The organism is Acidovorax sp. Leaf160 (assembly GCF_001424265.1).
Taxonomy (GTDB): domain Bacteria; phylum Pseudomonadota; class Gammaproteobacteria; order Burkholderiales; family Burkholderiaceae_C; genus Paracidovorax.
Genome location: NZ_LMOV01000025.1, coordinates 1 through 114,092 on the forward strand (window position 1 = coordinate 1; position 114,092 = coordinate 114,092).

General features: G+C 66.2%; 97 protein-coding genes, 2 tRNA genes and 3 rRNA genes (1 of these 102 running past the window's edge). 44 read left to right on the forward strand and 58 right to left on the reverse strand.

The window, feature by feature from the left end; translation table 11 throughout:
- Positions 1-57: 57 nt before the first annotated feature.
- The 27 genes from rrf to surE form a co-directional block, all read right to left on the reverse strand.
- Positions 58-170 (reverse strand): 5S ribosomal RNA (rrf, locus tag ASF94_RS15240).
- Between the two features lie 146 nt (positions 171-316).
- Positions 317-3,194, reverse strand: a 23S ribosomal RNA gene (locus ASF94_RS15245).
- A 353-nt stretch (positions 3,195-3,547) separates the two neighbouring features.
- A tRNA-Ala gene (locus tag ASF94_RS15250) sits at positions 3,548-3,623 on the reverse strand.
- 32 nt (positions 3,624-3,655) lie between these two features.
- Positions 3,656-3,732 (reverse strand) — tRNA-Ile (locus ASF94_RS15255).
- A 96-nt stretch (positions 3,733-3,828) separates the two neighbouring features.
- Positions 3,829-5,361 (reverse strand): 16S ribosomal RNA (locus ASF94_RS15260).
- Together the 16S, 23S and 5S rRNA genes with 2 tRNA genes alongside form the textbook arrangement of a ribosomal RNA operon.
- Positions 5,362-5,928: 567 nt before the next feature.
- On the reverse strand, positions 5,929-6,453 hold the full coding sequence (locus ASF94_RS15265) for a phosphoribosyltransferase (protein ID WP_056668212.1): 525 nt from the start codon (positions 6,451-6,453) through the stop codon (positions 5,929-5,931).
- Positions 6,454-6,505: 52 nt separating this feature from the next.
- Positions 6,506-7,882: an adenylosuccinate synthase gene (locus tag ASF94_RS15270; RefSeq protein ID WP_056668215.1), complete on the reverse strand. Its 1,377-nt coding sequence runs from the start codon at positions 7,880-7,882 to the stop codon at positions 6,506-6,508.
- Between the two features lie 12 nt (positions 7,883-7,894).
- Positions 7,895-9,058 carry an ATP phosphoribosyltransferase regulatory subunit gene (locus ASF94_RS15275; protein ID WP_056668218.1) on the reverse strand — a complete coding sequence of 388 codons (1,164 nt, stop codon included), beginning with the start codon at positions 9,056-9,058 and terminating at the stop codon, positions 7,895-7,897.
- Between the two features lie 245 nt (positions 9,059-9,303).
- Complete coding sequence (gene hflC, locus ASF94_RS15280) at positions 9,304-10,203, reverse strand: protease modulator HflC (protein WP_056668220.1); 900 nt, start codon at positions 10,201-10,203, stop codon at positions 9,304-9,306.
- Between the two features lie 9 nt (positions 10,204-10,212).
- A complete protein-coding gene (hflK, locus tag ASF94_RS15285) occupies positions 10,213-11,592 on the reverse strand; it encodes an FtsH protease activity modulator HflK (RefSeq protein WP_056668225.1) in 1,380 nt (459 codons plus the stop codon).
- Between the two features lie 55 nt (positions 11,593-11,647).
- Entirely contained in the window at positions 11,648-12,823 is a 1,176-nt protein-coding gene (gene hflX / locus ASF94_RS15290; protein ID WP_056668226.1) for a GTPase HflX, read from the reverse strand.
- A 54-nt stretch (positions 12,824-12,877) separates the two neighbouring features.
- Positions 12,878-13,156 carry an RNA chaperone Hfq gene (hfq, locus tag ASF94_RS15295; protein ID WP_082493356.1) on the reverse strand — a complete coding sequence of 93 codons (279 nt, stop codon included), beginning with the start codon at positions 13,154-13,156 and terminating at the stop codon, positions 12,878-12,880.
- Positions 13,157-13,215: 59 nt separating this feature from the next.
- A complete protein-coding gene (gene der, locus ASF94_RS15300; protein WP_056668228.1) occupies positions 13,216-14,571 on the reverse strand; it encodes a ribosome biogenesis GTPase Der in 1,356 nt (451 codons plus the stop codon).
- A gap of 14 nt (positions 14,572-14,585) precedes the next feature.
- Positions 14,586-15,737 (reverse strand): outer membrane protein assembly factor BamB, encoded by a 1,152-nt coding sequence (gene bamB / locus ASF94_RS15305; protein ID WP_056668796.1) that lies wholly within the window; start codon positions 15,735-15,737, stop codon positions 14,586-14,588.
- A complete protein-coding gene (locus ASF94_RS15310; protein ID WP_056668230.1) occupies positions 15,737-16,423 on the reverse strand; it encodes a tetratricopeptide repeat protein in 687 nt (228 codons plus the stop codon). The genes bamB and ASF94_RS15310 overlap by 1 nt, the downstream gene beginning before the upstream one ends.
- A gap of 15 nt (positions 16,424-16,438) precedes the next feature.
- On the reverse strand, positions 16,439-17,764 hold the full coding sequence (gene hisS, locus ASF94_RS15315) for a histidine--tRNA ligase (RefSeq protein ID WP_056668232.1): 1,326 nt from the start codon (positions 17,762-17,764) through the stop codon (positions 16,439-16,441).
- Positions 17,765-17,817: 53 nt separating this feature from the next.
- Positions 17,818-19,071, reverse strand: coding sequence for a flavodoxin-dependent (E)-4-hydroxy-3-methylbut-2-enyl-diphosphate synthase (gene ispG / locus ASF94_RS15320; protein WP_056668799.1), 1,254 nt, complete (start codon positions 19,069-19,071; stop codon positions 17,818-17,820).
- A gap of 33 nt (positions 19,072-19,104) precedes the next feature.
- Complete coding sequence (locus tag ASF94_RS15325; protein WP_235505389.1) at positions 19,105-20,034, reverse strand: helix-turn-helix domain-containing protein; 930 nt, start codon at positions 20,032-20,034, stop codon at positions 19,105-19,107.
- Entirely contained in the window at positions 20,009-20,872 is an 864-nt protein-coding gene (pilW, locus tag ASF94_RS15330; protein ID WP_235505390.1) for a type IV pilus biogenesis/stability protein PilW, read from the reverse strand. Before pilW ends, ASF94_RS15325 begins: the two co-directional genes overlap by 26 nt.
- A 9-nt stretch (positions 20,873-20,881) precedes the next feature.
- A complete protein-coding gene (gene rlmN, locus ASF94_RS15335; protein WP_056668241.1) occupies positions 20,882-22,003 on the reverse strand; it encodes a 23S rRNA (adenine(2503)-C(2))-methyltransferase RlmN in 1,122 nt (373 codons plus the stop codon).
- 99 nt (positions 22,004-22,102) lie between these two features.
- Positions 22,103-22,528: a nucleoside-diphosphate kinase gene (gene ndk / locus ASF94_RS15340; protein ID WP_056668244.1), complete on the reverse strand. Its 426-nt coding sequence runs from the start codon at positions 22,526-22,528 to the stop codon at positions 22,103-22,105.
- Positions 22,529-22,607: 79 nt separating this feature from the next.
- Positions 22,608-23,945 (reverse strand): pseudouridine synthase, encoded by a 1,338-nt coding sequence (locus ASF94_RS15345; protein ID WP_056668246.1) that lies wholly within the window; start codon positions 23,943-23,945, stop codon positions 22,608-22,610.
- Positions 23,938-24,669: an SMC-Scp complex subunit ScpB gene (gene scpB / locus ASF94_RS15350; protein WP_082493357.1), complete on the reverse strand. Its 732-nt coding sequence runs from the start codon at positions 24,667-24,669 to the stop codon at positions 23,938-23,940. Before scpB ends, ASF94_RS15345 begins: the two co-directional genes overlap by 8 nt.
- Before the next feature lie 159 nt (positions 24,670-24,828).
- A complete protein-coding gene (locus tag ASF94_RS15355; RefSeq protein ID WP_056668248.1) occupies positions 24,829-25,854 on the reverse strand; it encodes an RluA family pseudouridine synthase in 1,026 nt (341 codons plus the stop codon).
- Positions 25,851-26,738 (reverse strand): peptidoglycan DD-metalloendopeptidase family protein, encoded by an 888-nt coding sequence (locus ASF94_RS15360; protein ID WP_056668251.1) that lies wholly within the window; start codon positions 26,736-26,738, stop codon positions 25,851-25,853. Before ASF94_RS15360 ends, ASF94_RS15355 begins: the two co-directional genes overlap by 4 nt.
- 11 nt (positions 26,739-26,749) lie before the next feature.
- Positions 26,750-27,532 (reverse strand): protein-L-isoaspartate(D-aspartate) O-methyltransferase, encoded by a 783-nt coding sequence (locus tag ASF94_RS15365; RefSeq protein ID WP_056668254.1) that lies wholly within the window; start codon positions 27,530-27,532, stop codon positions 26,750-26,752.
- Positions 27,529-28,329, reverse strand: coding sequence for a 5'/3'-nucleotidase SurE (gene surE / locus ASF94_RS15370; protein WP_056668257.1), 801 nt, complete (start codon positions 28,327-28,329; stop codon positions 27,529-27,531). The genes ASF94_RS15365 and surE overlap by 4 nt, the downstream gene beginning before the upstream one ends.
- 151 nt (positions 28,330-28,480) lie before the next feature.
- Here surE and ASF94_RS15375 point away from each other — a divergent pair, with 151 nt between their 5' ends.
- The 3 genes from ASF94_RS15375 to ASF94_RS15385 all read left to right on the forward strand — a co-directional run bounded on the left by ASF94_RS15375 (position 28,481) and on the right by ASF94_RS15385 (position 31,754).
- Positions 28,481-29,455, forward strand: a complete 975-nt coding sequence (locus ASF94_RS15375) for an NADPH:quinone oxidoreductase family protein (RefSeq protein WP_056668260.1) — start codon at positions 28,481-28,483, stop codon at positions 29,453-29,455.
- 130 nt (positions 29,456-29,585) lie between these two features.
- Positions 29,586-31,130: a GGDEF domain-containing protein gene (locus ASF94_RS15380; protein ID WP_056668804.1), complete on the forward strand. Its 1,545-nt coding sequence runs from the start codon at positions 29,586-29,588 to the stop codon at positions 31,128-31,130.
- A gap of 138 nt (positions 31,131-31,268) precedes the next feature.
- Positions 31,269-31,754, forward strand: coding sequence for a GAF domain-containing protein (locus ASF94_RS15385; protein WP_056668263.1), 486 nt, complete (start codon positions 31,269-31,271; stop codon positions 31,752-31,754).
- A gap of 56 nt (positions 31,755-31,810) precedes the next feature.
- On the opposite strand, the gene ASF94_RS21605 is transcribed toward ASF94_RS15385, so the two are convergent.
- Complete coding sequence (locus ASF94_RS21605) at positions 31,811-32,707, reverse strand: hypothetical protein (RefSeq protein WP_056668266.1); 897 nt, start codon at positions 32,705-32,707, stop codon at positions 31,811-31,813.
- Between the two features lie 273 nt (positions 32,708-32,980).
- On the opposite strand from ASF94_RS21605, the gene mutS reads away from it, so the two are divergent.
- The 5 genes from mutS to ASF94_RS15415 all read left to right on the forward strand — a co-directional run bounded on the left by mutS (position 32,981) and on the right by ASF94_RS15415 (position 41,189).
- The gene (gene mutS, locus ASF94_RS15395; RefSeq protein ID WP_056668269.1) at positions 32,981-35,602 is read left to right on the forward strand and encodes a DNA mismatch repair protein MutS; all 2,622 of its coding nucleotides are present in this window, start codon (positions 32,981-32,983) and stop codon (positions 35,600-35,602) included.
- Between the two features lie 162 nt (positions 35,603-35,764).
- Complete coding sequence (locus tag ASF94_RS15400) at positions 35,765-36,595, forward strand: proteasome-type protease (protein ID WP_056668273.1); 831 nt, start codon at positions 35,765-35,767, stop codon at positions 36,593-36,595.
- Between the two features lie 105 nt (positions 36,596-36,700).
- Positions 36,701-37,525, forward strand: a complete 825-nt coding sequence (locus ASF94_RS15405; protein ID WP_056668276.1) for an alpha/beta fold hydrolase — start codon at positions 36,701-36,703, stop codon at positions 37,523-37,525.
- Between the two features lie 251 nt (positions 37,526-37,776).
- The gene (locus ASF94_RS15410) at positions 37,777-39,216 is read left to right on the forward strand and encodes an oxygenase MpaB family protein (protein WP_056668279.1); all 1,440 of its coding nucleotides are present in this window, start codon (positions 37,777-37,779) and stop codon (positions 39,214-39,216) included.
- A gap of 215 nt (positions 39,217-39,431) precedes the next feature.
- Positions 39,432-41,189, forward strand: a complete 1,758-nt coding sequence (locus tag ASF94_RS15415) for a diguanylate cyclase (RefSeq protein WP_056668282.1) — start codon at positions 39,432-39,434, stop codon at positions 41,187-41,189.
- 69 nt (positions 41,190-41,258) lie between these two features.
- Here the strand turns inward: ASF94_RS15415 and ASF94_RS15420 are convergent, their stop codons facing one another.
- Positions 41,259-42,083, reverse strand: a complete 825-nt coding sequence (locus ASF94_RS15420) for an undecaprenyl-diphosphate phosphatase (protein ID WP_056668284.1) — start codon at positions 42,081-42,083, stop codon at positions 41,259-41,261.
- Between the two features lie 278 nt (positions 42,084-42,361).
- On the opposite strand from ASF94_RS15420, the gene ASF94_RS15425 reads away from it, so the two are divergent.
- From ASF94_RS15425 to ASF94_RS15435, 3 genes are all read left to right on the forward strand, one after another.
- Positions 42,362-42,958, forward strand: coding sequence for a DUF6622 family protein (locus ASF94_RS15425; protein ID WP_056668287.1), 597 nt, complete (start codon positions 42,362-42,364; stop codon positions 42,956-42,958).
- A gap of 150 nt (positions 42,959-43,108) precedes the next feature.
- Positions 43,109-44,254, forward strand: a complete 1,146-nt coding sequence (locus tag ASF94_RS15430; protein WP_056668290.1) for a sensor histidine kinase — start codon at positions 43,109-43,111, stop codon at positions 44,252-44,254.
- On the forward strand, positions 44,227-45,207 hold the full coding sequence (locus ASF94_RS15435; protein ID WP_056668293.1) for a LytTR family DNA-binding domain-containing protein: 981 nt from the start codon (positions 44,227-44,229) through the stop codon (positions 45,205-45,207). The genes ASF94_RS15430 and ASF94_RS15435 overlap by 28 nt, the downstream gene beginning before the upstream one ends.
- A 46-nt stretch (positions 45,208-45,253) precedes the next feature.
- Here the strand turns inward: ASF94_RS15435 and ASF94_RS15440 are convergent, their stop codons facing one another.
- The 4 genes from ASF94_RS15440 to ASF94_RS15455 all read right to left on the reverse strand — a co-directional run bounded on the left by ASF94_RS15440 (position 45,254) and on the right by ASF94_RS15455 (position 53,731).
- Entirely contained in the window at positions 45,254-46,447 is a 1,194-nt protein-coding gene (locus ASF94_RS15440) for an FAD-dependent monooxygenase (RefSeq protein ID WP_056668807.1), read from the reverse strand.
- A gap of 82 nt (positions 46,448-46,529) precedes the next feature.
- Positions 46,530-49,835: an EAL domain-containing protein gene (locus ASF94_RS20920; protein ID WP_082493335.1), complete on the reverse strand. Its 3,306-nt coding sequence runs from the start codon at positions 49,833-49,835 to the stop codon at positions 46,530-46,532.
- A 220-nt stretch (positions 49,836-50,055) separates the two neighbouring features.
- Positions 50,056-52,971, reverse strand: a complete 2,916-nt coding sequence (locus ASF94_RS15450) for an aconitate hydratase (protein ID WP_056668296.1) — start codon at positions 52,969-52,971, stop codon at positions 50,056-50,058.
- Between the two features lie 463 nt (positions 52,972-53,434).
- On the reverse strand, positions 53,435-53,731 hold the full coding sequence (locus ASF94_RS15455) for an H-NS histone family protein (protein WP_056668298.1): 297 nt from the start codon (positions 53,729-53,731) through the stop codon (positions 53,435-53,437).
- 346 nt (positions 53,732-54,077) lie between these two features.
- Here ASF94_RS15455 and ASF94_RS15460 point away from each other — a divergent pair, with 346 nt between their 5' ends.
- Complete coding sequence (locus tag ASF94_RS15460; protein ID WP_056668301.1) at positions 54,078-54,920, forward strand: symmetrical bis(5'-nucleosyl)-tetraphosphatase; 843 nt, start codon at positions 54,078-54,080, stop codon at positions 54,918-54,920.
- An 88-nt stretch (positions 54,921-55,008) separates the two neighbouring features.
- On the opposite strand, the gene ASF94_RS15465 is transcribed toward ASF94_RS15460, so the two are convergent.
- The 6 genes from ASF94_RS15465 to guaD all read right to left on the reverse strand — a co-directional run bounded on the left by ASF94_RS15465 (position 55,009) and on the right by guaD (position 60,783).
- Complete coding sequence (locus ASF94_RS15465) at positions 55,009-56,493, reverse strand: DEAD/DEAH box helicase (RefSeq protein ID WP_056668304.1); 1,485 nt, start codon at positions 56,491-56,493, stop codon at positions 55,009-55,011.
- A 190-nt stretch (positions 56,494-56,683) separates the two neighbouring features.
- The gene (locus tag ASF94_RS15470) at positions 56,684-57,559 is read right to left on the reverse strand and encodes a neutral zinc metallopeptidase (protein ID WP_056668305.1); all 876 of its coding nucleotides are present in this window, start codon (positions 57,557-57,559) and stop codon (positions 56,684-56,686) included.
- Positions 57,560-57,754: 195 nt separating this feature from the next.
- Positions 57,755-57,976, reverse strand: a complete 222-nt coding sequence (locus ASF94_RS15475; protein ID WP_056668307.1) for a hypothetical protein — start codon at positions 57,974-57,976, stop codon at positions 57,755-57,757.
- A gap of 256 nt (positions 57,977-58,232) precedes the next feature.
- A complete protein-coding gene (locus tag ASF94_RS15480; RefSeq protein ID WP_235505391.1) occupies positions 58,233-58,562 on the reverse strand; it encodes a hypothetical protein in 330 nt (109 codons plus the stop codon).
- A gap of 159 nt (positions 58,563-58,721) precedes the next feature.
- Entirely contained in the window at positions 58,722-59,288 is a 567-nt protein-coding gene (gene dcd, locus ASF94_RS15485; RefSeq protein WP_056668308.1) for a dCTP deaminase, read from the reverse strand.
- 208 nt (positions 59,289-59,496) lie between these two features.
- A complete protein-coding gene (gene guaD / locus ASF94_RS15490) occupies positions 59,497-60,783 on the reverse strand; it encodes a guanine deaminase (RefSeq protein WP_056668310.1) in 1,287 nt (428 codons plus the stop codon).
- 187 nt (positions 60,784-60,970) lie between these two features.
- Between guaD and ASF94_RS20925 the strand changes: the two genes are divergently transcribed.
- From ASF94_RS20925 to ASF94_RS15520, 8 genes are all read left to right on the forward strand, one after another.
- Positions 60,971-61,537 carry a GspH/FimT family pseudopilin gene (locus tag ASF94_RS20925; RefSeq protein WP_162244646.1) on the forward strand — a complete coding sequence of 189 codons (567 nt, stop codon included), beginning with the start codon at positions 60,971-60,973 and terminating at the stop codon, positions 61,535-61,537.
- Between the two features lie 29 nt (positions 61,538-61,566).
- A complete protein-coding gene (pilV, locus tag ASF94_RS20930) occupies positions 61,567-62,163 on the forward strand; it encodes a type IV pilus modification protein PilV (protein WP_235505392.1) in 597 nt (198 codons plus the stop codon).
- Positions 62,160-62,984, forward strand: coding sequence for a prepilin-type N-terminal cleavage/methylation domain-containing protein (locus ASF94_RS20935; RefSeq protein ID WP_082493337.1), 825 nt, complete (start codon positions 62,160-62,162; stop codon positions 62,982-62,984). The genes pilV and ASF94_RS20935 overlap by 4 nt, the downstream gene beginning before the upstream one ends.
- A gap of 14 nt (positions 62,985-62,998) precedes the next feature.
- Positions 62,999-63,727: a PilX N-terminal domain-containing pilus assembly protein gene (locus ASF94_RS15495; RefSeq protein WP_235505393.1), complete on the forward strand. Its 729-nt coding sequence runs from the start codon at positions 62,999-63,001 to the stop codon at positions 63,725-63,727.
- A gap of 9 nt (positions 63,728-63,736) precedes the next feature.
- Entirely contained in the window at positions 63,737-67,030 is a 3,294-nt protein-coding gene (locus ASF94_RS15505) for a pilus assembly protein (protein WP_082493338.1), read from the forward strand.
- A 16-nt stretch (positions 67,031-67,046) separates the two neighbouring features.
- Positions 67,047-67,496: a type IV pilin protein gene (locus ASF94_RS15510; protein ID WP_056668322.1), complete on the forward strand. Its 450-nt coding sequence runs from the start codon at positions 67,047-67,049 to the stop codon at positions 67,494-67,496.
- The gene (ribD, locus tag ASF94_RS15515; protein ID WP_056668324.1) at positions 67,481-68,623 is read left to right on the forward strand and encodes a bifunctional diaminohydroxyphosphoribosylaminopyrimidine deaminase/5-amino-6-(5-phosphoribosylamino)uracil reductase RibD; all 1,143 of its coding nucleotides are present in this window, start codon (positions 67,481-67,483) and stop codon (positions 68,621-68,623) included. The genes ASF94_RS15510 and ribD overlap by 16 nt, the downstream gene beginning before the upstream one ends.
- Before the next feature lie 122 nt (positions 68,624-68,745).
- On the forward strand, positions 68,746-70,812 hold the full coding sequence (locus ASF94_RS15520) for a phospholipase D family protein (protein WP_056668327.1): 2,067 nt from the start codon (positions 68,746-68,748) through the stop codon (positions 70,810-70,812).
- Between the two features lie 40 nt (positions 70,813-70,852).
- Here the strand turns inward: ASF94_RS15520 and ASF94_RS15525 are convergent, their stop codons facing one another.
- Complete coding sequence (locus ASF94_RS15525) at positions 70,853-71,812, reverse strand: tRNA-dihydrouridine synthase (RefSeq protein ID WP_056668329.1); 960 nt, start codon at positions 71,810-71,812, stop codon at positions 70,853-70,855.
- A gap of 220 nt (positions 71,813-72,032) precedes the next feature.
- On the opposite strand from ASF94_RS15525, the gene ASF94_RS15530 reads away from it, so the two are divergent.
- The gene (locus ASF94_RS15530) at positions 72,033-72,527 is read left to right on the forward strand and encodes a hypothetical protein (protein WP_056668332.1); all 495 of its coding nucleotides are present in this window, start codon (positions 72,033-72,035) and stop codon (positions 72,525-72,527) included.
- Positions 72,528-72,582: 55 nt separating this feature from the next.
- Here ASF94_RS15530 and ASF94_RS15535 read toward each other — a convergent pair whose 3' ends face one another.
- The 5 genes from ASF94_RS15535 to clpB form a co-directional block, all read right to left on the reverse strand.
- Positions 72,583-73,779: a class I SAM-dependent methyltransferase gene (locus tag ASF94_RS15535; protein ID WP_056668334.1), complete on the reverse strand. Its 1,197-nt coding sequence runs from the start codon at positions 73,777-73,779 to the stop codon at positions 72,583-72,585.
- A 79-nt stretch (positions 73,780-73,858) separates the two neighbouring features.
- On the reverse strand, positions 73,859-74,380 hold the full coding sequence (locus ASF94_RS15540; RefSeq protein WP_056668812.1) for a GNAT family N-acetyltransferase: 522 nt from the start codon (positions 74,378-74,380) through the stop codon (positions 73,859-73,861).
- Positions 74,381-74,528: 148 nt separating this feature from the next.
- Positions 74,529-75,965: an aldehyde dehydrogenase family protein gene (locus ASF94_RS15545; protein WP_056668337.1), complete on the reverse strand. Its 1,437-nt coding sequence runs from the start codon at positions 75,963-75,965 to the stop codon at positions 74,529-74,531.
- Between the two features lie 93 nt (positions 75,966-76,058).
- On the reverse strand, positions 76,059-76,403 hold the full coding sequence (locus ASF94_RS15550) for a hypothetical protein (RefSeq protein WP_056668341.1): 345 nt from the start codon (positions 76,401-76,403) through the stop codon (positions 76,059-76,061).
- A gap of 64 nt (positions 76,404-76,467) precedes the next feature.
- A complete protein-coding gene (clpB, locus tag ASF94_RS15555) occupies positions 76,468-79,080 on the reverse strand; it encodes an ATP-dependent chaperone ClpB (RefSeq protein WP_056668344.1) in 2,613 nt (870 codons plus the stop codon).
- A gap of 152 nt (positions 79,081-79,232) precedes the next feature.
- Here clpB and ASF94_RS15560 point away from each other — a divergent pair, with 152 nt between their 5' ends.
- Positions 79,233-80,204 carry a Bug family tripartite tricarboxylate transporter substrate binding protein gene (locus ASF94_RS15560; RefSeq protein WP_056668815.1) on the forward strand — a complete coding sequence of 324 codons (972 nt, stop codon included), beginning with the start codon at positions 79,233-79,235 and terminating at the stop codon, positions 80,202-80,204.
- 100 nt (positions 80,205-80,304) lie between these two features.
- Here ASF94_RS15560 and ASF94_RS15565 read toward each other — a convergent pair whose 3' ends face one another.
- Both ASF94_RS15565 and ASF94_RS15570 read right to left on the reverse strand, forming a co-directional pair.
- Positions 80,305-80,796 carry a molybdenum cofactor biosynthesis protein MoaE gene (locus ASF94_RS15565; RefSeq protein ID WP_056668818.1) on the reverse strand — a complete coding sequence of 164 codons (492 nt, stop codon included), beginning with the start codon at positions 80,794-80,796 and terminating at the stop codon, positions 80,305-80,307.
- Between the two features lie 8 nt (positions 80,797-80,804).
- A complete protein-coding gene (locus tag ASF94_RS15570) occupies positions 80,805-81,044 on the reverse strand; it encodes a hypothetical protein (protein WP_056668347.1) in 240 nt (79 codons plus the stop codon).
- Between the two features lie 190 nt (positions 81,045-81,234).
- Between ASF94_RS15570 and ASF94_RS15575 the strand changes: the two genes are divergently transcribed.
- From ASF94_RS15575 to dapA, 3 genes are all read left to right on the forward strand, one after another.
- A complete protein-coding gene (locus ASF94_RS15575) occupies positions 81,235-81,489 on the forward strand; it encodes a hypothetical protein (protein ID WP_056668353.1) in 255 nt (84 codons plus the stop codon).
- Between the two features lie 24 nt (positions 81,490-81,513).
- On the forward strand, positions 81,514-81,831 hold the full coding sequence (locus tag ASF94_RS15580) for a hypothetical protein (protein WP_056668356.1): 318 nt from the start codon (positions 81,514-81,516) through the stop codon (positions 81,829-81,831).
- A gap of 309 nt (positions 81,832-82,140) precedes the next feature.
- A complete protein-coding gene (gene dapA / locus ASF94_RS15585) occupies positions 82,141-83,055 on the forward strand; it encodes a 4-hydroxy-tetrahydrodipicolinate synthase (protein ID WP_056668360.1) in 915 nt (304 codons plus the stop codon).
- Positions 83,056-83,083: 28 nt separating this feature from the next.
- On the opposite strand, the gene moaD is transcribed toward dapA, so the two are convergent.
- The 6 genes from moaD to ASF94_RS15615 form a co-directional block, all read right to left on the reverse strand.
- Entirely contained in the window at positions 83,084-83,335 is a 252-nt protein-coding gene (gene moaD, locus ASF94_RS15590; protein ID WP_056668821.1) for a molybdopterin converting factor subunit 1, read from the reverse strand.
- A 62-nt stretch (positions 83,336-83,397) separates the two neighbouring features.
- Positions 83,398-84,645: a gephyrin-like molybdotransferase Glp gene (glp, locus tag ASF94_RS15595; protein ID WP_056668364.1), complete on the reverse strand. Its 1,248-nt coding sequence runs from the start codon at positions 84,643-84,645 to the stop codon at positions 83,398-83,400.
- The gene (mobB, locus tag ASF94_RS15600; protein WP_082493339.1) at positions 84,645-85,256 is read right to left on the reverse strand and encodes a molybdopterin-guanine dinucleotide biosynthesis protein B; all 612 of its coding nucleotides are present in this window, start codon (positions 85,254-85,256) and stop codon (positions 84,645-84,647) included. Before mobB ends, glp begins: the two co-directional genes overlap by 1 nt.
- A gap of 62 nt (positions 85,257-85,318) precedes the next feature.
- Complete coding sequence (thrC, locus tag ASF94_RS15605; protein WP_056668366.1) at positions 85,319-86,770, reverse strand: threonine synthase; 1,452 nt, start codon at positions 86,768-86,770, stop codon at positions 85,319-85,321.
- Positions 86,770-88,116 carry a homoserine dehydrogenase gene (locus tag ASF94_RS15610; protein WP_056668370.1) on the reverse strand — a complete coding sequence of 449 codons (1,347 nt, stop codon included), beginning with the start codon at positions 88,114-88,116 and terminating at the stop codon, positions 86,770-86,772. The genes thrC and ASF94_RS15610 overlap by 1 nt, the downstream gene beginning before the upstream one ends.
- A 71-nt stretch (positions 88,117-88,187) precedes the next feature.
- Entirely contained in the window at positions 88,188-89,417 is a 1,230-nt protein-coding gene (locus ASF94_RS15615; protein ID WP_056668373.1) for a pyridoxal phosphate-dependent aminotransferase, read from the reverse strand.
- A 176-nt stretch (positions 89,418-89,593) separates the two neighbouring features.
- Between ASF94_RS15615 and ASF94_RS15620 the strand changes: the two genes are divergently transcribed.
- The 4 genes from ASF94_RS15620 to ASF94_RS15635 all read left to right on the forward strand — a co-directional run bounded on the left by ASF94_RS15620 (position 89,594) and on the right by ASF94_RS15635 (position 93,031).
- Complete coding sequence (locus ASF94_RS15620) at positions 89,594-89,992, forward strand: Mth938-like domain-containing protein (protein ID WP_056668376.1); 399 nt, start codon at positions 89,594-89,596, stop codon at positions 89,990-89,992.
- A 158-nt stretch (positions 89,993-90,150) separates the two neighbouring features.
- Positions 90,151-90,636, forward strand: a complete 486-nt coding sequence (locus ASF94_RS15625; RefSeq protein WP_056668379.1) for a peroxiredoxin — start codon at positions 90,151-90,153, stop codon at positions 90,634-90,636.
- Positions 90,637-90,803: 167 nt separating this feature from the next.
- The gene (locus ASF94_RS15630) at positions 90,804-92,648 is read left to right on the forward strand and encodes a PhoH family protein (protein ID WP_056668382.1); all 1,845 of its coding nucleotides are present in this window, start codon (positions 90,804-90,806) and stop codon (positions 92,646-92,648) included.
- A 2-nt stretch (positions 92,649-92,650) separates the two neighbouring features.
- Entirely contained in the window at positions 92,651-93,031 is a 381-nt protein-coding gene (locus ASF94_RS15635) for a hypothetical protein (RefSeq protein WP_056668385.1), read from the forward strand.
- Between the two features lie 121 nt (positions 93,032-93,152).
- On the opposite strand, the gene dnaB is transcribed toward ASF94_RS15635, so the two are convergent.
- From dnaB to rpsF, 5 genes are all read right to left on the reverse strand, one after another.
- Positions 93,153-94,586, reverse strand: coding sequence for a replicative DNA helicase (dnaB, locus tag ASF94_RS15640; RefSeq protein ID WP_056668388.1), 1,434 nt, complete (start codon positions 94,584-94,586; stop codon positions 93,153-93,155).
- Positions 94,587-94,773: 187 nt separating this feature from the next.
- A complete protein-coding gene (rplI, locus tag ASF94_RS15645; RefSeq protein WP_056668391.1) occupies positions 94,774-95,226 on the reverse strand; it encodes a 50S ribosomal protein L9 in 453 nt (150 codons plus the stop codon).
- Positions 95,227-95,237: 11 nt separating this feature from the next.
- Positions 95,238-95,519, reverse strand: coding sequence for a 30S ribosomal protein S18 (gene rpsR / locus ASF94_RS15650; protein WP_011794373.1), 282 nt, complete (start codon positions 95,517-95,519; stop codon positions 95,238-95,240).
- An 18-nt stretch (positions 95,520-95,537) separates the two neighbouring features.
- Positions 95,538-95,828, reverse strand: coding sequence for a primosomal replication protein N (gene priB, locus ASF94_RS15655; protein ID WP_056668394.1), 291 nt, complete (start codon positions 95,826-95,828; stop codon positions 95,538-95,540).
- Between the two features lie 24 nt (positions 95,829-95,852).
- Positions 95,853-96,236, reverse strand: coding sequence for a 30S ribosomal protein S6 (gene rpsF, locus ASF94_RS15660; RefSeq protein ID WP_056668397.1), 384 nt, complete (start codon positions 96,234-96,236; stop codon positions 95,853-95,855).
- Between the two features lie 242 nt (positions 96,237-96,478).
- Between rpsF and grpE the strand changes: the two genes are divergently transcribed.
- The 15 genes from grpE to accD all read left to right on the forward strand — a co-directional run.
- Positions 96,479-97,033: a nucleotide exchange factor GrpE gene (grpE, locus tag ASF94_RS15665; protein WP_056668400.1), complete on the forward strand. Its 555-nt coding sequence runs from the start codon at positions 96,479-96,481 to the stop codon at positions 97,031-97,033.
- A gap of 141 nt (positions 97,034-97,174) precedes the next feature.
- Positions 97,175-99,139 carry a molecular chaperone DnaK gene (gene dnaK / locus ASF94_RS15670; protein WP_056668403.1) on the forward strand — a complete coding sequence of 655 codons (1,965 nt, stop codon included), beginning with the start codon at positions 97,175-97,177 and terminating at the stop codon, positions 99,137-99,139.
- Between the two features lie 91 nt (positions 99,140-99,230).
- Positions 99,231-100,373 (forward strand): molecular chaperone DnaJ, encoded by a 1,143-nt coding sequence (gene dnaJ / locus ASF94_RS15675; RefSeq protein ID WP_056668406.1) that lies wholly within the window; start codon positions 99,231-99,233, stop codon positions 100,371-100,373.
- 417 nt (positions 100,374-100,790) lie between these two features.
- Complete coding sequence (locus ASF94_RS15680) at positions 100,791-101,768, forward strand: LysR family transcriptional regulator (protein WP_056668409.1); 978 nt, start codon at positions 100,791-100,793, stop codon at positions 101,766-101,768.
- Between the two features lie 75 nt (positions 101,769-101,843).
- The gene (leuC, locus tag ASF94_RS15685; RefSeq protein WP_056668411.1) at positions 101,844-103,265 is read left to right on the forward strand and encodes a 3-isopropylmalate dehydratase large subunit; all 1,422 of its coding nucleotides are present in this window, start codon (positions 101,844-101,846) and stop codon (positions 103,263-103,265) included.
- Between the two features lie 26 nt (positions 103,266-103,291).
- On the forward strand, positions 103,292-103,420 hold the full coding sequence (locus tag ASF94_RS15690; RefSeq protein ID WP_056668414.1) for an entericidin A/B family lipoprotein: 129 nt from the start codon (positions 103,292-103,294) through the stop codon (positions 103,418-103,420).
- A gap of 42 nt (positions 103,421-103,462) precedes the next feature.
- Positions 103,463-104,113 (forward strand): 3-isopropylmalate dehydratase small subunit, encoded by a 651-nt coding sequence (leuD, locus tag ASF94_RS15695; protein ID WP_056668416.1) that lies wholly within the window; start codon positions 103,463-103,465, stop codon positions 104,111-104,113.
- Positions 104,114-104,203: 90 nt separating this feature from the next.
- Positions 104,204-105,274 carry a 3-isopropylmalate dehydrogenase gene (leuB, locus tag ASF94_RS15700; RefSeq protein WP_056668419.1) on the forward strand — a complete coding sequence of 357 codons (1,071 nt, stop codon included), beginning with the start codon at positions 104,204-104,206 and terminating at the stop codon, positions 105,272-105,274.
- Between the two features lie 366 nt (positions 105,275-105,640).
- Positions 105,641-106,771: an aspartate-semialdehyde dehydrogenase gene (asd, locus tag ASF94_RS15705; RefSeq protein ID WP_056668421.1), complete on the forward strand. Its 1,131-nt coding sequence runs from the start codon at positions 105,641-105,643 to the stop codon at positions 106,769-106,771.
- A 309-nt stretch (positions 106,772-107,080) separates the two neighbouring features.
- Positions 107,081-109,840 (forward strand): FimV/HubP family polar landmark protein, encoded by a 2,760-nt coding sequence (locus ASF94_RS15710; protein WP_056668424.1) that lies wholly within the window; start codon positions 107,081-107,083, stop codon positions 109,838-109,840.
- A 46-nt stretch (positions 109,841-109,886) separates the two neighbouring features.
- Positions 109,887-110,717, forward strand: a complete 831-nt coding sequence (gene truA / locus ASF94_RS15715) for a tRNA pseudouridine(38-40) synthase TruA (RefSeq protein ID WP_056668427.1) — start codon at positions 109,887-109,889, stop codon at positions 110,715-110,717.
- Positions 110,714-111,478: a phosphoribosylanthranilate isomerase gene (locus tag ASF94_RS15720; protein WP_082493340.1), complete on the forward strand. Its 765-nt coding sequence runs from the start codon at positions 110,714-110,716 to the stop codon at positions 111,476-111,478. The genes truA and ASF94_RS15720 overlap by 4 nt, the downstream gene beginning before the upstream one ends.
- Positions 111,478-112,749 (forward strand): tryptophan synthase subunit beta, encoded by a 1,272-nt coding sequence (trpB, locus tag ASF94_RS15725; RefSeq protein WP_056668430.1) that lies wholly within the window; start codon positions 111,478-111,480, stop codon positions 112,747-112,749. The genes ASF94_RS15720 and trpB overlap by 1 nt, the downstream gene beginning before the upstream one ends.
- Positions 112,746-113,624 carry a tryptophan synthase subunit alpha gene (trpA, locus tag ASF94_RS15730; protein WP_082493341.1) on the forward strand — a complete coding sequence of 293 codons (879 nt, stop codon included), beginning with the start codon at positions 112,746-112,748 and terminating at the stop codon, positions 113,622-113,624. Before trpB ends, trpA begins: the two co-directional genes overlap by 4 nt.
- Positions 113,625-113,805: 181 nt before the next feature.
- Positions 113,806-114,092 carry the beginning of an acetyl-CoA carboxylase, carboxyltransferase subunit beta gene (gene accD, locus ASF94_RS15735; protein WP_056668431.1) on the forward strand. It continues 586 nt past the right edge of the window, so the window shows 287 of its 873 coding nt (coding positions 1-287); its start codon is at positions 113,806-113,808; its stop codon lies beyond the right edge, outside the window.

Below are 114,092 nucleotides of genomic sequence, written 5' to 3' on the forward strand. Positions count from 1 at the left end.
CCCCAAAGCAATACGCCCCGGGCACATGGAGTGCACGGGGCGGATTGGGCTGTAAGAGCCTGACGATGACCTACTTTCACACGGGAACCCGCACTATCATCGGCGCGAAGTCGTTTCACTGTCCTGTTCGGGATGGGAAGGAGTGGTGCCAACTTGCTATGGTCATCAGGCATAAAGGGTTGCTGCCGAGTCTCTTTGGGGGAGACAGGGCGGCGAATTCATAGAGTCAAATCAGCTTTACTTATTTGTGTATTTTTGACTGCGTCACTTGGCATAACACTTTCACAGCAACCTTATGCGGTTGTGTCAAAGTTATAGGGTCAAGCCGCACGAGCAATTAGTACTGGTTAGCTTAACGCATTACTGCGCTTCCACACCCAGCCTATCAACGTCCTGGTCTTGAACGACTCTTCAGGGGGCTCAAGGCCCCGGCAGATCTCATCTTGAAACGAGTTTCCCGCTTAGATGCTTTCAGCGGTTATCTCTTCCACACTTAGCTACTCGGCAATGCCACTGGCGTGACAACCGATACACCAGAGGTGTGTCCACTCCGGTCCTCTCGTACTAGGAGCAGGCTTCCTCAAATCTGCAGCGCCCACGGAAGATAGGGACCAAACTGTCTCACGACGTTTTAAACCCAGCTCACGTACCTCTTTAAATGGCGAACAGCCATACCCTTGGGACCGGCTACAGCCCCAGGATGAGATGAGCCGACATCGAGGTGCCAAACACCGCCGTCGATATGAACTCTTGGGCGGTATCAGCCTGTTATCCCCAGAGTACCTTTTATCCGTTGAGCGATGGCCCTTCCATACAGAACCACCGGATCACTATGTCCTGCTTTCGCATCTGCTCGACTTGTCAGTCTCGCAGTTAAGCACGCTTATGCCATTGCACTATCGTCACGATGTCCGACCGTAACTAGCGTACCTTCGAACTCCTCCGTTACGCTTTGGGAGGAGACCGCCCCAGTCAAACTGCCTACCATGCACTGTCCCCGATCCCGATAAGGGACCTAGGTTAGAACCTCAAACACACCAGGGTGGTATTTCAACGTTGGCTCCATGAGAACTAGCGTCCTCACTTCAAAGCCTCCCACCTATCCTACACAGATCTGTTCAAAGTCCAATACAAAGCTACAGTAAAGGTTCATGGGGTCTTTCCGTCTTTCCGCGGGGAGATTGCATCATCACAAACATTTCAACTTCGCTGAGTCTCAGGAGGAGACAGTGTGGCCATCGTTACGCCATTCGTGCAGGTCGGAACTTACCCGACAAGGAATTTCGCTACCTTAGGACCGTTATAGTTACGGCCGCCGTTTACTGGGACTTCAATCAAGAGCTTGCACCCCATCATTTAATCTTCCAGCACCGGGCAGGCGTCACACCCTATACGTCCACTTTCGTGTTTGCAGAGTGCTGTGTTTTTATTAAACAGTCGCAGCCACCGATTTTTTGCAACCCCGTTGAGCTCCGTTTGTACAACTTCACTTACTAGGGGCATACCTTCTCCCGAAGTTACGGTATCAATTTGCCGAGTTCCTTCTCCTGAGTTCTCTCAAGCGCCTTAGAATACTCATCTCGCGCACCAGTGTCGGTTTGCGGTACGGTCGTCAATAGCTGAAGCTTAGTGGCTTTTCCTGGAAGCAGGGTATCACTCACTTCGTCTGCAAGCAGACTCGTTATCACCCCTCATCTAAGCCTGGCGGATTTGCCTACCAGGCACGACTACAGGCTTGAACCAACATATCCAACAGTTGGCTGAGCTAACCTTCTCCGTCCCCACATCGCACTATTGATCGGTACAGGAATATTGACCTGTTTCCCATCAGCTACGCATCTCTGCCTCGCCTTAGGGGCCGACTCACTCTACGCCGATGAACGTTGCGTAGAAAACCTTGCGCTTACGGCGAGGGGGCTTTTCACCCCCTTTAACGCTACTCATGTCAGCATTCGCACTTCTGATACCTCCAGCATCCGTTACCAGACACCTTCACAGGCTTACAGAACGCTCTCCTACCACGTGCAATAAATTGCACATCCGCAGCTTCGGTAACTGGCTTAGCCCCGTTACATCTTCCGCGCAGGACGACTCGATCAGTGAGCTATTACGCTTTCTTTAAATGATGGCTGCTTCTAAGCCAACATCCTGACTGTTTTAGCCTTCCCACTTCGTTTCCCACTTAGCCAATTTTAGGGACCTTAGCTGGCGGTCTGGGTTGTTTCCCTCTTGAGTCCGGACGTTAGCACCCGGTGCTCTGTCTCCCAAGCTGTACTCGTCGGTATTCGGAGTTTGCCTTGGTTTGGTAAGTCGCCATGACCCCCTAGCCAAAACAGTGCTCTACCCCCGACGGTAATACTTGAGGCACTACCTAAATAGTTTTCGGAGAGAACCAGCTATTTCCAAGTTTGTTTAGCCTTTCACCCCTATCCACAGCTCATCCGCTAGTTTTGCAACACTAGTCGGTTCGGACCTCCAGTACCTGTTACGGCACCTTCATCCTGGCCATGGATAGATCACTTGGTTTCGGGTCTACACCCAGCGACTGGACGCCCTATTCGGACTCGATTTCTCTACGGCTTCCCTATTCGGTTAACCTTGCCACTGAATGTAAGTCGCTGACCCATTATACAAAAGGTACGCAGTCACCCTTGCGGGCTCCTACTTTTTGTAAGCATGCGGTTTCAGGATCTATTTCACTCCCCTCCCGGGGTTCTTTTCGCCTTTCCCTCACGGTACTGGTTCACTATCGGTCGATGATGAGTATTTAGCCTTGGAGGATGGTCCCCCCATATTCAGACAAGGTTTCTCGTGCCCCGCCCTACTTTTCTCTAACTTAGTACCACACGTCCGTTTTCGCATACAGGGCTATCACCTGCTGTGGCCGGGCTTTCCATCCCGTTTTGCTAACAGTCGTGCTATCACTAGAAGGCTCCTCCGATTTCGCTCGCCACTACTTTCGGAATCTCGGTTGATGTCTTTTCCTCGAGCTACTGAGATGTTTCAGTTCACCCGGTTCGCCTCGCATGACTATGTATTCATCATGCGATACCTCTTGCGAGGTGGGTTTCCCCATTCAGAAATCTCCGGATCAATGCTTATTTGCCAGCTCCCCGAAGCTTATCGCAGGCTTTCACGTCTTTCGTCGCCTATCATCGCCAAGGCATCCACCACATGCTCTTAGTCACTTGACCCTATAACTTTGACCTCTCTTGCGAGACGTCTCCGCTGTTGTCTGGACTTGCGAGGTCTTTCACCTCGCGCGTTATGCCGTAATGTGAATAATTCCTCGATATCACTATCAAGAAACATTCGTCATTACTGAATTTCAACTAGCTTTCGCTCATTGAACATTCGTTTTGACGCAATCAAAAAATTGTCATCAGAGGCACGGTCTGCACTAAACCTTTACGAATGTGCAGTTTCCTCTGACAACGCTGATTCGACTCTATGAATTTTTAAAGAACAGCCGATTGATCCGAGTAATCTCGGTCAACAACAAAGTGGCCTCTTGCGAAGCCGCTTTGGTGTTGATTTGATAAGTGGTTGGTGGAGGATGACGGGATCGAACCGACGACCCCCTGCTTGCAAAGCAGGTGCTCTCCCAGCTGAGCTAATCCCCCAGTGATCCTCGCGCATCTGTCGTCAGGAAGTATGGTGGGTCTAGTTGGGCTCGAACCAACGACCCCTGCGTTATCAACACAGTGCTCTAACCAGCTGAGCTACAGACCCATTCCACTCGCCAGCAAGATCTCTCTTGCCAGCTCGCAGCTTCTTCTTCCAACAACCGATAAGTGTGGGCGTTCAATATTGAATGCAGTTTTCCAGAAAGGAGGTGATCCAGCCGCACCTTCCGATACGGCTACCTTGTTACGACTTCACCCCAGTCACGAACCCTGCCGTGGTAAGCGCCCTCCTTACGGTTAGGCTACCTACTTCTGGCAGAACCCGCTCCCATGGTGTGACGGGCGGTGTGTACAAGACCCGGGAACGTATTCACCGTGACATTCTGATCCACGATTACTAGCGATTCCGACTTCACGCAGTCGAGTTGCAGACTGCGATCCGGACTACGAACGGCTTTATGGGATTGGCTCCCCCTCGCGGGTTGGCGACCCTTTGTACCGTCCATTGTATGACGTGTGTAGCCCCACCTATAAGGGCCATGAGGACTTGACGTCATCCCCACCTTCCTCCGGTTTGTCACCGGCAGTCCCATTAGAGTGCCCAACTGAATGTAGCAACTAATGGCAAGGGTTGCGCTCGTTGCGGGACTTAACCCAACATCTCACGACACGAGCTGACGACAGCCATGCAGCACCTGTGTTACGGCTCTCTTTCGAGCACTCCTCTATCTCTAAAGGATTCCGTACATGTCAAAGGTGGGTAAGGTTTTTCGCGTTGCATCGAATTAAACCACATCATCCACCGCTTGTGCGGGTCCCCGTCAATTCCTTTGAGTTTCAACCTTGCGGCCGTACTCCCCAGGCGGTCAACTTCACGCGTTAGCTTCGTTACTGAGTCAGTGAAGACCCAACAACCAGTTGACATCGTTTAGGGCGTGGACTACCAGGGTATCTAATCCTGTTTGCTCCCCACGCTTTCGTGCATGAGCGTCAGTACAGGCCCAGGGGATTGCCTTCGCCATCGGTGTTCCTCCGCATATCTACGCATTTCACTGCTACACGCGGAATTCCATCCCCCTCTGCCGTACTCCAGCAATGCAGTCACAAATGCAGTTCCCAGGTTGAGCCCGGGGATTTCACATCTGTCTTACATTACCGCCTGCGCACGCTTTACGCCCAGTAATTCCGATTAACGCTTGCACCCTACGTATTACCGCGGCTGCTGGCACGTAGTTAGCCGGTGCTTATTCTTACGGTACCGTCATGACCCCAGGGTATTATCCCGAGGCTTTTCGTTCCGTACAAAAGCAGTTTACAACCCGAAGGCCTTCATCCTGCACGCGGCATGGCTGGATCAGGCTTGCGCCCATTGTCCAAAATTCCCCACTGCTGCCTCCCGTAGGAGTCTGGGCCGTGTCTCAGTCCCAGTGTGGCTGGTCGTCCTCTCAGACCAGCTACAGATCGTCGGCTTGGTAAGCTTTTATCCCACCAACTACCTAATCTGCCATCGGCCGCTCCATGAGCGCAAGGCCTTGCGGTCCCCTGCTTTCATCCGTAGATCGTATGCGGTATTAGCAAAGCTTTCGCTCCGTTATCCCCCACTCTCGGGCACGTTCCGATGTATTACTCACCCGTTCGCCACTCGTCAGCATCCGAAGACCTGTTACCGTTCGACTTGCATGTGTAAGGCATGCCGCCAGCGTTCAATCTGAGCCAGGATCAAACTCTACAGTTCGATCTTGATTTTTTCGCTCTTTCGAGCAACTCATAAAAAAGAATTGAAGTGAACTTCACTTCTTATCTCATGAGCGTTTGTAGTGCTAAGCACTAGTTCCAAAGAACTTGGCACTCGCCATCAAACGCCCACGCTTATCGGCTGTATATTTTTAATGAACCGAAAGATCAGAAATCGCTTTCTTTTCTTTCTCACTCCGCTGCAATCAGCAGAGCCTTGAATTCTAGCACAGTTTTTGAAGAACCGTCAAACTTTTTTCTTTTCGCTTTCTGAGCATCTTGCCGTTTCCAGCAATCCGTCTCATCAGCGAAGCCTTGAATTCTACACCGGTTTTTCAACCTGCCGCAACTCAAAACCGAAATCTTTTTTCCCGACTCCCCAGGTTTCCAGCAATCCGTCTCATCAGCGAAGCCTTGAATTCTACACCGGTTTTTCAACCTGCCGCAACTCAAAACCGAAATCTTTTTTCCCGACTCCCCARAACTTCCGAAGAAGATCTGCAGCGCCAGGAGAGCAAGTGTACAACAGAATTCGGCCTTGAGAGCAACTGTCTGAACTTTGTGTAGGTCAGACTCGCCACTTTTCCAGCAGCTTGGCGGGGCTGAGGCTGTCGTACCCTTCGAACGGCTGATGGATCCAAGGGTTGCTTGGCAGGAACTCTACAGAATAGTCGGGCGTGAACGTCGACAGTCCCTTGGTCCAGATGACCGCACTGCGCAGTTCCGTGATGGGCGCATAGTTGGTCTTGAGCATGGAGATCACTGCGTTGAGCGTATGCCCCGAGTCGGCCAAATCGTCCACCAGCAACACCCGTCCCGCAATCTCACCCTTGGGCGTCGTGATGAACCGGGCCAGGTCGAGATGTCCTTGCACCGTGCCCGCCTCAGCCCTATAGGAGCTCGTAGACATGATGGCGAGCGGCTTGTCGAAGATACGGCTCAGGATGTCTCCCGGACGCAGCCCTCCCCTGGCGAGGCAGAGAATGGTGTCGAACTCCCAGCCCGACTGATGCACCTTGAGCGCCAGCTTCTCAATGAGACTGTGGTACTCGTCATAGCTCACATAGAGATGCTTGCCGTCTTCCGTCAACATAGTAGATCCCAATAAATTTTGACAATGCGGTTGGCAACCGGGTCGCGACAGCTCAGCGCGCCGCGTAGGGGTTGTCCAACAGGATGGTGTGGTCACGGTCCGGGCTGGTGGAGATCATGGCGATCGGTACGCCCGTCGTTTGCTGGATGCGCTCCAGGTACTTGCGTGCGGCTTCCGGCAGCTTTTCGTAATGGGTCACACCAACAGTGGATTCGGTCCATCCCTGCATCGTTTCATAGATGGGGGTGCAACGTGCAATGTCGTCGGCGCCCATCGGCAGCAGATCGATACGCTCACCATCGAGTTCGTATCCGACGCACAGCTGCAGCTCATCCAGTCCATCGAGCACGTCCAGCTTCGTGATACACAAACCGCTGAGACCGTTCACTTGGGCGCTTCGCTTCAGCAGCGCTGCGTCGAACCAACCACAGCGGCGGCTACGGCCGGTGGTGACGCCCTTTTCCGCACCCACGGTGCTCATGTGAAAACCCGGTGTGCCAGGCGTTTCCCAGTCGAGTTCGGTAGGAAATGGTCCACCGCCGACGCGGGTGCAATACGCCTTGGTGATGCCGAGCACGTAATGCAGCATGCCTGGACCCACCCCAGCGCCGGCCGCAGCATTGCCGGCCACGCAGTTGCTGGAAGTGACGTAGGGGTACGTGCCGTGATCCACGTCCAACAGCGTTCCTTGAGCGCCTTCAAACAACAGGTTGTCGCCTGCGGCGTGGGCTTCGTTCAGCTCGCGCGACACGTCCGCCATCATGGGCAAGAGCAGCTGCGCGTGGCGCATCGCTTCCTCAAAGACGACGTCGAACTCCACCTGCCCATCCTTGAGATAAGGTTGAAGGGCACTCGGAAAAACAAACTCGCCCGACCGGAGGAACGAGCGCAGGACATGGTTGTGCAGGTCGAGCAGCTCGCGCAGCTTGGAAGCAAATCGCTCGGGATACTTCAGATCCTGCACCCGCAGCGCACGGCGGGCGACCTTGTCCTCATACGCCGGTCCGATGCCACGTCCAGTCGTACCGATCTTCTCCGTGCCGCCATGTTCCCGTGCTGCTTCCCGCGCAACGTCCAGCGCCGCGTGGAACGGAAGGATGAGTGGGCAGGCTTCGCTGACGCGAAGACGCGACCGGACTTCCACGCCGGCCTTCTCAAGGCCCTCGATCTCTTCAAACAATTTCGCCGCAGACAACACGACGCCGTTGCCGATATAGCACTTCACGCCAGGCCGCATGATGCCGCTGGGAATCAAATGCAGTGCCGTCTTGACTCCATTGATCACAAGCGTGTGGCCCGCGTTGTGGCCGCCCTGGAACCTGACGACACCCTGTGCGCTCTCCGTGAGCCAATCGACCAGTTTGCCCTTGCCTTCATCGCCCCACTGGGTGCCCACCACGACGACGTTACGACCTTTGCTTGCTTTCATTTCTTACCCAATTCAGTTTTCAGACAACTGGACAGACCGGACGGTCCAAAGTCCATCCACTTGGAGGAGTTCCCGGTCACACTGGAACTCGTCGACTTCGCTCTCATGCCCCGGAAGTACGCACACCACCGTTTCGCCCTGCCGCCGCAATGCGGCGATGGCCTCATCCGTGCCCACTCCCTGCCCCCATGGAGCACGGATCGCAGCTTTCAGGGGGCGCGGTGAGATCACGCTCACCAGCTGCTTAATGTCCAGACTGAAGCCTGCGGCTGGCCGATTGCGACCAAACACGGCTCCCACCTCGTCATAGCGGCCGCCACGCACCAACGCATCGCTGGCGCCGGGGGCGTACATCGCGAATCGAACACCGCTGTAGTACGCATAACCGCGCAGGTCTGCGAGGTCGATGGTGATCCTGGAGTGCTGCAACCGCGAAGCCAACGCCCGCAGATCAGCCAGCACATCCGACACACCGGGCACCGAGCCCAGCGCCTTGTGCGCTTCGTCCAACACACCGATGTCTCCGTACAAGCGCAGCAGCGTTTGAAGGTGATCCGAGGTGTGTCGGGCCAGGTCCTGGGTCAACGAAGCCAGCGCACTCTCATCCTTGGCGGCCAGAGCGTCCTGGATGGAGTGCACCTCCTCCCGGCCGAGACCGGAGCCTGCCAGCAAACAACGAAGAATGCGGACATCGGCCAGATCGACGCTGACATCTTTCACCTCGGCCACCGAAAGGCATTCCAGCGCCAGCAAGGCACTTTCAACCTCGGCCTCAATGCCCGGGTGCCCATAGATCTCGGCCCCAAACTGCAGCGGTTCGCGGGTGGCATGCGGCTTGTCGGGCCGCGTATGGAGAACAGGGCCGCAGTAGCAAAGCCGGCTGACGCCACGGCGGTTCAGAAGGTGCGCATCGATGCGAGCTGCCTGTTGCGTGGTGTCGGCGCGCAAGCCCAACGACCGACCAGACAGCTGATCCACCAGCTTGAAGGTCTGGAGTTCCAGTGCCTCCCCTGCCCCGGTGAGCAGAGATTCAAGGTGTTCGAGCAAGGGCGGCATGACCAGCTCGTAGCCATAGCTGCGAGCCGTATCGAGCAACCCTCGGCGCAATTCTTCGATATGCCGCGCCTCGGAGGGCAGCACATCAGCAATGTGATCCGGGAGGACCCAAGCGGACATGAGAAAAGGGGAGGCTGTTAAAAACGTGATTCTACCGGGCTACGGTGGAAACCACCGCTCTCCATTGCCCGGATGAACCCGCGAGGCAGGTCCGGGCACCGGCGGTCGACCAACGAAGCCGAAGCGTATCCAACCCGCCGCCGCTGTGACACGGCAGAAGCCGTCGCGGGATGAAAGGGAGGATCGGAGCGCGGACGCCAGGCTGCAGTCAAGCCTGACGCCGCGGCGGCCGCACCAAAACACGTTCAGGGACGCGTTGCGTTCGCGGGGGCCGCTCCACGATACGCCTTGAAGAACTCCGACGAGGAAGGATCGACCACCATCACGTCGCTCTTCTTGTTGAAGCTGGACTTGTATGCTTCCAGGCTGCGGTAGAACTGGGCAAACTGGGGGTCGCGTCCAAATGCTTCCGCGTAGATGCGCGCGGCTTCGGCGTCGCCTTCACCCTTCAGCTTTTGTGCGTCACGGTAGGCGTTGGCGATGGTGATTTCCCGCTGCCGGTCGGCGTCCGCACGGATCTTTTCACCCTCGGCTGCCCCGGTGGAGCGCAGTTCATTGGCAACACGCTTGCGCTCCGCCTCCATGCGCCGATACACCGACTCGGTGATCGCTTCGACATAGTCCACCCGCGTGATGCGAACGTCGACCACATCCACACCCCAGGGCTTGGCGCCGCGCACGGCCTCCAGCACCTCGCGCTTGACCTCGGCCATCAACTCTTCACGTCGCGCGGAAAGCAGTTCCTTGACGGTACGGCGGTTCACTTCTTCCTGGAAAGCGTTGCGCACCACACGGTTGAGCTGAATGGCGCCGGCATTCTCATCCAGACCCACGTTGCGGATGTACTCCGACGGGTCGGAGATGCGCCAGCGCACATACCAGTCGATGACCACACGCTGCTTTTCTGCGGTCAGCATCGACTCCGTATCGGAACTGTCGAGCGTCAGCAACCGCTTGTCGATGTAGCGCACGTTTTGAAACGGGGGCGGCAACTTGAAGTTCAGGCCAGGCTCGGTGATCACTTCCTTGATTTGACCCAGCGCATAGACCACGCCGAACTGGCGCTGGTCGACCACGAAGAGCATCGAACTCAACAGGGCAAGCACCACCAGCAACGTGGAGGCGATAAATCCGACTCGGTTCACAACTCTCTCCTAGCGCGCATCGCGCTCACGCGTACGACTGGTGTCACGCGCACGAGCATCATTTTGAAAAGTGGACGGATTCGTCGGGGTCAGCCCGGACGTGGTCGCAGGTGGCGTTTCCAGCGAGGGGGCTGCAGCCGCAGAGCCTCCCTGTGCCACGCTCTGCATGATCCGGTCCAATGGCAGATACAGCAGATTGGAGCCCTTGCTCGAATCCACCAGAACCTTGGTGACGTTGGTGTAGATCTGCTGCATGGACTCGAGGTACATGCGGTCCCGCGTGACCTGCGGGGCCTTCTGGTATTCCGCCAGCACGGAGCTGAACCGCTGTGCATCACCCTGGGCCTGCGCCACGATCCGAGCCTTGTAAGCCCCGGCTTCCTCCGTCAGTCGCGAGGCGGAACCCACGGCGCGAGGAATCACGTCGTTGGCATAGGCCTGCGCTTCGTTCTTCGCACGCTCACGTTCCTGACCCGCCTTCAACACGTCGTCGAAAGCCGCCTGAACCTGCTCGGGCGGGCGCACGCCGCCCTGCTGCAGATTGATGCCGACGACTTCTACGCCGACCTTGTATCGATCGAGGATGACCTGCATCAGCGCCCGCACCCGCGGCGCGATCTGGTCGCGCTCTTCGGCCAGGGCGGTGTCCATACGCATCTTGCCCACCACTTCACGAACGGCGGTTTCCGCGGCCTGAACCACCGCATCCGCAGGATTGCGGCTTTCAAACAGCCAGGCCCTCGCGTCATTCAGGCGGTACTGCACGGCAAATTTGATTTCGACGATGTTCTCGTCTTCGGTCAGCATCGCGGACTCGCGCAAGCCGGTGCTCTTGATCACCGCGTCGCGTCCGACGTCGGCCGAACGGATCTGGGTCACGAACACCAACTCATGACGCTGGATCGGATAGGGCAGCCGCCAGTTGAAACCGGCATTGACGGTCGTCTTGTATTTGCCGAACTGCGTGATGACGGCCTGCTGGCCTTCCTGAACGATGAAGAAACCAGTCCCCAGCCAGATCAGCAGCGCGACGCCGGCAATCAGGCCAACGCCCAGTCCCGCGTTCTTCATGTCCGGCTGAAAGCCACCGCCACCGCCTCCGCCGCCGACGGGGCCGCGACCGCCGCCGTTCTTGCCTCCGAACAGCCCGCCCAGCTTCCGGTTCAGATCCCGCCAGAGTTCGTCGAGATCCGGCGGCTGCCCGGCATTGTTCTGCTCCCGTCCGCGCTGTCCCTGGGGACGCAGCGGCGCAGGCGGGTCGACATCGGGCCGATCCGCACCCTCCTGCTTGTCGTCACCTCGGCCCCACCGCGGGTCATTCAAATTCAACATTCCCCTAATTCGCTGGGGCAAGATGGCCCAGCGGAAGGCGCGGCTATGCAGGTTCATGCGGGAAATCTCTCGTTCTCTTAGGACATGGAGCAAACGGGCATTGTGCCTAATCTCAACCGTCGTCCCGCTTCAATTCAGCAGCAAGATCAGGGGTCATCTCGTCACGCTCCTTCAACAGTTCGGCGGCCAATTGCTGGCGAAGCAATGGCAGGCCCTCCCCTGACTGGGCGCTGAGGAAGATCCGTGGAACGAACACACCGTCCATTTCCAGCACATCTCGTGCAGCGGTGGGCCTCGCCTCGGGCGACATCGCGTCGAGTTTGTTGAAGACGAGCAGTTGAGGAATATCCTGGGCGCCGATTTCCGCCAGCACGCGCTGGACTTGAGCTATCTGCTCAGGAAAGGCAGGATTCGAAGCATCCACCACATGCAGCAGCAGATCGGCGTCGATGGCCTCTTGCAGCGTTGCCTGGAACGCATCCACCAGACCGTGGGGAAGGTCGCGGATGAAACCCACCGTATCGGAGATCGAAATCAACCGTCCGGCATCGGCTAGGTACAACTGCCTGGTGGTGGTGTCCAGCGTGGCAAAAAGCTGGTCCGCCGCATAGGCGCGGGCCTTGACGAGCGCGTTGAACAGCGTGGATTTGCCGGCGTTGGTGTAACCGACCAAGGAGACATTGAACGTATCGCGCCGGTCACGCTGCCGCCTTTGGGTGGATCGCTGGCGCTTCACCTTCACCAGACGCTCTTTGGTGCGCTTGATCGCATCGCCGATCATCCGGCGGTCCAGCTCGATCTGGGTTTCGCCAGGGCCGCCGCGAGTACCGATGCCGCCCCGCTGCCGCTCCAGGTGAGACCAGCGACGGACCAGACGTGTGCTCAGGTACTGCAGCTTGGCCAGTTCCACCTGCAGCTTGCCTTCATGGCTGCGCGCGCGCTGGGCAAAGATCTCGAGAATCAGGAAAGTGCGGTCGCTGACTGGCAGGTTCAGCACCCGTTCCAGGTTGCGCTGTTGCGCGGGGCTCAAAGCCTGATCGAAGAGCACCTCGACCGCGCCATGCATCTGCGCCAGGACCTGAATCTCTTCCGCCTTGCCAGATCCGACGAAAAGCGCCGCATCTGGCGCCTTGCGCTTGGCGACCAGCCGAGCCACCGGCGTGAGGCCTGCGGTTTCAGCCAGCAGCCCCAGCTCTTCCAACTCGCCGTCGAAATGGGGCAGGCCGAAGTCCACCCCGACCAGGACCACGGGCGTCGCTGGCGAAGCGGGTTTATCTGAGGAACTCAAGGCAGCAGGTAGTGGCTGGCCCACCAGAACGTGGACAGAGAGAAGACCGGACGATCAGGCCGACGGGCCGGCCTCGGCCGCATCGCTGGACTCGGCCGTCGTGAAATTGACGGCGCGCCCAGGAACGATCGTGGAAATGGCGTGCTTGTAGACCATCTGGGTCACGGTGTTGCGAAGCAGCACGACGTATTGGTCGAACGACTCGATCTGCCCCTGCAGCTTGATGCCATTCACCAGATAGATAGACACCGGAACATGCTCACGGCGGAGCGCGTTCAGAAACGGGTCTTGAAGAAGTTGGCCTTTGTTGCTCACGATATTCTCCGTGTTCAGGAATGTTGTTGTAAAAGCACACCTTACCACATGGCCGAGGCCGCACGGACCAAAAGGCTTTAGCGCCGATCCGACCCTGCGCCCTCTTCGGCAAAGGGGTTGTGGGACGTTTTCATTTCGATGCGCAACGGCGTGCCGACCAAATTGAATTCCTTGCGGAAACGGCCTTCCAAAAAGCGCTTGTACGCATCGGTCACGTGCTCCAGCGAGTTCCCGTGGATGACGATCACCGGCGGATTCATGCCCCCTTGGTGGGCATAGCGCAGTTTCGGCCGGAACATTCCGGATCGCTTCGGGCTCTGAAATTGCACAGCCTCCAGCAGCAGCCTTGTCAACACCGGAGTGGACATCTTGCAGGTGGCCGCTTTGTGTGCCTGCACGATCGACGTCCAGACCGGCCCCAGACCCTGCCGCTTCTTGGCCGAGATGAAATGCATGGCCGCAAACTTGAGAAACGACAGCCGGGTTTCGATCGAACGCTCCAGCATCTGGCGCTCGTACTCATCCACGGCGTCCCACTTGTTCACGGCCAGCACCACGGCGCGGCCGCTTTCCAGGATATAGCCGGCGATGTGGGCATCCTGGTCGGTCACGCCCTGCGTGGCATCCAGCAGCAACAGCACCACGTTTGCCGACTCGATCGCCTGCAGCGTCTTGACGACCGAGAACTTCTCGATGGCCTCGAACACCCGGCCCTTGCGGCGCAGTCCGGCGGTATCGATGAGCTCGAACTTCTGTCCCTGCCGCTCGAATGGCACCGAGATCGCATCGCGCGTGGTGCCGGGCATGTCGAAGGCGACGAGTCGCTCTTCTCCCAGCCAGGTATTGATCAGCGTCGACTTGCCCACGTTCGGACGGCCAGCCACCGCCAGGCGCACCGTGGCGATGTCCTCTTCTGCGGCATCGTCTTCGGCGTCCGGCCACTGCAGCGCGGCAAGCGCTGTGTCTACCAAGGTGCGAATGCCCTGGCCATGGGCTGCCGAAACGGGATGGACTTCGCCCAGCCCCAACTCGTAGAACTCAGCCAGCTGCACGCCCTCGAGCATGCCTTCGGCCTTATTCCCCACCAGCACACAAGGCTTGCCGAGGCGCCGAAGATATTGAGCGATGTCGTGGTCTTGCGCCGACACGCCAGCCCGCGCGTCCACCACGAAGACCACCACATCGGCTTCTGCCACGGCCTGCTGCGTTTGCTTGGCCATTTCCCGGTAGATGCCAGCCGAAGCGTCGGGCTCGAAGCCGCCGGTGTCGATCACGATGTATTCGTGCTTGCCCTGCTTGCCATTGCCATAGTGACGGTCGCGCGTCAGCCCCGCAAAGTCCGCCACGATGGCGTCGCGGGATTTGGTCAGCCGGTTGAACAGCGTCGATTTGCCCACGTTGGGCCGCCCGACGAGGGCGATTACTGGTTTCATGGGCTAGTGCCTTGTCATTCGGGACGGAAGCCGTAGATGCCACCGTTGCGAGTGACCACGATGAGGGTGTCTGCCGAGGCCACCGGGGCGACCGCGATGCCAGACGTGTCGGTGGAAAGCCGGTTCAGCGGGCTGCCATCGTCGCGCGACAGCAAGTGCACCAGACCGGATTCATCGCCCACGACGACCGAACGTCCGAGCGCCAGGGGCGCCGTCAGCTGGCGATACAGAAGACGGTCGGAGGACCAGGCCTTGGCGCCGTCCTGACGCTTCCAGGCCGTCACGGCGCCATTGCTTTCGGCGCCGAAGACGAAGGAGTCGTCACCCTGGACGCCCGTTGCGCCATTGGCCGGTTGCGTCCATTCGACGGTTCCACGGGCAGCGTCCACGCAGCCGACTGCCGCCTGGAACGCGCGCGCACAGACCTCAGAGCCCCTACGGCTCACCGGGCCCACGATTTCGACCAGACGCTCCACGTCATTGGTGCCGCGCGGGCTGGCCACCGGGGCTTCCCAGCGCACCACGCCAGAGTCGGGATTGAAGCCCACCAGCCGGCCGGAAAGACCGGCCACCAGCGTATCGCCCACCGCCATCAACACGCCGCGTTGACGCAGCGTAAGTGGCTCACCCGGGCGCTGCTGGTTCCACAGCCGTTGGCCCGTGGCCGCATCGAACGCGGACACCGAGCGGTCGGCGGCCAGGACGAAAACGCGGTTGCCCGCCACCAGCGGCGGCGTGTAGACCTGCGCCTGCAGCGGCTGACGCCACAGCTCACGCCCGCCTGCCAGCACGACGACGTCGTTCTTCTGGGTGACGACGGCAGTCCATTTGCCATCCCCGCCCACTCCGGCGGAAAGGGGTTGACCCAGTGAGGCCCGCCAGATGTCGCCGCCAGTGCGAGCATCGATCGCAACGATGGCGCCGTCGGCCGAGGCCAGCGTGACCGTGCTGCCTTGCACCAGCACCTCGAGCGGCAGACCCGCTGTACTGCCGATCTTGGCCGTCCAGGCCTGACGAACGGGCAACAGCGGAACGTTCGGACCGAGGTCGGCGGGCTTGGGCTTGGAAGGACCACCCCAGAGGGAGCACCCCGTCAGCAGCACGGCTGAACCGGCCAGTACCCACCCGCAGACCGCGGGCCGCGCGCAGCGCATCAGAGCGTGCATCATTGCGCACCCCCGGACTGTGCTGCGGAGGCCACCACCTGGGCAGGGACCTGGGCCCCGAGGGCATTCAGCTTCGCTTCCACCAGCCGGCGGTACTCCATGCGCTCCTCGAATGCCTTGTACGCAGTCAGGTACTCAGCCGCGGCTTCCTTCTTCTTGTCCTGCAGCACCAGCACATCGCCGCGGCGGTCTGCGAAAGCCGCCTCGAAGCCGACCGGCACCGCACCGGAAAGCTGGGACAGCGCCTTGTCGTACGCCTTTTGTTCGATGAACAGCGTTGCCAGACGCAGCCGGGCCAGGGCCTTGTACCCGTCGTCCACGGCGCCCTGTGGCATCCAGTTCAGCGCGGCGACCGCGGCTTCGTTCTTGCCGGCATCCGCCAGCGCCTTGGCTGCGAGCAAGCTGGCCTGACTCGCCTGCACGGTACCGGAGTAGCGCGATTTCACGTCGTTCAGCACTTGCTCGATGCGATCCGTGTCCGAAGCGCTCACAGCAGCTTCCATCGCGTCGGACAGTGCGGACGCCTGCGCAGCCTGGCGGTTCTGCCAGTACTGGTAGCCATTCCAGGCAGCGAGACCACCGAACACGACGATGATCACGCCGCTGATGAGCGTGCCCCAGGTGTTCCAGAAATGCTTCAGCTGATCAAGCTGCTCTTGTTCTTCGAGGTCGAAATGGTTTGCCATGATGGTTCGTATGTGTCAGCGGGAAGATTGTAGGGTGGCAGCCCAATCGGGCAGATCCGCCAGCGAGCGCTCCACCTGGTGACCGGTGCCGTCGCGCAGGGATTTCACCAGCACCGCGTCGCGGGCCATCTCGTCGGCGCCGAACACCAGCGCGTGGTGGGCGCCGCTTGCATCGGCCTTCTTGAACTGCGACTTCATGCTGCCCATCGAATCGCCTGCGGAGGCATGCATCTGCACGCTCACCCCGGCGGCCCGCAGCTTTTGCAGAGCTGCCATCACACGCGGCAGAAAAGCCGTGTCGGTGACGACGGCATAGGCGTCGGCTACCAGATCGTGCGTGGGCGTGCCCGCTTCCTTGACCAGCTCCAGGACGCGCTCGACACCCAGCGCCCAGCCCACCGCGGGCGCAGGCTTTCCGCCCACCTGCTCGATCAGGTAGTCGTAGCGCCCGCCGCCGCAGATCGTGCCCTGGGCGCCCAGCCGATCCGTCACGAACTCGAACACCGTCAGGTTGTAGTAGTCCATGCCGCGCACCAGGCGGGGATTGATGCGCCAGGCGACGCCGTTGGCATCGAGGATGGCCTTGACCATTTCAAAATGCCGCAGGGATTCCTCGCCGAGATAATCCAGCAACTTCGGCGCGCCCTCCACCAGCGCCTGCAGGGCGGGGTTCTTGGTGTCGAGGATTCGCAGCGGGTTGCTGTGCAGCCGCCTGCGCGCCTCCTCATCGAGCTGATCGATGTGCGCCTCCAGATAGCTGATCAGCGCAGCCCGATGGGCCTTGCGCTCTTCCGGCTGTCCGAGGCTGTTGAGTTCCAGCCGCACGTCCGTCAGCCCCAGTTCCTTCCAGAGCGCATCCGCCAGAAGGATGAGCTCGGCATCGGCCTCGGCGCCCGCGAATCCGAGCGCCTCGGCGCCGATCTGGTGGAACTGCCGATAGCGCCCACGCTGCGGACGCTCGTGGCGGAACATCGGGCCCATGTAGTAGAGACGCTTGCCGCCGTCATACAGCATGGCGTGCTCGACCACCGCGCGCACCACGCCCGCAGTCGACTCGGGACGCAGGGTCAGTTGCTCGCCGTTGAGGCGGTCCTCGAAGGAATACATTTCCTTCTCGACGATGTCGGTGACTTCTCCCAGCCCGCGCACGAACAGCGCGGTCGGCTCCACGATCGGCGTGCGCAGATTGCGGTAGGCATAGCGCTCCATGAGCGCGCGCACCTTGGCTTCCAGCCACTCCCAGCGTGCAGAGTCGGGCGGCAGGATGTCGTTCATGCCTTTGACGGCAGTCAACTTCTGCGCCCGCTGCGGTGTATTCGAGTTGTTATTCACTTGAGTCATCAGATGGTTGGAGGGCTTGCCTCCGGCATGGCGGATTCGCGTGAATCCGCAGGTCAGTCGGCAGCCGCGGCAGCCGCGCTCTGCCCAAAGCGCCGCGCAATGTACTGGTCGACGATTTCGTGGAACTCTGCAGCGATGTTGTCGCCACGCAGCGTGAGCACCTTTTCCCCGTCGATGAACACCGGAGCGGCCGGAGCTTCGCCCGTGCCGGGCAGGCTGATGCCGATGTCGGCATGCTTGCTTTCACCCGGGCCGTTCACGATGCAGCCCATGACGGCGACCTTGATCTTCTCCACCCCGGGGTACTGCACGCGCCAGACGGGCATTTGCGAGCGCAGGTGGTCGTCGATCTGCTTGGCGAGTTCCTGGAAGGTGGTGCTCGTCGTCCGGCCGCATCCGGGGCAGGCCGTGACGCTGGGCACGAAGGACCGCATGCCGAGCGCCTGCAGAATCTCTGCCGCGACCACCACCTCCTGCGTGCGCGCCTCGCCGGGCTGCGGCGTCAGCGACACGCGGATCGTGTCGCCAATGCCCTCCTGCAGCAGGACGGCCAGCGCCGCCGTGGAAGCGACCGTCCCCTTGGTGCCCATGCCCGCTTCGGTCAACCCCAGGTGCAACGCGTAATCGCTGCGTTTGGCCAGTTCACGGTAGACCGAGATCAGATCCTGCACGCCGCTCACCTTGCACGACAGGATGATCTGGTTGCCGTCCAGGCCCATGGCCTCGGCCCGACGGGCCGATTCGATGGCCGAGGTGATCAGCGCTTCGTACATGACCTGCCGGGGATCCCAGGGCTGCGCACGCTGGCTGTTGACGTCCATCAGCTGCGCCAGCAGTTCCTGGTCCAGGCTGCCCCAGTTCACGCCGATGCGGACGGCCTTGTTCCAGCGCATGGCGGCATCGATCATCTGGCCGAACTGCCGATCCCGCTTGTCTCCCTTGCCGACATTGCCTGGATTGATCCGGTACTTGGACAGTGCCTGGGCGCAATCGGGGTACTCGGTGAGGAGCCGGTGGCCGTTGTAGTGGAAGTCGCCCACCAGCGGGACCGTCTCGCCCATGCGATCGAGTTGCTCCCGGATGTAGGGCACCGCGGCGGCGGCCTCGGGAGTGTTCACCGTGATGCGGACGAACTCCGAGCCCGCCTGCGCAAGTTCCTTGACCTGGATGGCGGTGCCAATGGCGTCCACGGTGTCCGTGTTGGTCATGGACTGGATCCGCACCGGAGCGCCACCGCCCACGGTGACGACCCGCGAACCCCAGACCACGCGGGCCTGCCTGGAAGTGCGCATGAGGGGCGCGGCCATGGGCACGGCGCCGGTCGATGTTTCGTAGCTCACTTACTTCACCTCAAAACGGGCGACGTTCTCGCGCGTGGAACTGGCAATGTCCAGCGGCTGCCCGCGCACCAGCACGGTGGCGGCGTCCGCCTTGCCGATGACGACGGCCCAGGGAGGGCTGCCAGGTGCCACGAGACGGTCGCCGGCATTCAACATCTTCTGGGTCGTGCCGCCACCCGAAAGGTTGCGCACCTGCACCCAGGAAGTGGCTTTGGCCGCAATCACCAGCACGTCGGAGCTGGGAGGCGCTGCCGACGGTGCTGCCTGATTCGCTGCAGAGAGGGTCGCCGGCGCGGGTGACGCCACCGAGGCCGCTGCCGGGGTGGCCGCTGGCGTGGGCGTCACCACCGGCGGATTGGAATTCGCGGGCTGCGCCGAGAACAGCCCATTGGCCGGCGCGCTGGTTGAAGCGGGCTCGACCGCCGAAGCGGCGGGAGCCGCCGCACTGGCGACCTCTTCGGTTGCAGGGTTGTCGAGCGCCCGGGGCACGAACACCATCGCCACCGCGCCCAGCAGGAGCAGCAGCACCACGGCGACGATCGAGCGCGGAACCGCCGAGCCCGCGCCGCTGGATGCGCGCGCGTTGCTGTCCTTGTAGGAAGCGTTGATGCCGCGGTCCGCCGTCAGACGAGGAGCGGCACCTTGCGGCAGCAAGGCCAGAACGGGTGCCGGATCGATCTTCAAGGTGCGGCACACACTGGAAGCCAATGCACGCACGAAAACCGCGTCCGGGAAGACATCGTAACGATCGGCTTCCAACGCCTCCAGCTTGGGCGCCGAAACCTTCAGCGCCACCGCCAGTGCGTCGATATGGACGCCTGCCGCCTGCCTCGCGTCCCGCAGCAAGCTGCCCGCCGTGGCATGGCCTGCCGCTGCCGGATTCGTCGTTTCTGTCTCAAGCATCTCACTCATCGAACGCGCCTCGCTCATAAGCCAGCAGTTCCCGCGAATCGGGGAACCGCTTGCGCAGTTGCTCCCCCAGCTGCCGCATGGCAATGGTGTCCTTCAAGGCACGTTCAACCTTGATTCCCAGCCACAGCGACTCGGCGCTCGCGAACTCGCCGTTGTTCACCCTTCGCACATAGAACTGCGCCTGCTTGGCATCACCCCTGCGAAACTTCAGCGAAGCCAGGCCGTAACCGATGACCGGGCTTCCGGCATCGAGTTCATATGCACGCAACAACACCTGCTCTGCCGCAGTCAGATCGCCGGAGCGCTCCAGGCACACGCCTTGCGACATCAAGGTTTTGCTGCGCGAAGTGTAGGCGGGCACTGCCAGCGCGCGGTCGAACCACTGCATGCTTTCCGCATAGCGCTGGCGCTGGCACTGCAGCCAACCGAAGTTGTGCATGATGTCCGGGTCGCCCGGCCGCAATGCCTGAGCACGGCGAAGACCCTCTTCTGCCTGCACCAGGTTGCCCAGCCGCATGTAGATGAGCGCCATTAGGTGATGGGCATCGGCGAAGGTCGGGTCGTGCGCGATGGACTGCTTGACCTCGTCCAGCGCGACAGTCGTCTGGCCCATCTGGAAATAGTTGGCGGCCAGCTCCAGGCGGATGCGGGCTCGCCGGCGCACTTCCGACTCATCGGATGGCGTGACCACCGGCTCGGAAGCATACGAGGCACCGGTGGCAGAAGTGGTGGTGGTGGTAGTCGTGGTGCAACCGCCCACTACGAACCCGGAAGCGCCGGCCACAGCCGCGATGGCCACCCACCGTTGCCACCGCATTCCTGCATTTGCCATGTCTGCCCCCTTGATGTGATGCATGCCCGCCGTTCAGGTCACTGGCTTGAGCGCGATCACTCGCTGCTTGGCCATGCGCTCTGACGCGCGCGTGCGATCTTTTACATCTCCGGCCAGCTGGCCGCAGGCCGCATCGATGTCGTCGCCGCGCGTCTTGCGCACGGTCGTAACGATACCTGCCTCGCTCAGCAGCTTCGCAAAAACCGACACTTGCTGAGGGGAAGACCGGTGCAGGCCGGACGCAGGGAACGGGTTGAAGGGAATCAGGTTGAACTTGCACCACACGCCTCGGCTGGCGTGCGTGCGCACGAGATCGATCAACTGCTGGGCATGCTCCGGCTGGTCGTTCACGCCGTCCAGCATGCAGTATTCAAAGGTGATGAAGTCACGCGGTGCGTGCTCCAGGTACCGGTTGCAGGTTTCCAGCAACTCGGCGATGGGGTACTTGCGGTTCAACGGAACCAGGTTGTCGCGCAGCGCATCATTGGGCGCGTGCAGCGACACCGCCAGCGCGACCGGACAGTCCTGCGCGAGCCGGTCCATCATCGGCACGACGCCCGAGGTCGAAACGGTGACCCGGCGCCGCGACAGGCCATAGCCATGGTCGTCGAGCATCACCCGCAGCGCAGGCACCAGAGCTGCATAGTTCTGCAGGGGTTCACCCATCCCCATCATCACGACGTTGGAGATCACGCGATCTGACACGCCCAGGCGGCTGCGCAGCGCATGCTCGGCAAACCAGAGCTGGGCCACGATCTCACCCGTGGTGAGGTTGCGGCTGAAGCCCTGATGGCCCGTGGAGCAGAAGCGGCAACCCACGGCGCACCCGGCCTGGGAAGACACGCACAGCGTTCCCCGGTCATCCTCGGGAATGAACACGGTCTCCACCGCATTGCCGTCACCGACGTCGAACAGCCATTTGACCGTTCCGTCCGCCGAGACGTGTTCGCTGATGACGCGCAGGCCGGTCACCACCGCGACGCCCTTGAGCTTTTCACGGAGCGACTTGGCCAGATCACTCATGGCGTCGAATTCGCTCGCGCCACGCTGATGGATCCAGCGAAAGAGTTGGGTCGCCCGAAAGCGCTTCTCACCCAGCCGCTCGCAGAAAGCGGCCAGCCCGTCCAGCTCGAAATCAAGCAGGTTGGTGGTCATGGCGTCAGTCAGGCGTTGCGAGGCAGGCAGCGGTTACACGCAGCGAGGCGCCCCGGCAGGCATGCCGAGACTCAGGCGGGTGCGCGCAACCGGAACGCATCAACGCGAGTAGATGTTCAGGCCAGGGAAGAAGAACGCGATTTCGACCTGGGCCGTTTCAGGCGCGTCGGAACCGTGGACTGCATTGGCGTCGATGCTGTCGGCGAAATCGGCGCGGATCGTGCCGGCTTCTGCCTTCTTGGGGTCGGTGGCGCCCATCAGTTCGCGGTTCTTCAGGATGGCGTTCTCGCCTTCCAGCGCCTGGATCATCACGGGGCCGGAGATCATGAAATCGACCAGGTCCTTGAAGAAGGGACGTTCCTTGTGCACGGCGTAGAACTGCTCGGCTTCGCGGCGCGACAGGTGGGCCATGCGGGCGGCGACGACCTTCAGGCCGGCAGCTTCGAAGCGGGCGTAGATCTGGCCGATCACGTTCTTGGCAACTGCGTCGGGCTTGATGATGGAGAGAGTGCGTTCGATAGCCATTGTTTTATCCTGATGTGTGAGGTTGCGGTGACTTTTGCCCTATGGACAAAGCTTTCCATTCTATCGCGGAGGTGAAACCCTAGCGCCCTCTGCGGCGCGGGCCGGGGCCGCCGTTGCCGCGCTTCTGGTCCTGGCGCTGGCGCATCAGGCTGTCGCTGCCGATATAGCCCACCGAGGTCTTCATCGGATCAGGCTGCGCGGACGGGGATGCGGAGCGCCCCTTGGGCGCCGTGCCGTCTTCCCGGCGCGAACGCGGTGCGCGGCCCACCGGGGAGCCTGCCGCCTTGGCCCCCGTGCCGGCGCCTCGCGCCTGCGGGCCTCGGGCACCACGCGGCTTGGCCCGCTCCACTGGTGCCTCCGCCTCCGCAGCACCCTCGGCCGGTCGGCCCCGGGCCGGGCCAGCCGCGTTGGCCAGCGCCCGGATGTCGCGCTCGTCCAGCTCCAGCCAGGCCCCGCGCTTCAACCCGCGCGGCAGCATCATCGCGCCGTAGCGGATGCGGATCAGCCGGCTGACGGCGTGCCCCACGGCCTCCATCATGCGGCGAACCTCCCGGTTGCGCCCCTCGGAAATGGTCACGCGGTACCAGCAGTTGGAGCCTTCGCCGCCACCGTCCTCGATGGAGCCGAACGCGGCAAAGCCGTCTTCCAGCTGCACGCCATCCAGCAGCCGCTGTTTTTCTTCGTTGCTCAACGCGCCCAGCACCCGCACCGCGTATTCGCGCTCCAGCCCGAAACGGGGATGCATCAGCTGGTTGGCCAGCTCGCCAGAGCTGGTGAACAGCAGCAGCCCTTCCGTGTTCAGGTCCAGCCGGCCTACCGATTGCCACTTGCCCTGCATCAGTCGAGGCAGCTTGCGGAACACCGTCGGACGGTTTTGCGGATCGTCGTGGGTGACGACTTCGCCTGCAGGCTTGTGATAGGCGATCACCCGCGCTGGCGGCGGATCGATGCGATAGCGGATCGGCTTGCCATTGACGCGGATCTGATCGCCATGCTGGATGCGCTGCCCCACGTGGGCGGGCTCGTTGTTGACCGAGATGCGCCCTTCCAGAATGAGCTGCTCCATCTCCAGCCGCGAACCCAGCCCGGCCTGCGCCAGCACCTTGTGCAGCTTGGGGGTCTCCACCTGGGGCTGCAGCACCCGCTTCGTGGGTGCCAGCTCCTGCTGCGCCTCGTCTTCGTCGAGCTTGCCCGACACCACGTCGGCAAAGCCGTAGCCGTCGGCCTGTGGCGACACTGGCGCGCGGGCCGGCGACCTGGCCGTGCGCGGGGCGACGGCCTTGGTGCCTGCGACACGGCCACCCTGGCCGCTGCGAGCGCTTCGGGCGCCTTCGCCGCGCGGCTTGCGCTGGGCTCCGCCCTCGGCAGGGGCAGCGTCGGGGCCGGAAACCGGCTCATCCTGGTGGGATTCATTCATCTTGTGTTCCTGTAGCAGCCGTCGGCGACCCCTCGGCCCCATCCACCTGCAGTGTTGTTAATGCGCCCGCGTCGTCCGGCGCGGCGCCGTCTTGCGCCGCTGCACCGCTCCGCGCAGCGGGCTCGCCGGGCGCCGCAACTGCCGCAGCCTCGGCAGCCTCTGTACCTTCACCCTCCGCCAACCCCAGCGCATCGAACATGTTGGCTTGCACGACCGGGTCGTCCAGCACCGGCAGTTGATCGAGCGACTGCAGCCCCAGATCGTCCAGGAACTGCCGGGTGGTGGCGAAAAGCGCCGGCCGCCCTACCGTTTCCCGGTGTCCGATGACCTCCACCCAGCCCCGGTCTTCCAGCTGCTTGATGATCAGGCTGTTGACCGTGACGCCGCGCACGTCTTCGATGTCGCCACGGGTGACCGGCTGCCGGTAGGCAATGATGGCCAGCGTCTCCAGCGCCGCCCGCGTGTAGCGGGGCGGCTTCTCGGGGTGCAGGCGGTCGAGGTACTCGCGCATTTCCGGCCGACTCTGGAACCGCCAGCCCGAAGCGACCTGGACCAGCTCCACACCGCTTGGCGCCCAATCCTGCTGCAGCTCCAGCAGCAGCGTCTTGAGCGTATCGGCGCCGAGGGCATCGTCGAACAGCCCGCGCAGCTCACGCACCGTCACTGGCTGCGGTGCGCAGATCAGCGCGGTTTCCAGAACCCGTTTGGCTTCCACCGTATTCATGATGTTCAGCAATCCCGAGGAAGGTGCACGTGAGCCCGCAGCGTGACAGCGAACGGCAGCACAACAGGGAGCAAGAAAGAGATGAGGCGCGTGTACAGCGATGGACCAGGCGCCATGCCGAGCGAAAGAGTGTCGGCACAAGCGTGTGCGGACCTGGGCTCAATTGTAGCGCAGGCCCCAAAATTCGACGGCGGCCGCCATGTCCTCCGGCAACGGCGCCTTCCACTCCATCGGGACGCCCGTGACAGGGTGCGCGAAGGCCAGTCGAAAGGCATGCAGGGCCTGGCGCGACAGCCCGGCGGCAGGAACGCCGCCGTACAAGCCATCGGCCACCAAGGGATGCTGCAGCGACGCCATGTGCACGCGGATCTGGTGCGTCCGGCCCGTGTGCAGCGTGCACCGCACCAGGCTGGCCTCGGCCCCTGCAGCCAGCAGGTCGATGTCGGTACGGGCCGGCTTGCCGGCGTGCAGCCCCAGATCCACCACCGCCATCCGCAGGCGGTTGCGAGGATCCCGACCTATCGGCGCGTCCACGCGGCGGTGGCCGGCGTGCCGCCAGCGGCCCATGGCGATCGCCAGATACTGGCGCGACACCTCTCGCGCGGCAATCATCCGCACCAGGGCGTCCATGGTGGCGCGCTCACGGGCCACCACCATCAGGCCGCTGGTGTCCTTGTCCAGGCGGTGCACGATGCCGGCCCGCGGCACCAGGCAGGCGCGGGGGTCGCGGGCCAACAGGCCATTGAGCAGCGTGCCGCTCCAGTTGCCGGGTGCCGGGTGCACCACCAGACCGGCGGGCTTGTTGATCACGAGCAGATGGTCGTCTTCGTAGACCACCTCGAGCGCCATGGCTTCCGGCTTGAAGGCCTGGCTCTGCTCGGTCGGCCGGATCTCCACGGTGATGCGGTCGCCCGCCTTCACCTTGGCCGATGGCTTGGCAGCCGGTGTGTCGTTCCAGCGCACCAGCCCTTGCGCCAGCAGCTGCTGCAGATAGCTGCGGGACAGCTCCGGCACCAGATCGGCCAGCGCCTTGTCGAGTCGCGCACCGTGGTGCCCCGCGCCGACGACCAGCTGCCGCAGCTCGCCTTCGGCCTCCTCTGCAGCCGCAACCGCATCCTGCGGACTCGCTTCGTCCCCGTCGTCGGGCTCGAAGCCTTCGCCCGCAGGCGCGCCGGTCCCGCTCAACGGGAAGGCAGGTAACGCACCGGATCGACCGGCTTGCCCTGCCGGCGGATCTCGAAGTGCAGCTTGACCCGGTCGGTATCGGTGCTGCCCATTTCGGCGATCTTCTGGCCGCGGCGCACGTTCTGGTCTTCCTTGACCAGCAGCGTCTGGTTGTGGGCGTAGGCGGTCAGGTAGGTGTTGTTGTGCTTGAGGATGACCAGGTTGCCATAGCCCCGCAGGCCGGCACCGGCATAGACCACCCGGCCGTCGGCCGCCGCGAGCACCGGATCACCGGCCTTGCCGCCGATGTCGTAGCCCTTGTTGCGCGCCTCGTCGAAGCCCGCCAGCAGCGGGCCGGAAGAAGGCCAGATGAAGGGCATGTCGTCCTCGTTGCCGGCGGCGGCCGGCGCCGCAGCGGGCGCGGAACCGGCTGGCGCCGTCGTGGCCGATGCACCCGGCCGCGCGGCACTGGCGGCCGGCGCCGGAGGCAGGGCCGACGCGGTCACCGGGCGCGTCACCACGCCGGTGTCGGCAGCCACTGCGGTGCTGGCGGAGGCCGGAGCACCCGGTGGCGCGACGCGCAGCACCTGGCCCACCTCGATCAGATTGGCGTTGTCCAGCCCATTCCAGCGAGCGATGTCTTTCCACGTCTGGCCATGTTCCAGGCCGATGCGGATAAGCGTGTCGCCCGGCTTGACGGTGTAGTAGCCGGCCTTGCCGGCGTTCTCTGCCCCGGGCAGGGGCTTGACCGCAGAAGCCAGGGGCGCCGGGGACGAGGAAATCGCCCCTGCCGCCGTGCCGCGATCTTCGACCGGAGCCCTGTTGACGCGGGTGCCGCAGCCCGCCAGCACCAAGCCAGCGAGCGCGATAGAACCCCAAGCAACAAGACCACGCGATACCAACATAAGCAATCCCTTCAGGCAATCCCCGATTTTAGGGGGACAAAATGTACGGGCTCCAAAACGCTCTGCTGGAGCCCGTGTGCAGTCTTGTCGACCACCAGCAGCACCTGCTGGCCGTTCGCGCCGACGGTCGGCGCCACGAGCCGCCCACCCACGGCCAGCTGGTCGCACCAGTGTTGCGGCAGCATGTCACCGCCCGCCGCCGAGATGATGGCGGCATAGGGCGCGCCCTTGGCGTAGCCCAGCATGCCGTCACCGAGGAGAAGATGCACGTTGGCCAGCCGCAGCGGGCGCAGGTTGTCGCGCGCCTTCTCATGCAACGCGCGCAGTCGCTCGACGGTATACACCTCGCGCACCAGCCGGGACAGCACGGCCGCCTGATAGCCGCATCCGGTGCCGATTTCCAGCACCCGCCCGAGCCCGCCGCCCGTGCGGGCAGCGTCGGCCCCGAGCAGCAGTTCCACCATGCGCGCGACGACGCTGGGCTTGGAGATGGTCTGCCCCAGGCCGATCGGCAGGCTGGTGTCTTCGTAAGCCTGGTTGACGAGCGCGCTGTCCACGAAGCGGTGGCGCTCCACGGCGCCCATGGCCGCCAGCACGGCCGGCGACTGGATGCCGGACGCGGCCAGCCGCTGCACCATGCGGGCGCGCACGGCGGCGGAATCCAGCCCCAGGCCCTGCGGCGCTGCAGGCGCCTGCGCGGGGGGGCGGAGTGCGGCGCCTGCCGGCCGCGCCGGGACAGCGGGGGGCTGCGCCTGCAGCCGCGCCGGAAACCCGGGCCTGCGCTGCTGCGTCATGAGGCCACGCGCTCCGCGACCCGCGGGGCAGCCTCGTCCGCGGGCACCAGGCGCGCGGCGGTCTGCGCCCAGTAGCCCAGGCCTTCGTGGTCGGTCAGATCGACCTTGAGCGGCGTCATGGCAACGTGCCCTTGCGCGGTGGCATGGAAGTCCGTGCCTTCCGCGTCGTCCTTGGCGGCACCCGCGCTGCCGATCCAGTACATCGTCTCGCCGCGCGGGCTCTGCTGCTCGATCACCCGCTCGGCCGCATGGCGCCGCCCCAGACGGCACAGCTTGATGGGCCGCAGCGCATCGAGCGGCATGTTCGGGATGTTGATGTTGAGCAGCCATGGGGCCTCGCCCACCAGGCGCTGCTGCTGCATCTGCTGCACGATCTCGCGCGCCTTGCAGGCGGCGGCCTCGATCTCCCCCCAGCCCTTGTCCACCTGCGAAAAGGCGATCGCCGGAATGCCGAACAGGTAGCCTTCCATCGCCGCGCCCACGGTGCCCGAATAGATGGTGTCGTCGCCCATGTTGGCACCGTTGTTGATGCCGGAAACGACCAGATCGGGCCGGTACCCCAGCAGGCCGGTGAGGGCGATATGCACGCAGTCGGCCGGCGTGCCGTTCACGTACCGGAAGCCATTGGCCGCGCGCTGCACGTAGAGCGGCGAGTGCAAGGTCAGCGCGTTGGACTTGGCGCTGTTGTTGTGCTCCGGCGCCACCACTTCCACGTCCGCGATGGACTTGAGCGCCTCATGCAGCGCCACGATGCCGGGCGCCTGGAAACCATCGTCGTTGGAAATGAGAATCTTCATGGAGTCGATCTGGCTGGATTCGGCGGATTGTAGGCGGCGCCCTACGCGCGCCGCGCCGCGCGGGACGGGCGCTCCGGCCCGGTCGCTCCAGGGACAACCGGCGCCCGGCCCCGCACCTATGATGCGGCGCACTGAAGAACGGAGACCCTCCATGCACGCTTGGCTTTGCACCGACCCCACCGGCGTAGACGCGCTCACCTGGACCGAACACCCCACCCCGGCGCCCAAGGCCGGCGAGGTGCTGATCGAGATCAAGGCCGCGAGCCTGAATTTTCCGGATCTGCTCATCGTTCAGAACAAGTACCAGATGAAGCCGCCGCTGCCCTTCGTGCCGGGTTCGGAATACGCCGGGGTCGTGCAGGCGGTGGGAGAAGGCGTGACGCACCTGCGCCCCGGCCAGAACGTGGCCTGTCTGAGCGGCACGGGCGGCTTCGCCACCCACGTGATCGCGCCGGCTGCGCTCTGCATGCCGCTGCCCGAGGGCTTCTCGCATGTCGATGCGGCCGCCTTCATCATGATCTATGCCACATCGCACCACGCACTGATCGACCGCGCCCAGCTGAAGGCGGGCGAAACCGTGCTGGTGCTGGGCGCTGCCGGCGGGGTCGGTACGGCGGCCATCCAGATCGCCAAGGCGCAGGGCGCCCGGGTGATCGCCGCTGCCTCCACGGAAGAAAAGTGCGCGCTCTGCCTCTCGGTCGGTGCCGATGCCGTCATCAACTATGGCCAGGAAAACCTGCGCGAGGCCATCAAGGCCCTGACCGAAGGCCGCGGCCCGGACGTGATCTACGACCCGGTGGGCGGCGAATACACGGAGCCGGCCTTCCGCTCCATCGCCTGGCGCGGGCGTTACCTGGTGGTCGGTTTCGCGGCCGGCCCCATCCCCGCGCTGCCGCTCAACCTGCCCCTGCTCAAGGGCGCGTCGCTGGTGGGCGTGTTCTGGGGAGATTTCGCCAAGCGGGAACCGCAGAACAATGCGGCCATGATGGGCGAGCTGGCGCGGTGGTATGCCGAGGGCAAGGTCAAGCCCGTCATCGACCGCACCATGCCGATGTCGCAGCTCAAGGCGGCGTATGCCCACATGGGTTCGCGCGGCGTGATGGGCAAGCTGGTCATGGTGAACTGAGCCGGCCCCGGGTGCAGGCCGCCGCTCCCGGCCGTCTCCACCCGCCTTGATCGGCAGGCCCTCCGTCCTGTTCAACGCCCTCGGCGTCTGTCAAACTCGCACCCCTCTTGATCCGATGGTGGCGCCTGGCATGGCAGACCGTAACCCTTCCGAAATCGCCCGCGAAACGCTGAAGCTGCTCGCATCCCGCAGGCTGGCCCCCACCCCCGACAACTACCAGGCGCTCTACGACGAGATCGCCGGCACCCGCAGCACGCCCGGTTTCCCGGAAGGCCCGCTGCGGCAGATCTCCCGGGTACTGCCCGGGCAGACCCCCGCCCAAAAGCGGTTGCTGGGTCTCTTCGAAAACGCCATCGCCGCCAGCGACTGGGGTGCGCTCCAGGGCGTGCTGGTGAGCTATGCCAACCTGGGGCTGCATGCGGCCTCTCCCCCGGTGGCGGCCAGGGAGCCCGACAGCCCCGCCAGCCAGGGCCCGGTCACGGCACTGCCCGCCGAGCTGGCCGACCAGCTGGTGCGGCTGATCGACACCCTGATGCCCGCCCTGGGCGAGGACGACAGCCGCGTACACGAACTGGCCGCCCAGCTGGTGCAATTCCTGAAACAGCCCGGGCCGCCGGCTTCCACGCTGCAGCTGATGCTGAACAACTTCAGCTACCGCCTGTCGTTCGCGGCCGAAGACCAGGCGGCCATCCGCACCAGCCTGCTGGCACTGCTGCAGATGGTGTTCGAGAACATCGCTGCGCTCAGCATGGACGACCGCTGGCTGCACGGACAGGTGGAGGCGCTGATCGCCGCCTCCACGCCGCCGCTGACGCTGCGCCGGCTCGATGACGTGCAGCGCCGCCTCAGGGACGTGATCTTCAAGCAGACGGAGGCCAAGACCCGCCTGATGGAGGCGCAGGACCAGATGAAGGAACTGCTGGCCGCGTTCGTCGAGCGGCTGGCGCAGATGGACCAGTCGAGCAGCAGCTACCACGACACGCTGGAGGACTGCGCCGAACGCATCGGGCAGGCCACGCACCTGCAGGAAATCACGCCGCTCCTGGAACAGGTCATGTCCGCCACCCGCGCGATGGCACTGAACAGCCGCGTCGCCCGGGACGAGCTGCACCAGCTGCGCGAGCGCTCCGAGATGCGGCATACGCAGATCACCGAGCTGCAGAAGGCGCTGAACGAAGCCAGCTCCCAGGCACGCCACGATCCGCTCACCGGCTCGCTCAACCGCAAGGGGCTCGACGAAGTGATGGAACGCGAGATTGCCCGCGCCCGGCGCAACGACGCCCCGCTCTGCGTGGCATTGCTGGACCTGGACAACTTCAAGGCGATCAACGACCGGCTGGGGCATTCGAGTGGCGACCAGGCCCTGGTCCACCTGGCGGCGGTCGCCCGCGAGGTGATGCGTCCGCAGGACATGCTGGCACGCTACGGCGGCGAAGAATTCGTGCTGGTGCTGCCCGACACGGCCCTGCCCCAGGGTGTCGACGCCATGACCCGGCTGCAGCGCGAACTCACCACCCGCTACTTCATGCGCGAACAGGAGAAGGTGCTCATCACCTTCAGCGCCGGCGTGGCGCAACTGGGGCCGCAGGAAAGCAGCAGCGAGGCGATCCGGCGCGCCGACCAGGGGATGTACCTGGCCAAGCGCGCGGGCAAAAATCGCGTGACGGCGGCGTGACGACGGCGTGAACGCTAGGTAACCGGCCAGCCACCGTGGGATAACCCTGCGCGGCAGGCTGCGGCGATCCGCAGGGCAGCAGGACGCGGCATCGACTCGGTACACTCGGCCACTTCCGCCTACCGACACCCGCTAACCATGAGCGCGCCTTCCGATCCCACGCGAGATGCCCTTGAGGCCTACAAGGCACTGCTGGCGGCCACCGGCCCCGCCGGACTCGATTTTCTGAATGCCCGGGTGCCGCACCGGTACACCGGCGTCTACCGGCTGGACGGCGCCGTGCTGCGCAATGTGCATCTGTTCGACAAGCAGGGCGTGGTCACCCCGGACTTCCTGGCCACCGTTCCGCTGCAGGACAGCTTCTGCCAGTTCGTGATGCGCGACGGCGGTTTCAGCTCCAGGGACACGGCTTGCGACCCCCGGCTGGACGGGCACAAGTACCAGGGCGTCATGGGTTCCTATCACGGCCTGCCGCTGCTCGACAACCAGGGCCAGCTGTATGGAACGCTGTGCCACTTCGACACCGAGCGCTTCCCCCTGCCGGACGAGGAGTACGCCCTGCTGCAGAAGGTTGCGCGCGTGCTGCCGGCCTATCTGAACAAGCGCCCCATTCCGCCCGTCTGAGGTGCCCGCCGCCGGGCTCTCCTCATGAGGAGCGCCCAGCGGCGGCCAGCGGCCCGTCAGGGCTTGCTCTGCGCGTCCGTCAAGGTACCGCCGGCCCGTTGGCCGGACTCGGACTCTGACGCGGATGCAGGCCGGGACGACGTGGAGGACGCGGACTGCGCGCCTCCACCCCCCTCAGCGCCGCTGACTCCGCTCGCTCCGCTGGCGGAACCGCCGCCTCCACCCGCCCGGGCGCGCTGGCTGCGCCAGGCATCGAAATCTTCCGAGAACTTCTGGTAGCGTTCGCTGCGCCAGCTCTCGTAATCGCTGTCCAGCCGGCGCATCTGTTCCTCGCGCCACCGCTGGTAGTCCGGATCGGGATGGCCGCCCGTCTGCGCGCTCCGTCCGCCCGAGCGGCGGGAGTCCTCATCGCGGCCCCGGCTGTAACCGGTTTCGGCTGCCTCGCGCAGGAAATCATCGCCCTGCTGCGATCGCCCCGGCCCACTCCACTGGCCACCCCACTGCCCTTCGGAAGGGCCATTGAATCCGTCATGGGCGTGGCGATGCCGGCCTTCGTAGCCGCCATAGCCGCTGCCGCTGGGCGGGCCCAGGCCGCGCGCGCCGCCGCCCGGTCCGCTGTAGCCCCCGTTGGCTGCCTGCCCGCCCGTGCCGCCGTAGCCGCGCGAGCCGCCGCCCCCGTAGCCGCCGTAGCCGGCACGGGAGGCGCCGGAGCCGTACAGCGTCGGCTCGTTGTCGGCCCCGCTACCGTAGTCGCCACCGCCCTGGTGGTGCTCCGCCGTGTAGTCGTGCTGGCGCGAAGACGGCCCGAAGCCGTGCTCCTGCCCGCCCTGCGGCGTGCGGTGGCCATCACCGCCCGGCCGGCTCCACTGCTCGGCCTGGCGGCCGGAGCGGCCGGCGTCCTGCTCTCGCCCCGCCCACCTGCGGCGGGGATCGTCGTGGTCACGTGAGTCCATGGATGAAACCTCCAATCAGATCCGCATCGGAAGCCGGGCGCGTGGCCCGCTGCGCTGCAGCCCCGCGGGCGGCCGACTCCGCCAGCAGGTCCAGCCAAGGCTGCGGGCGCGCGCGCAGCGCCGGGGGTAGGAGCATGCCGACGATCAGGGGCAGGCACGCGGCCCGCCGGCGGCCCGCCCATGCACAATGGCGACCCTCCAGGCGCACCGTGCGCCGCGTGCCACCGCGCCTGCCTCCCGGCAGGCCCTGGCCACTGCAAGTGATCTGACTCCATGGAAATGCCCGTCTCCCCCGCCCACACCCCCATGATGGCCCAGTACCTGGGCCTGAAGGCGCAGCACCCCGACACGCTGCTGCTCTACCGCATGGGTGACTTCTACGAGCTGTTCTACGAAGACGCCGAAAAGGCCGCGCGGCTGCTCGACATCACGCTCACCCAGCGCGGCCAGTCGGCCGGGCAGCCGGTGGTGATGGCCGGGGTGCCGTTCCATGCGCTGGAGAACTACCTGGGCCGCCTGATCAAGATGGGCGAATCGGTCGCCATCTGCGAGCAGGTGGGCGAAGTCGGCGCCACCAAGGGCCCGGTCGAGCGCAAGGTGGTGCGCGTGGTCACGCCCGGCACGCTCACGGACAGCGAACTGCTCTCCGACAAGGCCGAATCGATGCTGCTGGCGGTGCAGCAGGGTGCGCGGGCGCGCTGCGGCCTGGCCTGGATGTCGGTGACGCAGGGCATCGTGCACCTGGCCGAGTGCAGCCACGACGAGGTGGGCGCCTGGCTGGCGCGGGTGGCGCCCAGCGAAGTGATCTACAGCGCCGGCACCACCGAACGCTTCGAGCAGCAGCTGCAGGCGCTGCGCCAGAGCGGGGCCCTCGCCTGCCCCCTGAGCCTGCGGCCGGACTGGCAGTTCGACGCCGCCCTGGGCGAGCGCAAGCTGCTGGAGCATCTCCAGGCCTCCAGCCTGGCGGCCTGGAATGCCGAGGCGCTCGCCCATGCGCATGCGGCGGCCGCCGCGCTGCTGTCGTATGCCGAGCACACCCAGGGCCACGCCCTGACCCACGTGCAGAGCGTGCGGGTGCAGCAGAGCGACGAACTCATCGCCCTGCCCCTGGCCACGCGGCGCAACCTGGAGCTGGTGCGCACGCTGCGCGGCGAAGACGCGCCGACGCTCTTTTCGCTGCTGGACACCTGCATGACCGGCATGGGCAGCCGCCTGCTGAAAAGCTGGCTGCTGGAGCCGCGCCGCGACCGCGCCGACGCCCGCCAGCGCCTGGCTGCCACCGCCGCCCTGCGCGGCACCGGGGCCGGCGCCGGTCCGTGGCAGGTGCTGCGTGCCGAGCTGCGCGGCGTGAGCGACGTGGAACGCATCACCGCCCGCATCGCGCTGCGCCAGGTGCGTCCGCGCGAGCTGGTGGGGCTCTGCAAGACGCTACAAAAAGCAGAGCTACTTGCCCAGACTAATCAAGCGCCCGAGCCGTTTTTGACCCAAATCTTCGAGCAGCTGCGGCCGCCGGTGGATTGCGGCACGCTGCTGCGTACGGCCATCCATGAAGAGCCCGCCGCACTGGTGCGCGACGGCGGCGTGATCGCGGCCGGCTTCGATGCCGAACTGGACGAGCTGCGCGGCATCCAGACGCATTGCGACGACTTCCTGCTGGACCTGGAAACCCGCGAACGCGCCCGCACCGGCATTCCCAATCTGCGGGTGCAGTTCAACAAGGTGCACGGCTTCTATATCGAGGTCACCAGCAGCCATGCGGCCCGCGTGCCGGACGACTACCGCCGCCGCCAGACGCTGAAGAACGCCGAGCGCTTCATCACGCCCGAACTGAAGGCTTTCGAGGACAAGGCCCTGTCGGCGCAGGAGCGCGGCCTGGCGCGCGAGAAATGGCTCTACGAACAGGTCCTGGACCAGCTGCAGCCGCACGTGCCCGCCCTCGCCCGCCTGGCCCAGGCGCTGGCCACGCTGGACGTGCTGTGCACCCTGGCCGAACGCTCGCTCACGCTGAACTGGTGCGCCCCGCAGTTCGTCAACGAACCCTGCATCGACATCGAGGCCGGCCGCCACCCGGTGGTGGAAGCGCGCCTGGCCGAAACCTCGTCCGGCGCCTTCATCCCCAACCACACGCGGCTGAACGCCAACACGCGCATGCAGGTCATCACCGGCCCCAACATGGGCGGCAAATCGACCTACATGCGGCAGGTGGCGCTGATCGTGCTGCTGGCCAGCATGGGCAGCCACGTGCCGGCCACGGCCTGCCGGCTGGGGCCCATCGACGCCATCCACACCCGCATCGGCGCGGCCGACGACCTGGCCAACGCGCAATCGACCTTCATGCTGGAGATGACCGAGGCCGCGCAGATCCTGCACGCCGCCACGCCGCACAGCCTGGTGCTGATGGACGAGATCGGCCGCGGCACCAGCACCTTCGACGGCCTGGCGCTGGCGAGCGGCATCGCCACGCACCTGCACGACCGCACCAAGGCGTTCACGCTCTTCGCGACGCATTACTTCGAGCTGACCGAGCTGTCGGCGCGCCACCAGCATGCCGTCAACGTGCATGTGGGCGCGACCGAGACGGGCGCATCGATCGCCTTCCTGCACGAGATCCAGCCCGGGCCGGCCAGCCGCAGCTACGGCATCCACGTTGCCAAGCTGGCGGGCGTGCCCGGGCCGGTGCTCAACCATGCGCGGCACACGCTGGCCGCGCTGGAAGAGCGGGCCGGCGAAGGCGAGGCGCAGGTGGACCTGTTCGCTCCGCCACCGGAGGACCCGGGAGCCGGCCTCAGCGCCGTGGAAGCAGCGCTGGACGCCATCCATCCCGACGCGATGAGCCCGCGCGAGGCGCTGGACGCGCTCTACCAGCTCAAGCGGCTGGCGCAGGGCGCGGGCTGATCGGGCCGGTGCAGGCAGTTCAAGCCCAACAGGCCGCCGGCGCCCGCTCTGTCAGGGCGCGCAGCTATCGTTTTTGAATCGCTCTTGCGCGCAAGACCCGCCCCCGGCGCCACGGCGGGGCGCGCACTACACTTGCGGCTTTTGCCCCGGGCCGCCTCCAACATGACGTATTGCGTCGCCATCAAACTCAACGCCGGACTTGTGTTCCTCTCCGATTCCCGCACCAACGCCGGCCTCGACCAGATCAGCTCTTTCCGCAAGATGATGATCTACGAGAAGCAAGGCGACCGCTTCATGGTGCTGCTGTCGGCCGGCAACCTGAGCATCTCGCAGTCGGTGCGCGAGATCCTGCAGGTCGAGCAGATCGCCAGCCCCGACGAAGACGGCGAACCCATCACCATCTGGAATGCCACCAGCATGTTCGACGTGGCCCGCGTGCTCGGCTCGGCGGTGCGCCGCGTGCACGAGCGCGACGGCCTGGCGCTCAAGCGCGCGGGCGTGGACTTCAACGTCTCGCTGGTGCTGGGTGGGCAGATCCAGGGCGAGGGCATGCGCCTGTTCCAGGTCTATTCGGCGGGCAACTTCATCGAGGCGACCTCCGAAACCCCGTATTTCCAGGTGGGCGAATCGAAATACGGCAAACCGGTGCTCGACCGCGTGCTGACCCCCGAGACCCCGCTCGACGAAGCCGCCAAGTGCGCGCTGGTGTCGATGGACAGCACGCTCAAGTCCAACCTGTCGGTCGGCCTGCCGCTCGATCTGGTGGTGTATGAGGAAGGCCGCTTTTCCACCGACAAGATCGTCTGCATCGACGAGAACAACCCCTACTTCCGCATGCTGCACAACAGCTGGGGCCAGAAGCTGCGCGAAGTATTCGACAGCATCGAAGACCCGGAATGGAACGGCGGCGCCACCGAGGTCCCGATCTGCGTCGACCCGACCCGCAGCCGGCCGATCCGCAAGATCACCAACCCGCGCGACAAGCTGATCTGACGCCTGAGCCTGGCGCTTGGGGTGTGCAGCGCCCCGCGCAGGCTCGCAGCCCCGCTCCCAACTCGCCGCCCCGCCGCCCCGCCGCCCCGCCGACGCCCACCGTCCATGCCACGCATCGTTTTCTCGCACGCCAACAGCTTCCCGGCCAGCACCTATCGCGTGCTTTTCAGCGAGCTGCGCCGCCGCGGCTACGAGGTCAGCGCGGTGGAGCAGTTCGGCCACGACGAGCGCTACCCCGTCACCAACAACTGGCCGAACCTGGTGCAGCAGCTGGCCGACTTCGCCGACGCCGAGCAGCAGCGCAGCGGCGAGCCGGCCTTTCTGGTCGGGCACTCGCTGGGCGGCTTTCTGAGCGTGATGGCAGCGGCCCGCCACCCGCACCTGGCCCGGGCGGTGCTGCTGCTGGATTCGCCCCTGCTCAGCGGCTGGCGCGCCGGCGCGCTCCAGGTCGCCAAGCGCACGCAGCTGGTGGGCTCGGTGTCGCCCGGCAAGATCAGCCGGGCCCGGCGCAACAGCTGGGCCACCTCCGACGAGGCGTTCGAGCACTTCCGTCGCAAGAAGGCCTTCGCCCACTGGGACGAGCGGGTGCTGCGCGACTACGTCACGCATGCACTGCGCGACCATGAGGGCCAGCGGCTGCTCGCATTCGACCGGGCGGTCGAGACCGCCATCTACAACACCATCCCGCACGACCTGGACCGCCTGCTGCGCAGCCACCCGCTGCACTGCCCGGCGGCGTTCATCGGCGGGCTGGCGTCGCAGGAAATGCGGCAGGTCGGCATGGCGTTGACCCAGCGCATCACCCAGGGCCGCATCGCGCTGGTGGATGGCAGCCACCTCTTTCCCATGGAGCGGCCCATCGTCACGGCGGCCGCCATCGAAGCCGCGCTGCTCAACCTGGCAGCGGTGCAGGACGGCGCGCGGGGCTGAGCCCCCGCAGCCCAGACGAACTGACGGCCAGCCGTCTGCGACCGGGCAGGCCCGCGTGGCTCGGATGCGTCAAGCATCTGCTTGCGCATCCTCTACACTGCGCCATCGTTACAGTGTGATACGCCGATGACCGCCTTCGCGACGCCCGCCCACGCCTTCGTGCCGCCCGACCCGGCGCGTCGCCCGCACGGCCTCGGCACAGCCGCCGCGCCAGGTTCGTCCGGCCGCCGCCACACGCACGAGGAACCGGCATGACGCGACAGCCTGCCGCCGCCGCCATCCCCGACGCACTGCTGGACGCCCAGCCCTGGCAGGCCGATCCGCTCGCCGACGACACCATCGCCCGCATCCTTGCGCCGCAGGCCGCCGGCAGCGATGGATCGGGCGAACCCTGGCAGCGCATCGCCTGCGTGAACCGCCTGTTCGCAAGCTGGACCGACAACGCCACGCTGGCCGGCTGGCGCGCGCCCGAGGGCACGCTGCCGGAGGTCGCCCAGGCGCTGCAGTCGTATCTGCAGACCGGCCGCGCGCTGCCCGCCTGGGCCGACGCTGAGCGGGTGGAGCGGGCCGAAGCGCTGTTCATGGACCACGGTGCGCTGTCCTGCGTGCTGCTGTTCTGCTCCAGCCTGCCAGAGTGCTATGTGATTCCCGATCTGGCGAGCGTGCTGCATGTCGCAGGCGAGCTGGAGCACCACACAGAACACCGCATCCGATCCACGGCCGCCATGATCTTCCCGGTGATGATGCAGGGCGGCCTGACGCGGCCGGACGGCGCCGGCGTGGCCCAGGTGCTGAAGGTGCGGCTGATCCACGCCACCATCCGCCACCTGATCCTGCGCGGCGCCCCCGTGCCGGGCCAGCCTGCGGGCGAGATCGCGCCGCTCGAGCGCCCGGCCGACGCAGGCCTTTACCAGACCCTCTATGCCAGCGGCTGGAACGTGGGGCGCGACGGACTGCCCTGCAACCAGGCCGAGCTGGCCTACACACTGCTCACCTTCGGCTACGTCTTCCTGCGCAGCCTGCGCCGGCTGGGGCTGGGGTTCACGCCAGCGGACGAGCAGGCCTACCTGCATGCATGGAACGTGGTCGGCCATGTGCTGGGCATCGACGATTCCCTGATGGCGCACACCATGGAAGACGCCGCCGATCTGCTGGAGCGCCTGCAGGCCCGAGGCCGCGCCCAGATCACGCAGCCCGACGCCCGACCGGCCCTGGCCGCCGCATTGATGACGACCATGGAGCAGGCCATTCCGTGGCGCCTGGCACGGCCCTTCCCGCGGCTGATGACGCGCTACCTGTGCGGGCGCAGCACGTCAGCCGAACTGGCGCTGGACGGGCAGCGTGCGCCCTGGACGTCCTGGCTGCTGTTCTGGACCCTGCTCGGCCTCTGCCGGCTGATCGATACCGTGGCGCGCTGGATCTGGCCGCAGTTCTCGCTCTCGCGCAGTTTCACGCGCGTGCTGGGCTACCACCTGCTGGTGAAGGTGCTGATGGACCAGACCCGCCCCCTGCAGCTGCCTGCGCATGTGCTGCATCAGCTGGGCAGGTGCGTCGCAGGCTGGAGCGACGACCCGCGAGCGCCGCGGTGGCTCAATCGCCTCGAAGACCGATTGACGACCACCGGCTCCTGGCTGTTCGCTGGCGAGCACGCAGCGCGCACGGCCCCCGTGGCGCCCGGCCCGCTGCGGTAAGCGGCACGACAGCAACTTCTGACACACTCCAGGCCGCTCGCTGCCCCCGCCTGACCCGTCAGCCCTGCGCCCGCACCGACGCCGCACCCGCTCCCCTCGCTGACCGTCTCGCCATGCTGCCGCCGTCCCACCGCCTTCTTTGCCAGCGCCCATCCCGCGTCCCTCAGGGCGCCGCCGGGCGGCTGCGTTTTTCTGCGGCCCGCGCAGCCGGGGCCATGTGGGCGCTGGTATGGGCGCTGGTGCTGGCACTGGTCTGGGGCCTGCTGGCCAGCTCCACCGCGGCCGCCCAGCCGGTGCTGCAGCTGCAACCCGGTGCCGCGCCCTCCAATGCGTGGCCCTATCTCGCGATGCGGTCCGACCCGACCCGCGAACTCGGCGTGGCGGACATGCTGCAGCAGCCCGGGGCCTTCGGTCCGGTCGCCACGCCCGCGGGTTCGCTGGGCGTGCGGACCGACGCCGTCTGGCTGCGCATGGTGCTGCGCGCACCGGTCGTTCCAGCCGGTACATCCGTCACGTGGACGGTCAACATCGACTATCCCCTGCTGCATGAAATCGACGTCTATCTGGTGCACCAGAGCGCGGTGCTGCAGCAGGCGGCACTGGGCAATCTGCAGCCCGTGGAGGGCCGGGCACTGCGCTGGCGGACACCGGCACTGGACCTGGCTCTGGTGCCGGGGGCCGAGCACGAACTCTTCATCCGACTGCGTACCGGCGGCGGCATGATCGCGCCCATCCACATCGGCGACAAGCAGCAGCTCCATTCGGCGGGCTTGCGGGAACAGATGGTGCAGGGCCTCTTCGCGGGGCTCGCCTGCTGCCTGGTGGTCTACAGCCTGGCGCAGTGGATCACGCTGCGTCAGCGGCTGTTCGGCTACTACGCGCTGCTGGTGACGGGCAGCGCCGGCTTCTCGCTGCAGTTCTTCGGGGTGGGCGGGCAGTTCCTGTGGCCCGGCAATCTGTGGATGGAGCAGCACATCGGCGTGCTGCTGAGCAGCATGGCGGCCACGGCCTCTTTCCTGTTCATGGGCCACGTGCTGCAGCAGCTGCAGCCGGGTTCGCGCATCCTGCGGCTCATGCGGGCCGGGGCCTGCGTCACCGCGGCGTGCGGGCTGGCCTTCCTGCTCGACATCCTCTCGACCCGCGGCGCGATGATGGTGCTGAGCGTGCTGGGCCCGCTGCCCTCCATCATCAGCGTGCCGGCCGCGCTGCGGCTCATGGCCCGGCGCGACCCGCTGGGCGGCACGCTGCTGACGGCCTGGGGCATCTATCTGCTCGGCGCCGTCGCACTGGGCCTGCTGGTGCAGGGCCGCCTGCCGGCGAACGGCTGGACGATGCACCTCTTCCAGATCAGCTCGGCCATCGACATGCTGCTCTTCATGCGCATGCTGGGGCTGCGAACGGCGGAGCTTCGGCTGGAGGCGACACGCGTGCAGCGTGAACGCGACGCCCTGCGGTCGCTGGCGCACAGCGACCCGCTGACCGATCTGCCCAATCGGCGCGGGCTCGATATCGCACTGAACGCTGCGCTGCCCAAGGCACGGCCGGGCGGGCTGCTGGCGGTGTACGTCCTCGATCTGGACGGCTTCAAGCCGGTGAACGACCGCTACGGCCACGACGTGGGCGACCGGCTGCTGGTCGCCGTGACCGCCCGCCTGCGTGAACACCTGCGGCATGCCGACACCGTGGCCCGCATCGGTGGCGACGAATTCGTGGTCATGGCGGGCGAGCTGCCCGACGCAGACCATGCGCAGGACTGGGGGAACCGGCTGCTGAATGCGTTCCGCCAGCCCTTCAGCGTGGGGCCGGATGAGATCCGGGTCGGCCTGACCATCGGCTACGCGCTGGCCCCCACCGACGCGCACGACGCGGCGACGCTCATCAAGCTGGCCGACGCCGCGATGTACCACGGCAAGCAGAGCGGCCGGTTCTGCGTGCGCCGCAACACCGGCGACCTGGCGCTTTCTTCGAGCTGAGCCCCACGCGGCGGGGCACGCGGGCCGCGCCGAGGCAGGCGAACGGCAAGCCGCGCGCCGGGGGAAGGCTCAGTCGACCCAGGCGACCGCGCCGCTCCATGCCGTCCACAGCACGATCACACCGAAGACGATGCGGTAGTACGCGAACGGCACGAAGCTGTGCGTGCTGATGTAGCGCAGCAGCCAGCGCACGCACACCAGCGCGCTGAGGAAGGCGAAGACCAGCCCGGTGAGAAAGAGCGGCAGGTCGGCCCAGGCCAGCAGATGGCGCTCCTTGACCAGGCTGTAGACACCGGCGCCGATCAGCGTCGGAATCGCCAGGAAGAACGAGAAGTCTGTGGCGGCCTTGCGCGACAGCCCCAGCAGCATCCCGCCGATGATGGTGGCGCCGCTGCGGCTGGTGCCCGGCACCATGGCCAGGCACTGCACCAGTCCCACCTTCAGCGCGTCGAGCATGGTCATGTCATCCACCGACTCCACGCGAATGGCGGTACGGGGGCGCTTCTCGGCCCAGAGGATGATGAAGCCGCCGATGATGAAGGTGCTGGCCACCACCGTGGGAATGAAGAGGTGGGCCTTGATGGCCTTGCCCACCAGCAGCGCCAGCACCACCGCCGGGAGGAAGCCGATCAGCACGTTGAGCGCGAAGCGCTGCGCCTGCCGCTGGGTGGGCAGCGCCACCAGCGTGGCGCGGATCTTCTGCCAGTAGACGAGGATGACCGCGAAGATCGCACCGGTCTGGATGGCGATGTCGAAGACCTTGGCCTTCTCGTCGTCGAAGCCGAGCAGCGCGCCGGCGAGGATGAGGTGGCCCGTGGAGGAGACGGGAAGAAACTCGGTCAAGCCTTCGACCACGCCCATAGCGGCGGCCTTCAGCAGCAAAACAATATCCACGGAAATCTCTGCGTCAGTTCCAAACCCGGGAATTATGTGCGCTCGCCATGACAGGGCTGCACGCCGCGGCAGATGTTCAGGCTTTTTTGCCGGGCACCCGAGCGCGCGGGGCGGCCGGGCCACTGGCCCCCCACGCGCCGGGGCGCCCCGGCTGGCGCCACCCGGCGGCGATTCGCGCTCGCGCCCCCCCGTTCCGTCGCAACCGCCTGGCCGGCCGGGCCAAGCTGATCGACAGTGCGCCACCGCCCTGCCGTTGCAGGGCATCGAAGGACGCCGCCATGCTGCTCGATCTGATGATGCATCACCCCGAAGCCCTGACCCGGCTGGTGCGGGGCACGCCGCGCAGCGTCTGGCTGCTGCTGGCCGGGCTGCTCGCCTGGGGCATTGCGCAACGCCGCCCGCGCAGCGTCAGCCTGCGCCGCTCGGTAGCGCTGCCGCTGGGCATGGCGGCGCTGGGCGCCTGGGGCGTGGTGACGGTGGCGCGGCCGGCGGGCATGGTCTGGCTGCCATTGGCGCTGTGGCTGGCGGCCGCCGCCATCAGCGCCGGGCTGCTGTGGCTGCGGCGCCCGCGCGCGACAGCCGGCACCCGTTACGACCCCGTCCTGCGGCGCTTCGATCTGCCGGGCAGCATGACGCCGCTGCTGTTGATCCTCGCGCTGTTCAGCCTGAAATACGCCGTGGGCCTGGAGAGTGCGCTGAACGCGCACCCAGGCACCGGCTTCGTGCTGGCCGTGGCGATCGCGTACGGCCTGGGCACGGGGTGCTTCCTGGTGCGGGCGTTGCGCCTCTGGCGCCTGACGCTGGAGCAGCGTGCGCAACCCGCCGCAGTCCCGTTGCGTGACGCGCCTTTGCCCCTCCGCCGGGAGGCGCATTGACGGCGTAAGCGGCGCGCGCCCATCCATGGGCCGCACAGCAACCCCAACGGCAACCGCAACCGACTCCGACACCGACACCCGCGCCAACCACCGCACAATCCTCCCGCTGGCACACCCGTCCAGCGCCACCGCCCCCACTCACCATCCGCCATGCAGCCCCAGCACCGATCCGAACTCCTGCGTCACGGCGTCTTCGTGGTGGCGTGCTCCGTGCTCATCGCGACCGGCCTCGCGCTGGTGGGCCACGGCCCGCTGGACGAAACCCTGGCCTATTCGCTTCCCATCGGCGTAGTCAGCTGGCTCAGCATCGACCTGGGGCGCATGTGGTTCTCGCGCCGCCGTGCGATTCCCTGGCCTGGCGGTGGCCGCGGCCTGCAAGGCTGGCTGCTGGTGGCGGCGGGCTCCGCGTTCGGGTATTGCGTCGGCATGGCGCTGGGCAGCTGGTACAGCGGCCGCCCGCTGCACCTGACCAGCTTCGCCTCCCCACTCATGCTGACCTCCCCGCTGGTCATCACCGTCCTCGCCAGCGCAGGCTTGTCCTTCTTCTTCTACAGCCAGGGCAAGGCACGCTTTCTCATCGCCAGCGTGGCGCAGGCCCAGCGGGACGCCGCCGAGGCCCGGCTGGCGCTGCTGCAGTCGCAGCTGGAACCGCACATGCTCTTCAACACCCTGGCGAACCTGCGCGTGCTGGTGGCGAGCGACCCCCAGCGTGCCCAGGCCATGCTGGACCACCTCATCGACTACCTGCGCGCCACGCTGGTGGCATCGCGCTCGACGGTGCATTCGCTGGCCGAGGAGTTCGCGCGCCTGAACGATTACCTGGAGTTGATGGCCGTCCGGATGGGCCCCCGGCTGTCGTTCACGCTCGATCTGCCCACGGCGCTGGAGGCCGTGCCGGTGCCGCCGCTGCTGTTGCAGCCGCTGGTGGAAAACGCCATCCGGCACGGACTGGAGCCGGTGCTGGTGGGTGGCCGCATCGCCGTGCGGGCCCGTCTGGTCGATGCCACCGCCGAGCTGCCGCCACGTCTGGAGCTGACCGTGGAGGACGACGGCGCCGGCCTGCCGCCCGGCTGGACGCAGCCGGCCCCCGCCGCGTCGCCCAGCGCCGGCAGCTCCTTCGGTCTGGCACAGGTGCGCGAGCGCCTGGCCACGCTCTACGGCGCGCATGGCGCTATTGAACTAATAGCAAACATCGCAGGCGGAACCAGCGCCAAAGCCGTATTTCCCTTGAATTCAGCGGCGGCCCGCCCGCTGCAGGACTTGCCCGCATGCCCACTGAACCACCCCGCGCACTGATTGCCGAAGACGAACCGCTGCTGGCCGAGGCGCTGCACCAGGAACTGGCGCGCGCCTGGCCTGAACTGCAGGTGCTGGCCACGGTGGGCGACGGGCAGTCCGCCGTGCGTAAGGCGCTCGCCTTGCAGCCCGACGTATTGTTCTTCGACATCCGCATGCCCGTGCTGGACGGCCTCGATGCGGCGCACGAACTGGCCGACGCGTGGCCGGAGACGGGGGCTGCCTTCCCCGCCCTGGTGTTCGTCACCGCCTACGACCAATACGCCGTGCAGGCCTTCGAAGCGCAAGCCATCGACTATGTGCTCAAGCCCGTCCAGCCCCAGCGGCTGCTCCGGACGGTCCAGCGCTTGCGGGCCGCCCTGTCGGCGCGCACTGCGCCCGCCGCGCGGTCCGGGGCCGGGGCGGCAGGCAGCGGGGATGCGTCCGGGGCCGCCGTTGCCGCAATGGCCGGGCCACCCGGAGCGTCCGCGACGGTGGCGCACTACGAGGACGACGCTGACGACAACGACAACGACGCCGGCACCCTGCAGGCCGTGCTGGCGCAGCTGCGCGCCTTGACCGCCCTTCCGCTGGGAGGGCGCGCGCCGATGCCGGCGCCGTCGCCACCCGCCGTGCCGGCCGGCGCTCCGCCGCTGCAGCTGCTGCAAGCCGGCATCGGCAACCAGATCCACCTGGTGCCGGTGCAGGAGGTGGTCTACTTCGAGGCGGCCGACAAATACGTGCGCGTGCTGACCGCCACACGCGAATACCTGGTGCGAACGCCGCTCAAGGAACTGGCCGCGCAGCTGGACGCGCAGCAGTTCTGGCAGATCCACCGCGGCACCGTGGTGCGCGCGGCGGCCATCGCCAGTGCCGTCCGCGACGAGGCCGGGCGGCTCCATGTGCAATTGCACGGCCGGCCCGAACGGCTGGCCGTGAGCCGGCTGTACGCGTCGCTGTTCAAGGCCATGTGAGCCCTGACAACGCAGTGTGGCGAAGGCTGGCGGGCGGACGCGGGCCTCAGTAGCCGTACAGCCAGGGCAGATCCAGCAGCCGCCCGCCCGCCAGGCGCAACGACCAGTCCCGCCCCCACCGCACCAGTCCCATCGCGTGGAAGATGCGGCCATTGCGGCGCGCTCTTTCCTGCACCCGCGCCACCCGGCGCCAGCGTTGCCGGGCGTAGTGCTGCAGCCGGTCGGCCACGGGCACGCCGGCGAGCGCCAGCGCGACCTGGAGCGCGGCAGCATCTTCGATGGCCATGCCCGCGCCCTGGGCCAGATAGGGCCGCATCGGGTGGGCGGCATCGCCGAGCAGGGCAACGCGGCCCCGGGCGATGTCGAGCGGGCCGCGCACGGGCGGGCGGTCGGACAGGGGCCAGAGCCGCCAGCCGGAGCCTGCCTGCGGCACTGCCCGCACCATCTCCTGCAACGCGGCACAGGTGCCGGCGAGGGCGGATTCCAGATCCGCCGCGTTGGCGGCGTGGTCCCAGCCCTCCAGGTTGGCGGGCGGCGTGCCGTGGCGGATGGCCACCACGTTCATCAGTTCGCCCCTGCGCAGCGGGTACTGCACCACGTGCAAGCGGGGCCCGAGCCAGGCGGTGACCCGTGCGGTGCGCAGCCCGGCCGGAAGATCGGCCTGGCGCACGACCGCCCGATAGGCCAGGTGCCCCGCGCTGCGGGTGGGCTCCGCGCCCAGCATCCGCGCACGCGTGACGCTGCGCAGCCCGTCGGCGCCGATGAGCAAATCGCCCGTCACGGCAACGCCGCTGGCGAGCGTGAGGGCGACGCCACCTTCGCTCTGCCGATGGTCTGCCACGGCATCGGCCAGATGCCATCGCAGGTCGGCCTGCGACTGCGCCGAGGCCAGTAGCAGCCCGTGGAGATCGGCCCGGTGGATGGTGGCGTAGGCGGCACCGTAGCGCGTCAGGATGTCGGCCCCCAGGGGCAGCGCGGCCAGTTCGGCGCCGGTCAGGGCACTGCGCACCTGCAGCCGATCGGGGAAAGCGGCAACGGCGTCCAGCGCGCCTTGCAGGCCCCAGTCGCGCAAGCGGCGCACCGCATTGGGCCCCAGCTGCACCCCGGCGCCGACTTCACCGAAGGCCGGCGCCTGCTCGAACAGGCGCACCGCGCATCCGGCGCGCGCGGCTCCGATGGCAGCGGCCAGGCCGCCGATGCCGCCCCCGGCGATGAGCACCGCCTGTGTGTTTTTCTGCATGCCGCTTTTCTGCATGCCGCGATTGTGCGGGCGGCCGCAGGCGCCCACCCCGAGCCTCGTCAAAGCGGAGGCACGCCGCGTCTCACGTGGGCGAGCCCAGCGCCGCTTCGAGCGCCTCGGCCGGCCCCGGGCGCCCGAACAGATAGCCCTGGAAGCCGTTGCAGCCGTGCAGCTTCAGGAAAGACAGCTGGCCCGTGGTCTCGACGCCCTCGGCCACCACGTTCAGGTCCAGGCTGTCGGCCAGCGCCAGGATGGTGCGCACGATGGCGGCGTCGTTCGGATCGGTCAGCACGTCGCGCACGAAACCCTGATCGATCTTGACCTGGTCGAGCGGCAGGCGCTTGAGGTAGCTGAGCGACGAGTAGCCGGTGCCGAAGTCGTCCAGCGAAAAGCCGACACCCCCGCTCTTGAGCTGGCTCATCCGTCCGATGGTGTCCTCGATGTCGCCCAGCAACATGCTTTCGGTCAATTCGAGCTTCAGGCGGCGCGGCTCGGCGCCAGTGTCGCGCAGCACATCGAGCACTTCACCCACGAAGCCGGGCTGACGGAACTGCCGCGCGCTGACGTTGACGGAGACGGTGAGGTGGCGCGTGTCCTCGCGCTGCGACCAGCGCACCAGCTGCTCGCACGCGGACTTCAGCACGAAGCGGCCCAGCGGAAGGATCAGCCCGGTCTGCTCGGCCAGGGGAATGAAATCCATCGGGCTGATCATTCCGCGCTCCGGGTGCGGCCAGCGCACCAGGGCCTCGGCACCGCTGATGCGCGTGCGGCCGTCCACGATGGGCTGGTAATGCACCCGCAGCTCCCCCCGGGCGAGGCCCTGGCGCAGATCGGCCTCCAGGTGCGAGCGGGCATTGGCCTGGGCCTGCATGTGCGGGTCGAAGAAACGCTGGGTATTGCGGCCGGCCGCCTTGGCCTGGTACATGGCCAGGTCGGCCCGTTTGAGCAGTTCGTCCACGCTGCAGGGCTGGTCGCCGAACAGCGTAATGCCGATGCTGGGCGTGCTGAAGTGCTGCTGGGCGCCGAGTTCGAAGGGCTCGTTCAGGCAGGCCAGCAGCTTATCGGCCACGCGCTCGGCCTGCGCCGCCGCATCGATGGTGGAGAGATCCAGGTCCTCCAGCATGACCACGAACTCATCGCCACCGAAGCGGGCCACCGTGTCGGTGGCCCCCACGCAGCCCACCAGCCGGTGCGCCACCTGCGCCAGGAGGCGGTCGCCCATGTCGTGCCCGAGGGTGTCGTTCAGGTCCTTGAAGTTGTCCAGGTCGATGAACAGCAGGGCCCCGGGCCGGCCATGGCGCTGCGAGGCGGCCGTGGCGCGTTGCAACCGGTCGAGCAGCAAACGGCGATTGGGCAGGCTGGTCAGCGCGTCGTAGAAAGCCAGGCGCTCGATCTCCTGCTCGGCACGCTTGCGGTCGGTGATGTCGCGGCACACGCCCAGCAGGCCGGTGACATGGCCCTGCGCGTCGCGGATCGGGGTCTTGATGGTTTCGAAGCAGCAGGTGCTTCCGCCGTCGGCCAGGGTGAGTTCTTCCTCGAACGCGAGCGGGTGCCCCGAGGCCATGGCGCGGGCATCGAGTTCGCGCATGCGCTGGGCCTCGGCGGCGGGCCAGACGGCTTCGTCGGTCTTCCCGAGGATCTCGCCCTCGGGCCGGCCGACCCAGCGCTCGAAGGCGGGGTTGGCCAGCAGGTAGCGGCCCTCGGCGTCCTTGAGCGACACCATGTCGGGGATGGAATTCACCAGAACCGCCAGACGGCTGCGCTGCTGATCCAGCTCGTACGCCATGCGGCGCTGCGCCGTCAGGTCGTAGGCGAAGCTGACCACGGCCACCACGCCGCCGTCCGGCCCGAATTCCGGCGCGAAGGTGGTGTGGCGAAACTGCGGGCCGTCGGCATAGTCGATGCGGTTCTCGAACACCGCTATGTGCCCGGACAACGCCTTCTGCAGATGCGGCATGGCCTGCGCCAGCACCACCGGCGGCAGCACGTCGCTCAGCAACTGGCCTTCCAGCGCGCCGACATCGGTGTGCAGCCACTGCGCCTGCAGGGGATTGACGTAGAGCAGCCGCAGGTCGGCGCCGATGCGGGCCACGCCACCCGGCAGGTTGCGCAGCAGCCCATCGAGCTGCGCGCCGCGCCGACGGGCGAGCAGTTCGTTTTCCCGCTGTTCGGTCACGTCGGTTGCCACGCCGTCCCAGATCACCCGGCCGTCGGGCAGCGCGCGCGGTGACGAGCTCATGCGGATCCAGCGCACCTCGCCGTCGGTACGGACCACCCGCACCACGTTGTCGCTCACGCCCATGGACGCGAAAGACTGCTCCTCCACCCGGTCGTTCAGGGTGCGATCCGCCGGCAGGATGCGGTCGTAGAGCAATGCCGGGTCGCGCAAGGCATCTTCGACGCGCACGCCTACCAGCCGCTCCACTGCCTCGCCCATGTAGATGAAACGCCGGCTTCCGTCGTGGTCGCGCATCAGCTGGTAGGTCACGCTGTCGGGCAGGTTGCGCCCCAGCAGGTGCAGCCGCACTTCGCTGTCGCGCAACTGGGCTTCCACCTCGCGCGCTCGCAGGAACGGCCGGCGAATGCCGGACACGTACATCGCCTGGAACAACAAGGCATAGGCGGTCACACGCAGCCCGTGGGACGCCAGATCGGCCACCCAGGGCCACCCGGTCGGCCACCGGGCCACCACACCGGCCAGCGCCAGCAAGGCGGCCGATCCGGCGAGCCAGCGGCTCTGCCCACCGTTCGCGGGCGCAGGCCGTCGCCAGAGCACCAGCGCCGCCAGCCCGAGACCCACCGTGCCAAGCCAGCCCAGGGCCACGCCGTGGAAAGGCTCGGACGCCAGCGCCAGCCGGACCGGCAGCCCGCCGGCACCCAACCAGGCCAGGCCCACGGACAGCAGCGCCGCGCCTGCCGCCCAGGCCGTGCAAGGCCCCCGCATGCGCAGGCCGAATGCATACATCAGCCACGCCAGGCTCTCCACCAGGCGGGCGCTGAGCCCATAGAACGCCGACGCGTCCTGCTGGCCCGGCGCCAACGCCGCGCCCACGGAAGCCTGCAGCAGCATGGCATGCAGAAAATTGCCGACAGCCGCCACGGCGAGGGCCCCCACCAGCAGGTGGGCCCGGCGGTCGGGTTCCGGATCGAGGGTGTGCAGCGCCAATGCCACGGACATCAGCCCGAGCAGCACCACCACGAGGTCGAGAAACAGCTCGACTCCGCCCAGGTTGTCGGCGCCCGACCCCGGCAGCCGCAGCATGTGGACCAGCAGAAACGCCGAGGCCAGGCCGATCACCACCACGGTCACCGCTGGCGCTCTGGGCAGTTGCGAGAGGGGCGGCTCGATCAGCTGCGGAGCAGGCGACCGTGGGTGCGGTTCACTCATGCGGGGAAGGTCCAGGCCGGCGAATACATGTCGTCACAAGTGTATAGACGGCAAGAGAGTACCGTCTATCGGCAAAAGCGCGGACTCGGCGCGGCTTCGAAGGCCAAGACTATCGCGGCATCCCGCCCGGCATGGGCCACCACCGAACGGCACCTCCAGCCGAGCCGGCATCACCAGCCGGCGGCAGATGCGGGCGCGCCGAAGCCGGCCGGCAGCGGGCTCAGCTCAGCAGTTGGCGCAACACATAGGGCAGGATGCCGCCTGCCCGGTAGTAGTCCACTTCGATGGGCGTGTCGATGCGCAAGGTGACTACCACTTCCTGGCGGGAGCCATCCGGCCGGTGGATCACCAGCCGGGCATCGCTCTGCGGGGTAAGCGCCGGGTCGGGCAGGACGTCGATCACTTCGCTGCCCTGCAGGCCCAGCTTCTCCCAGGAGTCGTCGCCCCGGAACTGCAATGGCAGCACGCCCATGCCGACCAGGTTGGAGCGGTGGATGCGTTCGAAACTGCGCGCGATCACCGCCTTGATGCCGAGCAGCTGCGTGCCCTTGGCGGCCCAGTCGCGGCTCGAACCCGTGCCGTACTCTTCCCCCGCAAAAATCACGGTGGGCGTTTCGTGCGCGATGTACTGCATGGCGGCATCGAAGATGAACATCTTGGTGCCTTGCAACGGCCCCTCGTTCTGGAACAGGGTGACTCCGCCCTCCTCCCGCGAGCCGTCTGCCAGCGGCGGAATCATCAGGTTCTTGATCCGCACGTTGGCGAAGGTGCCCCGCATCATCACGTCGTGATTGCCCCGGCGCGCGCCGTAGCTGTTGAAGTCCGCTTTCAGCACGCCGTGCTGCAGCAGCCATTGCCCAGCCGGCGATGTGTCCTTGATGGAACCCGCCGGGGAGATGTGGTCGGTGGTGATCGAGTCGCCAAACAAGGCCATGATGCGCGCACCCTGCACCGATTCAGCAGCTTTTTGGCCGCCAGCGCTTGACTGTCCTGCATCCCCTGCTATTGGATCAATAGCAAACTGGGCAAAGAACGGTGGCTCGGCGATGTAGGTACTGGCGGGCCAGACATAGGTGTCGCCTTCCACGCCCAGGATGTTGTTCCAGAGCGCGCCAGGCTCGGTCTTGACCTTGGCGTAATTCGCCTTGAACGCCTTGCCGTTCATGGCGAACTTCATCAGCGCCTGCACCTCGTCGCTCGACGGCCAGATATCGCCCAGATAGATATCCCGCCCGCCCCGGCCGCGCCCCACGGGCTCGGTCATCAGGTCGCGCAGCACCGTGCCAGCGATGGCATAGGCCACCACCAGCGGCGGGCTGGCCAGGAAGTTGGCCTTGATGTTCGGGTGGATGCGCGCCTCGAAGTTGCGGTTGCCCGACAGCACGGCCGCACACACCAGGTCGTTGCCGGTAATGGCCTCGTTCAGCTCGGGAGCCAGGTCGCCCGCGTTGCCGATGCACGTAGTGCATCCGTAGCCCGCCAGGGCGAACCCCAGCTTTTCGAGGTAGGGCATCAGGCCGGTTTCCGTCAGGTATTCCGTGACGATGCGTGACCCGGGGGCGAGCGACGTCTTGATGTGAGGCTGCACCTTCAAGCCCGCTTCGACGGCCTTCTTGGCCAACAGGCCCGCGGCCAGCAACACGCTCGGGTTCGACGTGTTGGTGCAACTGGTGATGGCGGCGATCAGCACATCGCCATTGCCGATGGTCGTGTCGGCGCCTTTTACCGGCACCCGGGCGGTGGCGTCCGAACGCTTCACCGCCAGCTTGGGCTTGTTCTGCTCCATCTCCACCAGGAAACGCGGACCGCCTTCCGGTGCCGGTTTCTCCTCTGGTGGCCGAGGCCGGGCTTCCTCGCCCCGGCGGTGGATGTGGTGCCGGGTGTGCAACAGCTCTGCAGGCCGGTTGAAGCCATTCTGGGCAGCAGGCTGCGAGAACAGCGAGGTGAACTGGCTGGCGACCTGGCCCAGCTCGATGCGGTCCTGCGGCCGCTTGGGGCCAGCGAGGCTGGGGGTGACATCGCCCAGGTCCAGGCGAACGACTTGCGAGTAGTCGATGTCGCCATCCTGGGGCACGCCGAACAGGCCCTGGGCCTTGAAGTAGCCCTCGAAGGCCTCGATCTCGGCCCGCGTGCGCCCCGTGCCCCTGAAATAGTCGATAGTCTTTTCGTCGACCGGGAAAAAGCCCATCGTCGCGCCATACTCCGGGGCCATGTTGCCGATGGTGGCGCGATCGGGAAGGGACAGCGTCCTCGTGCCTTCGCCGAAGAATTCGACGAATTTGCCCACTACCTTGTGCCTGCGCAGGATTTCCGTGACCGTGAGCACCAGGTCGGTGGCGGTGACACCCTCGCGCAGTCGCCCGGTCAATTCGAAACCGACCACGTCGGGCGTGAGAAAGTACACCGGCTGGCCCAGCATGGCGGCCTCGGCTTCGATCCCGCCCACACCCCAGGCGACCACACCGATGCCATTGATCATGGTGGTGTGACTGTCGGTGCCGACCAGCGTATCCGGGTAATAGACACCGCCCCGGCCCTGATGCACGCCCCGCGCGAGATATTCCAGATTAACCTGGTGCACGATGCCGAAACCCGGCGGAACCACGCCGAAGGTCGCGAAGGCCTGCATGCCCCATTTCATGAATTCGTAACGCTCGCGATTGCGCTGGAACTCGAGCTTCATATTCAGATCGAGGGCTTTCTTCGTGCCGTAATAGTCCACCATCACCGAATGGTCGACCACCAGATCCACGGGTACCAGCGGCTCGATCTTTTTGGGGTTCTTGCCCAACCGCTGCGCCGCACTGCGCATGGCGGCCAGATCGGCCAGCAAAGGCACGCCCGTAAAATCCTGCAACACCACCCGGGAAACCACAAAAGGGATTTCCTCGGTGCGTTGTCCATTGGCCTGCCATTGCGCCAATTGCTGCACGTGCCCCGCAGTCACTTTGCGGCCGTCGCAATTGCGCAGCACCGATTCCAGCACGATGCGAAGAGATACAGGCAAACGGGCGACCGACGGAAACTGCTCCGACAAAGCCGGGAGCGAATAAAACATTCCCTGCCGACCCGAAGCCGTTGTAAATGATTGCAAAGTTGCGGGAAACGCGTGTTCTGCGGAGGGGCTCGGGTTCATGGGACTCCTTGGGGCTAATCTTGGGGCTGATGCGGGCTTGTGGGCTACAGGTCGCCGCGGCGGTCAGCGCGGCGCTTTCGAACTGCTACTGGAGGTCCACCGCTGGAGATACGGTTTCCGTGGCCCGGCCCCCGCAGCGCTGGGTGAACGCACGTCGGAACACCCCGTCGCTGGCTCGGGGTACGGCCTGAACCCGCGCAACCCGGCAGCGATGCATGCGGGGGGATGCCGCGAAGCTGCCGGCGGCCACTTTCCAGTCGATTAGACATAGCTCGACATTCTGCGCTGCGTTTTTGCCCCTGCATGTCAGCGAGCGCCGCGCCCTGAGCACATTCCCCATTCACGCATCCCATCTGCATGGGCCCAAGAAAAAAGCCCGTCGTTACCGACGGGCTTCGATCATTCACCAAGGGCGGCCGAGTCAATCCGCCTCATACACGAGGCGGCTCAGGCGCGTATTAACTCAAATCGCGAACTTTTCGCGGCTTTCGTTTTGAATCCACTTGGGCGCCTTGCCGCGACCGGTCCACGTCTGGCCGGTAGCCGGATTGCGGTATTTGGGAGCCACTTTGGTTCCGCTGGTAGAGGAACGGGTGGCGGCACGACCAGAAGGAAAAACGTCTTGCGCGGTCAAACCATATTCAGCGACCAAACCGCGGACCTGGGCCACGGCGTCGGACAATTCACGGCGGCGCGCCTCGCTGATCTGTTGCTCCAGGGCTTCGCGTTGCTTGAGCAGGTCTTTGTAGCTGGTGGTCATGGTGTGGTATCGGGCACGAATGAAAGGAAGGCCGCATTATAAGAACGTTTTTAAGGATGCTTAAACATCTTTCATAAATCAGCTTGAAAACACACCTGCCATCCGTGCGCCACCTACGCAGTCGCCGGACGCAAAAAAAGCGGATGAAGCGCCCGGAGTCTGCGGCATCTCGGGACCTTGCAGCCTGGAAAGAGGAGTCGGCCATTAACTTCGCCGCCCGGCAGAGGCCGGTTTTCCTCACCGGTCGCCCGAGCATCAGGCCCAGGATGCGTTGGACGCTCCGACATTCGGCGCGCCCGCTCGCTCGCGCAAAATGGCAGCTTCTCTTCTTCAGAAGACTGATTCCATGGCAATTTACTGTGTAGGCGATGTACAGGGGTGCGATGGCGCTCTGCAAAGACTGGTGGACCGCATCGGTTTTTCCCCCAGTCGGGACACGCTGTACTTGCTGGGCGACCTGGTGAACCGGGGCCCCGCTTCGGCCGCCGTGCTGCGCCGCTGCGTGCGATGGGGTGACAGCGCCCGCGCACTGCTCGGCAACCACGACCTGCATCTGCTGGCAGCCGCCCACGGCGCGCGCGCCCCTTCGCGCAGGGATACGCTGGCCGATGTATTGGAAGCGCCCGACCGGGAAGGCTTGCTGGACTGGCTGCGGCAGCAACCGCTGGCGCGCACACTGGAGCTTGCAGGTGAACCCTTGCTGATGGTGCATGCCGGCGTCCTGCCGCAATGGACGCTGCAAGACACGCTCTCCTACGCCAGCGAGGTTCAGTCGGTGCTGCGCGGCCCTCGGCTGCCGGACTTTCTGCACAGCATGTACGGAAATACGCCCGATCGATGGAGCGACCACCTCGAAGGCCTCGACCGTATTCGCACGATCGTGAACGCACTCACCCGCCTGCGGTTCTGCACGCCGGACGGTGTGATGGATTTCGACAGCACCGAATCAGCGGCCCAGCCACCCGCCGGCCTGGTGCCATGGTTCGAAGCGCCGGGGCGGCGCACCGAGAGCACGCTGATCGCCTTCGGGCACTGGTCCACCCTGGGTTGGCTCGAACGCCGCCACCTGCTCGGACTGGATACCGGTTGCGTCTGGGGAGGCTGCCTGAGTGCGGTGCGCTTCGGCGCCACCCTGGCGGAAAGGGAGCACCTGAAGGTGGACTGCGAAGCATCGCAAAAGCCGGGTTGAGACGGCACCGCCACCCACCTGCGCTCAGACGGCCACAGCACCCTGCCCGTACCACACCGTTCCACGGGTGCAGGTCAAGGGTGCGGAATCAGCAAGCCTGCTCGGATGCTTCCGGCAGCGACGCCGGTGGCGAGGTTTCGGCTGCTCCCGGCACGGGGGCCTTGAACAGTGCCGCCACCTTGCGTCGCGGCTTGATGTTCGCGGAGATACTGCTGCGGGCGGGTTGGGCCTTGGCGGCGGCCTCCCAGCCTGGAGCGCCCTCATGGGAGGCGGTGGGCTCGTAGGGCTTGTCGAAGAAAGGATCGCGCGGCGCCGCAGATTGCCGATAGGTGCGCGACTCGCGTCGCTCCCGGCCGCCACCACTGCTGGCGCCTTGCTCTTCCTCGCGCCAGGCGCGACGGCCATCGTTGAACCGGCCGGAGGGACGCTCCACCTCGAATTCGATCGGCTCGAGTTCGATCTTCTTCTTGATCAGCTTTTCGATGTCGCCCACCAGGCGCGCATCGCTGCTCGACACCAGCGTGACCGCCAGACCGGAAGCGCCGGCACGGCCCGTGCGGCCGATACGGTGCACGTAGTCTTCCGCGTTGAACGGCACGTCGAAGTTGAACACGGCCGGAACGTCCTTGATGTCGAGGCCGCGAGCGGCGACATCGGTGCAGACCAGCAGATCGACTTCGCCCTTCTTGAACGCTTCCAGTGCCTTCAGACGCTCGTCCTGGCTCTTGTCGCCGTGCAGCGCGGCGGTCTTCAGACCCTCGCGCTCCAGCGAACGCGCCAGCCGGCCGCAGCCCAGTTTGCTGTTCACGAAGATGAAAGCCTGGCGCACGCCTCGGTCCTTCAGCACCTTGTGGATGGCACGCCGCTTGTCGTCGTCGGACGCCGAATAGAAGCGCTGCTCCACCGTCGAAGCGGTTTCGTTCGGACGCGCGACTTCGATCGTGATCGGGTCTTGCAGATAGCTGCTGGCCAGACGCTTGATCTCGGGCGAGAACGTTGCCGAAAACAGCAGCGTGGTGCGTTGCTTGGGCAGGTACGACAGGATGCGCTGGAGATCGGGCAGGAAGCCGATGTCGAGCATGCGGTCGGCTTCGTCAAGCACCACGTACTCGACCTGGTTGAGCACGGCGTTCTTGGCCTCGATGTGATCGAGCAAGCGGCCGGGCGTGGCCACCAGCACCTCGACGCCTTTTTTCAGCTCCAGCGTCTGGGGCTTCATGTCCATGCCGCCGAAGACGACCGTGCTGCGCAGCTTGGTGTGCTTGGCGTAGAGCGCGATCTGCTGAGCGACCTGGTCGGCCAGTTCACGGGTCGGCAACAGCACCAGGGCGCGCACGGGATGCCGGGCGGGGGACGTCGAGCTGTTCTCGTGCTTCATCAGCCGCTGCAGCAGCGGCAGGGAGAAAGCGGCCGTCTTGCCGGTGCCGGTCTGGGCGGCACCCATCACGTCCTTGCCGGTCAAAACGACGGGAATGGCCTGCGCCTGGATGGGCGTCATGGACTCGTAGCCCATGTCGGCGACGGCGCGGGCCAGCGGCTCGGCCAGCGATAGATTGGAAAAGGAACTTGTCATTTGAGCCTTCTATTGTCGCACCAGGGAGCGACAAGGCCATTTTTTCGCTACGGCGCGGCCTCACCCAGAGCATGGGCGCTCCAGGATCGGTCGCCATTTGCTACATTATTAATAGCATCCAGCCCAGCAATGACGGGCGCTCAGCCCCAAAACCTCAAGGCACTCACCCCGTCGCAACGGCCGAGCGAAATCACAACGTTCGGGCAGAGAAGGTGTCGCAGCCCTTCACGCTACCGTTCTGCAGCCCGTTCTGGAACCAGCGCTGGCGCTGCGCACTGGAGCCGTGCGTGAAGCTGTCGGGCACGACGGCGCCCCCACTGGCCCGCTGCAACGCATCGTCGCCGATCTTGGCGGCCGCGTTCATGGCCTCCTCCACGTCGCCCTGCTCCAGAATGTGGCGGGCATCCTGGGCATGGTGCGCCCAGACGCCAGCAAAGCAATCGGCCTGCAGTTCGAGCCGCACGGACAGCTGGTTGTACTCCGTCTGGCTGACCCGGCCCCGCATCTGGTCGACCTTGCCGCTGATGCCGAGCAGGTTCTGCACATGGTGGCCGACCTCATGGGCTACGACGTAGGCCTGGGCGAAGTCGCCGGGCGCACCGAGCTGGTTCTTGAGCGTTCTGTAGAAACTCAGATCGATGTAGACCTTCTGGTCTGCGGGGCAGTAGAAAGGCCCCATGGCGGCCTGCCCGGTTCCGCAGGCAGTGGGGGTGCGGCCATCGAACAGCACCAGCCGAGGCTGCGCATATTGGCTGCCACCCTTCTTGAAGATGTCGCCCCAGACGTCTTCCGTGTCGGCCAGGACGGTGGACACGAAGCGCGCCATCGTATCGTCAGCTGGCGGGCGCTGGGCCGGGGCTTGCTGCACCTGCGCCGGCGCGCCGCCACCGCTCAACATACCCAGCAGGGTCAGAGGGTTGATCCCGAAGATCCAGCCGCCCAGCAGCGCGATGACGATCGTGCCAATGCCGATGCCACGGCCACCAAAGACGGGAAATCCACCCCCGCCCCCCGCCCCGCGGCGGTCCTCGACGTTGTCGGACTCGCGATTGCCTTCCCATTTCATGCCCACACTCCCTCGCGCCGGTTCAGGCGCACCATGTACAGGACGCGGATGTTAAGTCCTGCGCCGCCTCATCCCGCGAGGTAGCTCACTCAGCGCACGCAGCACTGCAGCGGTGCTGCGCCGGCATGCGCGCCGTCCGCCCCTACCGGTGCGCGGACTGCCTGACCTGCGCACTTCACCGCATGGCGCACGCGCTCACTGCGCCATGTTGGCCGGGTGCAGGTCTACCGTGGAGCTGACCTGCACCGGCTTCACGGCCTGCCGGGCCGCCTGTTCCACCTGGCCACTGACCACCATGCCGACTGCGACCAATTGAATGGCGATGACGACCGAGCCGATTCCCACTACCCACGGCTTCATGGAAGAGTCGGACACCTCCGTAGAGCGTTGGGCCGGGGACAGGTGGATCGTAGGCATCGTTATTCCTCTTTAGTCGTTGATGGCACGAATGCTAAAAGTGCCACTTCGATGGGCTCCGAGGTTATTCACGCAGCCACCTGTAGGACTGACTCCAGAGCGCAAACTGCCGCGCGGTCGCACCATAAAAAAAGCCTGCCACAGGCAGTGGCAGGCTTCGATGGCGGACACCGGGAATGGGATCAGCGGCTGTCAGCGGAACTGGATGATTCGATATGCGGTAATTCCTGGCGGTCCGAACCAGACGCCTCGCCACTCAGTTGCGTGTTGCACGGGCAAAGGGAGAGCGGCCCGCGAAATAAGGCGCCAACTCTTCCGTCAACGTTTGCAATTCAGCGTCGTCCTGCAGCGCCCAAGCCCGCTCGAGCTGTTCGACCGCATAGCGACGATCCCCCAGCATCATGGCGGCGCTGACACACTGACCATGCGCTGCCATGCGCAACAGAAACGCATCCAGCGAGTGCGCAGGCCAGTAGGCCATGCCGCAACGCGCCCAATCGGATGCATTGCTGGCTGATGCCTGGCCGATTGCGTCGGCAGGACCGGGAACACGGGCGGCGGGGGTGGACGAGTGAAAGGCAAGCATGATGACGTCCTTGGCAGTGGTCAGTTCAGTAAATCTTGAGCAGCAAACGTTTCGCTCAAAGCACCGGCAAATGCTACCCAGCCGCCCAGGCGCTGACCCGCTGAAAGGGGGGAATACCGTCGTAGGACTTTTCCCCGAGCCACGCCTTGCAAGCTGTCTTCAGGCCTTGGGCAGCGTCACGCCCACCTGGCCCTGATACTTCCCGCCGCGGTCTTTGTAGCTGACCTCGCAAACCTCGTCACTTTCAAAGAACAGCACCTGCGCACAGCCCTCCCCTGCGTAAATGCGCGCAGGCAGCGGGGTGGTGTTGCTGAATTCGAGCGTGACATACCCTTCCCACTCCGGCTCGAACGGCGTCACGTTGACGATGATCCCGCAGCGGGCATAGGTGCTTTTGCCCAGGCAAATGGTGAGCACGTTGCGCGGAATACGGAAGTATTCGACCGTGCGCGCCAGCGCAAAACTATTGGGCGGAATGATGCAGCTGTCTCCATGAAAATCGACGAAACTCTTTTCGTCGAAATTCTTCGGGTCCACCACCGTGCTGTGGATATTGGTAAACACCTTGAATTCGGGCGCGCACCGAATGTCGTACCCATAACTGCTGGTGCCGTAGCTGATGATCTTGCGGCCGTCCTGCTCCCGGATCTGGCCCGGCTCGAACGGCTCGATCATTCCGTTCTGCTTTGCCATGCGGCGGATCCACTTGTCGCTCTTGATGCTCATTGCGTTACTCCTGTGCTGCATTCTAGGGACGGAGCAGCCCCTGGGTCGGCAAGTCCGGCGAGCCGGTCACCCACGGCGCAACCGGCAGGAGCCCCCTCAAGGTCGGCGACGATGCGGGACGTGTGCGTGCAGCGACGCAATCACGCCGCCGGGCAGAACCGCAGCGACCCGTCCGATGCGATAGCAGCCAACCCGCCTGGCAAGAGCGCTATGCACCGTTTCCGGCGGTGACCGTGCGTTCGATGACTCGGTCATCGCCCAGCACGATCAAGGCGAACAGCAATTCGTCCAGGCTCTCTGCCTGCGCGGTCTTGCGCGCCAGCAGCGGAGTCGCCTTGGGATTGAGCACCACGAAATCAGCTTCCGTGCCCGGCTGCAGGGTGCCCACGACACCGCCCAGCCCCAGCGCCTCAGCCGCGCCCCCCGTGTGCCGCCACCACAGCTCCTGCGGACTCAGGCTGAGTCCCGGCTTGGTTTGCCCTTCTCGGCCCACGTAGTACGCCGCCAGCATGGTGTGGAACGGGCTGAAGCTGGTCCCGCCGCCCACATCGCTGGCCAGACCATGATGAAAGCCGACACGCCGGGCACCCTCGTAGTCGAAGAAGCCGCTGCCGAGAAACAGATTGCTGGTCGGGCTCACCGCCGCAGCCGTCCCGGTGTCGCGCATCAGCGCGCGGTCAGCATCGTCGAAATGGATGCAATGGGCATAGACCGCCCGCTCGCGCATCAGGCCGAAGTCGTCATAGATCGAGAGATAACTGCGGGCAGCGGGAAACAGCTCCCGCGCCCAGCGAACCTCGTCCAGGTTTTCCGCCACGTGCGACTGGATCCAGACGTCCGGGTACCGGGCGGCCAACTCGCCCGCGCCGCGCAGCTGCGCCTCGCTGCAACTGGGCGCGAAGCGGGGCGTGATGGCATATCCCAGCCGGCCCTGGCCGTGCCAGCGCTGAATGAGGGTTTCGGTGTCGATCAAGGACTGCTCGGTCTGGTCGCGCACGCCATCGGGCGAATGCCGGTCCTGCAGCACCTTGCCCGCGATGAGGCGCTGGCCGCGCTTGTGCGCTTCGGCCATCAGCGCATCCACCGACGCGGGATGCGAGGTCGCGAAAGTCAGTGCGGTCGTCACACCATGGCGTTGCAGCTCATCCAGGAACACCGTGGCCACTTCGGCGGCGTAGACCGGGTCGGCAAACCGCGACTCGTGCGGGAAGGTGTAGTTCTCGAGCCACGGCAGCAGGCCTTCGGCCGGTGATCCGATCACATCCGTCTGAGGAAAGTGGATGTGCATGTCGATGAAGCCGGGGGCGATGATGCGATCCGGCCAATGCGTGAAGGGCAAGTGCGCAAACTGGGGTGCCAATGACTGCCATGCCCCGGCCGCCTTCACGCGCCACCGGTTCTGGCCGTCCAGTTGCAGAGCAAGCAAGCCATCAGGATCGAATGCTGCCGATCCTTCAGGCGTGAAGCGAAGGAGTGATGACCGGTAAATTTGCATTGTGGAAAAATCGTGGGCACAAGTAGCGGACCCGGAACCGCAGACCCGCAATGGGCAGTCATTCTGACCCAACTGCCAGCGCAGTGGACGATGAGTTCCCATTCGTCTGACGGGTGCTGCCATTGGTCCACCACGGCTGGCTCGTTCCGCACAGTGCGGTTAGGATTTTATGAAAGACCCGTGCCCCATGCTTCCACCCCACCCCCTCCAATCCAACACCGCGCGCGGTTTCACCGCCATCGAGTTGATGGTCGTCATTGCGATCGTGGCAACACTGACCGCGCTGGCAGCACCCAGCTTTCGACCCATCATCGAGAAGTGGCGAATCCGAGATGCCGCCGACAACTTTACCTCGGCTCTTTATGTCGCACGCACCGAAGCCATCAAGCGTGGGGGCAGGGTTGTGCTTCGCAAAAACCCGTTAAACGCGCAAGACTGCCCCTCTTCGGACACCATCCAAGACTGGGGTTGTGGCTGGTTCTTGTATGTGGACGTTAATAACAACGAGATTTTTGACGCAGGAACAGACGTAATGCTTCAAAAGTCGCCCCCACTCAAATCGCTACTTTTCACCAATAAAGCTTCCAACGTCTCTTACTACAAATTCGACCGCTGGGGCAAGGCTGGAGTAACTGCGATGGGATTTACCTTGTTACCCTTACCAGACGGAGTCTCCTCGCCTTACGTCACCACGCTCTGCATTTCGTCTGGCGGGCGGGTGCAACGGCAGGAAGGGGATGTGGCGTGTCAATAACGATATCGGCTGCTCGGCGGCAAGCTGGCTTGACCCTCATTGAATCGCTCATTGCCATTGTGGTCATGGCGCTTGGCATCCTGGGCATTGTGGGAATCCAGTTGCGCACCTTGGTGGAAACACAGACGAGCAACAGCAGGGCACAAGCCATCAGGCTGATTGACAACCTGAGTGAGCGGGTGCGGCTCAACCCCAGCGCGAGCACTCCCTCCGTGAGCGCCAACTACATTACCGGCTTCGGTGACATGCCTGCCAGCACCAGCTGCGCCAGTGGCTGTACCGCACCCAATCTGGCGGCTTACGACCGTGGTGCTTGGAAGCGTCTTGTGCAGTCAACCCTGCCGTTAGGCGACGCTGCGGTTTTCTATGCTGCGGATGAAACCGACGCGGGCAATCGCAGGCAGCTGGGCGTGATGGTCAGTTGGAGAGAAAACGAGAAAGTCCGAGCCACAGATTCCGCCGCAGAGACAGCAGCCTATAAACAGCCGTTCGCCGTGACCGGTGCCAGCAATGTCTCGTGCCCGGCAGACCGGATCTGCCACCTGCAGTACATCCCGCTGGCCAATCGATGCCTGCCGTACCTTCTGTCGGGTTCTGCAGACCCCAGCTTTTTTTGCCCCCAATGAAACCCGTTTATCTCCCCCATCCGGCGCCGCTGAGCCGCCGCCAACGCGGTATCACGCTGATCGAGCTGATGGTGGGCATCACCATCGGTCTTCTGACCGTGGCCGTGGCCATGGGGGCACTCATGGTATCGCGCGGTGCCTCTGGAACAATTTCTGATGCCACCCAGATGCAGCAGCAAGCCGCTTATGCCTTTCGAGTCATCGGGCAGCAACTGCGTCAGGCAGGGTCGATTCGCCTCAATCTTGCCGCAACTCAGGCGGTGCCGACCACGATCACCCCGCAGGAGGTTGTGGCGTTTGAAACCAGCTTCGACAAGGCGACCAATACCGTTACCGGCCTGGATAGCCCCAGCAGTTCGCAATTCAAGCTTTCTGTGGCCTATCAGAACTATACGGAGGCCAACTTCTCAACCTCGCTTCCGGCATCCCTCTTTAGAAACTGTCTCGGGGAAAACGGTACTGCAACTATCGTTCAGAGTCAGTTCACCCTGCGAAACGGTAGCCTCCACTGCGCAGGCACTGGCGGGGCGCAACCGGTCATCAGAAACGTACAGGACTTCCAAGTATGGTATTTGCTTCAAGCCAATGCCGATGTGGGCAACCCCACGATCCAGCGCGTCAATGCAGCAGGAGTGGGCTCCAACTGGGCAAGAGTATTTGCAGTGGAGGTGTGTCTGGACCTTTTTGGTGATGAAACCGTGGATATTCCTGCCGCTTCTACCTATCAGGATTGCGGGAATAATGCCGCTAGTTTCAACAGAAGACTGCATACGGTGTTTCGAAATACCTATCAAATCCGCAGCCAGGGTGTGGCAGGCTGAACGACATGGTTCCCATGACACATCGCAAAGCCCAAAGAGGCGTTTCCCTGATCATCGTGATCGTTCTGATCATGCTGTCCATGCTGCTGGCGCTTTGGGCGTCGAGATCGGCACTGTTCAATGAACTGATCGTGGGCAACGACGCGGATTACCAGCGGGCGTTCGAAGCCGCACAAGCCATGATTCAGGATGCCGAAATGGACATTCAAGGCACCAAAGCGGATGGGAGTGCCTGCACGCCGGCTTCAGGACGACCCCGGGTATGCCGCGTTCCGGACTCCGTCAATAGCGTGTGGTTCGTCGACGAAGATCGCGAAGTGGGGGATCTGATCGCCACGTTGACAGCCCAGCCCACGGGCTGTCTGAACGGAATTTGCGCCAAACGAACGGGCCCGCAGGATTTTTGGAACGACCCCACTACCCTTCAGGCCATGACAGCAGCGAATGTTGGCGCGCGGTACGGCGAATACACGGGAGCTTTGATAGGAAGCACCAGCAGCCAGTCCAGCAACGCCATTTTGAATCGAACGGCTGCAGGCACCGGAGCGTGGTACTGGGTGGAGATCATGCCCTATGACTCGAACGCCGGCAATTCAGGCTTGGTCACCAACGGATCCAAGATGCTCGCCTTGAATCTGAAACCCTATGTCGTCTATCGGATCACGGCAATTGCTCGAGGCTTGAAGCCCAGCACCCAGGCCGTGATCCAGACGACTTATGCCCGCCAGAAAACCAAGAATTAAGAGACCAGCATGCGAAACAAAGTCTTGTTACGGACGGTTATTGGTGGCTTGGTGACTAGCATGGGCGCGGCGTTGCCCGCCGCCGCCGCTCCACTCAATCTGGCTCAATATCCCGCAGGCTCCGCTTCGCGGCAGCCGCCGCCAAATGTGATCGTCTCGGTGGATAACTCGGGGAGTATGGGAACCAACGGTATCAACGCGCTCAAGGCGGCGCTAAAGGACACCTTCGCGCCCGCGAACCTTCCAGACGGGAGCATTCGCCTCGCATACCAGTCCATGTGGAACTGCAATACGATTCCGAGCACCCATGCTAGTTGCGCCAGCGGTGGGGTGTCGTGGAACACGATGCGCGAACTGCAGGGCGGCACGACGCCGAGCGAAGCTAGCCAGCGCGGCCAGTTCTTTCGTTGGATCGACACATTGAACGCTGCCAACGGCACGCCCTCACACGCCATGATGCGTAACGCTGGTGAATATCTGCGGACCACTGGAGCTGCCAACCCGTGGAATGCCGAACCGGGTACCGTCGACAATTCACCCCAGACCTGCCGCCGCTCTTATCACATCCTGATGACTGACGGCGGATGGAACAACACGCAGTCGAACACTATCGGAAATGCTGACGGTACGAACACGACATTCCCTGATGGCACCGTGTATGACGCAGGTTCTGCGCAGTCCAAGATTTACAGCGACGCCTGGGGCTACGGAGCCAAGTGGGGAGACAAAAACAAGAACGACCCACTCCCCACTCTGTCGGACATGGCCTTCTATTACTGGGCCACTGATTTGCAAAATGGCATTCCCAATGGACTGACACCGCTCATCAGAAAAGCGGGAGACGAGGTATTTACCAATCAAGGAAAATCAGTCACCATCAACGAGTACTGGAATCCAAAGAATAACCCTGCCAACTGGCAGAACATGGTAACGTATACCATTGGCTATAACTCGGCGGCTGACTGGCAAAGGAATAACGCAAATACTAACCCACTATTCAATACGGCACAGGGCATGTACGGAGGCGACTTCGCAGCTGCAATAGTGGGCAACAAATATTGGTTGGACCCTATCAATAATGATGAGAATGGTCGCCGAGAAGAACTGTGGCACATGGCAATCAACAGCCGAGGGAAGTTCTATCCCGCCAAAACTTCCGAAGACCTGAAAAATGCCTTCAATGAAATCGTTGGCGGCATCATCAACGACAACAGCAAACCCATCACCGGTTATGCAGGATCAGGCACGACGAATATCCGAGCCGATCTTGCCGAGTACGTCTCCGGCTACGAGGCGGACAAATGGAAAGGCTACGTTTATTCCAACGTGGTGGCGAAAACATCCGGCACGAAGTCGGCCAACCCTGCATGGGGCATCATCAACGGACAAAACCCGCCCAAGGACAGGAAAACCACGGCAGACAAGCTGGACGAACTGGCCAGTGTGAGCACGCGCGTCATTCTCACCACCAATGATGCCACTGGCGCAGCAGTCCCCTTCGAATGGGACGTCGGGGTCGGAAAACTGAGTGCGGCGCAAAAAGCCGTTTTCAACGCCTCTGACAATCTGGGCGAAGACCGCGTGAACTTCCTGCGCGGCGATCGCACCAAGGAAGGCAATACGGCAGCCAGACCTTTCAGAGAGCGCGCTTCGCGCCAAGGCGACATCGTCAATTCGTCCGTGTGGTACGTGAAGGGGGCCGTCAGCAACTTCAATTTACCGGGCTACACGTCATTCCTTGCCGCTCAGAAAGCTCGCATTCCGATGGTTTATGTCGGGGGCAACGACGGAATGCTGCACGGTTTTTCCGCCGTGGATGGGATGGAGAAGATTGCATACGTTCCCAAGGGCGTGATCAAGACGCTGCCTCTGCTGACCAGTTCCAACTATGCTCACCGTTACTACGTCGATGGTTCGCCTTTCACCGGCGATGTGGATGTCGGCACCAATGCCTCCGATTGGCGCACCTTGCTGGTGGGGAGTCTGGGCGCGGGTGGCAAGGGCTACTTCGTGATGGACGTCACCAAGCCGGGTACCACCGACAACTCCATCGCCTCCAACTTCACTACCAACGCGACCGATCGTGCCAACGTCGTGCTCATGGACAAGACGCTTAACAAGGCCGACGCAGTCGCTGCCGGTTCGGACGAAGCGGATCTGGGCCATATCTTCGCGACCCCTGTGGTCGATGAAGCCAACCCGGCCAAGACCACGCAGATTGCCAAACTGAACAACGGCAGATGGGCAGTCATCATGGGAAATGGCTACAACAGCACCAACGAACGCCCCGTGCTTCTCATTCAGTACCTGAGCGGCCCTGATCGCGCCTTGAAGAAGATCGTGGCCGCATCGACCGGCACGAACGCGGTCGGCAACGGGCTGTCTGCGCCCCGCGTGGTCGACATCAATGGCGATGGGAGTCCGGACGTCGTCTACGCCGGGGATCTCAAAGGCAACCTCTGGAAGTTCGACCTTCTATCGAACAATGCGGATAACTGGGGAGTGGCTTTCTCGGGCTCGCCCTTCTACACCGCCACCTATCAGAATGCAGGCGTTTCCAGTACCCAGCCGATCACGGCGGCTCCCACAGTCAAGGCCAACGACCGAGGTGTGGGAGGCGTGATGGTCGCCTTCGGTACCGGCCAGAACGTGACCGAGGCTGACAGAACCGACATTTCCAAGCAGACCATCTATTCGATCCTGGACAGCACCCGTTATAAGCTCGTCAGCTCCCGACTGGCCCTGGACACCTCCGTGACCGTCAGTCCCGTCGGCACCGGAACCACCGATCTGGTAGCCCAGACGCTGGTGGGAACGGCCATCAACGGCGATGGCAACAGCTCGGGGCGGGTTTTCTGGAAGATGAGCGCCAATACCGTGACCTATACGGGTGCCAATGCCAAGAAAGGCTGGTACTTCAATCTTCCGGAAACCGGTGAGCGCCTTTTGAAAACCATGCAGTTCTTCGACAACAGCAACGTCCTGGAAGTGCTCACCCAGGTTCCGGCGTCTGGTGGGAACTCGCAGGAAGAGACGTGTTCGCCTTCGCCTCAGGAAGAAAAGCAGTTCAGGACGCTGCTGAACATCATGGATGGACGCAAACCGAACGTGCAAGTGATGGACCTGAATGGCGACGGCATTTACAACACCGCAGACAATCAGGACCGGGGAGTGTCGCGAATGAGCACTTCGAAGGGCGCCAAGGGCATTGCGATCAACAAGCGGATCATCAAGAGTGGAGATGACTCTCTGGCCAGGCTGCCGGAGCAGGCTCTGCGACCCAGCTGGCGCCAGATGCAATGAGACCGAGACGAACGGCATGAAAAGAAACAGCACGTCATCCGCAGGCTTTACGCTGATTGAAGTCATGATCGTTGTGGCGATCGTGGCCATCCTTTCCGCCGTCGCCATTCCGAGCTATCAGGAGTACATCCGTCGAGGCCACCGCGCAGAAGCCCGCGCTACTCTGTTGCAGGGATCCCAATGGCTGGAGCGCGTGGCTACCGCGCAAGGCACTTACCCATTGACGAGCGCCAATGTGTTCCCGGCGGGCCTGCAGAGCACGCCTTCGGCACGCTACACGATCGCCTTGACATCTCCGACAGGCGGAGTGGCTGCCGACAATGGACGCACCTACACCTTGACGGCGACTCCCGCTGGCGCCCAAATTGGCGACCGCTGTGGCAACTTCACGCTGACCGAGGCAGGGATCAGGGGCGCGGCAGGGTCCACCACCAGCGCATTGGCGAGCGAATGCTGGACCAAGTGAGCGGAACGGCGACTGAAAAAGACGAGTCGTTCATCGAGGAAGCGCTCAGCCTCGCGGCGCGCGCGCTTTTTGTTTCCAACCCCAATCCACGCGTCGGCTGCGTGCTTGTCTCTGCCGCAGGAACCATTCTCGGAACGGGCTCCACGCAGCGTGCGGGGGGACCCCACGCAGAAGTAATGGCTTTGCGCGAAGCGCAGCAAGCCGGCCACTACGTCCATGGAGCGACTGCCTACGTCACGCTCGAGCCTTGCTCCCACCAGGGTCGCACAGGGCCTTGCTGCGAAGCCCTGATACGGGCTGGCATTCGCAGGGTCGTCGCCTCACTGGCCGACCCCAATCCGCTGGTCGCGGGCCAAGGCTTCGAGCGCTTGGCCGCGGCGGGGGTGGAAGTCCTCGTAGGTCCCGGTTCCGCTGCATCGCGTGACCTGAACATCGGCTTCTTCAGCCGCATGATCCGCGGCACGCCCTGGGTTCGAATGAAAGCGGCCGTGTCCCTGGACGGCGCCACCGCACTCGCCAATGGCGCTAGCCAGTGGATTACGTCAGCGGCGGCGCGGGCGGATGGGCAAGCCTGGCGAGCCCGAGCCTGCGGCGTGCTCACCGGCATCGGCACCTTGCTCGAGGATGATCCGTTGCTGAACGTCCGGGAGGTGGCGACCCCTCGTCAGCCCCACCTGGTGATTGTGGACAGCCGCCTGCAGACTCCGCTGCATGCCAAGCTCTGGCAGGCGTCCGACCGATCGGTCCTGATCTACTCGGCGCATGCCGAACCCGAACGGAGCAACGCGCTGCAGGCGCTGGGCGCCGAAGTGATCGACCTTCCCAATGCCGCCGGAAAAGTGGATCTCTCCGCCATGCTGCGGGACCTCGGCGCCCGCGGAATCAACGAACTTCACGTCGAAGCCGGGCACAAGCTCAATGGCTCTCTGGTGAGAGAGGGGCTTGTGGATGAATTGCTGCTCTACGTTGCGCCCAAGCTGCTTGGCGCAGGCGCACAGGGCCTGGCCGAGTGGGGGCCGCTGCAGGAACTGGGGCACGCACTCTCCCTGGAATTCGAAACCGTCGAGCCGGTTGGATCGGATTTACGCATCGTGGCACGAGTTGCCGGGCGGGCTGCCTTCGGCTGAGCCGACGGGCAGCCACGATTCGGCGGGGCCCGACCCGTCCCGATCAGCGCGCCTGTCCGACACCGGATGCGGGTTAAACAACGGTATACCAGCGGACTCTGTTGCTACCTGACGCGGCCCCTATGCCCACCCGTGCTTCGCCCTCCTGGCACCGCTGCTCCAGCGTAGCCGCTGCGCTTCTCGCTGCCATCTTCACCGTGGGCTGCAGCAGCTTGCCCAAAGATGTCGAGCGTCCGATCTCCACGGCCCTGCAGACCCCGCAGGCCACGTCCCTGGGCAGTCTGCTCACGCCCCGACCGCCCGCCAGCCCCAACGATCCGACCGCCTCCGCCTTCCTGCTGCTCAACACCCCCGAAGAGGCCTTCACCAGCCGCCTAGCGCTGGTTCGCCAGGCCCAGAAGACGCTGGATCTGCAGTACTACGCCATCCACGTCGATGCGAGCAGTGAACGGCTGCTGCGCGGGGTGGTGGGCGCGGCGCGGCGGGGGGTGCGGGTGCGGATTCTGCTCGACGACTTTCACAGCACCGGGCGCAACGCTTTGGTGATGCGCATGGCGTTCGAGCCCAATATCGAAATGCGCATGTTCAACCCGGTCGCCGGCTCTCGGGGCTCGGCCCTGGGGCGGATGTGGGGGTCGCTCACCGACTTCGCCCGGGTGCAGCAGCGTATGCACAACAAGCTGTTCCTTGCAGACAACGCCATGGGCGTGACCGGCGGGCGCAACCTGGGGGACGCCTATTTCGGCAACTCCGAATCGGGCAACTTCGTGGACATGGACGTGCTGGCTGCTGGCCCGATCGTGCGGGAAATGTCGCGCAGCTTTGACAGCTACTGGAACAACGAACGCGCCTATCCGGTGCAATCGCTGATCACGCGGGAGGAGCTTGCGAACATCCGGGCCCAGGTGCTGGACGACGACGGCAGCAACGCGCCGCGCATCGGCGGTGAGCCCCCGGGCGCGGATGGCACCCCGGCGGCTACGTCGCAAACAACGGCAGCGGCGGCATCAGCGCCCGCCATGCCCAATGAGTCAGCGGCCCGAAACTCGGGCAGCCGGCCCCGGCCGCCCGATGGCGAGCCACGCCCTGCACTCGGCGGGCCGACGCGCGAACAGCGCGAACGCATTGCGCGCGAGCAGCCGATGGACCTGGCGCAGGCCGACTTCGTCTGGGCGCCTGCCGTGCTGATGGTGGACAAACCCACCAAGATACCGCTGGACGACGCCGCCGCAGCGGGCGCAGCAGGGACGGCTGCCAGGGCCGAGGCGGCTGCGCCTGCGGCGAACCCCGCCACCCGGGCGGCGGCGGCCGCTGCTGCCTCCACCCAGCTTGCGACTTCGCCATCGCTCCCCGCGTCATCACGCGCGACATCGACCGCTGCCCGCGCCGGGCAGGCCCGCAACAGCAACAGCAACAGCAACAGCAGCAACGGCGATGGCGATGGCGGCAGCAACGCGACCCGTTCCCCCGGCGAGACGCCAGCCGCCCCGAACAGCGCCGAGGGAGTGCCCCCCGGCACGCCCGGCGCCGTGCCCACCGTTTCCTCGGGCGACACGGTGGTGGATGGGCTGCTCAAGCTGATGGGCATCACCCGTTCGGACCTGCTCATCATCTCGCCCTACTTCGTGCCTGGCGACGACATGAAGGCTGCGTTCGCCCAGGCGCGGTCTCGCGGCGTGCGGGTGCGCATCCTGACCAACTCGCTGGCCTCCAACGACGCCCCCATCGCCCACGTGGGTTATGCGCGTCACCGTGAAGAGCTGTTGCGCATGGGGATCGAGCTCTACGAAATGCGCAGCGAAGCCTCCGGCCTGGGTTCGGCATTCGGCAGCTCGGGCGGCAGCGGCACGGGGGAATCCCGCGCCATGCTGCATTCCAAGGTGATGGTGATCGACGGGCGGCTGCTGGTGATCGGCTCGATGAACCTGGACCTGCGCTCGCAACTGCAGAACACCGAGATCGCCCTGCTGATCCGCAGCCCCGGGCTGTCTCGGGAAGCGGCCGGGCAGATCGAGGCGGCGATGCGGCGCAACGCCTGGCGGCTGGAGCACGATCAGCAGGGCGGACTGGTGTGGCGCGCGCCGCAAGGCAGCGGACTGCAGGACGCCACCCACGACCCCGACACCAGCCTCGGCCTGCGGATGCTGCTCAAACTGCTGGGCCCGCTGGCGCCTGACCATCTGCTCTGACCATCCGGTTAGACGGTGCCGCGATCGCCACCAGGGTGCATCAGCCTGGCTGCTGCGCCTCCACCCAAAGGCTGATCTCCCGCTGATCGGTCATCGTGCGGACGTGCTGGAACGCCGCCTCGGCCTCCGGGTAGCGGCGGCGCAGCAGATTGAGCCATTGCTTCAGCCGCCCTGCCCGCTGCCGGGGTTCCAGGCCGTCGCAGACCAGCTGCCAGAACAGGGCAAGCTGCGGCAGCAGCGCCGACCATGGCAGCGCGAATCGCTCGGCGGCCCCTGCATCGGCCGCGCGAATGGCCAGTCCCAGGCCCGGGTCGGCGACGATGCCCCGCCCGAGCATCAGCGCGCTGGCGCCAGACACCTCGCGGCAGCGCAGCGCGTCTTCCACGGTCCAGATCTCGCCATTGGCGACCACCGGAATCCGCACGGCAGCGCGAATCGCCGGAATCTGCTCCCAATATGCCGGCGGGCGATAGCCGTCGGCCTTGGTGCGCGCATGCACGACCAGTTCGCAGGCGCCGCCGCTTTCCATCGCCTGCGCACACTCGATGGCCCGGCTGGCATCGTCGTAGCCCAGCCGCATCTTCGCGGACACCGGCAGAGGGGCCGGCACCGCGCGGCGCACGGCAGCCACCAGCCCGGCGATGCGCTCCGGCTCGCGCAGCAAGGCGGCGCCGCCACCGTGCCGGTTGACCACCTTGGCCGGGCAGCCGAAATTCAGATCGATGCCCTCCGGCCCCAGCTCGGCCAGGCGGGCGGCGTTCTCGGCCAGGCTCGCCGGGTCGGAGCCCAGCAGCTGCGCCCGTACCGGCACGCCCGCCAGCGTGCGCCCGCCGTTCGTCAGCTCCGGGATGTAGCGCAGGAACACCTTGTCGGGCAGCAGCGTGCCGGTCACGCGGATGAATTCGGACACGCAGCGGTCCACGCCCCCCACCCGGGTCAGCACGTCGCGCAGCACGAAGTCGAGCAGGCCCTCCATGGGCGCCAGCAGCAGCGTGGTCATGGCGCGGCCCGCCCGATGCAAGCCTGGGTGGCGAGCACCCGCTTTCGTTGGAATTCAAGCATCAAAAAGCCTTCCAGCGCCCATCCATAAAGCGCCATTAGCTATGGTTTTAATAGCAAAACGCATTCGCAAGCCCACCGCCTGCCACGACGCCCGTCATGGCCATGTCACTGCGGCGGTGTGCAATGGCACGCAGTGCGCTCCGTGCCACCCCCACCCCATGCCGCTGCTTCTGAAAACCGACAAAGCCCGCCACGAACTCTCGCCCGGCGTCCGCACGCTGAGCCTGCGCGAGCGCTCGCTGCTGCTGCTGGCTGACGGCCGGCCGCTCGCGGAGCTGCAGGCCATGTACAACGGCGTCGGCGCCGAGATGGTGGCCGAGCTGCTCCGCCAGGGGTATCTGGCCGAGCCGGTCGCCGCCAACGCCCCAGGCAGTGCTTCAGGCAGTGTTCCAGGCAGCGCGCCGGCACCCTCGCAGGCGCTGCGCTCACTGGCCGGCACGCGCATGTACCTGTTCGACATCTGCGAGCGCATGTTCTCGCGCCGCCACGCCGAGCTGGCCCAGCGCTTCCGCGACGCCCTGCGCAGCGCGCGTGACCGCGACAGCATGCTGGACGTGGGCGAGGCGTTGCTGGACGAGATCACCGTCATGGCGGGCGCGCAGCGCGCCGCGTCGGTGCGCGAACGCATGGAACAACTGCTGCCGGCCGGATGAACGGCGCGCGCCGCGCCAGCCGCAGCCGCAGTTGCAGCCGCAGCAGCCGGTGCGGTCACACCGCCGCCAGCCGCCAGAGCGAAGTGACCTCGGCCGCACGGGCGGCATGCAGCGGGTCCTGCGCGTCCGCAGACTTGCCGTGGCGCGGCTTCACGTCGTGCCGCTGCACCACGCGCAGGCCCGCCTGGTCGATCCACTCCAGCAGCTGCGCCCGGCTGCGCAGCCCCAGGTGTTCCGCCAGATCCGACAGGATGAGCCAGCCTTCGCCGCCCGGAGCCAGATGCTCGGCCAGCCCCGCCAGAAAGCCGCGCAGCATGCGGCTGTCTTCGTCGTACACCGCGCGCTCGATGGGCGAATTGGCACGCGCCGGCACCCACGGCGGGTTGCACACCACCAGGGGCGCCCGGCCTTCAGGGAACAGATCGGCCGACTGCAGCGCGACCTCCCCCGCCACACCCATGCGGCGCAGGTTGTCGGCCGCGCAGGCGAGGGCACGCGGGTCCTGGTCGGTCGCCACCACCCGGGCCACGCCGCGGCGCGCCAGCACGATGGCCAGCACGGCCGTGCCGGTGCCGATATCGAAGGCCAGCGTCTTCGCGCCGGCCGGCAGCGGCGTGGTTGCGACCAGGTCCACGTATTCCCCGCGCACCGGCGAGAACACGCCGTAGTGCGGGTGGATGCGCGCCTCGGGGCCGAGCGCCGGAATGGGCACGCCCTTCTTGCGCCATTCGTGCGCGCCGACCAGCCCCAGCACCTCGCGCAGCGACACCACGCGGGCCTCGCCGCCGGGCGCGCCCCAGGCTTCGGTGAAAGCCGCCCGCAGGTCAGGGGCGCGGCGCAGTGGAATGCCGTAGTCGGCCTGGACCGGAATGAGGATCTGCGAGAGCGTGCGCGCCCGCTGGGCCTGCGCCTGCCGGTGCAGGTGGAAAGCCTGCGAGGGCAGGGCCGGAACCTGCGCACCCGGTGCCTCAGGCGCCCGGGCCCGGGCGCGGGCCTTGGCGCCGCCGGCAGCGCGGCCGCGCGGCGCATCGGCCCGGCGGGCCAGCGCCTGCAGCAACTGCCGCGCGTTATGGAAGTCGCCAGCCCAGAGCAGGCCGGTGCCTTCGCATGCCAGGCGATACGCCTTGTCGGCTGCCAGCGTGTCGTCGGCGAGCAGCACGCGCCGCGGTGCGGGCGCGCCGCTCTCGGCTTGCCAGAGCGCGCTCTGCGCCTGGCCGGAGGCGTCTTGCCAGTGGATCGTGGAGGGGGTCATACGCCAAGCCTGTGAAGAGAGGAGAAAAAAGGCCTGGTGCGCCGCAGCGGGCCCGCCCGGGGCGGAGCCACCGGCGCTGTCAGTTCAGAGGGCGCTTGAGGCGCACTTCCTCGATCTTGACGCCGCCCACCACAGCCGTCTTGGCGGTGGACATTTCGCGCTTGAAGCCGGCGAGTTCGTGGAAGCGCAGGGCGCGCTCGTTGCGCAGCGGCACCCAGGCCGTCACGTTGGTGCAGCCTTCTTCCTGCAGGCCGTCGCGCGCGGCGTCCCACAGGGCCACACCGACGCCCTGGCTCCAGTGCGTGGGAGAGGCGTAGATGGCCCAGATCTCACCGGTGGTGGGACGGGACTTCTCATCGCGGGACCGGTCGAAGCCGACGAAACCGACGATCTTGTCGCCATCGACGGCGACTTGCACCTGGGGCTCGCAGTACTCGATGGCTTCGCGCCAGTAGGCCTGGCGTTTCTCGACCGAAGACATCGATCGCAATTGGTCGTCTGGCAGCAGGCCTCGGTAGGCCTCGGTGGCGGATTGCGTGTGGATCTGGGCAATGGCTTTCGCGTCGCGGAGGGTAGCGGGACGAACCTGGATACTGGACATGGGGGAACGGAAACAGATGGGAAAAAACGAAAAGAGCGGCATTGTCGCCGCAAATGGTTTTTCACCTCAACCGCTACGGTATGCCGGAGCCGCCGCGCGGCCTCTCCCACCGCTCCAGAACGGCCCGCGCAAGGCCATGCGTGGCCGTTCAGCTCCAGCGGCGCAGCAGCCCCATCACCTGGTCGAATCGCGCGCCATAGGGCGGATAAAGCGCGCCGCCGAGCGACCAGCGCGACTGCACCAGCACCGACTTCTGGTGGCAGAACCGCAGGAACCCGGGCTCGCCGTGGTACGCGCCCCAGCCGCTGTCGCCCACGCCGCCGAAGGGCAGGTTGTCGTGCGCGACGTGCAGCAGCGTGTCGTTCACGGTCACACCGCCGCTCACGGTGCGGCGCAGCACGGCATCGCGGTTGGCCTCGCCGCGCCCGAACCAGTAGAGCGCCAGCGGCCGCGGACCGGCGTTGATGTGCGTGATGACGTCGTCCAGCCGCTCGTAGCCCAGCACCGGCAGCACCGGGCCGAAGATCTCTTCCTGCATGACCTGCATGGCCTGCGTGGCGCCGAACACCAGCACCGGCGGCATCTGCCGCCCCACCCCGTCGCCGATGCTCTGCGGCGGCGGTGGCGGCGAACCCGGCACCGGTTCCAGCACGTGGATGTCGGCGCCCTGCGTCTGCGCCTGCTGCAGCATGGTGCGCAGCCGCGCCAGGTGCCGCGCGTTGATGACGGCGGCGTAGTCGGGGTTGCCCTCGAAGTACGGAAACAGCTTGGCCACAGCGGCGCGGTAGGCCTCGGCGAAAGCGGCTTCGCTGCCGCGCGGCAGCAGCACGTAGTCGGGCGCGATGCAGGTCTGCCCGGCATTGAGCAGCTTGCCGTGCGCAATCTTCAGCGCAGCGTCGGCCAGGTCGCAGTCAGCGTCGATGATGCAGGGCGACTTGCCGCCCAGCTCCAGCGTGGTGGGCGTCAGGTTGACCGCAGCGGCCTGCGCGACCTTGCGGCCGATGGCGGTGGAGCCGGTGAAGACGAGGTGATCGAAGGGCAGCGATGCCACCAGGGCGGCCACCGCCGCGTCGCCCTGCACCACGCAGAATTCATCGGGCGAGAAGAACTGCGCGACCAGTGCCGCCAGCTGGGCCGCCGTGTGCGGCGTGAGCTCGCTGGGCTTGAGCATCACGCGGTTGCCCGCCGCCAGCGCAGCCATGGCGGGCGCCAGGGCCAGCTGCACCGGGTAGTTCCACGGCGAGATGACGCCCACCACGCCCAGCGGCTGCCGTTCGATCCAGGCCTGCGCCGGCTGCAGCATGAGCGGCGTGCGCACACGCTTCGGCTTCGCCCAGCGGGCCAGGTGCCGCAGCGTGTGCTTGAGCTGAGCGCGCAGGATGAACAGGTCCGCCACCTCGGTGAGTCGCGGCGAGCGCATGCCGAAGTCGGCCTGCACGGCGGCGGCCAGCACCGGGCCATGTTCGTCCAGCAGTTTGCGCAGGCGCAGCAGGCGCTCGCGGCGCACCATCAGCGGCACGTCGGGCTGGGCGCGACTGGCCTGGCGCTGGACTTCGAACTGGTGGCGGATATCGGCAGGCGTCATAGCTCCGCATCATAGGCAGCGGGCCGCGCACCCACGGGACGGCGGCTGCAACGGGCTGTAAGAGAGCGCTGCCGCAGGCCGGCCCTGCCCGGATCAGCGCACTTCGCGCGGCTCCACGTCCACCACCTCGCGCGCGCCGGGCAGCTCGCGCGCCCGCGCCCCGGGTGCGGGTGGCTCATCGGCGGCGGGCCCGGAGCCGCGCGCCGCCGTCCAGCGCGCGGTGCTCCGATACACCGTGCTCCAGCCGTCCCGCGGGTCCATCCGCATCACCCACGGCGTCACCGGCCGGCCGGTCAACCGCGCCCAGAGCGACCTGAGGCCCCACGCCAGCGCCAGCACGGCCACCATGGCCAGCAGGCAGACGAAGAACACGAGCCCCACCACCACCACGAATAAGCGCAGCGTCCACCGGATCAACCCGGCCACGAAATCATTCAAACCATGCCCCTTTCTGGCGGGTGTGAGGCACGGTCAGGACCTCACACCCATGGGGTCCAGCGCTTCAAGCCTCCACAGGCTGTGCGGCGCCGAACTTGAAAACACCCGGCTCCTGGACCGGGTCCACATCGACGGGAATCACGCTCTTGGGCGGGAAGCGCCCTTCCAGCAGCAGCCTGGACAGCGGATTCTCGATGCGTTGCTGAATGGCGCGCTTCAGAGGGCGCGCCCCGAACACCGGATCGAAGCCCACCTTGGCCAGTTCGGCCACGGCGGCGGGCGACACCTGCAGCGCGAGGTCCATCTTCGCCAATCGCGCCTCCAGCAACTGCAGCTGGATGCGGGCGATCGACTCGATGTTCTTCGCGTCCAGCGCGTGGAACACCACCGTCTCGTCGATCCGGTTCAGGAATTCGGGTCGGAAATGGTTCTTGAGTTCCCCCCAGACCGCATCCTTGATGTCCTGCGAGTCCTGGCCGACCATCGCCTGGATCAGATGGGAGCCGATATTGCTCGTCATCACGATCACCGTGTTCTTGAAGTCCACGGTGCGGCCCTGGCCATCGGTCAGGCGGCCATCGTCCAGCACCTGCAGCAGCACGTTGAAGACGTCCGGGTGGGCCTTTTCCACCTCGTCCAGCAGCAGCACGCTGTAGGGCTTGCGGCGCACGGCTTCGGTCAGGTAGCCGCCCTCCTCGTAGCCCACGTAGCCGGGCGGCGCGCCGATCAGGCGGGCGACGGAATGCTTCTCCATGAATTCGCTCATGTCGATGCGTACCAGGTGGTCTTCGCTGTCGAACAGGAAGCCCGCCAGCGCCTTGCACAGCTCGGTCTTGCCCACGCCGGTCGGGCCCAGGAACAGGAACGAGCCGGTGGGCCGGTTCGGGTCCGACAGGCCCGAGCGCGAGCGGCGGATGGCGTTGGCCACGGCGGCGATGGCCTCGTCCTGGCCCACCACGCGCTCGTGCAGCTTGTCTTCCATCAGCAGCAGCTTGTCCTTTTCGCCCTGCATCATCTTGGCGACGGGAATACCCGTGGCGCCGCTGACCACCTCGGCGATCTCCTCGGCGCCCACCTGGGTGCGCAGCAGGCGGTTGGGCGTGGCGGCGCCGTCGGTGCCCTCTTCCTTGGCCTGGGCTTCCTTCAACTGCCGCTCCAGGTCGGGCAGCTGGCCGTACTGCAGCTCGGCGACCTTGTTGAAGTCGCCCTTGCGCTTGAGCTCCTCGATCTGCAGCTTCACCTTCTCGACCTGCTCGCGCACATGCTGGCTGCCCTGGGCCTGGGCCTTCTCCGAGGTCCAGATGTCTTCCAGGTCGGCAATGTCCTTCTGCAGCTTGCCGATTTCGTCCTCCAGCAGCGCCAGGCGCTTTTGCGACGCCTCGTCCTTTTCCTTCTTCACGGCCTCGCGCTCGATCTGCAGCTGGATCAGGCGGCGGTCGAGCTTGTCGATGGCCTCGGGCTTGGAGTCGATCTCGATCTTGATTTTGGCTGCCGCCTCGTCGATCAGGTCGATCGCCTTGTCGGGCAGGAAGCGGTCGGTGATGTAGCGGTTCGACAGCTCGGCCGCAGCCACGATGGCAGGGTCGGTGATCTCCACGCCGTGGTGCAGCTCATAGCGCTCCTGCAGGCCGCGCAGGATGGCGATGGTCGCCTCCACCGAGGGCTCGCCCACCAGGATCTTCTGGAAGCGCCGTTCCAGCGCCGCGTCTTTTTCGATGTACTTGCGGTATTCGTCCAGCGTGGTCGCGCCCACGCAATGCAGCTCGCCGCGCGCGAGAGCGGGCTTGAGCATGTTGCCCGCGTCCATGGCGCCTTCGGCCTTGCCGGCGCCGACCATGGTGTGCAGTTCGTCGATGAAGACGATGGTCTGGCCCTCGTCCTTGGCCAGCTCGTTCAACACGGCCTTCAGGCGTTCCTCGAACTCGCCGCGGAACTTGGCGCCCGCCAGCAGCGCGGCCATGTCCAGGCTCAGCACGCGCTTGCCCTTGAGGCTTTCGGGCACCTCGCCCGCGATGATGCGTTGCGCCAAGCCTTCGACGATGGCGGTCTTGCCCACGCCGGGCTCGCCGATCAGCACCGGGTTGTTCTTGCTGCGGCGCTGCAGCACCTGGATGGCACGGCGGATCTCGTCGTCGCGGCCGATCACCGGGTCGAGCTTGCCGGCGCGGGCGCGCTCGGTCAGGTCCAGGCAGTACTTCTTCAGCGCCTCGCGCTGGCCCTCGGCCTCGGCGCTGTCCATCTTCTGGCCGCCGCGCACGGCCTCGATGGCCGATTCCAGGCTCTTGCGGTTCAGCCCGTTCTCGCGGGCCAGGGTGCCCACGTCGCCCTTGGCGTCGGCCACCGCCAGCAGAAAGAGTTCGCCCGCGATGAACTGGTCGCCGCGCTTGAGGGCTTCCTTCTCGGTGGCCTGCAGCAGCCGGCCCAGCTCGGGCCCGACCTGCACGCCGTCGCCGCCCTGCACCTGCGGCAGGCGCTTGAGCGAGGCCTCTGCGGCCGATTCCAGACCGCGCACGTTGGCGCCGGCGCGCTCCAGCAGCGCGCGCGGGCCGCCGTCCTGGCGCAGCATGGCCAGCAGCAGGTGCTGGGGTTCGATGTAGGCGTTGTCATTGCCCAGGGCCAGCGATTGCGCGTCGCCCAGGGCTTCCTGGAACTTGGTGGTGAGTTTGTCTTGTCGCATGGTGGAAAAACCTCCGAATTGCCACGGATATGCGGTCGGCAGCGGCGGATTCAAGCCGAATCGGCAGCACCTCCAGCGGGCGGCCTGTCGGACAATGCAGGCATTCCCACCCCTTCCGGAGCCCGCCCATGCCGCCCGCCGCCACGCCCGATATGTCCAGCCTTTCCCGCCGCAGCTTCACGGCCGCGGCCCTCGCCACCGCTGCCGGCTGGGCCGGCGCGCAGCCGCAGGGCGCACCCGTGCGGCTGCTGGTGGGCTTTCCGGCAGGCGCGGGCACCGACGCCATCGCCCGACTGCTGGCCGAAAAGCTCAAGGACCTGCTGCAGGCGCCCGTGGTGGTGGAAAACCGCGCCGGCGCGGGCGGGCAGATCGCCGCGCAGGCCTTGAAAGCATCGCCCCCCGACGGCCACACGCTGCTGCTCTCGCACGACCACACCATCTCGATCCTGCCGCAGGTGATTCGCAACCCCGGTTTCGCGCCCGCGACCGATTTCACGCCGGTGGCGGGCCTGGCCACGTTCTCCAACGTGCTGGCCGTGTCCGGCGGCACGCCGGCGCAAAGCGTCGAGGAGTACGTGCGCTGGGTCAAGACCCAGCGGGCCGGCAAGGACACCATCGGCGTGCCCGCGCCGGGCTCGATCCCCGAATTCCTGGTGCGGCTGATGTCCGAGCGCTACCAGCTGGATCTGCAGGCCGCGCCCTACCGGGGCAGCGCGCCCATGACGGCCGACATGATGGGCAACCAGATCGCGGCGGGCATCGCCTCGGTGCCCGACATGATCGAGCTGCACCGCGCCGGCAAGCTGCGCATCGTGGCCGTCATCGGCGCCAAGCGCCAGCCGCTGCTGCCGCAGGTGCCCACCTTCGGCGAACTGGGCTTCGCGCACCTGGACGACTACCCCTATTACGGCCTGTTCGCCCCGGCCGGCACGCCGCAGCCGGTCACAGGCCGCTTCGGCAACGCGCTGCAGCAGGTGCTGGCGATGCCCGACGTGCGCGAGAAGCTCACCGCCATGGGCCTGAACGTGGCCTTCGAACCGCAGGGCCCGTTCGCAGGCCGCGTGCGCACCTACACGGCGGCGTGGGAGCGGATCATCCGCGCCAGCGGTTTCCAGCCGGCATGACGCTGGAGACGGGCCGGCACGCACCGCCGGCTCAATTCCAGCTATTTGGGCCTCTGGCGCTTGTTGAGCCTCGGCCTTTAGCTATTCAATTCATAGCAAACTAGACGGCAGGCGCATTCGTCGCCCGGATGCCCCAGCGCGCCAGCGCCGCGTCGTCCGACACGCGCGCGTCCACCCAGCGCGCGCCCTCGGGCGTGGCTTCCTTCTTCCAGAACGGGGCCTGGGTCTTGAGGTAGTCCATCAGGAATTCGCAGGCCTCGAAACTCGCGCCCCGGTGGGCCGAGCTGACGGCCACCAGCACGATCTGGTCGAGCGGCGCGAGCAGCCCCACGCGGTGGATCACCCGGGCGCCGAAGATGTCGAAGCGCGCCAGCGCCTCGTCGATCATGGCCTCGATGGATTTCTCGGTCATGCCGGGGTAGTGCTCCAGTTCCATCGACGCCACGCTCTGGCCGTCGCTGCGGTCGCGCACCACGCCGACGAAGCTGCACACGGCGCCCACGCGGGCGTCGGCAGCGCGCAGCGCGGCCAGTTCGGCCGCCACGTCGAAATCGGCGGTCTGGATGGAAACGCGGGGCGTGGCGGTCTGCATGGGCGCCTTCATGGCGAACGGTGCAGGCGCGGGGCCGAGAGCAGCACCAGGTGCTCGGCCACCACCGTCTCCAGCTGGCGGCCGGCAGCCGGGGCGCCAGGCGCCGCCAGCGCGGCCTGCAGGCGCTTCAGGTCGGCCACGGTGGGCGCCACGCGGATCTGCGCAGTGGCGCCCGCCACGTTGCCGACCTTGACGAGCGCCATGATCTTCTGGGTCCATTCGTTGGAGTTGTGGGAATTGCGGGCCATGCGGGTCAGTGTGTCTGTCGGTCGATGTATCGGGATTGGCGGGGCCGGTGGCAGGCGCCCGGGCGTTGCAGCGCGTTGAAAGAGCGGGCCGTGCCATCATCTGGGGGCCTCCCGTTTCGCTTTCGCGCTGCCGGGGCTGCGCCAGCGCTCGGCCTGCGCGCTCCTCGCCCGGCACTTTAACGCCCCCGCCATGGCCACACAGACCATCACCACCGACCGCTACAAGCTTTTCCCGTCGCCGCGCAACCAGCACCGCGTGGTGTTCGAGCACGAGGTCTTCGTGCCCCACCCCTACGCCATCATCGACCTGCCCAGCTTCGACCTCGGCGGCAAATACAGCCTGTTCGCCGCCTGCCGCCTGGCCGACATGAAGATGGGCCAGCTCGTCACGTTCGAGCTGACCGAAGACATGGCGCGCTTCGAATCGCGCTTCACGCCGGACTGAAAGCCAGCCCAGGACCGACCCAGCATGTCCGAAGAAGACAACCAGATCCACGTTCCGCCCTCTTTCATCGCCGCTTACAGCGATGCCCGCCAGCGCCTGACCGAGCGTAGCGCCGTGGTGCGCGCCCGCTACGAACTGTGCGAAGACCTGGCCTGCCATCTGGTGGAGCGGGCGCAGACGCTCTACCACACGCAGGCACCGTCCGAGGCCGACATCCTGCGCGGCATCCACGCCGGCCTGGACACGGCCGACTCCGGCGTGAGCGCGGCGGAAGCGCGCTGGATCACGCTGCGGCTGGCGGAGCTGCTGGAGTGGCGCAGCCCGGAATTGCCGGCCGCCTGAGCCATCTTTACGCCCGCGTTTACGCGGCAGTGGCTACACTGCCAGCCATGCCTTCGCGCACCCATAGCACTTCCATCGCCGCCCAGCCGGCGGCCCTGCGCTGCGCGGGCAAAGCCAAAAAACCACAGCTCATCTGACCGGAGCTGCGGTTCCGTCCGGATGAGCGACGGAACCGCCTGGCAGCCCCACCCCACCCCACTCCCCCTTGTTGCCGACCCTGGTCGGACTGCCCGAACGGTCACCCGGCGCATGCATCCGGCGGTACTCCGAAGCGGTCGTCGTTCTTCCGTCAGTCAACCAGGATTCGCCATGCCCCACACCCCACCACCCGCAGCCCCCGCCACGCTCGATTTCTCCGGGCTCTGGGTTCCCCTCGTCACGCCCTTCCAGGGCGGACACATCGACCATGCCGCGCTGCGGGCGCTGGTGCAGCGCCTGGGCGGCAGCGGCATCGCCGGCTTCGTGGCCTGCGGCTCCACCGGCGAGGCGGCCGCGCTGGAGACCGAGGAGCAGGACGCGGTGCTGAGCGCCGTGATCGACGCCGCGGACGGCCTGCCGGTGGTGATGGGCCTGTCGGGCTACCACCTGGGCCTTGTGCTGGAGCGCGTGCGACAGTTGAACCAGCGCCCGCTCGCCGGCCTGCTGCTGCCGGCGCCGCACTACATCCGACCGTCGCAGGCCGGGCTGCGGCAGTGGTTCGAGGCCATCGCCGACGCCAGCGCCCACCCGGTGATCGTCTACGACATTCCCTACCGCACAGGCGCCACGCTGGAGCTGGCCACGCTGCGCGCGCTGGCGGCGCACCCGCGCATCCGCGCCATCAAGGACTGCGGCGGCGATGCGGCCAAGACCCAGGCGCTGATCGCCGACGGCGCGCTGCAGGTGCTGGCCGGCGAGGATGGGCAGATCTTCTCGACGCTGGCGCTCGGCGGCGCAGGCGCCATTGCCGCCAGCGCGCACTGGCGGCCCGAACGGCTGGTGGAATGCATGCGGGCCATCACCAAGGGCGACCTGGACCGCGCCCGCCCGCTCTGGCAGGCGCTGGCCCCGCTGATACCGGCCCTGTTCGCCGAACCCAACCCCGCGCCGGTGAAGGCGCTGCTGGCGCAGCAAGGCTGGATGCATGCCGGGCTGCGCGCCCCGATGACGCCCGCATCGCCAGCACTGGCCCAGCGGCTGCGAGAGCTGGCTGCCGCGCAGGAAGAGGCGCTCGCGCGGCTCTGAGCGAAAGAAAAGGAAAAAGCGCCCGGCCTCAGCCGCCCGTGACCGGCGGGAAGAACGCCACCTCGGCGCCGGTTCGCAGCGCGGCGTCTTCGCCGCTCAGCGTCTGGTCCAACGCCATGCGCACGGCCCGGCCATGCCCCAGCGCCGTGGCCCACGGCTCGCCGCGCGCGATGAGTTCGGCGCGCAGCGCGCCCAGCGTGGCGGCCTGGGTCTGCACGGTTTCGCTGCCGTGGCCGAGGGCTTCGCGGATGGAGGCGAAGTAGCGCACCTCGACGCGCAATGTCGGCTGGACGGTGGCGGTTGCGGCTGCTGCGGCGCCCGCTGCGGGGGTGGATTCGAGGCTCATGACAGCAGATCGGCGAAGGAGATGAAGCGCACGACGTCGCCGCGCGCAATGGTCTGGCCGGCGGGGTTGTCCACCACGCCGTCGCCCCAGGCGGCGGAGGTGAGCACGCCGGAACTCTGGTTGCCGAAGCGCTCCAGCCGGCCTTCGGCGTTCCAGCGCACGCGCAGGAATTCGCGGCGCTTGTCGGCGCGCGGCCAGTCGAAGGCGGCGGTGGCGGCCATGGCCCGGGGCGCCACGTCGGCCGCGCCCTGCAGCGCCAGCAGGAAGGGCCGCACCAGCAGCGAGAAGGTGACGAAGCTCGACACCGGGTTGCCCGGCAGGCCCATGAAATGCGCCGCGACCCGGGCGCCGGGAATGCGGCCATAGGCGAAGGGTTTGCCCGGCTTCATGGCGATCTGCCAGAGCCGCAGCTCGCCCAGCGCTTCCACGGCGGGCTTGATGTGGTCTTCCTCGCCCACCGACACGCCGCCGCTGGTCAGGATCAGGTCGTGCGACGCGGCGGCGCCCTGCAGCGCGTCGATCGTCGCGTCGCGCCGGTCGGGCACTATTCCTAAGTCGGTCACCTCGCAGCCCAGCCGGCGCAGCATGGCGCGCAGGAAGAAGCGGTTGCTGTTGTAGATGGCGCCGGGCGGCAGCTGCTCGGGCGCCACCTCGCCGGGCATGACGAGTTCGTCGCCGGTGGAAAAGAGCGCCACGCGCGGACGGCGCGACACCGCCAGCTGCGCCAGCCCGATGCTGGCGGCCAGCCCCAGCGCGGCCGGGCCCAGCCGCGTGCCGGCGGACAGCACCTGCGCGCCCCGCGTGATGTCTTCGCCCGCGCGGCGGATCCACTGGCCGGCTGCCGGCATGGCGTTGATGCGCACGCGCTCGCCGCCCTGCAGCGCCTCGCAGTCTTCCTGCATCACGATGGCATCGGCCCCGGCGGGCACCGGCGCACCCGTGAAGATGCGCGCCGCGGTGCCGGCCGCCAGCGGCTGGGCGGCGCTGCCGGCGGGAATGCGCTGCGAGACGGGCAGCTCGGTGCCGGCGGGACCCGCCAGGTCGGCCAGGTCGGCCACCCGCACGGCGTAGCCGTCCATCGAGCTGTTGTCGGCAGGCGGCACCTGCAGCGGCGATGTGGCGCCTTCGCGCAGCACGCGGCCATCGGCGTCGAACGTGTCCACGCGCTCCACGCCCAGCAAGGGCACGGCCTGGGCCAGCAGGTCAGCCAGCGCCTCGTCCAGGGGCTTCAAGGGGGCGCGCATCAGAGGGCTCCTGCGGGATGGATGGGGGCCAGAAAGGCGTCCGGCGGAGCCGCCTCCGGGGCGGCCGGCGCCTCGGGCGGGGCATAGTCGAAGCGCGCGCCCTGCGCCAGCAGCCAGTCCGCCAGCGCGGGCGGGTCGCGCACGTCGAACACCGGCAGCGCCGTGGGCGCGGGCAGGTCGGCCGGCGCGGCATCGGTGGCGATGGCGACGATGTAGCGGTCTTCGTCGTAGCGCGCGGGCCGCTCGCGGTACTCGGGCGACGGAGCGCGCCAGACCTCGACCTTGGGCAGGTCGCTTTCCTTGAAGCCTTCCACCAGCACCCAGTCCACGCCCGCGTCCAACTGGGCCAGCAGCGCATGCACGCTGATGGCGCCGGGCTGCTCGAATTCGCGCATCACGGCCAGGCGGCGGTCGGACGCGACGGCGACCTCATAGGCACCGGCCTCGCGGTGGCGCCAGGTGTCCTTGCCGACATGGTCGATGTCGAAATTGTGGTGCGCGTGCTTGACCACCGACACGCGCATGCCGCGCAGGCGCAGCTCGGGAATCAGTTGCTCGACCAGCGTGGTCTTGCCGCAGCCCGAAAACCCGGCAAAGCCGACCACCTTCATCCTGATTCCTTCATGCTATTGAATTAATAGCTGCAGGCGCCCACGGAACGGGCGCTGCAGCCTCAAAGGGCTTTGACTTCCGCTGCAGGCACGGTGCGGCGGATGTAGGCCTTCACGGCCTCAGCGTCGGCCGGCAGCACATGCACGCGCTTAGGGAGCGACTCGATGCCGTCGAACTTCGCCGGCCGCTCGGGTGCATGGCCCAGGGCTTCCACGATGGTGTCGGCGAACTTGATGGGCAGCGCCGTCTCCAGCACGATCATCGGCACGGCCGGGTCGCCGCGCTGTTCCAGCGCCACCTTCACGCCGTCGGCGGTGTGGGTGTCGATGGTCACGCCGTGGCGCTCGAAGTTGTCCTTGATGGTGGCCAAGCGGTCGGCATGCGTGCTCTTGCCGCTGGCAAAGCCGTAGCGCGTGGCGGCTTCGGCAAAGTGCGGGTCCTGGCTCAGGTCGAACCGCCCTTCGCTGGCGAGGGCGTCGCCGAACAGCGCCTGCGTGCGCGCGGCGTCGCGGCCCAGCAGGTCGAACACGAAGCGCTCGAAGTTGCTGGCCTTGCTGATGTCCATGGACGGGCTCGACGTCTCGTGCGTGTCGGCGCTGCCGCGCACGCGGTAGACGCCGGTGCGGAAGAACTCGTCCAGCACGTCGTTCTCGTTGGTGGCCACCACCAGCCGCTCGATGGGCAGGCCCATCATGCGGGCCACGTGGCCGGCGCAGACGTTGCCGAAATTGCCCGAAGGCACGGTGAAGCTGACCTTCTGGTCGTTGGTTTCCGTCGCCTGCACGTAGCCGGCGAAGTAATAAACGACCTGCGCCAGCAGCCGCGCCCAGTTGATCGAGTTCACGGTGCCGATCTTGTACTGGCGCTTGAATTCCAGGTCGTTGCTGACGGCCTTGACGATGTCCTGGCAGTCGTCGAACACGCCGGCGATGGCGATGTTGTGGATGTTTTCGTCCTGCAGGCTGAACATCTGCGCCTGCTGGAAGGGGCTCATGCGGCCGCTGGGGCTGGTCATGAAGACGCGCACGCCGGCCTTGCCCTTCATGGCGTATTCGGCCGCGCTGCCCGTGTCGCCGCTGGTCGCGCCCAGGATGTTGAGCTGCTCGCCGCGCCGGCCCAGCTCGTATTCGAACAGGTGGCCCAGCAGCTGCATGGCCATGTCCTTGAAGGCCAGCGTGGGGCCGTTGGACAGGGCTTCGAGCCAGAGGCCGTCTTCGAGGTGGCGCAGCGGCACGATCTCGCCGGTGCCGAAGACCTCGGCCGTGTAGGTCTTCTCGCACAGGCGCTTCAGGTCGGCGGCGGGAATGTCGTCGATGTAGAGCGACAGGATCTGGAAGGCGAGCTCGGCGTAGCCCTGCTCGTGGTAGGCCGTGCGCAGGCGGGTGAGCATGGCGTCATCGATCTGCGGATAGTGCTCGGGCAGGTACAGGCCGCCGTCCGGCACCAGGCCTTCGAGCAGGATGTCGCAGAAATGCTTGCGATCCGGGTGGCCGCGCGTGGAGAGGTACAGCATCAGTTCAGCTCCTCCTTGCGGATGCGGGTGATGGGCGCCAGCACGGTGGGCAGGGCCTGCATCTGGGCGATGGCATCGTTCATGGTGCCTTCGCGGGTTTCGTGCGTCAGGATGATGAGGTCGGTCTGCGCGGAATCCGCGCCGCCCACTTCGTCGGCCTCGCGCTGCAGCACGGCGTCGATGCTGATGCCGGCGCCCGCCAGCAGGCCCGTCACCTTGGCCAGCACGCCGGCCTGGTCGGCCACGCGCAGGCGCAGGTAGTAGCTGGTGACGACTTCGCTCATCGGCAGCACGGGCAGCTGGGCCTGGGCCTGGTCCAGCGTGTGCGACTGGAAGGCCAGGTGCGGCACGCGGTGCTCGGGGTCGGCCGTGGCCAGGCGGGTGATGTCCACCAGGTCGGCGATCACGGCGCTGGCCGTGGGCTCGCTGCCCGCGCCCTTGCCGTAATAGAGCGTGGTGCCCACGGCATCGCCCTGCACCACCACGGCGTTCATGGCGCCCTCGACGTTGGCGATCAGGCGCTTGGCGGGCACCAGCGTGGGGTGCACGCGCAGCTCCACGCCATCGGTGCCCGCGCCGGTACGGCGCTTGGCGATCCCCAGCAGCTTGATGCGGTAGCCCAGCTGTTCGGCGTACTTGATGTCGGCGCCGGCCAGCTGGGTGATGCCTTCCACGTAGGCCTTGTCGAACTGCACCGGAATGCCGAACGCGATGGCCGACATGATGGTGGCCTTGTGCGCGGCGTCCACGCCTTCGATGTCGAAGGTCGGGTCGGCCTCGGCATAGCCCAGCGCCTGGGCTTCCTTCAGCACCACGGCGAAGTCCAGCCCCTTGTCGCGCATCTCGGACAGGATGAAGTTGGTGGTGCCGTTGATGATGCCGGCGATCCACTGGATGCGGTTGGCCGTCAGGCCTTCGCGCAGCGCCTTGATGATCGGGATGCCACCGGCCACGGCGGCCTCGAAGGCGACCATCACGCCCTTGGCGGAGGCGGCGGCGAAGATCTCGGTGCCATGCACGGCCAGCAGCGCCTTGTTGGCGGTGACCACGTGCTTGCCGGCGGCGATGGCTTCGAGCACCAGCGCGCGGGCGATGCCGTAGCCGCCGATGAGCTCGACCACGATGTCGATGTCGGGGTTGGCGATGACGGCACGGGCGTCGTTCACCACCTGCACGCCGGCACCGGCTGCGGCGCGCGCGCGCTCGACGTCCAGGTCGGCCACCATGGTGACTTCGATGCCGCGGCCGGCGCGGCGGCGGATCTCTTCCTGGTTGCGTTGCAGCACGTTGAAGACGCCGCTGCCGACGGTGCCAATGCCCAGCAGGCCTACTTGGATCGGTTTCATGGTCAAAATTTCAGTCAAATCGGGCTGCAGCGCTTGATGGATGGGCGCATACAGCTATCAAAAAAGGAGCATCAGGCGGTGGCGTGCCGCTGCCGGTATTGGGCGAGGAATTCCGCCAGGCGGCCGATGGCCACCCGCAGGTCGCCTTCATGCGGCAGGAACACGATGCGGAAGTGCTGGTTGTCCGGGAAGTTGAAGCCCGAGCCCTGCACCAGCATCACGCGCGTGGCACGCAACACCTCCATGAAGAATTGCCGGTCGTCCGCGATGGGGTACATCGCCGGGTCCAGGCGCGGGAACATGTAGAGCGCCGCCTGGGGTTTCACGCAACTCACGCCCGGGATCGCCGAGATGAGCTCATAGGCCAGGTCACGCTGGCGCCGCAGCCGCCCGCCTTCCCTGACCAGGTCGTTGATGCTTTGGTAGCCGCCCAGCGCGGTCTGGATGGCCCACTGGCCGGGCACGTTGGAGCCCAGCTTCAGGTTGGCCAGCATGTTCAGGCCCTCGATGTAGTCCTTCGCGTCGTGCTTGGGGCCCGAGACGATCATCCAGCCGGCGCGGTAGCCGCACGAGCGATAGGCCTTGGAGAGCGAATTGAAGGTGAGCGTGAGCACGTCGGTGGACAGGCTGGCCATCGACGTGAACACGGCGCCCTCGTACAGCACCTTGTCATACACCTCGTCCACCAGCAGCACCAGGCCATGCTCGCGGGCGATGGCGACGATGCCCTTGAGCAGCTCCTTGGAATAGAGCACGCCGGTGGGGTTGTTGGGGTTGATGACCACGATGCCGCGGGTGCGCGGCGTGATCTTGGCGCGGATGTCCTCCAGGCTGGGCAGCCAGCTGTCCGCCTCGTCGCACAGGTAGTGCACCGGCTTGCCGCCGGACAGCGACACGGCGGCCGTCCAGAGCGGGTAGTCGGGCATGGGCACCAGCAGCTCGTCGCCGTCGTCGAGCAATGCGTTGGTCGCCATCACGATCAGCTCGCTCGCCCCGTTGCCCAGGTAGATGTCGTCCAGCGTCACGCCGGCGATGCCCAGCTGCTGCGAGTAGTGCATCACCGCCTTGCGCGCCGCGAAGATGCCCTTGCTGTCCGAATAGCCGGCCGAATCGGGCAGGTTGCGGATCATGTCCTGCTGGATCTCTTCCGGCGCGTCGAAGCCGAACGGCGCCATGTTGCCGATGTTCAGCTTGATGATCTTCTGGCCCTCGTCCTCCATCTGCTTGGCCGCATCCACGATCGGGCCGCGGACATCGTAGAGAACGTTATGGAGCTTGGCGGATTTGTGGACGGTCTTCATGCGGCGCGAACGCCAGCGCGGGGGCTGGCGGAAGAGGGGAATCGGTCCTGCGGGGCACGGCGCGCCCCCGGTGAAACCTATAATTTGACCACAGTTCTCCCAGGCGGAGCCGGGGCCGGCGCCCCTTCCATGCAGGCCACTCCCCCAGGGCCATGCCACACCGGACGCACCCATCCATGAAGTTCCAACCCGATCGATCCAGCTCCCAGACCATCAGCGGCTACGGCCCCGGCTGGATCGGCGTGGACGCCGACCGCATCACGCACAGCGTGGTGCTGACCTCGGGCGGGGTGCGGATCGACTGGAACTGCGCGCGCTACGAAGACCTGACGCCGGCACACTTCGCGCAGCTGGCAGAACTCGATTGCGAACTGGTGATCTTCGGCAGCGGCGGGCGCAACCGCTTTCCGCCGCCAGCCTGGCTGCAGCCGCTGATGGCGCGGCGCATCGGCCTGGAAACCATGGACACGCAGGCAGCCTGCCGCACCTACAACATCCTGTCGGGAGAGGGCCGCAACGTGGCGGCGGCCCTGCTGCTGGAAACCGGGCCTCAGGCGGGCGCGGCCCCTGCCTGAGGGCGCGCGATTCGTGTCAACCGGTTACAGACTGCGAATCGCGAAAGAGAGCGTTTCAGGGTAAAATACCGGGTTGCGGTCGGGGGCACTTCCAAGAGCAATAACACACCCGCTCCCCCGGCTTTCCAGCGACTTTCTTCTTAGAGAGACTAAGTGCCATGGCGATCGTTGTCAACAAACCCCTCCCTGAATTTGAAGCCAACGCGACCGGCGGGATCAAGGTCTCCAACACCTCGCACCTGGGCCAGGTCATGGTGCTGTATTTCTACCCGAAGGACAACACCCCCGGCTGCACCACCGAAGCCATGCAGTTCCGCGACAAGTACAAGGACTTCGTGAAGGCCGGCGCCGCCGTCTTCGGCGTGTCTCGCGACAACATGAAGTCGCACGACGACTTCAAGGAAAAGCTCGAATTGCCCTTCGAACTCATCGCTGACACCGAAGAGAAGATGTGCCACATGTTCGGCGTGGTCAAGAACAAGATCATGTACGGCAAGAAGGTCAAGGGCATCGAGCGCAGCACCTTCCTCGTTGGCCCCGATGGCATCCTGGTGGAAGAGTGGCGCGGTCTGAAGGTGCCCGGGCATGTGGACGACGTGCTGAAGGCCGTGAAGTCCATCAAGACACTGAAAAAAGCCGCCTGAACGGCTGCGGCGACTTGCCGCAGACCGTCACCCAGAGTAGGCATAATGGGTCGATGCTTCAGAGCGATGCAACGACACATTCCCCGACAAAAGCCGCCTTGGCCTCCAGGCGGCTTTTTGCTTTTTGACGCGCTCTCTTCCTACTTCTTCCACGAGGCCCCTGCCCCATGCCCCTGCCCCCCGCCCCCGCCAAGCGTGCAGCGCTGCTCTCCCCGGACGTGTACCTGCAGACCTCCCCATCGGCAGATGCCGAGAACACCGAGCGCGATGCCGACGCCACCGCTTCGGCGCCCACGCGCGGCCGCAAGCCTGCGGCCCGCACCGGCAAGGCCCCGAGCACCAGCCGCGCTGCCAGCGTGATCGCCGACGCCACCGCCGCCGGCGCTACCCCTGCAAGCTCTCGCCGCCCAGCCGCACCGGCGCAGGCCGTGCCAGCCGCTCCGGCGGCAGCCCCTGCCGAGCCCGCCCGCTCGCGCAGGTCGCGCCGCCCTGCTGCCGCACCTGCCGTTGCCCCTGCCGTCGCGGCCGCTCCGCTCGCTCCGGTCGCCACACAGGCACCGGCCTCCAAGAGCGCAGCCACCGCCACGCCAGCCGAGCGGCCACGCAAGCAGCGAAGCACCGGCCCGAAGAAGATGTTCGTGCTGGACACCAACGTGCTGCTGCACGACCCCACCTGCCTGTTCCGCTTCGAAGAGCACGACATCTTCCTGCCGATGATCGTGCTGGAGGAACTGGACGGCCACAAGAAGGGCATGACCGAGGTCGCCCGCAACGGACGCCAGGCCAGCCGCACGCTGGACGCGCTGGTGGGCGTGAAGGGCGCGGACATCGCCCGTGGCATCGATCTCGATTCGACCGGCCAGCGTGCTGCGGGCGGCTGCCTGCACTTCCAGACCGAGCCGCTCGACTACCAGCTGCCCACCAGCCTGCCGCAGGGCAAGGCGGACAACCAGATCCTGGGCGTGGTCGAGGCGCTAAGCCATCGCTACGCGCCGCGCGAGGTGGTGCTGGTGTCCAAGGACATCAACATGCGCGTCAAGGCGCGCGCGCTGGGCCTGAATGCCGAGGACTACCAGAACGACAAGACGCTGGAAGACGGCGACCTGCTCTATTCCGGCGTGATGGCCCTGCCGGCCGATTTCTGGACCAAGACGGGCAAGAACGTGGAGAGCTGGCAACACGGCGCACACACCTACTACCGCGTGGGCGGACCGGTCGTGCCGCAGCTGATGATCAACCAGTTCGTGTACTTCGAGGCGCCGGGCGAGCCCAGCCTGTTCGCCCGCGTCACCGAGATCCGCGACAAGACCGCCGTGCTGCAGACGCTCAAGGACTATGGCTCCGCCAAGAACACGGTCTGGGGCGTGAACACGCGCAACCGCGAGCAGAACTTCGCGATGAACCTGCTGATGGACCCGGACGTGGACTTCGTCACGCTGGCCGGCACGGCCGGCACCGGCAAGACGCTGATGGCGCTGGCCGCCGGCCTCACGCAGGTGCTGGACGACCGCCGCTACACCGAGATCATCATGACCCGCGCCACCGTGAGCGTGGGTGAGGACATCGGCTTCCTGCCCGGCACCGAAGAGGAAAAGATGGGCCCCTGGATGGGCGCGCTGGACGACAACCTCGAGTTCCTGGCCAAGGGCGACGGCGGCAACGCCGGCGAGTGGGGCCGCGCCGCCACCAACGAGCTGATCAGGAGCCGCATCAAGATCAAGAGCATGAACTTCATGCGCGGACGCACCTTCCTGAACAAGTACGTGATCATCGACGAGGCGCAGAACCTGACGCCCAAGCAGATGAAGACGCTGATCACGCGGGCGGGCCCGGGCACCAAGATCATCTGCATGGGCAACCTGGCACAGATCGACACGCCCTACCTGACGGAAGGCTCTTCCGGCCTGACCTATGCGGTGGACCGCTTCAAGGGCTGGCCGCACAGCGGGCACATCACGCTGGCACGCGGCGAGCGCTCCCGCCTTGCGGACTTCGCCAGCGAGGTGCTCTGAGCATGGCGGTGGGATGGATGACGGCGCTCAAGCTGGTGCCGTGGAGCGAGGTGATCGAGGCCACGCCGCAGATCCTGCAGGCGGCGCGCCGCCTGATGGGCTCGGCCCAGCGCGCGCCTGCAGGGCCCTCACCCGCCGCCGGCGCCACGGCGGCGCTGGGGGTCAGCACCGCCGATCAGCTGGCGGTCATGCGCGAAGCCCTGCTGCAGCTGCAGGACGAGCAGCGCGCCTCGGCGACGCTGATCGAATCGCTGGCCGAACAGAACGCGGTGCTGGTGCGCGCGGTGGACGCCCTGCGGGTGCGCCAGCAGCGGCTGCTGTGGGGCGTAGGCGCGCTGGGCGCCGCCACCCTGGTGCTGCTGGCGTGGGCCATCAATCAGTGAGACGCTGAGCGCGTCCTCACCAGCCCGGTCCGCCTGACGGACGCAACCCGGCAGCTATCAAAAAAATAGCACCTCGCGCTTGTACATCAAGCGCCAGGTGCTATTTTCATGCCGCAGACGATCAGAAGTCGTCGCCGCTGTAGCCCATCGCCAAGTTCTCGAAGCGGGTCTGGTTCTTCTGGAAGAACACCTTCACCGTGCCGGTCGGGCCGTTCCGCTGCTTGCCGATGATGATCTCGGCGATGTTCGGCTCCTTGCTGTCCTTGTTGTAGTAGTCGTCGCGGTAGATGAACATGATGATGTCCGCGTCCTGCTCGATGGCGCCCGACTCGCGCAGGTCGGACATCATGGGCCGCTTGTCGGTGCGCTGCTCCACCGAGCGGTTCAGCTGCGACAGCGCGATCACCGGGCACTGCAGTTCCTTGGCCAGCATCTTCAGGCCCCGCGAGATCTCGCCCAGCTCGGTGGCCCGGTTGTCGCCGCCGCTGGCGCCGGAGCCGCTCATCAGCTGCAGGTAGTCGACCACGATCAGGCCGAGCTTGCCGCACTGGCGCGCCAGCCGGCGGGCGTTGGCGCGCAACTCGCTGGGCGTGAGGCCGGGCGTTTCGTCGATGTGCAGCGACACCGTGCGCAGGCGCTCGATGGCCTCGGTCAGGCGCGGCCACTCCTCGTCGCTCAGCTTGCCGGTGCGCAGATTGCCCTGGTTGACGCGGCCGATGGAGCCCACGATACGCACCGCCAGCTGGGCGGCGCCCATTTCCATCGAGAAGATGGCGACCGGCAGGCCTTCGTTCAGCGCCACGTGCTCGGCGATGTTCACCGCGAACGAGGTCTTGCCCATGGAGGGGCGGGCCGCCAGCACCACCATGTCGCCCGCCTGCAGGCCGGACGTCATGCGGTCCAGATCGGCGAAGCCCGTGGGCACGCCGGTCACGTCCATGGGGTTGTCGGCCATCTCCTGGACGCGGTCCAGCAGGTCGATCACCAGCGTGTCGAGCGACTGGAAGCCCTGCTTCATGCGCGAGCCTTCTTCGCCGATGGCGAAGATCTTCTGCTCGGCCTCGTCCAGGATGCGCTCCACCGTCTTGCCCATCGGATTGAAGGCGTTGGTCGAGATCTCGTCGCTGGCCGTGACCAGCTTGCGCAGCACCGAGCGCTCGCGCACGATCTCCGCGTAGCGCCGGATGTTGCTGGCGCTGGGCACGTACTGCGCCAGGTTGTTGAGGTAGGCCAGGCCACCCACCTCCTCGGCCTTGCCCAGGCTCTGCAGTTCCTCGAACACCGTGATGACGTCGGCCGGCTTGCTGGCGTTGATCAGCTTGCCGATGGCGGCGTAGATCTGCTGGTGTTCGTGCCGGTAGAAGTCGCTGTCGACCAGCAGGTCGCCCACCCGGTCCCAGGCCATGTTGTCCAGCAGCAGCCCGCCCAGCACACTGGATTCGGCCTCGACCGAGTGCGGCGGCACGCGCAACTGCGCCACTTCGCGATCGGCGGAGGACTGGGGCAGCGACGAGGGCGTGAATTCGTCGTCGAGAGGGGGCATGACGGCGGACATCGGCGGACTCCTTCAGCGGGGCGAGAGAACCGGCCCCACGGGACCGGGGCTGGGGACAGACCTGTGGACAAACCGTTGACAGGCAGGGGACGCGCAGTGGATGCGCTGTGCATGGCGCAGGCGGCCATAAAGCACAAAAGCCGCCCGGAGGGCGGCTTCGTTGCTGTGGTCAGCGGGTCGCTTGCGGTTAAGCGGTTTCGCCGTAGACCGACACGGTGACTTCCACCACCACGTCGGTGTGCAGGGCCACGCTCACGGTGCTGTCGCCAACGACCTTGATCGGGCCGTTGGGCAGGCGCACTTGCGACTTCACGACTTGGTAGCCTTGCTTGTTCAGCTCTTCGGCGATGTCGTGGTTGGTGACGGAGCCGAACAGGCGGCCGTCAACGCCGGCCTTCTGCGTCAGCTTGACGGTCGTGCCGCCGAGCTTTTCGCCTTGGGCTTCGGCTTCTGCCAGCTTGGCGGCAGCAGCCTTTTCCAGTTCGGCGCGCTTGGCTTCGAACTCAGCCTTGTTGGCTTCCGTGGCACGACGGGCGCGGCCCGAAGGGATCAGGAAGTTGCGGGCGTAGCCGTCCTTGACCTTGACGATTTCGCCCAGGTTGCCGAGGTTCACGACCTTGTCGAGCAGGATGATTTGCATGGTCGGGCTCCTTAGATCTTGTGCTGGTCGCTGTAAGGCACCAGTGCCAGGAAGCGGGCGCGCTTGATGGCGGTGTTCAGCTGACGCTGGTAGATGGCGCGCGTGCCGGTCAGGCGCGCGGGGATGATCTTGCCGTTTTCGGCGATGAAGTCACGCAGGGTGTCGACATCCTTGTAGTCGATCTCTTCCACGCCAGCGACCGTGAAGCGGCAGAAGCGCTTGCGCTTGAACAGCAGGGACTGGGTGTTGCGCTTTGGGCGCTTGTCTTTGTTGAACTTCTTGAACGTGGCCATTTTCGGACCCCTTGAAAATTAATCTTGTTGAATATCCTGGATGTGGAGAACCAGCCCTTTGCCGTTGCGTGGCGAGGCCAGAAAACCCTGGAATTTCCAGCGGCTTCCCAATGCCTGCCTGGCCAGCCGCTCTGCGAGCGCGCCGAAGGCCACTGCTTTCACGGCAGCCCGGACTTCGCGCCGGGTACCTGCTTCCTGCTGCTGCGACTCGTGTTCGAGCCGCAAGTCCAGCGCAGGCAGTCCGGCGGGCGTGTAACGCAAGGGCTTCGCCTCGCCGATACAGGCCGTCAGGGCAACGTGGTTTTCCACTCCTCCCGGCTCAAAGGCCGTCGATCAGCGCTGTTCGCGCTCGGTCGCGGCGAATTCGGCTTGGCTGGCCTTGCGGGCTTCTTCGCGCTCGACGGTCTTCATCATCGAAGAGGGGCCCGTGTCGGCCTTCTTCTTCTGAACCGTCAGGTGGCGCAGCACGGCGTCGTTGAACTTGAAGGCGTGCTCCAGTTCAGCCATCACGGCCTGGTCGGCTTCGATGTTCACGCACAGGTAGTGGGCCTTGGCCAGCTTGTTGATCAGGTACGCCAGTTGACGGCGGCCCCAGTCTTCCACGCGGTGCACCTTGCCGCCGCCGGCGGTGATCATGCCCTTGTAGCGCTCCAGCATGGCTGGAACTTGTTCGCTTTGATCCGGGTGGATCAACAAAATGATTTCGTAATGACGCATGCAAACTCCTTCTGGATGACACCACCTGCTGCGTCTTTTGAAGCAGTGTGGCAAGGCAAAGCCGGCGATTATAGCGCGTGCGGTTCGGGCTTGTACACTGGCATCCCCGTTGCAGGGCCGCGACGGGCCGGCCTGACGGCACCGGCCGCCCCGGCGCGGCCGAATGCGCAAGGCTTTCCGCTTGAAATCCGCCGGGTCGCACCGACCTCTGGCGCGTACCGTTCATTTTCCAACACACCGACATGTCCGACCACAATCCAGCCAACGCCCCTGCGGGCCAGCAGCCCGCCCCCGAAGAAGTCGAAGCCGCGATGGCGGCCCACACGTCCGACGAGCTGAGCCGGCTGCAGAACGAGCTGGCCGAGCTCAAGGCCAAGAGCGCCGATCTGGCCGACCAGTTCCTGCGCGCCAAGGCCGAGGCCGAGAATGCGCGCCGCCGGGCCGAAGACGAGGTGTCGAAAGCGCGCAAGTTCGGCATCGAGAGCTTTGCCGAAAGCCTGCTGCCGGTGGCCGACAGCCTGGCCGCCGCGCTGGCCATCAAGGACGCGACGCCCGAGCAGCTGCGCGAAGGCTCCGACGCCACGCTGCGCCAGCTGACCGCCGCACTGGAGCGCAACAAGGTGCTGGCGATCAACCCGGCCGCCGGCGAGAAGTTCGACCCGCACCAGCACCAGGCGATCAGCGTGGTGCCGGCCGAGCAGGAGGCCAACACCGTTGTCACCGTGCTGCAAAAGGGCTATGTGATCGCCGACCGCGTGCTGCGGCCCGCCCTGGTGACGGTGACGGCGCCGAAGTAAGGCAAGGCGCCTGCGCCGGGGCGAACGTGCGCCCCACGGCATCCCGACCCTCAAATTTTTAGGGTCCGCCGGCTTGAAGCCGGACAAGTTATCCACAAGTTACGGTCATCCACATTTTTTGTCAGACAAGCGGAGAACAACATGGGAAAAATCATCGGCATTGACCTGGGCACCACCAACAGCTGCGTCGCCATCATGGAGGGCAACACGACCCGCGTGATCGAGAACAGCGAAGGCGCCCGCACCACCCCGTCCATCATCGCCTACCAGGAAGACGGCGAGATCCTCGTCGGCGCCTCTGCCAAGCGCCAGGCCGTCACCAACCCCAAGAACACGATCTACGCCGCCAAGCGCCTGATCGGCCGCAAGTTCGAGGAAAAGGAAGTGCAGAAGGACATCGACCTGATGCCCTACGCCATCGCCCGCGCCGACAACGGCGACGCCTGGGTGGAAGTGCGCGGCCAGAAACTGGCCCCGCCGCAGATTTCCGCCGAAGTGCTGCGCAAGATGAAGAAGACCGCCGAGGACTACCTGGGCGAGCCGGTCACCGAGGCCGTGATCACCGTGCCTGCGTACTTCAACGACGCGCAGCGCCAGGCCACCAAGGACGCCGGCCGCATCGCCGGCCTGGACGTCAAGCGCATCATCAACGAGCCCACCGCCGCGGCCCTGGCCTTCGGCCTGGACAAGCAGGACAAGGCCGACCGCAAGATCGCCGTGTATGACCTGGGCGGCGGCACGTTCGACGTGTCGATCATCGAGATCGCTGACGTCGATGGCGAAAAGCAGTTCGAAGTGCTGTCCACCAATGGCGACACCTTCCTGGGCGGCGAAGACTTCGACCAGCGCATCATCGACTACATCATTGCCGAGTTCAAGAAGGAACAAGGCGTGGACCTGTCCAAGGACGTGCTGGCCCTGCAGCGCCTGAAGGAAGCCGCCGAGAAGGCCAAGATCGAGCTATCGAACTCCTCGCAGACCGACATCAACCTGCCCTACATCACGGCTGACGCCTCCGGTCCGAAGCACCTGAACATCAAGCTGACCCGCTCCAAGCTGGAGAGCCTGGTGGACGAGCTGATCGAGCGCACCATCGCGCCCTGCCGCACGGCCATCAAGGACGCCGGCATCAGCGTGTCCGACATCAACGACGTGATCCTGGTCGGCGGCATGTCGCGCATGCCCAAGGTGCAGGAGAAGGTCAAGGAATTCTTCGGCAAGGAACCGCGCAAGGACGTGAACCCCGACGAAGCCGTGGCCGTGGGCGCCGCCATCCAGGGCCAGGTGCTGTCGGGCGACCGCAAGGACGTGCTGCTGCTGGACGTGACGCCGCTGTCGCTGGGCATCGAGACCCTGGGCGGCGTGATGACCAAGATGATCACGAAGAACACCACGATCCCGACGAAGTTCGCGCAGACCTTCTCGACCGCCGACGACAACCAGCCAGCCGTGACGATCAAGGTGTTCCAGGGTGAGCGCGAGATTGCCAGCGCCAACAAGCTGCTGGGCGAATTCAACCTCGAAGGCATCCCGCCTGCCGCCCGCGGCACGCCGCAGATCGAGGTGTCGTTCGACATCGACGCCAACGGCATCCTGCACGTGGGCGCCAAGGACAAGGCGACCGGCAAGGAAAACAAGATCACCATCAAGGCCAACTCGGGCATCTCGGAGGAAGAGATCCAGAAGATGGTGAAGGACGCCGAGCTGAACGCCTCGGAAGACAAGAAGAAGCTGGAGCTGGTGCAGGCCCGCAACCAGGGCGAGGCCGCTGTCCACAGCGTGACCAAGAGCCTGGCCGAGCATGGCGACAAGCTGGAAGCCGCCGAGAAGGAACAGATCGAAGCGGCCGTCAAGGCGCTGGAAGACGTGCTGAAGGGCGAGGACAAGGCCGCGATCGACGAGAAGACGACCGCACTGATGACCGCCAGCCAGAAGCTGGGCGAGAAGATGTACGCCGAATCGCAGGCAGCGCAAGCCGCTGCGGCCGGTGGCGCCGAAGCCGGCGCAGGCGGCCCGTCGGCCGGCGGTGCATCGTCGTCCGCGGGCTCCGCACCGCACGACGACAACGTGGTGGACGCCGAAGTCAAGGAAGTGAAGAAGGGCTGATCTCCGCGCGAGCGTGATCCGCTAGCCGCCGCGCCAGGCCCTCCCCCAGGGGCCAGCGCGGCGTTCCTGTTCCAACGAGGCTCGAAAAGACATGTCCAAGAGAGACTATTACGAAGTGCTGGGCGTTCCCAAGAACGCCTCGGACGACGAAATCAAGAAGGCTTATCGCAAGCTGGCGATGAAGCACCACCCGGACCGCAACCAGGGTGATGCCGCCAAGCCGGCGGAAGAGAAGTTCAAGGAGGCCAAGGAGGCCTACGAGATGCTCTCCGATCCGCAGAAGCGCGCGGCCTATGACCAGTACGGCCATGCCGGCGTGGACCCGAACATGCGCGGCCCGGGTGCCGGCGCAGAGGGTTTCGGCGGCTTCGCCGAGGCGTTCGGCGACATCTTCGGCGACATGTTCGGCCAGCAGCGCGGCGGCGCACGGGGCGCGGGCGGCCGGCAGGTCTACCGCGGCAACGACCTGAGCTATGCGATGGAAGTCACGCTGGAAGAAGCCGCCAAGGGCAAGGAAGCGCAGATCCGCATCCCCTCGTGGGATTCGTGCGAAACCTGCCACGGCAGCGGTGCCAAGCCGGGCACCAGCGCCAAGACCTGCGGCACCTGCCAGGGGTCGGGCACGGTGCAGATGCGCCAGGGCTTCTTCAGCGTGCAGCAGACCTGCCCGCACTGCCGCGGCACGGGCAAGATCATTCCCGAGCCCTGCGGCACCTGCCACGGCCAGGGCAAGGTCAAGAAGCAGAAGACGCTGGAAGTGAAGATCCCCGCCGGCATCGACGACGGCATGCGCATCCGCAGCACGGGCAACGGCGAGCCGGGCTCCAACGGCGGGCCGCCGGGCGACCTCTACATCGAGATCCGCGTCAAGAAGCACGACATCTTCGAGCGCGACGGCGACGACCTGCACTGCCAGGTGCCGGTGAGCTTCATCACCGCCGCGCTGGGCGGCGAGATCGAAGTGCCCACGCTGGCGGGCAAGGCGGCCATCGACATTCCGGAGGGCACCCAGGCCGGCAAGCAGTTCCGCCTGCGCGGCAAGGGCATCAAGGGTGTGCGCTCCAGCTACCCGGGCGACCTGTACTGCCACATCGCGGTGGAGACGCCGGTCAAGCTGACCGAGCACCAGCGCAAGCTGCTGAAGGAACTGGACGAGTCGCTGAAGAAGGGTGGCGCCAAGCATTCGCCGACGGGCGAGAGCTGGACGGATCGGCTGAAGAACCTCTTCACCTGACCGGGACCAGGGCCCCGCTCCCCGCCCCCTTCCGCACGAAAGACCGCTCCGCGCCTCCTGGCCCGGGGCGGTTTTTTTTTGGAGATGGCGGCGTGGCTGCGCAAGGGCCCATGGGCACGGCCATCCGCCGGCCCGCAGCGGCCGATGGGCGCTCCCGCGCCTCGCTCCACTATCTTTTCAATAGCACGCTGCGCTGGTCAATCCTCGCATTGGAAGTCAAAGCAGCCCCAATGCCTGACGCCCCTTCGGGATGCCGCTATCTTTTTCGGAGCGCCAACGCGATCGATGAGGCCAGGGCCGGTGATAGGCGATGGACGCCATCGTAATCCACGATGGCCGGGAGCCCGTGGCTGTAGGAAAATCGCTTCAGCTTCTCCAAACGAGAAGAAGCCCAAGCCCCCCCAGCCTCCTCCACCGATGAAAAGCTCCGAGCGCAGTTTTGCGCGCCGTATCGACCTCACCTCGCTGCAGCTCTTCGTGGCCGTCTGCGAGCTGGGCAGCATCGGGCGTGCGGCGGAGCGGGAATTCATCGCTGCATCGGCGGTCAGCAAACGGCTGTCCGACCTGGAAACCGCCGTCGACACCCCGCTGCTCTACCGCCACAGCCGGGGCGTCACGCTCACGCCGGCGGGCGAGAGCCTGCTGCACCATGCCCGCACCGTGCTCTTCGGGCTGGAACGCATGCAGGGCGAGTTGAGCGAATACGCGGGCGGCGTGCGCGGCCATGTGCGCATGCATTCCAACATTTCGGCCATCGTGCAGTTCCTGCCCGAAGACCTGGGCGCGTTTTCGCGCCTGCACGGCCAGATCAAGATCGACCTGCAGGAGCACCTCAGCCCCGCCGTGCTGCACGCCGTGCGCGAAGGCGCGGCCGACCTGGGCGTGTGCCACACGGGCACCCCCGCCGGCACGGCCGAGGGCCTGCAGATGCGGCCCTACCGCAGCGACCGGCTGATGGTCGTGGTACCCGAGGGCCACCCCATGGCCGGGCGCGAAGCCGTCGCCTTCCCGGAAGTGCTGGACTGGGACATCGTCGGCCTGCATGCCGGCAGCAGCATCAGCCTGGCGATGCGCCAGGCTGCCGCGCACACGGCCCGGCCGCTGCGCCAGCGCATCCAGGTCACCGGGCTGGACGCCATGTGCCGCATGATCGACAACGGCCTGGGCGTGGGCCTGCTGCCCGACCGCGCCTTCGCGCTGATGCGCGGCGTGGGCCGGCTGCAGTCCGTGCCCCTCGACGAACCCTGGGCTGAGCGCCAGCTGCAGCTGGTGGCGCGCGACTTCGACGCCCTGCCCGTCACCGCGCGCCTGCTGGCCGAGCACCTTTCCGCCCTGCCGCCGCTGGCGATGCAGCCGCCCGATACGCTTCGGGAAGCCGCACCGGTCGGCGCGTAGGCCCAGCGTTCACTTCGTTTTCGTTTGCTTCAATTTCCGTTTTTTCCCCTTCCCCACGCAAGAAAAGAGACCGCCATGGGACGCACCCTGTACGACAAGATCTGGGACGAGCACGCCGTCCATACCGAAGAGGACGGCACCACCATCCTCTACATCGACCGCCACCTGGTGCATGAAGTGACCAGCCCGCAGGCCTTCGAGGGCCTGCGCCAGGCCGGCCGCAAGGTCTGGCGCGTCAGCTCCATCGTCGCCACGGCCGACCACAACACGCCCACCACGGGCTGGGAACGGGGCTACGACGGCATCACCGACCCGATCAGCAAGGAACAGATCGTCACCCTGGACAAGAACATCGCCGAAGTGGGCGCCGCCGCCTTCTTCCCGTTCATGAGCAAACGCCAGGGCATCGTCCACGTGATCGGGCCCGAGAACGGCGCCACCCTGCCCGGCATGACCGTGGTCTGCGGCGACAGCCACACCAGCACGCACGGCGCCTTCGGTGCACTGGCGCACGGCATCGGCACCAGCGAGGTCGAGCACGTGATGGCCACGCAGACGCTGCTGGCCAAGAAGGCCAAGAACATGCTGATCCGCGTGGACGGCCAGGTGTCGCCCGGCGTGACGGCCAAGGACATCGTGCTGGCCATCATCGGCAAGATCGGCACGGCCGGCGGCACGGGCTACACCATCGAGTTCGCCGGCCCCGCCATCCGCGCGCTCAGCATGGAAGGCCGCATGACGGTCTGCAACATGGCCATAGAGGCCGGCGCCCGCGCCGGGCTGGTGGCGGTGGACGACAAGACCATCGAGTACGTGAAGGGCCGCCCCCTGTCGCCCACCGGCGTCGAATGGGACCAGGCCGTCGCCTACTGGAAGACGCTGCATTCCGATGCCGACGCCCAGTTCGACACCGTCGTCACCCTGAACGGCGCCGACATCGTGCCGCAGGTCACCTGGGGCACCTCGCCCGAGATGGTGCTGGGCGTGGACGCCCGCGTGCCCGACCCCGACAAGGAAAAGGACGCCAACAAGCGCGGCGCCATCGAGCGCGCGCTGACCTACATGGCGCTGGAGCCCGGCAAGCCGCTGGCCGACATCTTCGTGGACAAGGTGTTCATCGGCAGCTGCACCAACAGCCGCATCGAGGACATGCGCGAAGCCGCCGCCGTGGTGAAGAAGCTGGGCCAGAAGGTCGCCAAGAACATCAAGGTCGCGATGGTCGTTCCGGGCTCCGGCCTGGTGAAGGAGCAGGCCGAGCGCGAGGGCCTGGACCAGGTCTTCAAGGCCGCGGGCTTCGAGTGGCGCGAGCCGGGCTGCTCCATGTGCCTGGCCATGAACGCCGACCGGCTGGAGCCGGGCGAGCGCTGTGCTTCCACCAGCAACCGCAACTTCGAAGGCCGCCAGGGCGCGGGCGGACGCACCCACCTGGTCAGCCCCGCCATGGCCGCCGCCGCCGCCGTGCACGGGCACTTCGTGGACATCCGCCAGTTCGCCTGAGCGGCACGGCCCCGGAGCAAACCGCCATGAAGACCTCCTTCACCGCCGTGCTCGCGCTGGCCCTCGCCGCGCTGCTGGCCGGCTGCAACACCGTCAAGGGCATGGGCCAGGACGTGCAGCGCGCCGGCAGCGCCATCGAGCGCGCCGCCAAGTAAACCGAACCGCACCGAACCGCACCGAACCGACCGTTTCACACCATGCAGAAATTCACCATCCACCAAGGTCTCGTGGCGCCCATGGACCGCGAGAACGTCGATACCGACGCCATCATCCCCAAGCAGTTCCTCAAGTCGATCAAGAAGACCGGCTTCGGCGTGAACCTGTTCGACGAGTGGCGCTACCTGGACCACGGCGAACCCGGCCAGGACCCGGCCAGCCGCAAGCCCAACCCCGACTTCGTGCTGAACCAGCCGCGCTATGCCGGCGCCTCGGTGCTGCTCGCGCGCAAGAACTTCGGCTGCGGATCGAGCCGCGAGCATGCGCCCTGGGCGCTGGACCAGTACGGCTTCCGCGCCGTCATCGCGCCCAGCTTTGCCGACATCTTCTTCAACAACTGCTTCAAGAACGGCCTGCTGCCCATCGTGCTGCCCGAGGCCACCGTGGGCCAGCTGTTCGACGAGGTGCACGCCTTCCCGGGCTACGAGCTGACCATCGACCTGGAGCGCCAGGTCATCGTGCGCCCGCAGGGCGAGGAGATCCCCTTCGAGGTGAACGCCTTCCGCAAGTACTGCCTGCTGAACGGCTTCGACGACATCGGCCTCACCCTGCGCCAGTCCGAGAAGATCAAGGCCTTCGAGTCCGAGCGCCTGGCGACCAAGCCGTGGCTGGCGCACACCATGGCCAGCTGAACGGCCCGCAACCACGCCAAATATTGATCAAAACAGGCTGCAGCGCAGGAAACACCTGCGCATTCAGCTATCAAAAGAGAAGCAAAAAGCATGAAAATCGCAGTTCTGCCGGGTGACGGCATCGGCACCGAAATCGTCGCGGAGGCCGTCAAGGTGCTCGAAGCGCTGGACCTCGGCCTGGAGATGGAATCCGCGCTGGTCGGCGGCGCCGCCTACGAGGCCCACGGCCACCCGCTGCCCGAATCGACCCTGAAGCTGGCCCAGCAGTCCGACGCCATCCTGTTCGGCGCGGTGGGCGACTGGAAGTACGACAAGCTCGACCGCCCGCTGCGCCCCGAGCAGGCCATCCTGGGCCTGCGCAAGCACCTGGGCCTCTTCGCCAACTTCCGTCCCGCCATCTGCTATGAGCAGCTGGTGGGCGCCTCCAGCCTCAAGCCCGAGCTGATCGCCGGCCTGGACATCCTCATCATCCGCGAGCTGACGGGCGACATCTACTTCGGCCAGCCGCGCGGCCGCCGCGTGGCCACCGACGGCCACTTCCCCGGCGCCGAGGAAGCCTTCGACACCATGCGCTACAGCCGCCCGGAGATCGAGCGCATCGCCCATGTCGCCTTCCAGGCCGCACGCAAGCGCAGCAAGAAGGTCACCAGCGTGGACAAGGCCAACGTGCTGGAAACCTTCCAGTTCTGGAAGGACGTGGTCACCGAAGTGGGCCAGCAGTATCCGGACGTGGAACTGCAGCACATGTACGTGGACAACGCCGCCATGCAGCTCGTGAAGGCGCCCAAGGCCTTCGACGTGGTGGTGACCGGCAACATGTTCGGCGACATCCTGTCTGACGAAGCCTCGATGCTCACCGGCTCCATCGGCATGCTGCCCTCGGCCAGCCTGAACAGCAAGAACCAGGGCCTGTACGAGCCCAGCCACGGCAGCGCGCCCGACATCGCCGGCAAGGGCGTGGCCAACCCGCTCGCCACCATCCTCAGCGCCGCGATGATGCTGCGCTTCAGCCTGAACCAGGAAGCCGCCGCCCAGCGCATCGAAGCTGCCGTGCAGAAGGTGCTGGCGCAAGGGCTGCGCACGCCGGACATCTGGAGCGAAGGCACGGACAAGGTCGGCACCGCGCAGATGGGCGATGCCGTGGTGAAGGCGCTGGCCTGACCCGCAACGGCCCCTGGCTTGCGCGAAGCGGCCTTGCGGCCGCTTTTTTCTGGGCGGGCCGGTGTGCGGGGGTGGCACGGTGGCGCGGTGGCGCGCTGGAGCAACACGCAGGGGCCGATGCGCAACCTGCATGGGCAGCGCGTGCACTACAATCCCTCCCCATGTTTGCCGCCCGCCCGTTCACCCTGAACACCACCGCTGCCGCCCTGGCTGCCGTGGCCGTGCGCGCAATCACCACCAAAACCACGACCATTACGGGCTGATCCAGCTCCGGTTCCGTCGTGCGCCCCTCCTGGCCCTGACGAGCCGGGCAGGAACAGTCCCGGTCGGGCATTGTTTCTTCTTAACTGAGTAGGGGTGTTGAAAATGAGGAAGTTGGTAGGTCTGGTCGGCTGGCGCGGCATGGTCGGCTCCGTTCTCATGGATCGCATGCAGGCCGAGGGCGACTTCGCGCTGATCGAGCCGATGTTCTTCTCCACGTCCAACGCCGGCGGCAAGGCCCCCGCGCAGGCGAAGAACGAAACCACGCTGCAGGACGCGTTCGACATCGAAGCCCTCAGGCGCTGCGACATCATCCTGACCGCACAGGGCGGCGACTACACGAGCGAAGTCTTCCCCAAGCTGCGCGCAGCCGGCTGGAACGGCCACTGGATCGACGCGGCATCGACCCTGCGCATGAAGGACGACGCCGTCATCGTGCTCGACCCGGTCAACCTGTCCGTCATCAAGGACGCGCTCGCCCAGGGCGGCAAGAACTGGATCGGCGGCAACTGCACCGTCAGCTGCATGCTGATGGGCGTGGGCGCGCTCTACAAGGCGGGCCTGGTCGAGTGGATGAGCACGCAGACCTACCAGGCCGCCAGCGGCGGCGGCGCGCAGCACATGCGCGAGCTGCTCACGCAATACGGCACGCTGAACGCCGAGGTGCGTTCGCTGCTCGACGATCCCAAGAGCGCCATCCTGGAGATCGACCGCAAGGTCATCGCCAAGCAGCGCAGCCTGTCCGAAGCCGAAACGGCGAACTTCGGCGTGCCGCTGGGCGGCAGCCTGATCCCCTGGATCGACAAGGACCTGGGCAACGGCATGTCCAAGGAAGAATGGAAGGGCATGGCCGAGACCAACAAGATCCTGGGCCAGGGCGAAGGCTTCGGCACCCAGGCCGTGCCGGTCGATGGGTTCTGCGTGCGGGTGGGTGCCATGCGCTGCCACAGCCAGGCGCTGACCTTCAAGCTGAAGAAGGCCGTGCCGGCGGCCGACATCGAAGCCATGATCGCCGCCGACAACGAATGGGTGAAGGTGGTGCCGAACACGCGCGAAGCCACCATCCGCGACCTGACGCCGGTGGCCGTGACCGGCACCATGACGATCCCCGTCGGCCGCATCCGCGAACTGGCGATGGGCCCGGAATACATCGGCGCCTTCACCATCGGCGACCAGTTGCTCTGGGGAGCCGCAGAGCCGCTGCGCCGCATGCTGCGCATCCTGCTCGACGCGTGATGACGACGGACCTTCGGGTCCGTTGTCGCATGGGCGCGGCGGGGCGTTGCAGGCAGCCCCGCGCCGGGCCAGGCACGCGCCAGAGGGCGGGCGCGTTGTGCCGCACCAACAAGCCTTCGACCCTTTGCGAGGGGGTTTTCAAAAGCCCTATCGACACCCCTCCGGCGTTGGCTTGTCACCCTAAAGCATTGATGCTATGGTGCTTTTTACATTTTCTTGCGCGCCGGCTCGGGGCCTCTTCCCCAGCCGGCTGAATGTCCTGCCCGCTGCATTGCAAGGCAGGCTCCCACCTCTTTGCTGATGGCTCACATGCATCGTTGGAAACTCTCCGCCCTGGCCGCCGCAGCCGTCCTGTCGTCCGGCCTGTACACCACCGATGCTTCCGCTCTGGCCCTGGGACGGGTCACCGTGCAGTCCGCGCTGGGCGAGCCCCTGCGCGCCGAGATCGATCTGCCCCAGATCACGTCCGCCGAAGCCGAGTCGCTGCGCGCCACGCTCGCATCGCCCGACGTCTTCCGCGCCCAGGGCTATGAATACACGCCCACGCTGAACGGCGTGCGGGTCGCGCTGCAGCGGCGGGCCGATGGCTCGATGGTGCTGCGCCTGAACAGCGACCGGCCGATCAACGACCCGTTCGTCGATCTGGTGATCGACGCCTCGTGGAATTCCGGGCACATCGTGCGCAGCTACACGATGCTGTTCGATCCGCCTGCCACGCGCCGTCCGGCCCCCACGGTCACCGCATCCCCGCAGACCACCGCTCCGGCCGCAGGGGCGCAGGCTCCGGCGCCCGCGCCTGTGCCCGCGCGCCCGGCGGCGGTCGACAACACCCCCGTCCCACCGCCTGCGGTGGTCTCCACCCGGCCGGTGCCCTCCCCGGCGCCCGTGCCGGCCGCCGCGCGCGCGGGTGCGGATTCCGTCACGGTGCGTCCGGGTGACACGGCCGGCCGCATCGCGGGAGCCAACCGGCCGGCGGGTGTGTCGCTCGACCAGATGCTGGTCGCCATGATGCGTGCCAACCCCGACGCGTTCGTCAACGGCAACGTGAACCGCCTGCGTTCGGGCGCGGTGCTGCAGCTGCCCGACCAGGTGGAGGCGCAGACCACGCCGCCGGCCGAGGCGCGCCAGATCATCGCGGCGCAGAGCCGTGACTTCAACGAATTCCGCCGCCGCCTGGCCGCTGCCGCGCCCCCGGCAGCCGTGGCCGCCGCCGGCCGCTCCGCCAGCGGCTCCGTGCAGACCCAGGTGGAAGATCGCAAGCCCGCCACCGCCGCGCCGGACAAGCTCACGCTCTCCAAGGGCGGCGTGCAGGCCGCCAAGGCCGACGAACAACTGGCCAAGGACAAGCAGGCCAGCGATTCGGCGGCGCGCATGGCCGAGCTGAACAAGAACATCTCCGAGCTGAACAAGCTCAATGCGGCGTCGGCGCCGGCAGGCGCCGCAGCCCCTGCAGCCCCTGCAGCGGCCGCCGCTGCCCCGGGCGCGACGGCACCGGCCGCGGCTCCCGCACCGCAGGCCATGGCAAGCGCCGCCGCGCCGGCCGCGGCGTCCGCCGCATCCGCTCCCGTCTCGCCGGCAACGGCTGCCTCTGCGGCCAGCCCCGCGCCGGCGGCACCTGCTGCGGCACCCGCCGCGCCCGCCTCCACCCCGGCCGCAGTGCCGGGCGCAGACCCCGCCGAAGAGCCCGGCTTCGTCTCCACCCTGCTCGAAGAGCCGCTGTTGCCCGGCGTCGCCCTCGCCCTCACTCTGGCGCTGCTCGGCTACGCCGGCTACCGCGCCGCGCAACGCCGCCGTGCCGCGGCGGGCGTGGACAGCTCCTTCCTGGAAAGCCGTGCGCAACCCGATTCGTTCTTCGGCGCAAGCGGCGGCCAGCGGGTGGATACCGCCCACAGCATGATGACCACCGGCTCGTCGATGGCGTATTCGCCTAGCCAGCTCGATGCCGGCGGCGACGTCGACCCGGTGGCGGAAGCCGACGTGTACCTGGCCTACGGCCGGGACCTGCAGGCCGAGGAAATCCTGAAGGAAGCCGCGCGCCACCACCCCGAGCGCGTCGCCATCCATGCCAAGCTGGCCGACATCTATGCCAAGCGGCAAGACCGCAAGGCATTCGAGGTGGCGGCGAACGACGTGCTGCGCCTCACCGACGGCCAGGGCCCCGAGTGGCAGCGCGTGGCCGACACCGGCCGCGCCCTCGACCCCGACAACGCCCTCTACCAGCCGGGCGCCCGCCCCACGCTGGGCGCTGGCGCAGCGGGTGGGGCGGCCGCCTCGGCTGCCGCAGCGGCCGGCTTCGCCAGCACCCTGCCGGGCGCAGGCGATTCCCGCGCCGACCCGCTATCTTCGCTGCCCCCCGATCTCGACCTGGATCTGGATCTCGATCTGCCCGACGATGCGTTGACGGAAGCCCCTTCCGCCGCCCCTGCGCCCCTCGCGGCACCCAGCGCCTTCGCGTTGGCCGCTGCCGCAGCGGCGGGCGGAGCCGCCGGAGCGTCGATCACGCCGCCGCAGGACGATGACTTCCGACTGCAGTCGCCCGAGCCCGAAGGCGAAGCGCGCCTCCCGACCGACCCGGAATTCGAGCGCCCGGCATCCGCTGCCGCGGCCGAGCCGCCCACGCCGGAGCTGGATCTTTCCGGCCTCGACCTGCCCGATGCCGACTGGCGCCAGGCCGACCCGGTCACCCAGCCGGCCCCGCTGGCCGAGCCCAGCATCGACGCGCCCGACTTCGCCGCCAGCGATCTGTCGGTGCTCGACTCCGGCATCGCCCCGCTGGACGCGCAGGGCCGGCCCATGGAGCCGCGCGATTTCGACCTGGGCGACCTGTCGCTCGACCTGGACACACCGACGGAACCGGCCCGTGTGCAAGCCGCCCCGGCACTGGACGACGCCGCCCTGACCGGCTCCGCACTGCCCGACGATCCACTGGCCACCAAGCTGGCGCTGGCCGAGGAATTCAACGCCATCGGCGACAGCGAAGGCGCACGCACGCTGATCGAGGAAGTGATCGCCGAATCGTCGGGCGAGCTGAAGACGCGGGCACAGCGCCTGCTGTCCGAACTCGGCTGATGGCGCTGCGCGACGCCCCCTTGCGCCACTTGCCCGGAACAGCGCCATGAGAATGGCGCTGGGTATCGGCTACAACGGCCAGGGCTACAACGGCTGGCAGAGCCAGGTTTCGGGCAACACCATCCAGGACAAGCTGGAGGCGGCGCTGAGCCGCTTCGCCACCCAGCGCGTGTCCACGCTGTGCGCGGGCCGCACCGACACCGGCGTCCACGGGCTGATGCAGGTGGTGCACTTCGACACGCCGCTCGACCGCCTGCCTGCCTCGTGGGTGCGCGGCACCAACACCTTCCTGCCGCCGGACATCGCCGTGCAGTGGGCGCAGGCGGTGCCGGACACCTTCCACAGCCGGGGCAGCGCCATTGCGCGGCGCTATGCCTACGTGCTGCTGCAGTCGCCGGTGCGGCCCAGTGTCGAGGCCGGCCGCGTGGGCTGGGTATACCACCCGCTCGACGGCGACGCCATGCGCGCCGCAGCCGAACACCTGCTGGGCGAGCACGACTTCACCTCGTTCCGGGCCTCGGCCTGCCAGGCCAAGTCGCCGGTGAAGACACTTCACCAGATCCGCATCACGCGCCGGGACAGCACGAGGCCGCCACGCGCGCCCGCCGGCCCGCACGACTGGAGCCCCTGCTACTGGCGTTTCGAATTCGAGGGCAACGCCTTCCTGCACCACATGATCCGCAACATCATGGGCTGCCTGATCGCGATCGGCCAGGGCAAGCAGCCACCCGAGTGGATGCGCAGCGTGCGCGACGCCCTCTCGCGCGACGCTGCGGCCCCTACTTTCTCGCCCGACGGGCTGTATTTCGTCGGGCCGTCGTACGACGCCGCGTGGGGACTGCCCTCGCATGCGGCTGCGTATGATTGGCTGCCATGACCTCGCCCGGCTCTGCGCCCTTCGCACCTTCCCTGCCCTCTTCATCCACCCAGCCGCCGCCCCGCACGCGGGTCAAGATCTGCGGCCTGACGCGCGAGCAGGACGTGGACGCCGCCGTGGCAGCCGGGGCGGACGCGGTCGGCTTCGTGCTCTACGCGCCCAGTGCGCGGGCCGTCACGCCCGAGCGGGCGGCGCAGCTGGCCCGGCGGCTGCCGCCCTTCGTCACGCCGGTGCTGCTGTTCGTGAACGAATCCGCTCCTAAAGTAATAGCTGCCAGCGCCCTGATTCCGGGCGCCACACTGCAGTTTCATGGTGATGAATCGCCCGCAGACTGCCTGGCGGCCACGGGCGGCGGCGTTCGCCCGCACCTGCGCGCGGCACGCATTCCCCTGGGCGACGGCGCGGCCCGCTTCGACCTCGTAAAATACGCGCTCGATCACTCTCACGCCCAGGCCATCCTGCTCGACGCCCATGTCGACGGCTATGGCGGCGGCGGCAAGGCTTTCAATTGGTCACTCCTGCCTCCAAGCGTCGACTCTCACCTCGTTTTGTCTGGTGGACTCACGCCTGCAAACGTGACCGATGGCATCTGGCAGGTACGGCCGCGCTGCAAGACGCTGGCCGTTGACGTTTCCTCCGGCGTCGAAGCCGACGGCCCCGATGGCCAGGCCATCCGGGGCGTCAAGGACGCCGACAAGATCCATCGCTTCATCGCTGCCGTGCGCGCGGCCGATGCAGCCCCTGCTCCCATGATCCTCTGATGTCCGACACCTATTCCTTTCCCGATGCCACGGGCCATTTCGGCTCCTACGGCGGCAGCTTCGTCAGCGAGACGCTGACGCACGCCATCAACGAGCTGCGCGAGGCCTATGCCCGCTACCAGCACGACCCCGAGTTCCTGGCGGAATTCGCGTACGAGCTGGCGCACTTCGTCGGCCGGCCTTCGCCCGTCTACCACGCCGCGCGCACCAGCCGCGAACTGGGCGGCGCGCAGATCTTCCTGAAGCGCGAAGACCTCAACCACACCGGCGCGCACAAGATCAACAACGTGATCGGCCAGGCCATGCTCGCCAAGCGCATGGGCAAGCCGCGCATCATTGCCGAGACCGGCGCCGGCCAGCACGGCGTGGCCACCGCCACCATCTGCGCGCGCTACGGCCTGGAATGCGTGGTGTACATGGGGGCGGAGGACGTCAAGCGCCAGAGCCCCAACGTCTACCGCATGAAGCTGCTGGGCGCCACGGTGGTGCCGGTCGAATCGGGCAGCCGCACGCTGAAGGACGCGCTGAACGAGGCCATGCGCGACTGGGTGGCCAACGTGGACAACACGTTCTACATCATCGGCACGGTGGCGGGCCCGCACCCCTACCCGATGATGGTGCGCGACTTCCAGAGCGTGATCGGCACCGAGTGCATCGAACAGATGCCGCCGCTGCTGGCCGAGCAGCGCATCGCGGCCGAGCAGCCCGATGCCGTCGTCGCCTGCGTGGGCGGCGGCAGCAATGCCATGGGCATCTTCCACCCCTACATTCCGTTCAAGGCCACCCGCCTGATCGGCGTGGAGGCGGCCGGCGAGGGCCTGGAGAGCGGCAAGCATTCCGCCTCGCTGCAGCGCGGCAGCAGCGGCGTGCTGCACGGCAACCGCACCTTCATCCTGCAGGACGAGAACGGCCAGATCACCGAGACGCACAGCATCAGCGCGGGCCTGGACTACCCCGGCGTGGGCCCCGAACACGCCTGGCTGCAGGAAATCGGCCGCGCAGAATACGTCGGCATCACCGACAAGGAGGCGCTGGAGGCCTTCCACCACCTGTGCCGCACCGAAGGCATCATCCCCGCGCTGGAATCGAGCCACGCGATGGCCTACGCCATGCAGCTGGCGCCCACCATGCGGGCCGACCAGTCCATCCTCGTGAACCTCTCCGGCCGGGGCGACAAGGACATCGGCACCGTGGCCGACCTGTCGGGCGCCGACTTATACGACCGCCCGTCCATGCGGGGCTATACCGTCAAGGGAGGGCCCGCAGCATGACCGGGACTTCCACACCATCCGCCGCCGCCGTGGCCGTGGCAGATGCCGGCGCCGCGCCGCGCAACCGCATCGCCGCCACCTTCGCCGCCCTGCGCGAGCAAGGCCGCACGGCGCTGATCCCGTACGTCACCGCCGGCTTCCCGTTCGCCGACATCACGCCCGCGCTGATGCACGGCATGGTCGAGGCCGGCGCCGACGTGATCGAGCTGGGGGTGCCGTTCTCCGACCCCATGGCCGACGGCCCGGTCATCCAGAAGGCCGGCGAAAAGGCGCTGGCGCTGGGCATCGGCATGGCGCAGGTGCTGGAACACGTGCGCGTCTTCCGGCAGCGCAACCGCGCCACGCCGGTGGTGCTGATGGGCTACGCCAACCCGGTGGAGCGCTACGACCAGCGGCATGGCGAGGGTGCCTTCGTGCGCGATGCCGCAGCCGCCGGCGTCGATGGCGTGCTCATCGTCGACTACCCGCCCGAGGAGTGCGAGGCCTTCGCCGCCAGCCTGCGCGCGCACGGCATGGACCTGATCTTCCTGCTGGCGCCCACCTCTACCTCCCAGCGCATGCAGCAGGTGGCCCGCGTGGCCAGCGGCTACGTGTACTACGTGTCGCTCAAGGGCGTGACCGGCTCCGGCGCGCTCGACACGGGAGCCGTGGAGGCCATGCTGCCGCGGATCCGCGAGCAACTGGGCGAAGGCATTCCGGTGGGCGTGGGCTTCGGCATCCGCGATGCGGCCACGGCCCAGGCGATTGGCCGCGTGGCCGACGCGGTGGTCATCGGCAGCCGCATCATCCAGCTGATCGAGGACCAGCCGCACGAGAAGGTGGTCGCCGTGACGGTGGACTTCCTGCGCGGCATCCGCAAGGCGCTCGACGCATAAAATACGGCGCTACCCCCTGAGCGGCTTTCGCCGCTTCCCCCTTCTCTCGCGCTGGCGCGCGGGAAGGGGGACGACGCCGGTGGCCCGGCAAAGCCGGTTCCACGGCGTCCGCTGGCCTGGGGTTGCGCCAGTCTTGAAGGTTGTGGCGCAGCAACCCTCGCAATTCATTTGAGGAACACACATGTCCTGGCTCGAAAAACTCCTGCCGTCCAAAATCCAGCAGACCGACCCGACCGAGCGTCGCCAGGTGCCCGAAGGTCTGTGGACCAAGTGCCCGAGCTGCGAGACGGTGCTCTACAAGACCGATCTGGAACAGAACCAGAACGTGTGCCCGCATTGCGGCCACCACCACCGCATCGGCGCGCGGGCGCGGCTCAATGCCTTTCTCGACCCGGAAGGCCGCTATGAGATCGGCCAGGAAGTGCTGCCGGTCGATGCGCTGAAGTTCAAGGACAGCCGCAAGTACAC

What these genes read in the sequence shown, in the direction of transcription:
- ASF94_RS15505 (WP_082493338.1), top strand. Translation starts at nt 63,737, where the DNA reads ATGCGAAACAAAGTCTTGTTACGGACGGTTATTGGTGGCTTGGTGACT.
- ndk (WP_056668244.1), bottom strand. Translation starts at nt 22,528, where the DNA reads ATGGCTATCGAACGCACTCTCTCCATCATCAAGCCCGACGCAGTTGCC.
- rlmN (WP_056668241.1), bottom strand. Translation starts at nt 22,003, where the DNA reads ATGACCACCAACCTGCTTGATTTCGAGCTGGACGGGCTGGCCGCTTTC.
- clpB (WP_056668344.1), bottom strand. Translation starts at nt 79,080, where the DNA reads ATGCGACAAGACAAACTCACCACCAAGTTCCAGGAAGCCCTGGGCGAC.
- ASF94_RS21605 (WP_056668266.1), bottom strand. Translation starts at nt 32,707, where the DNA reads ATGGACTCACGTGACCACGACGATCCCCGCCGCAGGTGGGCGGGGCGA.
- ASF94_RS15560 (WP_056668815.1), top strand. Translation starts at nt 79,233, where the DNA reads ATGTCCAGCCTTTCCCGCCGCAGCTTCACGGCCGCGGCCCTCGCCACC.
- ASF94_RS15535 (WP_056668334.1), bottom strand. Translation starts at nt 73,779, where the DNA reads ATGACCCCCTCCACGATCCACTGGCAAGACGCCTCCGGCCAGGCGCAG.
- ASF94_RS15720 (WP_082493340.1), top strand. Translation starts at nt 110,714, where the DNA reads ATGACCTCGCCCGGCTCTGCGCCCTTCGCACCTTCCCTGCCCTCTTCA.
- leuD (WP_056668416.1), top strand. Translation starts at nt 103,463, where the DNA reads ATGCAGAAATTCACCATCCACCAAGGTCTCGTGGCGCCCATGGACCGC.
- pilW (WP_235505390.1), bottom strand. Translation starts at nt 20,872, where the DNA reads ATGCATCACATCAAGGGGGCAGACATGGCAAATGCAGGAATGCGGTGG.
- ribD (WP_056668324.1), top strand. Translation starts at nt 67,481, where the DNA reads ATGCTGGACCAAGTGAGCGGAACGGCGACTGAAAAAGACGAGTCGTTC.
- ASF94_RS15270 (WP_056668215.1), bottom strand. Translation starts at nt 7,882, where the DNA reads ATGAAAGCAAGCAAAGGTCGTAACGTCGTCGTGGTGGGCACCCAGTGG.
- ASF94_RS15310 (WP_056668230.1), bottom strand. Translation starts at nt 16,423, where the DNA reads ATGGCAAACCATTTCGACCTCGAAGAACAAGAGCAGCTTGATCAGCTG.
- mobB (WP_082493339.1), bottom strand. Translation starts at nt 85,256, where the DNA reads ATGAAGGTGGTCGGCTTTGCCGGGTTTTCGGGCTGCGGCAAGACCACG.
- ASF94_RS15710 (WP_056668424.1), top strand. Translation starts at nt 107,081, where the DNA reads ATGCATCGTTGGAAACTCTCCGCCCTGGCCGCCGCAGCCGTCCTGTCG.
- ASF94_RS15455 (WP_056668298.1), bottom strand. Translation starts at nt 53,731, where the DNA reads ATGACCACCAGCTACAAAGACCTGCTCAAGCAACGCGAAGCCCTGGAG.
- leuC (WP_056668411.1), top strand. Translation starts at nt 101,844, where the DNA reads ATGGGACGCACCCTGTACGACAAGATCTGGGACGAGCACGCCGTCCAT.
- ASF94_RS15275 (WP_056668218.1), bottom strand. Translation starts at nt 9,058, where the DNA reads ATGTCCGCTTGGGTCCTCCCGGATCACATTGCTGATGTGCTGCCCTCC.
- hflK (WP_056668225.1), bottom strand. Translation starts at nt 11,592, where the DNA reads ATGAACCTGCATAGCCGCGCCTTCCGCTGGGCCATCTTGCCCCAGCGA.
- ASF94_RS15435 (WP_056668293.1), top strand. Translation starts at nt 44,227, where the DNA reads ATGCCCACTGAACCACCCCGCGCACTGATTGCCGAAGACGAACCGCTG.
- glp (WP_056668364.1), bottom strand. Translation starts at nt 84,645, where the DNA reads ATGCGCGCCCCCTTGAAGCCCCTGGACGAGGCGCTGGCTGACCTGCTG.
- leuB (WP_056668419.1), top strand. Translation starts at nt 104,204, where the DNA reads ATGAAAATCGCAGTTCTGCCGGGTGACGGCATCGGCACCGAAATCGTC.
- dnaJ (WP_056668406.1), top strand. Translation starts at nt 99,231, where the DNA reads ATGTCCAAGAGAGACTATTACGAAGTGCTGGGCGTTCCCAAGAACGCC.
- ASF94_RS15630 (WP_056668382.1), top strand. Translation starts at nt 90,804, where the DNA reads ATGCCCCTGCCCCCCGCCCCCGCCAAGCGTGCAGCGCTGCTCTCCCCG.
- mutS (WP_056668269.1), top strand. Translation starts at nt 32,981, where the DNA reads ATGGAAATGCCCGTCTCCCCCGCCCACACCCCCATGATGGCCCAGTAC.
- ASF94_RS15565 (WP_056668818.1), bottom strand. Translation starts at nt 80,796, where the DNA reads ATGCAGACCGCCACGCCCCGCGTTTCCATCCAGACCGCCGATTTCGAC.
- ASF94_RS15385 (WP_056668263.1), top strand. Translation starts at nt 31,269, where the DNA reads ATGAGCGCGCCTTCCGATCCCACGCGAGATGCCCTTGAGGCCTACAAG.
- surE (WP_056668257.1), bottom strand. Translation starts at nt 28,329, where the DNA reads ATGAAGATTCTCATTTCCAACGACGATGGTTTCCAGGCGCCCGGCATC.
- ASF94_RS15530 (WP_056668332.1), top strand. Translation starts at nt 72,033, where the DNA reads ATGCCGCTGCTTCTGAAAACCGACAAAGCCCGCCACGAACTCTCGCCC.
- ASF94_RS15465 (WP_056668304.1), bottom strand. Translation starts at nt 56,493, where the DNA reads ATGACAAGTTCCTTTTCCAATCTATCGCTGGCCGAGCCGCTGGCCCGC.
- ASF94_RS15625 (WP_056668379.1), top strand. Translation starts at nt 90,151, where the DNA reads ATGGCGATCGTTGTCAACAAACCCCTCCCTGAATTTGAAGCCAACGCG.
- ASF94_RS15365 (WP_056668254.1), bottom strand. Translation starts at nt 27,532, where the DNA reads ATGACGCAGCAGCGCAGGCCCGGGTTTCCGGCGCGGCTGCAGGCGCAG.
- ASF94_RS15680 (WP_056668409.1), top strand. Translation starts at nt 100,791, where the DNA reads ATGAAAAGCTCCGAGCGCAGTTTTGCGCGCCGTATCGACCTCACCTCG.
- ASF94_RS15510 (WP_056668322.1), top strand. Translation starts at nt 67,047, where the DNA reads ATGAAAAGAAACAGCACGTCATCCGCAGGCTTTACGCTGATTGAAGTC.
- ASF94_RS15380 (WP_056668804.1), top strand. Translation starts at nt 29,586, where the DNA reads ATGGCAGACCGTAACCCTTCCGAAATCGCCCGCGAAACGCTGAAGCTG.
- dcd (WP_056668308.1), bottom strand. Translation starts at nt 59,288, where the DNA reads ATGAGCATCAAGAGCGACAAGTGGATCCGCCGCATGGCAAAGCAGAAC.
- ASF94_RS15405 (WP_056668276.1), top strand. Translation starts at nt 36,701, where the DNA reads ATGCCACGCATCGTTTTCTCGCACGCCAACAGCTTCCCGGCCAGCACC.
- ASF94_RS20920 (WP_082493335.1), bottom strand. Translation starts at nt 49,835, where the DNA reads ATGAGTGAACCGCACCCACGGTCGCCTGCTCCGCAGCTGATCGAGCCG.
- rplI (WP_056668391.1), bottom strand. Translation starts at nt 95,226, where the DNA reads ATGCAAATCATCCTGCTCGACAAGGTCGTGAACCTCGGCAACCTGGGC.
- trpB (WP_056668430.1), top strand. Translation starts at nt 111,478, where the DNA reads ATGTCCGACACCTATTCCTTTCCCGATGCCACGGGCCATTTCGGCTCC.
- ASF94_RS15520 (WP_056668327.1), top strand. Translation starts at nt 68,746, where the DNA reads ATGCCCACCCGTGCTTCGCCCTCCTGGCACCGCTGCTCCAGCGTAGCC.
- ispG (WP_056668799.1), bottom strand. Translation starts at nt 19,071, where the DNA reads ATGGCCGCGCCCCTCATGCGCACTTCCAGGCAGGCCCGCGTGGTCTGG.
- ASF94_RS15430 (WP_056668290.1), top strand. Translation starts at nt 43,109, where the DNA reads ATGCAGCCCCAGCACCGATCCGAACTCCTGCGTCACGGCGTCTTCGTG.
- ASF94_RS15375 (WP_056668260.1), top strand. Translation starts at nt 28,481, where the DNA reads ATGCACGCTTGGCTTTGCACCGACCCCACCGGCGTAGACGCGCTCACC.
- ASF94_RS20925 (WP_162244646.1), top strand. Translation starts at nt 60,971, where the DNA reads ATGCTTCCACCCCACCCCCTCCAATCCAACACCGCGCGCGGTTTCACC.
- ASF94_RS15360 (WP_056668251.1), bottom strand. Translation starts at nt 26,738, where the DNA reads ATGTTGGTATCGCGTGGTCTTGTTGCTTGGGGTTCTATCGCGCTCGCT.
- trpA (WP_082493341.1), top strand. Translation starts at nt 112,746, where the DNA reads ATGACCGGGACTTCCACACCATCCGCCGCCGCCGTGGCCGTGGCAGAT.
- ASF94_RS15620 (WP_056668376.1), top strand. Translation starts at nt 89,594, where the DNA reads ATGAAGTTCCAACCCGATCGATCCAGCTCCCAGACCATCAGCGGCTAC.
- ASF94_RS15325 (WP_235505389.1), bottom strand. Translation starts at nt 20,034, where the DNA reads ATGAGCGAGGCGCGTTCGATGAGTGAGATGCTTGAGACAGAAACGACG.
- grpE (WP_056668400.1), top strand. Translation starts at nt 96,479, where the DNA reads ATGTCCGACCACAATCCAGCCAACGCCCCTGCGGGCCAGCAGCCCGCC.
- ASF94_RS15415 (WP_056668282.1), top strand. Translation starts at nt 39,432, where the DNA reads ATGTGGGCGCTGGTATGGGCGCTGGTGCTGGCACTGGTCTGGGGCCTG.
- thrC (WP_056668366.1), bottom strand. Translation starts at nt 86,770, where the DNA reads ATGCTGTACCTCTCCACGCGCGGCCACCCGGATCGCAAGCATTTCTGC.
- truA (WP_056668427.1), top strand. Translation starts at nt 109,887, where the DNA reads ATGAGAATGGCGCTGGGTATCGGCTACAACGGCCAGGGCTACAACGGC.
- ASF94_RS15615 (WP_056668373.1), bottom strand. Translation starts at nt 89,417, where the DNA reads ATGAAGACCGTCCACAAATCCGCCAAGCTCCATAACGTTCTCTACGAT.
- ASF94_RS15580 (WP_056668356.1), top strand. Translation starts at nt 81,514, where the DNA reads ATGTCCGAAGAAGACAACCAGATCCACGTTCCGCCCTCTTTCATCGCC.
- ASF94_RS15575 (WP_056668353.1), top strand. Translation starts at nt 81,235, where the DNA reads ATGGCCACACAGACCATCACCACCGACCGCTACAAGCTTTTCCCGTCG.
- der (WP_056668228.1), bottom strand. Translation starts at nt 14,571, where the DNA reads ATGAAACCAGTAATCGCCCTCGTCGGGCGGCCCAACGTGGGCAAATCG.
- ASF94_RS15545 (WP_056668337.1), bottom strand. Translation starts at nt 75,965, where the DNA reads ATGACGCCTGCCGATATCCGCCACCAGTTCGAAGTCCAGCGCCAGGCC.
- ASF94_RS15345 (WP_056668246.1), bottom strand. Translation starts at nt 23,945, where the DNA reads ATGAATGAATCCCACCAGGATGAGCCGGTTTCCGGCCCCGACGCTGCC.
- hisS (WP_056668232.1), bottom strand. Translation starts at nt 17,764, where the DNA reads ATGACTCAAGTGAATAACAACTCGAATACACCGCAGCGGGCGCAGAAG.
- ASF94_RS20935 (WP_082493337.1), top strand. Translation starts at nt 62,160, where the DNA reads ATGAAACCCGTTTATCTCCCCCATCCGGCGCCGCTGAGCCGCCGCCAA.
- ASF94_RS15525 (WP_056668329.1), bottom strand. Translation starts at nt 71,812, where the DNA reads ATGACCACGCTGCTGCTGGCGCCCATGGAGGGCCTGCTCGACTTCGTG.
- ASF94_RS15540 (WP_056668812.1), bottom strand. Translation starts at nt 74,380, where the DNA reads ATGTCCAGTATCCAGGTTCGTCCCGCTACCCTCCGCGACGCGAAAGCC.
- ASF94_RS15470 (WP_056668305.1), bottom strand. Translation starts at nt 57,559, where the DNA reads ATGAAATGGGAAGGCAATCGCGAGTCCGACAACGTCGAGGACCGCCGC.
- ASF94_RS15690 (WP_056668414.1), top strand. Translation starts at nt 103,292, where the DNA reads ATGAAGACCTCCTTCACCGCCGTGCTCGCGCTGGCCCTCGCCGCGCTG.
- ASF94_RS15610 (WP_056668370.1), bottom strand. Translation starts at nt 88,116, where the DNA reads ATGAAACCGATCCAAGTAGGCCTGCTGGGCATTGGCACCGTCGGCAGC.
- rpsR (WP_011794373.1), bottom strand. Translation starts at nt 95,519, where the DNA reads ATGGCCACGTTCAAGAAGTTCAACAAAGACAAGCGCCCAAAGCGCAAC.
- dnaB (WP_056668388.1), bottom strand. Translation starts at nt 94,586, where the DNA reads ATGTCCGCCGTCATGCCCCCTCTCGACGACGAATTCACGCCCTCGTCG.
- ASF94_RS15425 (WP_056668287.1), top strand. Translation starts at nt 42,362, where the DNA reads ATGCTGCTCGATCTGATGATGCATCACCCCGAAGCCCTGACCCGGCTG.
- asd (WP_056668421.1), top strand. Translation starts at nt 105,641, where the DNA reads ATGAGGAAGTTGGTAGGTCTGGTCGGCTGGCGCGGCATGGTCGGCTCC.
- ASF94_RS15440 (WP_056668807.1), bottom strand. Translation starts at nt 46,447, where the DNA reads ATGCAGAAAAACACACAGGCGGTGCTCATCGCCGGGGGCGGCATCGGC.
- ASF94_RS15460 (WP_056668301.1), top strand. Translation starts at nt 54,078, where the DNA reads ATGGCAATTTACTGTGTAGGCGATGTACAGGGGTGCGATGGCGCTCTG.
- ASF94_RS15635 (WP_056668385.1), top strand. Translation starts at nt 92,651, where the DNA reads ATGGCGGTGGGATGGATGACGGCGCTCAAGCTGGTGCCGTGGAGCGAG.
- ASF94_RS15475 (WP_056668307.1), bottom strand. Translation starts at nt 57,976, where the DNA reads ATGCCTACGATCCACCTGTCCCCGGCCCAACGCTCTACGGAGGTGTCC.
- dnaK (WP_056668403.1), top strand. Translation starts at nt 97,175, where the DNA reads ATGGGAAAAATCATCGGCATTGACCTGGGCACCACCAACAGCTGCGTC.
- ASF94_RS15450 (WP_056668296.1), bottom strand. Translation starts at nt 52,971, where the DNA reads ATGAACCCGAGCCCCTCCGCAGAACACGCGTTTCCCGCAACTTTGCAA.
- ASF94_RS15400 (WP_056668273.1), top strand. Translation starts at nt 35,765, where the DNA reads ATGACGTATTGCGTCGCCATCAAACTCAACGCCGGACTTGTGTTCCTC.
- ASF94_RS15410 (WP_056668279.1), top strand. Translation starts at nt 37,777, where the DNA reads ATGACGCGACAGCCTGCCGCCGCCGCCATCCCCGACGCACTGCTGGAC.
- scpB (WP_082493357.1), bottom strand. Translation starts at nt 24,669, where the DNA reads ATGAATACGGTGGAAGCCAAACGGGTTCTGGAAACCGCGCTGATCTGC.
- ASF94_RS15265 (WP_056668212.1), bottom strand. Translation starts at nt 6,453, where the DNA reads ATGTTGACGGAAGACGGCAAGCATCTCTATGTGAGCTATGACGAGTAC.
- ASF94_RS15570 (WP_056668347.1), bottom strand. Translation starts at nt 81,044, where the DNA reads ATGGCCCGCAATTCCCACAACTCCAACGAATGGACCCAGAAGATCATG.
- rpsF (WP_056668397.1), bottom strand. Translation starts at nt 96,236, where the DNA reads ATGCGTCATTACGAAATCATTTTGTTGATCCACCCGGATCAAAGCGAA.
- dapA (WP_056668360.1), top strand. Translation starts at nt 82,141, where the DNA reads ATGCCCCACACCCCACCACCCGCAGCCCCCGCCACGCTCGATTTCTCC.
- ASF94_RS15480 (WP_235505391.1), bottom strand. Translation starts at nt 58,562, where the DNA reads ATGCTTGCCTTTCACTCGTCCACCCCCGCCGCCCGTGTTCCCGGTCCT.
- ASF94_RS15495 (WP_235505393.1), top strand. Translation starts at nt 62,999, where the DNA reads ATGACACATCGCAAAGCCCAAAGAGGCGTTTCCCTGATCATCGTGATC.
- bamB (WP_056668796.1), bottom strand. Translation starts at nt 15,737, where the DNA reads ATGCACGCTCTGATGCGCTGCGCGCGGCCCGCGGTCTGCGGGTGGGTA.
- guaD (WP_056668310.1), bottom strand. Translation starts at nt 60,783, where the DNA reads ATGCAAATTTACCGGTCATCACTCCTTCGCTTCACGCCTGAAGGATCG.